General features: G+C 68.0%; 103 protein-coding genes and 1 tRNA gene. 54 read left to right on the forward strand and 50 right to left on the reverse strand.

Annotated features, from left to right (window positions below):
• The first annotated feature begins 335 nt into the window (after positions 1-335).
• The 3 genes from kdgD to ACI2KI_RS13560 all read left to right on the forward strand — a co-directional run bounded on the left by kdgD (position 336) and on the right by ACI2KI_RS13560 (position 3829).
• The gene (kdgD, locus tag ACI2KI_RS13550) at positions 336-1280 is read left to right on the forward strand and encodes a 5-dehydro-4-deoxyglucarate dehydratase (RefSeq protein WP_404620879.1); all 945 of its coding nucleotides are present in this window, start codon (positions 336-338) and stop codon (positions 1278-1280) included.
• A 61-nt stretch (positions 1281-1341) separates the two neighbouring features.
• Complete coding sequence (locus tag ACI2KI_RS13555; RefSeq protein WP_313102999.1) at positions 1342-2241, forward strand: LysR substrate-binding domain-containing protein; 900 nt, start codon at positions 1342-1344, stop codon at positions 2239-2241.
• A 10-nt stretch (positions 2242-2251) separates the two neighbouring features.
• Entirely contained in the window at positions 2252-3829 is a 1578-nt protein-coding gene (locus tag ACI2KI_RS13560; protein ID WP_404620881.1) for a carboxylesterase/lipase family protein, read from the forward strand.
• Here the strand turns inward: ACI2KI_RS13560 and ACI2KI_RS13565 are convergent.
• Genes ACI2KI_RS13565 through ACI2KI_RS13575 form a run of 3 tightly spaced genes read right to left on the reverse strand, consistent with a single transcriptional unit; the run spans position 3826 to position 8212 of the window.
• Positions 3826-5022, reverse strand: coding sequence for an SGNH/GDSL hydrolase family protein (locus tag ACI2KI_RS13565; protein ID WP_404620883.1), 1197 nt, complete (start codon positions 5020-5022; stop codon positions 3826-3828). The genes ACI2KI_RS13560 and ACI2KI_RS13565 overlap by 4 nt on opposite strands.
• On the reverse strand, positions 5010-6857 hold the full coding sequence (locus ACI2KI_RS13570; RefSeq protein ID WP_404620885.1) for a hypothetical protein: 1848 nt from the start codon (positions 6855-6857) through the stop codon (positions 5010-5012). Before ACI2KI_RS13570 ends, ACI2KI_RS13565 begins: the two co-directional genes overlap by 13 nt.
• On the reverse strand, positions 6857-8212 hold the full coding sequence (locus tag ACI2KI_RS13575; RefSeq protein WP_404620887.1) for an MFS transporter: 1356 nt from the start codon (positions 8210-8212) through the stop codon (positions 6857-6859). The genes ACI2KI_RS13570 and ACI2KI_RS13575 overlap by 1 nt, the downstream gene beginning before the upstream one ends.
• A 346-nt stretch (positions 8213-8558) precedes the next feature.
• Here ACI2KI_RS13575 and ACI2KI_RS13580 point away from each other — a divergent pair, with 346 nt between their 5' ends.
• The 3 genes from ACI2KI_RS13580 (at position 8559) to ACI2KI_RS13590 (ending at position 13068) form a co-directional block, all read left to right on the forward strand.
• Positions 8559-11351 (forward strand): TonB-dependent receptor, encoded by a 2793-nt coding sequence (locus ACI2KI_RS13580; RefSeq protein WP_404620889.1) that lies wholly within the window; start codon positions 8559-8561, stop codon positions 11349-11351.
• 176 nt (positions 11352-11527) lie between these two features.
• Complete coding sequence (locus ACI2KI_RS13585) at positions 11528-11881, forward strand: hypothetical protein (RefSeq protein WP_404620891.1); 354 nt, start codon at positions 11528-11530, stop codon at positions 11879-11881.
• A 32-nt stretch (positions 11882-11913) separates the two neighbouring features.
• A complete protein-coding gene (locus ACI2KI_RS13590) occupies positions 11914-13068 on the forward strand; it encodes a GNAT family N-acetyltransferase (RefSeq protein ID WP_404620893.1) in 1155 nt (384 codons plus the stop codon).
• Positions 13069-13086: 18 nt separating this feature from the next.
• On the opposite strand, the gene ACI2KI_RS13595 is transcribed toward ACI2KI_RS13590, so the two are convergent.
• The 5 genes from ACI2KI_RS13595 to ACI2KI_RS13615 all read right to left on the reverse strand — a co-directional run bounded on the left by ACI2KI_RS13595 (position 13087) and on the right by ACI2KI_RS13615 (position 18817).
• On the reverse strand, positions 13087-14679 hold the full coding sequence (locus ACI2KI_RS13595) for a hypothetical protein (protein ID WP_404620895.1): 1593 nt from the start codon (positions 14677-14679) through the stop codon (positions 13087-13089).
• Between the two features lie 69 nt (positions 14680-14748).
• Positions 14749-15972 carry a dicarboxylate/amino acid:cation symporter gene (locus ACI2KI_RS13600; protein ID WP_404620897.1) on the reverse strand — a complete coding sequence of 408 codons (1224 nt, stop codon included), beginning with the start codon at positions 15970-15972 and terminating at the stop codon, positions 14749-14751.
• Positions 15973-16074: 102 nt separating this feature from the next.
• A complete protein-coding gene (locus tag ACI2KI_RS13605; RefSeq protein ID WP_404620899.1) occupies positions 16075-17004 on the reverse strand; it encodes a DUF6999 family protein in 930 nt (309 codons plus the stop codon).
• Positions 17001-17741: an iron-containing redox enzyme family protein gene (locus ACI2KI_RS13610; protein WP_404620901.1), complete on the reverse strand. Its 741-nt coding sequence runs from the start codon at positions 17739-17741 to the stop codon at positions 17001-17003. The genes ACI2KI_RS13605 and ACI2KI_RS13610 overlap by 4 nt, the downstream gene beginning before the upstream one ends.
• Entirely contained in the window at positions 17681-18817 is a 1137-nt protein-coding gene (locus tag ACI2KI_RS13615) for a beta-ketoacyl-ACP synthase III (RefSeq protein ID WP_404620903.1), read from the reverse strand. The genes ACI2KI_RS13610 and ACI2KI_RS13615 overlap by 61 nt, the downstream gene beginning before the upstream one ends.
• A gap of 90 nt (positions 18818-18907) precedes the next feature.
• Between ACI2KI_RS13615 and uvrB the strand changes: the two genes are divergently transcribed.
• From uvrB to ACI2KI_RS13635, 4 genes are all read left to right on the forward strand, one after another.
• Positions 18908-21268, forward strand: a complete 2361-nt coding sequence (gene uvrB, locus ACI2KI_RS13620) for an excinuclease ABC subunit UvrB (protein WP_404620905.1) — start codon at positions 18908-18910, stop codon at positions 21266-21268.
• 643 nt (positions 21269-21911) lie between these two features.
• Positions 21912-22847, forward strand: a complete 936-nt coding sequence (locus tag ACI2KI_RS13625; RefSeq protein WP_404620907.1) for a hypothetical protein — start codon at positions 21912-21914, stop codon at positions 22845-22847.
• A gap of 690 nt (positions 22848-23537) precedes the next feature.
• On the forward strand, positions 23538-23747 hold the full coding sequence (locus tag ACI2KI_RS13630) for a hypothetical protein (protein WP_404620909.1): 210 nt from the start codon (positions 23538-23540) through the stop codon (positions 23745-23747).
• 97 nt (positions 23748-23844) lie between these two features.
• Positions 23845-24174 (forward strand): hypothetical protein, encoded by a 330-nt coding sequence (locus ACI2KI_RS13635; RefSeq protein WP_292083693.1) that lies wholly within the window; start codon positions 23845-23847, stop codon positions 24172-24174.
• Positions 24175-24374: 200 nt separating this feature from the next.
• Here the strand turns inward: ACI2KI_RS13635 and ACI2KI_RS13640 are convergent, their stop codons facing one another.
• The 8 genes from ACI2KI_RS13640 to ACI2KI_RS13675 form a co-directional block, all read right to left on the reverse strand.
• Positions 24375-24662, reverse strand: a complete 288-nt coding sequence (locus ACI2KI_RS13640; protein WP_404620911.1) for a GNAT family N-acetyltransferase — start codon at positions 24660-24662, stop codon at positions 24375-24377.
• A gap of 16 nt (positions 24663-24678) precedes the next feature.
• The gene (locus ACI2KI_RS13645) at positions 24679-25053 is read right to left on the reverse strand and encodes a hypothetical protein (RefSeq protein WP_313105910.1); all 375 of its coding nucleotides are present in this window, start codon (positions 25051-25053) and stop codon (positions 24679-24681) included.
• Positions 25054-25062: 9 nt separating this feature from the next.
• On the reverse strand, positions 25063-25443 hold the full coding sequence (locus ACI2KI_RS13650) for a serine/threonine protein kinase (RefSeq protein WP_404620914.1): 381 nt from the start codon (positions 25441-25443) through the stop codon (positions 25063-25065).
• 58 nt (positions 25444-25501) lie between these two features.
• A complete protein-coding gene (folB, locus tag ACI2KI_RS13655; protein WP_404620916.1) occupies positions 25502-25891 on the reverse strand; it encodes a dihydroneopterin aldolase in 390 nt (129 codons plus the stop codon).
• The gene (locus tag ACI2KI_RS13660) at positions 25888-26424 is read right to left on the reverse strand and encodes a 6-pyruvoyl trahydropterin synthase family protein (protein ID WP_404620918.1); all 537 of its coding nucleotides are present in this window, start codon (positions 26422-26424) and stop codon (positions 25888-25890) included. Before ACI2KI_RS13660 ends, folB begins: the two co-directional genes overlap by 4 nt.
• Before the next feature lie 106 nt (positions 26425-26530).
• On the reverse strand, positions 26531-27310 hold the full coding sequence (locus tag ACI2KI_RS13665; RefSeq protein ID WP_404620920.1) for an SDR family oxidoreductase: 780 nt from the start codon (positions 27308-27310) through the stop codon (positions 26531-26533).
• Positions 27311-27712, reverse strand: coding sequence for a dihydroneopterin aldolase (locus ACI2KI_RS13670; RefSeq protein WP_404620922.1), 402 nt, complete (start codon positions 27710-27712; stop codon positions 27311-27313).
• 135 nt (positions 27713-27847) lie between these two features.
• On the reverse strand, positions 27848-28135 hold the full coding sequence (locus ACI2KI_RS13675; protein WP_404620924.1) for a hypothetical protein: 288 nt from the start codon (positions 28133-28135) through the stop codon (positions 27848-27850).
• A gap of 68 nt (positions 28136-28203) precedes the next feature.
• Between ACI2KI_RS13675 and ACI2KI_RS13680 the strand changes: the two genes are divergently transcribed.
• The 5 genes from ACI2KI_RS13680 to pgsA all read left to right on the forward strand — a co-directional run bounded on the left by ACI2KI_RS13680 (position 28204) and on the right by pgsA (position 32414).
• Positions 28204-28677: an NUDIX domain-containing protein gene (locus ACI2KI_RS13680; protein WP_404620926.1), complete on the forward strand. Its 474-nt coding sequence runs from the start codon at positions 28204-28206 to the stop codon at positions 28675-28677.
• A 9-nt stretch (positions 28678-28686) separates the two neighbouring features.
• Positions 28687-29133 carry a DMT family transporter gene (locus ACI2KI_RS13685; RefSeq protein ID WP_404620928.1) on the forward strand — a complete coding sequence of 149 codons (447 nt, stop codon included), beginning with the start codon at positions 28687-28689 and terminating at the stop codon, positions 29131-29133.
• A gap of 16 nt (positions 29134-29149) precedes the next feature.
• Positions 29150-31039 (forward strand): excinuclease ABC subunit UvrC, encoded by a 1890-nt coding sequence (gene uvrC / locus ACI2KI_RS13690; protein ID WP_404620930.1) that lies wholly within the window; start codon positions 29150-29152, stop codon positions 31037-31039.
• Between the two features lie 44 nt (positions 31040-31083).
• Positions 31084-31698, forward strand: coding sequence for a carbonic anhydrase (locus tag ACI2KI_RS13695; RefSeq protein WP_404620932.1), 615 nt, complete (start codon positions 31084-31086; stop codon positions 31696-31698).
• An 83-nt stretch (positions 31699-31781) separates the two neighbouring features.
• A complete protein-coding gene (gene pgsA / locus ACI2KI_RS13700; protein ID WP_404620934.1) occupies positions 31782-32414 on the forward strand; it encodes a CDP-diacylglycerol--glycerol-3-phosphate 3-phosphatidyltransferase in 633 nt (210 codons plus the stop codon).
• Between the two features lie 179 nt (positions 32415-32593).
• Here the strand turns inward: pgsA and ACI2KI_RS13705 are convergent, their stop codons facing one another.
• The 3 genes from ACI2KI_RS13705 to ACI2KI_RS13715 form a co-directional block, all read right to left on the reverse strand.
• Positions 32594-33094, reverse strand: a complete 501-nt coding sequence (locus ACI2KI_RS13705; protein ID WP_404620936.1) for a GNAT family N-acetyltransferase — start codon at positions 33092-33094, stop codon at positions 32594-32596.
• A gap of 41 nt (positions 33095-33135) precedes the next feature.
• The gene (locus ACI2KI_RS13710; protein ID WP_404620938.1) at positions 33136-35232 is read right to left on the reverse strand and encodes a S46 family peptidase; all 2097 of its coding nucleotides are present in this window, start codon (positions 35230-35232) and stop codon (positions 33136-33138) included.
• 302 nt (positions 35233-35534) lie between these two features.
• Entirely contained in the window at positions 35535-37628 is a 2094-nt protein-coding gene (locus ACI2KI_RS13715; RefSeq protein WP_404620940.1) for a S46 family peptidase, read from the reverse strand.
• 193 nt (positions 37629-37821) lie between these two features.
• On the opposite strand from ACI2KI_RS13715, the gene ACI2KI_RS13720 reads away from it, so the two are divergent.
• From ACI2KI_RS13720 to ACI2KI_RS13730, 3 genes are read left to right on the forward strand one after another with little or no spacing between them, the layout of a single operon-like run.
• Positions 37822-38994, forward strand: a complete 1173-nt coding sequence (locus tag ACI2KI_RS13720) for an ABC transporter permease (RefSeq protein WP_404620942.1) — start codon at positions 37822-37824, stop codon at positions 38992-38994.
• Positions 38991-39746 (forward strand): ABC transporter ATP-binding protein, encoded by a 756-nt coding sequence (locus ACI2KI_RS13725; protein WP_404620944.1) that lies wholly within the window; start codon positions 38991-38993, stop codon positions 39744-39746. Before ACI2KI_RS13720 ends, ACI2KI_RS13725 begins: the two co-directional genes overlap by 4 nt.
• 24 nt (positions 39747-39770) lie before the next feature.
• A complete protein-coding gene (locus tag ACI2KI_RS13730; protein WP_292083716.1) occupies positions 39771-40787 on the forward strand; it encodes an HlyD family secretion protein in 1017 nt (338 codons plus the stop codon).
• 57 nt (positions 40788-40844) lie between these two features.
• On the opposite strand, the gene ACI2KI_RS13735 is transcribed toward ACI2KI_RS13730, so the two are convergent.
• Both ACI2KI_RS13735 and ACI2KI_RS13740 read right to left on the reverse strand, forming a co-directional pair.
• Positions 40845-41642, reverse strand: a complete 798-nt coding sequence (locus ACI2KI_RS13735; RefSeq protein ID WP_404620946.1) for a crotonase/enoyl-CoA hydratase family protein — start codon at positions 41640-41642, stop codon at positions 40845-40847.
• A 119-nt stretch (positions 41643-41761) separates the two neighbouring features.
• Complete coding sequence (locus ACI2KI_RS13740) at positions 41762-41920, reverse strand: hypothetical protein (protein WP_292083720.1); 159 nt, start codon at positions 41918-41920, stop codon at positions 41762-41764.
• Positions 41921-42086: 166 nt separating this feature from the next.
• Between ACI2KI_RS13740 and ACI2KI_RS13745 the strand changes: the two genes are divergently transcribed.
• Positions 42087-42314: a DUF1289 domain-containing protein gene (locus ACI2KI_RS13745; RefSeq protein ID WP_404620948.1), complete on the forward strand. Its 228-nt coding sequence runs from the start codon at positions 42087-42089 to the stop codon at positions 42312-42314.
• Positions 42315-42389: 75 nt separating this feature from the next.
• The gene (locus tag ACI2KI_RS13750; protein WP_404620950.1) at positions 42390-42872 is read left to right on the forward strand and encodes a TIGR02281 family clan AA aspartic protease; all 483 of its coding nucleotides are present in this window, start codon (positions 42390-42392) and stop codon (positions 42870-42872) included.
• A gap of 3 nt (positions 42873-42875) precedes the next feature.
• Here ACI2KI_RS13750 and ACI2KI_RS13755 read toward each other — a convergent pair whose 3' ends face one another.
• Entirely contained in the window at positions 42876-43715 is an 840-nt protein-coding gene (locus tag ACI2KI_RS13755; RefSeq protein WP_404620952.1) for an LD-carboxypeptidase, read from the reverse strand.
• Positions 43716-43795: 80 nt separating this feature from the next.
• Between ACI2KI_RS13755 and murC the strand changes: the two genes are divergently transcribed.
• From murC to ACI2KI_RS13795, 8 genes are all read left to right on the forward strand, one after another.
• Positions 43796-45184, forward strand: a complete 1389-nt coding sequence (murC, locus tag ACI2KI_RS13760) for a UDP-N-acetylmuramate--L-alanine ligase (protein ID WP_404620954.1) — start codon at positions 43796-43798, stop codon at positions 45182-45184.
• A 117-nt stretch (positions 45185-45301) separates the two neighbouring features.
• Positions 45302-46903 carry an ATP-binding protein gene (locus ACI2KI_RS13765; RefSeq protein ID WP_404620956.1) on the forward strand — a complete coding sequence of 534 codons (1602 nt, stop codon included), beginning with the start codon at positions 45302-45304 and terminating at the stop codon, positions 46901-46903.
• Positions 46904-46944: 41 nt separating this feature from the next.
• A complete protein-coding gene (locus ACI2KI_RS13770; RefSeq protein ID WP_404620958.1) occupies positions 46945-48975 on the forward strand; it encodes a TonB-dependent receptor in 2031 nt (676 codons plus the stop codon).
• Positions 48976-49052: 77 nt separating this feature from the next.
• Positions 49053-49718 (forward strand): PepSY-associated TM helix domain-containing protein, encoded by a 666-nt coding sequence (locus ACI2KI_RS13775; protein ID WP_404620960.1) that lies wholly within the window; start codon positions 49053-49055, stop codon positions 49716-49718.
• A 13-nt stretch (positions 49719-49731) separates the two neighbouring features.
• Positions 49732-50244 (forward strand): DUF2271 domain-containing protein, encoded by a 513-nt coding sequence (locus tag ACI2KI_RS13780; protein ID WP_313472438.1) that lies wholly within the window; start codon positions 49732-49734, stop codon positions 50242-50244.
• 11 nt (positions 50245-50255) lie between these two features.
• Positions 50256-51050 (forward strand): DUF4198 domain-containing protein, encoded by a 795-nt coding sequence (locus ACI2KI_RS13785; RefSeq protein ID WP_404620962.1) that lies wholly within the window; start codon positions 50256-50258, stop codon positions 51048-51050.
• Entirely contained in the window at positions 51020-52126 is a 1107-nt protein-coding gene (locus tag ACI2KI_RS13790; protein ID WP_404620964.1) for an FAD:protein FMN transferase, read from the forward strand. Before ACI2KI_RS13785 ends, ACI2KI_RS13790 begins: the two co-directional genes overlap by 31 nt.
• Before the next feature lie 2 nt (positions 52127-52128).
• Positions 52129-53502 (forward strand): sulfite reductase subunit alpha, encoded by a 1374-nt coding sequence (locus ACI2KI_RS13795; protein WP_404620966.1) that lies wholly within the window; start codon positions 52129-52131, stop codon positions 53500-53502.
• Between the two features lie 166 nt (positions 53503-53668).
• Here ACI2KI_RS13795 and ACI2KI_RS13800 read toward each other — a convergent pair whose 3' ends face one another.
• From ACI2KI_RS13800 to ACI2KI_RS13810, 3 genes are all read right to left on the reverse strand, one after another.
• Positions 53669-54346, reverse strand: a complete 678-nt coding sequence (locus ACI2KI_RS13800; RefSeq protein ID WP_404620968.1) for a Fe2+-dependent dioxygenase — start codon at positions 54344-54346, stop codon at positions 53669-53671.
• An 82-nt stretch (positions 54347-54428) separates the two neighbouring features.
• A complete protein-coding gene (locus ACI2KI_RS13805; protein WP_404620970.1) occupies positions 54429-56705 on the reverse strand; it encodes a TonB-dependent receptor in 2277 nt (758 codons plus the stop codon).
• Positions 56706-56835: 130 nt separating this feature from the next.
• Entirely contained in the window at positions 56836-58047 is a 1212-nt protein-coding gene (locus ACI2KI_RS13810; RefSeq protein ID WP_404620972.1) for an NAD(P)/FAD-dependent oxidoreductase, read from the reverse strand.
• Positions 58048-58140: 93 nt separating this feature from the next.
• Between ACI2KI_RS13810 and ACI2KI_RS13815 the strand changes: the two genes are divergently transcribed.
• The 13 genes from ACI2KI_RS13815 to ACI2KI_RS13875 all read left to right on the forward strand — a co-directional run bounded on the left by ACI2KI_RS13815 (position 58141) and on the right by ACI2KI_RS13875 (position 70408).
• Positions 58141-58437, forward strand: a complete 297-nt coding sequence (locus ACI2KI_RS13815; RefSeq protein WP_404620974.1) for a YerC/YecD family TrpR-related protein — start codon at positions 58141-58143, stop codon at positions 58435-58437.
• A gap of 9 nt (positions 58438-58446) precedes the next feature.
• On the forward strand, positions 58447-59328 hold the full coding sequence (gene hisG, locus ACI2KI_RS13820; protein WP_404620976.1) for an ATP phosphoribosyltransferase: 882 nt from the start codon (positions 58447-58449) through the stop codon (positions 59326-59328).
• Positions 59328-60635: a histidinol dehydrogenase gene (hisD, locus tag ACI2KI_RS13825; protein ID WP_404620978.1), complete on the forward strand. Its 1308-nt coding sequence runs from the start codon at positions 59328-59330 to the stop codon at positions 60633-60635. The genes hisG and hisD overlap by 1 nt, the downstream gene beginning before the upstream one ends.
• Positions 60632-62065, forward strand: coding sequence for an imidazoleglycerol-phosphate dehydratase HisB (gene hisB, locus ACI2KI_RS13830; protein ID WP_404620980.1), 1434 nt, complete (start codon positions 60632-60634; stop codon positions 62063-62065). Before hisD ends, hisB begins: the two co-directional genes overlap by 4 nt.
• A complete protein-coding gene (hisH, locus tag ACI2KI_RS13835) occupies positions 62062-62661 on the forward strand; it encodes an imidazole glycerol phosphate synthase subunit HisH (protein ID WP_404620982.1) in 600 nt (199 codons plus the stop codon). Before hisB ends, hisH begins: the two co-directional genes overlap by 4 nt.
• Entirely contained in the window at positions 62658-63416 is a 759-nt protein-coding gene (hisA, locus tag ACI2KI_RS13840; RefSeq protein ID WP_404620984.1) for a 1-(5-phosphoribosyl)-5-[(5-phosphoribosylamino)methylideneamino]imidazole-4-carboxamide isomerase, read from the forward strand. The genes hisH and hisA overlap by 4 nt, the downstream gene beginning before the upstream one ends.
• Positions 63406-64173 carry an imidazole glycerol phosphate synthase subunit HisF gene (hisF, locus tag ACI2KI_RS13845; protein WP_404620986.1) on the forward strand — a complete coding sequence of 256 codons (768 nt, stop codon included), beginning with the start codon at positions 63406-63408 and terminating at the stop codon, positions 64171-64173. The genes hisA and hisF overlap by 11 nt, the downstream gene beginning before the upstream one ends.
• Positions 64174-64321: 148 nt before the next feature.
• Positions 64322-64963: a bifunctional phosphoribosyl-AMP cyclohydrolase/phosphoribosyl-ATP diphosphatase HisIE gene (hisIE, locus tag ACI2KI_RS13850; protein WP_404620988.1), complete on the forward strand. Its 642-nt coding sequence runs from the start codon at positions 64322-64324 to the stop codon at positions 64961-64963.
• Between the two features lie 47 nt (positions 64964-65010).
• A complete protein-coding gene (gene zwf / locus ACI2KI_RS13855; protein ID WP_404620990.1) occupies positions 65011-66471 on the forward strand; it encodes a glucose-6-phosphate dehydrogenase in 1461 nt (486 codons plus the stop codon).
• The gene (gene pgl / locus ACI2KI_RS13860; protein WP_404620992.1) at positions 66464-67177 is read left to right on the forward strand and encodes a 6-phosphogluconolactonase; all 714 of its coding nucleotides are present in this window, start codon (positions 66464-66466) and stop codon (positions 67175-67177) included. Before zwf ends, pgl begins: the two co-directional genes overlap by 8 nt.
• Positions 67177-69066, forward strand: coding sequence for a phosphogluconate dehydratase (gene edd / locus ACI2KI_RS13865; protein ID WP_404620994.1), 1890 nt, complete (start codon positions 67177-67179; stop codon positions 69064-69066). Before pgl ends, edd begins: the two co-directional genes overlap by 1 nt.
• Before the next feature lie 30 nt (positions 69067-69096).
• Entirely contained in the window at positions 69097-70065 is a 969-nt protein-coding gene (gene glk, locus ACI2KI_RS13870) for a glucokinase (protein WP_404620996.1), read from the forward strand.
• Positions 70066-70138: 73 nt separating this feature from the next.
• Entirely contained in the window at positions 70139-70408 is a 270-nt protein-coding gene (locus tag ACI2KI_RS13875; protein ID WP_404620998.1) for a hypothetical protein, read from the forward strand.
• A gap of 76 nt (positions 70409-70484) precedes the next feature.
• Here ACI2KI_RS13875 and ACI2KI_RS13880 read toward each other — a convergent pair whose 3' ends face one another.
• The 5 genes from ACI2KI_RS13880 to ACI2KI_RS13900 form a co-directional block, all read right to left on the reverse strand.
• Entirely contained in the window at positions 70485-70871 is a 387-nt protein-coding gene (locus ACI2KI_RS13880) for a hypothetical protein (RefSeq protein WP_404621000.1), read from the reverse strand.
• Entirely contained in the window at positions 70868-72163 is a 1296-nt protein-coding gene (gene hmgA, locus ACI2KI_RS13885) for a homogentisate 1,2-dioxygenase (RefSeq protein WP_404621002.1), read from the reverse strand. The genes ACI2KI_RS13880 and hmgA overlap by 4 nt, the downstream gene beginning before the upstream one ends.
• Before the next feature lie 76 nt (positions 72164-72239).
• Positions 72240-72662, reverse strand: coding sequence for an endonuclease domain-containing protein (locus ACI2KI_RS13890; protein ID WP_404621004.1), 423 nt, complete (start codon positions 72660-72662; stop codon positions 72240-72242).
• A 74-nt stretch (positions 72663-72736) separates the two neighbouring features.
• Positions 72737-73855, reverse strand: a complete 1119-nt coding sequence (locus tag ACI2KI_RS13895) for an acyl-CoA dehydrogenase family protein (RefSeq protein WP_404621006.1) — start codon at positions 73853-73855, stop codon at positions 72737-72739.
• A gap of 4 nt (positions 73856-73859) precedes the next feature.
• On the reverse strand, positions 73860-75044 hold the full coding sequence (locus ACI2KI_RS13900; protein WP_404621008.1) for an acyl-CoA dehydrogenase family protein: 1185 nt from the start codon (positions 75042-75044) through the stop codon (positions 73860-73862).
• A 130-nt stretch (positions 75045-75174) separates the two neighbouring features.
• Here ACI2KI_RS13900 and ACI2KI_RS13905 point away from each other — a divergent pair, with 130 nt between their 5' ends.
• Positions 75175-75699 (forward strand): GNAT family acetyltransferase, encoded by a 525-nt coding sequence (locus tag ACI2KI_RS13905; protein WP_404621010.1) that lies wholly within the window; start codon positions 75175-75177, stop codon positions 75697-75699.
• Here the strand turns inward: ACI2KI_RS13905 and ACI2KI_RS13910 are convergent.
• Together ACI2KI_RS13910 and ACI2KI_RS13915 are read right to left on the reverse strand one after the other, a co-directional pair.
• On the reverse strand, positions 75683-76612 hold the full coding sequence (locus ACI2KI_RS13910) for a 2-hydroxyacid dehydrogenase (RefSeq protein WP_404621012.1): 930 nt from the start codon (positions 76610-76612) through the stop codon (positions 75683-75685). The two genes, ACI2KI_RS13905 and ACI2KI_RS13910, sit on opposite strands and share 17 nt — an antisense overlap.
• Complete coding sequence (locus ACI2KI_RS13915; protein WP_040347054.1) at positions 76609-76866, reverse strand: Lrp/AsnC ligand binding domain-containing protein; 258 nt, start codon at positions 76864-76866, stop codon at positions 76609-76611. The genes ACI2KI_RS13910 and ACI2KI_RS13915 overlap by 4 nt, the downstream gene beginning before the upstream one ends.
• A gap of 48 nt (positions 76867-76914) precedes the next feature.
• Between ACI2KI_RS13915 and ACI2KI_RS13920 the strand changes: the two genes are divergently transcribed.
• The gene (locus tag ACI2KI_RS13920; RefSeq protein WP_404621014.1) at positions 76915-77745 is read left to right on the forward strand and encodes an alpha/beta hydrolase; all 831 of its coding nucleotides are present in this window, start codon (positions 76915-76917) and stop codon (positions 77743-77745) included.
• Between the two features lie 90 nt (positions 77746-77835).
• A complete protein-coding gene (locus ACI2KI_RS13925) occupies positions 77836-78507 on the forward strand; it encodes a bifunctional 4-hydroxy-2-oxoglutarate aldolase/2-dehydro-3-deoxy-phosphogluconate aldolase (protein ID WP_404621016.1) in 672 nt (223 codons plus the stop codon).
• Between the two features lie 261 nt (positions 78508-78768).
• Here ACI2KI_RS13925 and ppa read toward each other — a convergent pair whose 3' ends face one another.
• Positions 78769-79326, reverse strand: coding sequence for an inorganic diphosphatase (ppa, locus tag ACI2KI_RS13930; RefSeq protein WP_292083760.1), 558 nt, complete (start codon positions 79324-79326; stop codon positions 78769-78771).
• A 137-nt stretch (positions 79327-79463) separates the two neighbouring features.
• On the opposite strand from ppa, the gene ACI2KI_RS13935 reads away from it, so the two are divergent.
• A complete protein-coding gene (locus tag ACI2KI_RS13935) occupies positions 79464-80150 on the forward strand; it encodes a DUF599 domain-containing protein (protein WP_404621018.1) in 687 nt (228 codons plus the stop codon).
• Positions 80151-80402: 252 nt separating this feature from the next.
• Here ACI2KI_RS13935 and ACI2KI_RS13940 read toward each other — a convergent pair whose 3' ends face one another.
• Positions 80403-81242 carry an N-formylglutamate amidohydrolase gene (locus ACI2KI_RS13940; RefSeq protein ID WP_404621020.1) on the reverse strand — a complete coding sequence of 280 codons (840 nt, stop codon included), beginning with the start codon at positions 81240-81242 and terminating at the stop codon, positions 80403-80405.
• A gap of 129 nt (positions 81243-81371) precedes the next feature.
• On the opposite strand from ACI2KI_RS13940, the gene cpdR reads away from it, so the two are divergent.
• Both cpdR and ACI2KI_RS13950 read left to right on the forward strand, forming a co-directional pair.
• Complete coding sequence (cpdR, locus tag ACI2KI_RS13945) at positions 81372-81728, forward strand: cell cycle two-component system response regulator CpdR (protein ID WP_292083763.1); 357 nt, start codon at positions 81372-81374, stop codon at positions 81726-81728.
• A gap of 114 nt (positions 81729-81842) precedes the next feature.
• Positions 81843-81917 (forward strand) — tRNA-Val (locus tag ACI2KI_RS13950).
• 199 nt (positions 81918-82116) lie between these two features.
• On the opposite strand, the gene ACI2KI_RS13955 is transcribed toward ACI2KI_RS13950, so the two are convergent.
• Complete coding sequence (locus ACI2KI_RS13955; protein WP_404621022.1) at positions 82117-85758, reverse strand: hypothetical protein; 3642 nt, start codon at positions 85756-85758, stop codon at positions 82117-82119.
• Complete coding sequence (locus ACI2KI_RS13960; protein ID WP_404621024.1) at positions 85755-94208, reverse strand: SdrD B-like domain-containing protein; 8454 nt, start codon at positions 94206-94208, stop codon at positions 85755-85757. The genes ACI2KI_RS13955 and ACI2KI_RS13960 overlap by 4 nt, the downstream gene beginning before the upstream one ends.
• A gap of 621 nt (positions 94209-94829) precedes the next feature.
• Here ACI2KI_RS13960 and ACI2KI_RS13965 point away from each other — a divergent pair.
• Positions 94830-95138: a YdeI/OmpD-associated family protein gene (locus tag ACI2KI_RS13965; protein ID WP_404621026.1), complete on the forward strand. Its 309-nt coding sequence runs from the start codon at positions 94830-94832 to the stop codon at positions 95136-95138.
• On the opposite strand, the gene gloB is transcribed toward ACI2KI_RS13965, so the two are convergent.
• Positions 95135-95863, reverse strand: a complete 729-nt coding sequence (gloB, locus tag ACI2KI_RS13970) for a hydroxyacylglutathione hydrolase (protein ID WP_404621028.1) — start codon at positions 95861-95863, stop codon at positions 95135-95137. The genes ACI2KI_RS13965 and gloB overlap by 4 nt on opposite strands.
• A 132-nt stretch (positions 95864-95995) precedes the next feature.
• Here gloB and ACI2KI_RS13975 point away from each other — a divergent pair, with 132 nt between their 5' ends.
• The 5 genes from ACI2KI_RS13975 to ACI2KI_RS13995 all read left to right on the forward strand — a co-directional run bounded on the left by ACI2KI_RS13975 (position 95996) and on the right by ACI2KI_RS13995 (position 100624).
• Positions 95996-96766 (forward strand): class I SAM-dependent methyltransferase, encoded by a 771-nt coding sequence (locus ACI2KI_RS13975; RefSeq protein ID WP_404621030.1) that lies wholly within the window; start codon positions 95996-95998, stop codon positions 96764-96766.
• A gap of 9 nt (positions 96767-96775) precedes the next feature.
• Positions 96776-97273: a histidine phosphatase family protein gene (locus ACI2KI_RS13980; RefSeq protein ID WP_292083767.1), complete on the forward strand. Its 498-nt coding sequence runs from the start codon at positions 96776-96778 to the stop codon at positions 97271-97273.
• A complete protein-coding gene (locus ACI2KI_RS13985; protein ID WP_404621033.1) occupies positions 97270-97626 on the forward strand; it encodes a DUF952 domain-containing protein in 357 nt (118 codons plus the stop codon). Before ACI2KI_RS13980 ends, ACI2KI_RS13985 begins: the two co-directional genes overlap by 4 nt.
• Complete coding sequence (locus ACI2KI_RS13990; RefSeq protein WP_404621035.1) at positions 97623-98660, forward strand: quinone-dependent dihydroorotate dehydrogenase; 1038 nt, start codon at positions 97623-97625, stop codon at positions 98658-98660. Before ACI2KI_RS13985 ends, ACI2KI_RS13990 begins: the two co-directional genes overlap by 4 nt.
• 65 nt (positions 98661-98725) lie before the next feature.
• On the forward strand, positions 98726-100624 hold the full coding sequence (locus tag ACI2KI_RS13995) for an ATP-binding protein (protein WP_404621037.1): 1899 nt from the start codon (positions 98726-98728) through the stop codon (positions 100622-100624).
• On the opposite strand, the gene ACI2KI_RS14000 is transcribed toward ACI2KI_RS13995, so the two are convergent.
• Both ACI2KI_RS14000 and ACI2KI_RS14005 read right to left on the reverse strand, forming a co-directional pair.
• Positions 100525-101031: a very short patch repair endonuclease gene (locus ACI2KI_RS14000; RefSeq protein WP_404621039.1), complete on the reverse strand. Its 507-nt coding sequence runs from the start codon at positions 101029-101031 to the stop codon at positions 100525-100527. The genes ACI2KI_RS13995 and ACI2KI_RS14000 overlap by 100 nt on opposite strands.
• A 23-nt stretch (positions 101032-101054) precedes the next feature.
• On the reverse strand, positions 101055-101543 hold the full coding sequence (locus ACI2KI_RS14005; protein ID WP_404621041.1) for a peroxiredoxin: 489 nt from the start codon (positions 101541-101543) through the stop codon (positions 101055-101057).
• Positions 101544-101681: 138 nt separating this feature from the next.
• Here ACI2KI_RS14005 and ACI2KI_RS14010 point away from each other — a divergent pair, with 138 nt between their 5' ends.
• Positions 101682-102251, forward strand: a complete 570-nt coding sequence (locus ACI2KI_RS14010; protein ID WP_404621043.1) for a YqgE/AlgH family protein — start codon at positions 101682-101684, stop codon at positions 102249-102251.
• Positions 102252-102266: 15 nt separating this feature from the next.
• Here ACI2KI_RS14010 and ACI2KI_RS14015 read toward each other — a convergent pair whose 3' ends face one another.
• The 11 genes from ACI2KI_RS14015 to coxB form a co-directional block, all read right to left on the reverse strand.
• Positions 102267-103934: a putative bifunctional diguanylate cyclase/phosphodiesterase gene (locus ACI2KI_RS14015; protein WP_404621045.1), complete on the reverse strand. Its 1668-nt coding sequence runs from the start codon at positions 103932-103934 to the stop codon at positions 102267-102269.
• On the reverse strand, positions 103931-104554 hold the full coding sequence (locus ACI2KI_RS14020) for a GNAT family N-acetyltransferase (RefSeq protein ID WP_292083776.1): 624 nt from the start codon (positions 104552-104554) through the stop codon (positions 103931-103933). The genes ACI2KI_RS14015 and ACI2KI_RS14020 overlap by 4 nt, the downstream gene beginning before the upstream one ends.
• Before the next feature lie 42 nt (positions 104555-104596).
• Positions 104597-105811: a M16 family metallopeptidase gene (locus ACI2KI_RS14025; RefSeq protein ID WP_404621047.1), complete on the reverse strand. Its 1215-nt coding sequence runs from the start codon at positions 105809-105811 to the stop codon at positions 104597-104599.
• 50 nt (positions 105812-105861) lie between these two features.
• Positions 105862-106584 carry an SURF1 family protein gene (locus tag ACI2KI_RS14030; protein ID WP_404621049.1) on the reverse strand — a complete coding sequence of 241 codons (723 nt, stop codon included), beginning with the start codon at positions 106582-106584 and terminating at the stop codon, positions 105862-105864.
• Positions 106581-106928, reverse strand: a complete 348-nt coding sequence (locus ACI2KI_RS14035; protein ID WP_404621051.1) for a DUF983 domain-containing protein — start codon at positions 106926-106928, stop codon at positions 106581-106583. Before ACI2KI_RS14035 ends, ACI2KI_RS14030 begins: the two co-directional genes overlap by 4 nt.
• A 59-nt stretch (positions 106929-106987) precedes the next feature.
• A complete protein-coding gene (locus ACI2KI_RS14040; RefSeq protein WP_404621053.1) occupies positions 106988-107866 on the reverse strand; it encodes a cytochrome c oxidase subunit 3 in 879 nt (292 codons plus the stop codon).
• Between the two features lie 55 nt (positions 107867-107921).
• The gene (locus ACI2KI_RS14045) at positions 107922-108488 is read right to left on the reverse strand and encodes a cytochrome c oxidase assembly protein (protein WP_404621055.1); all 567 of its coding nucleotides are present in this window, start codon (positions 108486-108488) and stop codon (positions 107922-107924) included.
• Complete coding sequence (locus ACI2KI_RS14050; RefSeq protein WP_404621057.1) at positions 108485-108739, reverse strand: hypothetical protein; 255 nt, start codon at positions 108737-108739, stop codon at positions 108485-108487. Before ACI2KI_RS14050 ends, ACI2KI_RS14045 begins: the two co-directional genes overlap by 4 nt.
• A gap of 4 nt (positions 108740-108743) precedes the next feature.
• Entirely contained in the window at positions 108744-109721 is a 978-nt protein-coding gene (locus ACI2KI_RS14055) for a heme o synthase (RefSeq protein WP_404621059.1), read from the reverse strand.
• Between the two features lie 64 nt (positions 109722-109785).
• Positions 109786-111438 carry a cytochrome c oxidase subunit I gene (gene ctaD / locus ACI2KI_RS14060; protein WP_312065812.1) on the reverse strand — a complete coding sequence of 551 codons (1653 nt, stop codon included), beginning with the start codon at positions 111436-111438 and terminating at the stop codon, positions 109786-109788.
• A gap of 23 nt (positions 111439-111461) precedes the next feature.
• On the reverse strand, positions 111462-112430 hold the full coding sequence (coxB, locus tag ACI2KI_RS14065) for a cytochrome c oxidase subunit II (protein ID WP_404621060.1): 969 nt from the start codon (positions 112428-112430) through the stop codon (positions 111462-111464).
• Positions 112431-112453 lie beyond the last annotated feature (23 nt).

A 112453-nucleotide genomic window follows, 5' to 3' on the forward strand; every position in this document is an offset into this window, starting at 1 on the left:
GGACGGGTTCAGGCTCTCGCCCGACAGATCCCCGCCCACCTTCTCGCCGCCGATCCAGTGCGAAAGCTCAAGCGTGTCCGTCATGGGAAAGTCCTCTGGCCTGGTCTTGGAACGCTAGTGTCTAGCGATGCGGCCGCTGAATGCGAACCCTCAAGAGGGCATGGATCAAGAGCGTTTGCGCATCGATTCGGTCCGGCGAGATCAAGCCAAATCCGGCATCGGTCGATAGCTCCTTTGGCTTAGACCGGCATGATTGGTCTCGATACGGTCCTGCTCAGACGCGAAATTGCAGAGCGCCGTTGGGGCCGCTCGTCCGCGAGAAGACAGGGAATTCCATGTCCAGAATGACCCCGGCGGAGATGGCCGCCACGATCGGCGGCGGCCTGCTCTCCTTCCCGGTGACCCATTTCGACGCCCAGGGGCAGTTTGTCGAAGCCGCCTACCGCGAGCACTGCGACTGGATGCTTCAGAATGACCTCGCGGGTCTCTTCGCCGCGGGCGGGACGGGTGAATTCTTCTCGCTGAAGCCGGATGAGGTTGAAGCCGTCGTCAAGGCTGCGGTCGCCGAAACCCGGGGCCGGACGCCGGTCGTCGCCGGCGCCGGTCATGGGACCGCCGCCGCCGTCGCCATGGCCCAGTCGGCCGAGGCCGCCGGCGCCGACGGCGTGTTGCTGCTGCCGCCCTATCTGATGTTCCCGGGGCAGGAAGGCCTGGCCGCCCACGTCGAGGCGGTCTGCAAGGCGACCAAGCTGGGCGTCATCGTCTACAACCGCGACAACGCCATCCTGAACGCCGATACGCTTGAGAAGCTGTGCGAGCGCAATCCGAACCTGGTCGGTTTCAAGGACGGCGTCGGCGACATCGAACTGATGATGCAGGTCTATGCCCGGATGGGCGATCGTCTGACCTATATCGGCGGTCTGCCGACGGCCGAGACCTTTGCTCCGGCCTATCTGGAGATGGGCGTGACGACCTATTCGTCGGCCATCTTCAACTTCGTGCCGGACTTCGCGCTGAACTTCTACAAGGCGGTGCGCGCGCGCGATCACGAGACCATCATGGCGGGCCTGCGCGACTTCGTGCTGCCCTACATCGCCCTGCGCAACAAGGGCAAGGGCTACGCCGTGTCGATCGTCAAGGCGGGCATGACGGCCATCGGCCGCACCGCCGGTCCGGTGCGCACGCCGCTGGTCGACCTCAAGGACAGTGAATTCGCCGAGCTTCAGGCCCTGATCGCGCGTGTCCAGCCTGCCGCTGCAAAGCGGGCGGCGAACGGCTAGGCCATGACCTGTTCCCATCGGATCGAAGCGCCTAGGCTGACCGATCCGATGGAGGGCGGACATGTTTGAACTGAGCCAATTGCGCTGCTTCGTGGCTGTGGCCGAGGAGCTTCACTTCGGTCGCGCGGCCACGCGCCTCAACATGACCCAGCCGCCGTTGAGCCGGCAGGTGCAACTGCTGGAACGCATTCTCGGCGTGGTCTTGCTGGACCGCACCAGCCGGTCTGTCCGGCTGACGCCCGCCGGCCGCGCCTTTCTGATCGAGGCGCGGCGCATCCTGCGGCTGGCCGAGTCCGCGTCCCTGGCGACGCGGCGGATCGCCAGCGGCGAGGCGGGCCGGGTGGCCATCGGTTTCACCGCTGCCTCCGGCTACAGCTTCCTGCCCAAACTGGTCGAACTGGCGCGCGAACGCCTGCCCAGCGTCGATCTGGCGCTGCGGGAAATGGTGACGGGCGAGCAGATCGAGGCCTTGCTGACCGGGCGCATCGACCTGGGTCTGATCCGTCCGCCCCTGAACCGGCCGGAGTTCGACAAGCTGCGGGTCATGACCGAGCCCCTGGTGGCGGCTTTGCCGTCCGGCGACCCTCGGCTCGACAAGGCCGTGGTGTCGTTAGGTGATTTCGACGCCCTGCCGATGATCATGTATGCGCCCGAGGGCGCCGGCTATTTCCACGGCATGCTCAGCGGCCTGTTCGATGCGGCCGGGGTTTCGCCGCAGCAGGTCCAGCACATGAGCCAGATCCACTCGATCCTGGCGTTGGTGCACGCGCGCATCGGCGCGGCCATCGTCCCGGAGGCGGCGATGCGCCTGCATTTCGACGGGGTCGAATTCCGTCCGCTGGACATCTCTCCGGCGCGCCCGGTCGAACTGTTCGTGGCCTGGCGGCGCGACAACGACAATCCCAGTCTGAAGCCTCTGCTTGATCTGTTCAGAGCCCAGGTCGAGGACGAAACGCCATGAGAGAGGCCGCATGACCCTGGACCCGAGCCGTCGCACCTTTTGCACCATGGGCGCTGGCCTGGCCCTTTCCGCCATGGCCGGCGGCGGGGTCCACGCCGAAGCGGCGAGCCCGGTGGCCGACACCCGCCATGGCCGGGTGCGCGGCTATGTCGATCGGGACATCAAGGTCTTCAAGGGCGTGCGCTACGGCGCCGACACCAGCAACCGTCGCTTTCGACCGGCGGAGAAGCCTGCGGCGTGGCGAGGCGTGGCCGACGCCACGGCCTATGGCCATGCTTCGCCGCAGAAGACCAATGAGCCGGACCAGAGCGAAGACTGCCTGTTCCTGAATGTCTGGACACCGGCGCTGGCCGACGGCGGGGCCCGGCCGGTCATGGTCTATGTTCACGGCGGGGCGCACGCCAACGGTTCGGGCTCCAGCCCCCTGTATGACGGCGCAGCCCTGTGCCGACGCGGCAACGTGGTGGTGGTGACGCTTAATCACCGGCTGAACGTCTTTGGCTACAGCGGTCTGGGACAGCTGCTGGGCGGTGAGTTCGCGGCCTCGGGCAGCGTCGGCAATCTGGATCTGATCCTGGCGCTGGAATGGGTCAGGGACAACATCGCCGGCTTTGGCGGTGATCCCGCGAACGTCATGGTCTTCGGTCAGTCAGGCGGCGGAGCCAAGCTGGTGACCCTGATGGCCATGCCGCGCGCGGCAGGCCTCTATCACCGCGTCATCACCATGAGCGGCCAGCACGTCACCGCCATGGAGCCGCAGCACGCGGAACTGCGGATGCGGCGTTTCCTCGATCATCTGGGGCTGACGGCGGATCGCGCGGCGGAGCTGACGACCCTGCCGGCCGGACGTCTGGTCGAGGCGCTTCAGATGGCGGACCCCCTGGAGAAGGGCGGGATCTACTTCCACTCGGTGATGGATCACCATAGCTTGCCGAGACACCCGTTCGTGCCCGATGCGCCGCGCGAGAGCGGCCACATCCCCATGATCATCGGCAATACCCACGATGAATTCGGCGGCGGGGCGGCGGGAGGCCCCGGGGCGCCGGAAATCACCTGGGACAACATCGCGCCGCGCCTCGCGCCAGAGTTCGTGCTGGACCTCAATGCCCAGTACGTCGTCGACTGGTACCGCGCCCGTTTCCCGCAGATGACGCCCCGGGAGGTGTTCGTCGCCGCCGCGACGTGCGGCCGTTCCCGCCCCGGACACCTGATCCAGGCGGAGGAACGCGCCAAACTGAACGGTCCGACCTGGATGTATCAGCTGGACTTCGCCTCTCCTGTCGAGCCATGGCGCGGCGCCTATCATGGCTTCGACATCGGCCTGGCGTTCGACAACTGCGACAAGACCGAAGCCAAGGCGGGGGCCGGGCCGGATGCGAAGCGGGCGGCCGAGGCCATGAGCGAAACCTTCATCGCCTTCGCCCGGACCGGGGATCCCAACAACGCCGCCATCCCGCTCTGGGAGCGCTACACCCTGCCGGAACGGGCGACGATGATCTTCGATGTGAACAGCCGCGCCGAGAACGACCCGCGCGCCGACGAGCGCCGCCTGTTCCAGACCGCGCCCTTCCTCAAGCAGGGCACCTAGTCGCAGGCGTCCAGCGGAATGGCCTCGGCCATGGCCTGGTAGCCGGCGTCCGACGGGTGCAGCCAGTCGCCGCTGTGGAAGGCCGCTTGCAGGCGAGAAGGCGCGACGGGATCGCGAAGCGCGGCGTCGAAGTCGACCACGCCATCGGCTTCGGTCTGGGCGCGCAGCCAGGCGTTGACGGCCTGCCGCACCGCCTCGCCTTCCGGCGTGAAATAGTTGGCGCCTTCGAACGGCGGCACCGTCGCCAGCACGGCCTTGAGCCCCGCCGCATGGGCGCGGCGGATGACCTGACGATAGCCGGCGATCAGATCCGCGGCGCTTACCGCCTGATGGGCGTACTGGGGCCGCGAAGGGCGGCCGATGTCGTTGACGCCTTCCAGCAGGATCAGGCAGCGCGCGCCCGCAGGGACCAGGGCGTCGGCGTCCAGACGCTCCAGACCCGACGGACCCGAGCCCTGATGCAGCAGGCGGTTTCCGCCGATGCCGGCGTTGATGACCGCCCACGGACGACTGGCTTCCACCAGACGCGCGGCCAGCCGTTCAGGCCAGCCGCCGGGGCCGTCCGGCAAGGCGCCGGTGCCCTCGGTGATCGAATCGCCAAAGGCCACGATGACGCCGGGCGGCGCGGCGCTTTCCACCTCGATCCCGGCCAGCAAGACGCCGAGACGCATGGGCGCGCTCTCGACGCCGTCCGCGCTCCGCATTGTCTGGCGCCAGCGATGGGTGGGAAGGCGGGTGGCATGAGGCAGGGCGATGCTGACCTTCACCTCATCCAGAGCCGCGACCGGCAGATCGACCGGATCCGACACCAGCGGCGCGCCGGCCGGCATGATTGATGAACGCTCGCCGTTGAAACGCACCTCGCGCGTCATGCCCCCGAGGTGAACGGTCACCGCGTCCAGGGTGATCGGCTCGGCGCCATAGGCGTTCGACAGTCGCAAGCGGAGGCGCTTGCCCGACGCCGTCACCGTCACGACATGGCTCAGGGTCACGCCTTCGACGACGTTTGGCCCCAGCGGACCGCGCACGTCCCGGGGGTTGGGCGCTGACGCCGGCCCTGCCGGTCCCGCCGCGGACGATGGCGCAAAGGCGTAGGCGGCCACCCAACGTTCCTGTGCGGCGACGGCCGGGCCGGCCGCCATTAGCGACAGGCCCAGCGCGCCGGCGAGCGCGCGTCGCCCTAGCGTCGCCAAGGGAACTTCAGGGTGGGCGCATTGACGTATCGGTCCATGGTCAGGACCAGCCGCGCGCCCGCGCCCGGCGCCAGGGTCAGGCTGAAGTCGGCGGCGTTCACCGCCCGGCGGCTTTCGCCGATCTGGACGTCGCGGATGCGATGCTCGCCATAGCCGCCGCCCTGGATGATGACGGTGCGGGCCTGCGTCTGGCTGAGATTGATCAGGGTGACGCCGGTTTCGGTCGCCGTCATCCGGTCGATCAGGGCGGCGGTGTCCGGCGGCAGACCCGCGCGGCGGGCGTCGGCGTCGAAGTAGCGCAGCCGGGCGAACAGGGGCGATCCGCCCGCATTGGCGCTGCTCGGCGCCCACGAGGGCCGGGCGATGTGCAGGGCGCCCATGGTCTGATGCATCAGGGCGGTGACGCTGCACGGATTGACGTCCAGCACCCCGTCGGCCAGCCGCGTGTCCGGCGTGGTCGTATCCTCGCGCTGAGCCCTGGCGCGTTCGGCCACCTTGCCCAAGTCGGCGCGCAGGGCAGTCTCGACCCAGTCGGGATTACGGCCTTCCAGATAGGCGACCCAGGGATGGTCGGGCGCCCGGCGGCGGTCGCTCTCCTTCATCGACAGCCACCAGATGTCGAGCGAATTGTTCAGATGCAGACCGTCGCGCCAGCCATACCAGCCGTCGTCGCCGTACATGGTCGGCGTCTGCACCTTGCTGTCGACGGTGCGTTTCTGGGCGTTGATGCGGTCAGCCTGGGCGCGCCAGGTCTGCAGATACTTGTCGTCGCCGGTCAGCAGATAGGCGTTGAAGAAGCCCATGGCCGTGCGCGGCACGCGGTTGCGGTCCTCACGCTTGCCAGTGACCGGGTTCACCGGGCTGAAGCCCCAGCCGTAGGCCCCGCCCCACCACTTGCCGTCGGCCGCCGATCCGATCACCCCGTCCAGCCCGACGTTGGACGGCAGGATGTCGTCGTTCGCCTTGGCCCGCTCGGCCCAGGCGTCGATATAGCCCAGCAGCCAGTCACGATACTTCGGCTCCTGTTCCAGCATGAAGGCGTTCAGGGCCAGGGTGGTCGAGAACATGTTCAGCGGGTGGTCGCCGACGACGTCGGTGTATTCCTCGTAGTGCTGAAGCGTCTGTTCGTAGGTCTCTTCGCCGTGCTCCATGAAGAAGTGCGTCGGATCGAAGGGATCGCCGGCCCAGTCCAGAGCCGTCGCCTTGCGCAGCATCGGACCCTTGGAGCCGTTCATCAGACTACGGATGATCCGGTGCTGCGGGTCATAGTTCGGCGCGGTCGGGTCCTCGCCCTTGTAGAGGCCGGCGAAGCGGCGGGCGCGATCGCGGAAGCGGGGATTGTCAGGATCCGACAGGCCCTGGACGTTGAACAGCGTCATCTCTTCGGCGTGATGCTGCCAGTCCAGCTGGACGTTGAACTCCTTGAAGAACATGCCGTCGCGGGCGATTTCGACCTCGGTGGTCCTGGCCTCGGTGAACTGGCGCAGGTGGCCTTCCCAGGCCTGGGTGTACATGGCCTTGATGCGGTCGGGGGCGCCGATGGCGTGCAGCAGGGGCCAGCCGTTGACGTTCTCGATGGCGTCGTCGGGGCCGTCATTGGCGCCCCAGCGCTCGAAGCAGAGGAAGTAGCCGCGCTCGTCGAAATAGCGGGCGTAGAAGGCCTCGCACGCCTCGGTGTTGGCCCGGATCAGCTCGCGTTGCAGCAGGGCCCAGGTCGGCGCGGGCATGGGAGCGACGACCTGGATCGGGGCGGCGTGGGCGGCGTCGGGCTTGAACGCGGTTCCAAGGGCGACCAGGGAGGCGCCGCCGAGGATCTGCCTGCGATCCAGCCGCATCAGGCCTTGGCCTCGGTCGAGTTCAGGGTCAGGCGCTCGATCTTGCCGGTGATCAGGAAGTAGGCGGCGATGACCAGAAGGCAGTGGACGCCGACGAACCACAGAGCCCCGTCGAACGAGCCTGTCGCCGCCACGATGTAGCCGATGACGATGGGGGTCACGATGCCGGCCGAGTTGCCGAAGGTGTTGAAGATGCCGCCGGTCACGCCGACGAACTCACGCGGCGAGGTGTCGGACACCACGGCCCAGCCCAGGGAGGCGATCCCCTTGCCGAAGAAGGCCACGGCCATGACGACCACGATCAAGGCCGAGTTGTCGATATAGGCGCACGCGATGATCAGGGCCGACAGCAGCATGCCGATCAGCAGCGGCGTCTTGCGGGCGATGGTCAGCGAACCGGTCTTCTTCAGCAGGGCGTCCGAGATGATCCCGCCCAGAACGCCGCCGACGAAGCCGCACAGGGCCGGGGCGGCCGCGGCGAAGCCGGCCTCGAGAATGTTCAGGCCGCGCTCCTTGACCAGATAGATCGGGAACCAGGTCACGAAGAAGTAGGTCAGGACATTGATGCCGTACTGGCCGATGAAGACGCCCATCAGCATGCGGCTGCCCAGCACCTGTTTGACGTTGGCCCATGTGAAGGCGGCCGACTTCGACACGGTGCGATCTTCCATGCGGGTCAGGCCGCCGCCGGCTTCGATGTAGTCCAGTTCCGCCTTGTTGACGCCGGGGTGATCGACCGGGCTGCGCACCATCTTCCAGAAGACGAAGGCGGCGATCAGGCCCAGGCCGCCCATGACGAAGAAGACCGAGTGCCAGTCGAAGGTGTGCACCAGCCAGCCCATGAAGGGGGCGAAGACGACCAGCGAAAAGTACTGCGCCGAGTTGAAAATGGCCGAGGCCGTGCCGCGCTCGGAGCCCGGGAACCAGGCGGCGACCAGCCGTGCATTGCCGGGGAAGGAGGGGCTTTCGGCCAGACCCACCATGAAGCGCATGGCGAACAGGCCGGCGAAGATCGCGCCGCCCGTCAGGAAGCCCGAAAAGCCCTGGACCAGGGTGAAGAAGGACCAGGCGGCGATAGCGATGGTGTAGATCAGCTTGGTGCCGAAACGGTCCAGCAGGGCGCCGCCCGGGATCTGTCCGATCACATAGGCCCAGGCGAAGGCCGACATGATGTAGCCCATCTGGATGGGGTTGAGCCCCAGGTCCCTGGACGCCGCGTCGCCTGCGATCGAGAAGGTCGCACGGTCGGCGTAGTTGATCGTGGTCAGCAGAAAGATCAGCAACAGGATGCCGTATCGCATACGCGTGCGGCGCTGGGTCGCAGGGGCGGCGGACGCAATTGTCCCGTCGATCATCTGTGCGTTTCCTCGATCTGCGAGACCAGACCGGGGACGCCGATCGCCGCTGGCCGTCTCTCCCTTGCAGCGCCTCTTCGGGCGCCTTTGGAATGACGATAATCAGGAAGTTCGGCGATCGTCTAAGCTAAAATCCTTATCGATCGATCCAGAAATGGCATCAGTGGGAAACCGGTATCAGTTCATATCCTGCATTGGTTCATGCCTTCTTCGGATTGGCGTGCATCGATCCGGTGAACCTATCGTCATTCTGCGAGATCGGGCGACCGGCAGCGACGCGGGTTCGCAGGATCTCGCGGCCCATAGAGAGACCGGCGAAACGTCGGCGATAGGGAGGGAAGAGACGATGCGTTCCAGGCATGGATTCCAATTTGCGTTGAAAGCCGGGGCGTCGGCTCTGGCGGTGATGGCGGCCAGCGTCGCCAGCGGCGCCTACGCCCAGTCCGCGGAGACGCAGGACGAACCGGCGACCCAGGTGGACGAAATCGTCGTCACCGGGTTCCGCGCCAGCCTTCAGGGCGCGATCAACGCCAAGCGCCGCGAGAGCGGCGTGGTCGACGTCATCAAGGCCGAGGACATCGCCGACTTCCCTGATCTGAACCTGGCGGAATCGCTGCAGCGCGTGCCGGGCGTCACCATCAGCCGCGCCAACGGCGAGGGCCGCCAGATTTCGGTGCGCGGCCTGGGTTCGGAATACACCCGCGTCCGGGTCAACGGCATGGAGGCGATCGCCACCACGGGCGGCACGGTCAACTCGGGCGGCACCAACCGTTCGCGCGGCTTCGACTTCAACATGTTCGCGTCCGAGCTGTTCAACAGCCTGACGGTGCGCAAGTCGGCCTCGGCGGACGTCGAGGAAGGCTCGCTGGGCGCCACCGTCGACCTGCAGACCGCCCGCCCGTTCGACTATCGCGAGCCGACGGTCGTGATGGGTGTCCAGGCCAGCTACAACGACCTGGCGCGGGACGTGAAGCCGCGCTTCACCCTGCTGGCCTCGAACACCTGGATGGACGGCAAGTTCGGCGCCCTGTTCTCGGCGGCCTATGAAGAGCGTCACATCCTCGAGGAAGGCGCCAACATCACGCGCTGGACCTTCGGCGGGGCGAACGGCGGCTTCAATCCCTCATCGACGCTGAACGGCTATACGATCGGGCAGATCAACAACACCAATACGTCCACGGCGCTCTACCACCCGCGGATTCCCTCCTACGTCCAGTATGATCACAACACCGAACGCCTGGGCCTGACCGGTTCGCTTCAGTTCAAGCCTGACGATCAGACGACGCTGACGCTGGACGTTCTCTACTCCGACGTGAAGAGCACGCGAGACGAAGCCCAGCTCCAGGCCATCGGTTTCAGCCGTGGAGGAACGGGCAAGCCGCAGACCGTAATCCGCTCCGGCACCGTCGACGGGCGCAACATCGTTCAGGGCGTGTTCGACGCCGTGGACGTGCGTTCCCAGTCAGCCCATGACGAGCTGGAAACCCAGTTCCAGCAATACACCTTCACCGCGACGCGTAATTGGACAGACCGTTTCCGCTCCGGCTTCATCGGCGGCTATTCGCGTTCGGAATTCACCAACCCCGTGTCGACAATCGTCACCTTCGACCGGGCGAACACCAACGGCTTTTCCTACGACTTCACGTCGCGGATGCCCAAGTTCGACTTTGGCTTCGATCTGACCAACCCGGCCAACTGGTCGATGATCAATGGCACCTCCGAAGTCCGTATTCGTCCGAGCGCGGTGACCAACACCTTCACGACCGCCAAGGCCTACGGCGAGTTCGACGCCAACGAGAACATCACCCTGAAGGGAGGAATCGACTTCCGCCGCTTCCATTTCGACTCCGAGGGCCTCTATCGGACGTCTGAAACCGTCGTGCAGACCTTGACGCCCCAGCAACTGGCCGACGTGTCGAGGGTCTTTTCGGGCTTTGGTCGTAATCTCGGCCTGCCCTCGGGGGCTCCGACCAGCTGGCTTGCGCCGGATCTCAACAAGTTCATCGCGACATACGACATCTACTCGGGCAACGGCATCTACGCCCTGACCGGTCTGAACAACTCTTCGGCGCGTGGACAGTACATCACCGTCGATGAGAAGGATCTGGGCGCCTACCTGCAGGCCGACTTCCATTTCGACGCGTTTGGCCTGAATTGGCGCGGCGACCTCGGCGCCCGTTACGTCCTGACCGAGCAGTATTCGGACGGCTATGCGGCCGTGGGTTCGACCATCCAGCTGGTTCGCGCCCGTCGCGACTACGACATGCTCCTGCCGTCAGCGAACCTCGCGGTCGACCTGACGGACACGGTGGTGGCGCGCATCTCGGCCGCCCAGACCATCGCCCGGCCTTCAATCAGCGTGCTGACGCCCGGCGGCGACGTCGGCATCCAGGGCGCCAACCGCAGCTTCTCGTCGGGAAATCCCAATATTGATCCGACCAAGTCCGACAATCTGGACCTGTCGCTCGAATGGTACCCCGACGCCGACAGCCTGTTCGCCGTTGGCCTGTTCTACAAGAAGATCAACTCGTTCGTGCAAAACCTGAGGCAGGACATTCCGTTCAATCAGCTTGGTCTGCCCAACTCGCTGCTTGACGGCACCTCGGCCCTGCCGACCGATCTCTTCGCTGTGAGCCAGCCGGTCAACTCGCCGGGCGGGGAGTTGAAGGGCTTCGAGATCAATGTCCAGAAACGTCTGAGCTTCCTGCCCGGCTGGATGGAGAACTTCGGCGTTCAGGCCAACTACACCTTCGTCGATTCCGAGATCGAGTACCTGACCTCGACGACGCCGGGCGCTCCCACCATCACCCAGACGCTGACGGGTCTGTCCAAGAACGCCTGGAACGCCACCCTCTACTACGAGACCGACAAGTTCAGCATTCGCGGCTCCGTAGCTTATCGCGACGGCTATCTGACGGCGGTTCCGGGCAATGACGGCAACAGCGTCCATGGCACCAACGAGACCATGAACTTCGACATGCAGGCCTCTTACAACATAAGCGACAAGCTGAAGGTCAGCATCGAAGGCATCAACCTGACGGACGAGTTCAACGACCAGTACGTTGACGCCAGCAATCGTCTGAACGTCTACAGCCACACCGGCCGTCAGTTCTTCGTGGGGCTTCGCTACACCTTCTGAGCAGGCTCCTCTCCTGGCCTGCGCTTGGCGCCGTCCCTCGACGAGGGGCGGCGCTCTTTTATTAGGAAACCGGCATTGCATCGCTTCACCGCCGCCCCTCACCGGTCCTGACAGATCTGGAACCAAATCGATCAAGGCCCCGTTTGTCGCACGGCTGAGGTGTGAGGGGTTGCACGATGCACGTTGACGTCATCGAGGGTTTCGACGCGCTCAAGGGCGTGCGCGGCGACTGGGAGGCGGTCTATGCGGCAGACCCCGAAGTGAGCCTGTTCATGTCATGGCGCTGGATGGCCGACTGGCTGGCCGCCCGCCCGACGGTCTGGCTGGTGCTCGCGGCCAAGGAGTCGCCGACGGACGACCGCTATGTCGCCTTCCTGCCGCTACGGATGCGGGTTCATTTCGACAAGGAGCGGGGCTTCGTCAACGAGCCGCCGGCGGCGGCTATGCCGACTACGCGGGCCTGCTGGCCCGGCCCGACGTCGAGGCGGCGGCGATTTCAGCCTTCACCGACCATCTGCGCAAGAAGCTGAACTGGGCCAAATTGACGCTGGAGAACCTGCGGATGTCCGAACGCCGGCGCCGGCTCTTCCTCTCGGCCTTCGACGAGCGCCGCTTCGTCCACAAGGACATCGACTATGTCGACAAGGTCGCCGGGACCGACCACAGCATCTGCCCCTCGATCGCCCTGCCCTCGGACTGGGACGCCTATCTGGAAACCCTCAGCGCCAACAACCGGCAGAAGATCAGGCGCTGGCTGCGCAAGGTCGAGGCGTCCGAGGACTACGAGATCACCCTGTCGGACAGTGAAACCTACGCCCGCGACATCGACATGCTGATGGGCCTGTGGAAGAGCAAATGGGGCCGCCGCAAGGGCGCCCGCACAGACGACCTCGTCCGCTGCAACCGCGCCATGCTGACCCGCGCCGCCCGCAACGGAACCCTGTTCCTGCCGGTCTTCCGGCACGCCGGACGGCCGGTGGCCGCACTGGCCATCCTGGTCGACCCGGTCAAGAAGGCCATGCTGTTCGTCATCACCGGCCGGGACGAGAGCTACGACGAGGCGCCCGCCGGCTATCTGCTGCACGCCTTCAGCATTCGCCACGCCATAGCCCAGGGCCTGGCCACCTATGACTTCCTGCGCGGCGACGAGCCGTACAAATACCTGTTCGCGCCGGGGGATGACCGGTTGCGCGCTTGTTCTGTGGCGACCCGCAGCGGGGAAAACCTCGGCGGAGCGCTGGACCCCCGATGCCTGGAGCGCATGCGCGACATGGCGCTCAACCTCGAGAAGAAGAGCGAGATCGCCGCCGCGGAACGTGCCTATCGGCAGATCCTGACCATGCGCCCCGACGACGCCCTGACGCTCTATCGCCTCGGACGCCTGCTGGCGGCGCGGGCCGAACACGCCGAGGCCGCGCGTCTGCTTGCCCGCTCGACGGCGATCGACCCCGGCGGCGACAACGCCTGGCTGAAGCTGGCGCACTCGCTCCACGCCCTCGGCGACGACGCCGCCGCGCTCGCCGCCTGCCGCCAGGTCGTTCGCCTGAAACCGACGAACGAAGAGGCCAAGCGCCTCATCGTGCATCTGGCCCTCGCGGGTCGAAGGGGGCCGGCCGTGGTGTTCGGCGCCGAAGACAGCCCGGCTCCAACCTGGAACCAACTCAGCGCGGCGGCATGGCGCCTCCCCCGCCCCGCCGTCGCCCTGGCCCGCCCCTAGGCCCCCGTTCCGCTCGCGTCACGTCGCTCGCGTCGCCAGCGGCGGCGCGGCCGTGACGGCCTGGACCTGCGGCGCGGTCAGCGGGGTTCTGCAAGCCGCCTCGATCACCCTGCCCTCCTGCGTCTTGTAGCGTACCGGCTGCGACACCGCGCAGCGCGCCTGAACGGCGCGGAACATGGCCTCGCCCTCGACCATGGGATCGACCTCCTCGATCGCCGCAATCTTGGGGTCTCCCGACAGGACGCCGCATCGGTCCTCGGTCGCCAGTTGCAGTCCGTCCATGTTCTCGTAGAAGCCCATGTCGCCGTTGCAATGCTGACCCGCCACATGGTGCAGGGCGGCGCGGCGATAGTCCCGTGCGTCCGGCTGGTTCGCCAGGGTCACCCCCAATGCCGCCAGCCGCGCATCGACGCCCGCCCAACGCGCGGCGCCCGGCCCCTCCACCAGGATCGCCACCGCGCTGTCCGGCCCCAGCAGGGCGCGGAAATCGGCCACGCCGTAGCCCTCGCCGCCCCGCCCGGCGTCCAGCATGGCCTGCCACAGATCGAAGACGTCGCGTGCGCCGCCCGAAGCCTGACGCGTCTCCAGATCGGCCAACCACTGCACGACCACGCCGCAGTCGTAGATGGCCGGCCCCTGACGCAGTCGCGCCGGATCGTAGTCATCGTCGTTCAGCATGTCCCGGCACGCCCTGAGTCGTTTGGTCAAAGCGCCGCGGGCCTGCTCCTCGTTGACCACCCCGGTCGAGACGGCGGCGACCAAGGCGCCGTATTCGGCCATGCCCTCATGCAGCCAGGGGGCGGCTTCACCGTCCTTCATCTTCATGCCGTTGCCGTTCCACAGGTGCAGGCTCTCGTGCCAGACAAAGGTGCCCAGCGGCACCGCCACGTCCGGCGGCGGCGAGGCCCACATATCGCCGTGGAAACGCAGCGAGATGACGCCCGTGTCCGTCACGTCCCCGCGAAAGCCGGTCGGCCCCGGACTGTCGGTCGAGATGATCAGCGTCGGCTCGGTCGGCAGCACATGGCCCAGCCGCGCGCCGTAGAATTTCTGCGCGGCGAAGAAGCCGTCGCGCAACAGGACCGTCAGGGCCGGCGGAGCAGAGGGGCTGGTCACCACCGCCGCGCCCTCACGACGCATCACGGCCTCCTGTGGCCCCAGATAGACATAGCCCTTGACCGCCCCGGCGGTCGGCACGGCGGCCTCGCCCGCGACGGGCCGCGCCGTCAGCTCGGCGTTCATGCCCTGCAGTTCCAGGCCGGGACCATAGAGAACGTGCCCCGCCCCCGCCTGCGACAGGCCCATGTAGATGCGGTTGACCTCGGCGGCGTCGGGGGCGATGCGGATCTCGAAACGGTCGAACGGCGCCTCGCCCTCGACCCCGCCGTCCTTCAGCCTCAGGCCTGGCGTCGTCACCGTCCATAGATCGCGGATGACGCTAGTTGTAAGGAAGGCGACCCGTGTGGTCGGTTCGGCCAGCCGCCAGGTCACGACCACCCCGCCCGGCGCGGTGCGCGCCTCGATGGTCGCCGCCTGCTCGGCAAGCACCGGCGCCGCCGCGCCGCACGCCATCGCCAGGGCGGCGAACGCGCCCGCCAGTCTCTTGCTCATGACGCCTTCCCTCCATCGCCCCGAAAGAAGGAAGCTTGGCCTTAACGGCGAAGCTTGGTCAACCGCCGGTCAGTCGGCGTCCGCGACTTCGCCGCCCTGCACCATCCGCGTCACGGCCATGTCGGCGGTGACATTGCCCAGGGTGCGGAAGATGTCGGGGATGACCTCGACCGCCAGCAGCAGGGGCAGCATCTCCAGCGGCACGCCCATGGCGATGCAGATGGGGGCGATGGAGGCGAAGAAGCTGGCCTGGCCCGGCAGGCCCACGGTGCCGATCGAGATCAGCACGGCCGTCAGCATGGCGGCGAACAGCTGGCCCGCCGAGGGCTCGATGCCGAACAGGTGGGCGCAATAGATGGCCACGCCCAGGTTGGCGACCGGGCTGGTGATGCGGAAGACCGCCACCGCCAGAGGCAGGACCAGGCCCGCCGTGGCCCGCCTGACCCCCAGCATGTCCACCGACCGCTCGACCATGACCGGCAGACTGGCCAGGGACGACTGGGTCGAGAAGGCCACCACCTGGGCCGGCGCCGCCGCCCGGGCGAACCGCCCCAGGCTGACCCGGCCGAAGATCACCGCCAGCGGATAGAAGATCAGGCCGATGCCGATGCAGGCGATGGAGATCAGGGCCACATAGTGCAGCAGAACGCCCGCCGCGCTGGCTCCCGCCATCAGCCCCACCCCGATCGACAGGGCGAAGACGCCCAGGGGCGCCGCCAGCAGCACCCAGCGGACGATGGTGATCATGGTCTCGCCCACCGCCTCGAAGAAGGTGATCAGCGGCAGGCGCAGCCTCTCGGGCAGGCCCGAGGCCGCAAAGCCGAAGAAGACGGCGAAGACCACCATGCCCAGGATGGCGTCCTCGGCCGCCGCGCGGATCGGGTTGGCCGGGGCGATGGTCTTCAGGAACTCGCTGAAGGGCGCGCCGGCGCTCAGGCCTTCCGCGCCCTCGGGCTTGATGGCCAGCAACAGGCGCGCGCCCTCGGGGTCGATGGGCCAAAGGGCGTGCAGGCCATAGGCCGCGCCCACGGCGTAAATCGTGGCGAAGACGATCAGCCCGCCGAACCAGGCCACCGCCCGCATCGCCAGCCGCCCGGTCCGCGCCGCGTCCGCGATGGAGGCGATGCCGGTCACCAGCAGACTGAAGACCAGGGGGATGATCGTCATCCTCAGCGCATTGAGCCACAGCTGGCCCAGGGCCTGGATGAAGTCCGCCGTGGCGTGGCCGCCCGGCAGGCCCCACTTCTGCGCCGCCGCCCCGGCGACAAGGCCCAGCACGAGCGACAGCAGCACCAGAGTGCTGAGAGAGGTCAGAAAGGAACGCGCCGTTTTCATAACGGCGACGCTATCAGCGCCGGTGAAACACGCCAGAGGAAATCGGCGTCGCCGCGCCCCCTAATGCGGCGTGCCCGAATTGGCCGGGTCCAGCGGCAGGCCCGCCGCCTGACGCGCCTTCATCACCCGCAGCCAGCCGTGCATGGCCTCTGAATCCAGCCCGTGCATCATCAGCCGATAACCCGCCTGCAGCGTCGACAGCGCCACCAGCGGATGACCGTTCTTGACGAAGGCCATGTGGTAGCTCGTGCCCAGGATGCGGGCGATATAGATGGCCATCACCTCGTCCAGCTGCAGCGAGCTGGAGGCCCGCACGAAGTCGTCGCGCGGCAGCATCAAGGCGTAGATGGGGGTGTAGAACTCCACCGCCGTCTGCACGTCGACGAAGTTATGCCACTTGCGCGGAAACTCTTCGAACGGCGGGAATTCGTCCGAGATCATGGAGAAGTCGATGCGTTCCGGCGGCGTCAGCTCGCGCCCCTCGGCCCGCAGCACCGTGTTCAGCTCGATGACGAAATTGAAGATGTTCAGGTCGTGCTGAAGGAAGAGATCCGGCTCGATGTCCTTCAGCCGCGTCGGCGTCAGAGGCCACTTGGTCACCTTGTCGCCCACGCCCGCATTCTCGCGCACGAAGGCGGTCAGTTCGGACCCCACGTGGAAGTGGCGCAGGATCACCCGGTTGGCCTCGGGCGTGGCGAAGGTGCGCAGCCCCCAGTGGATGGTCTTGTGCAGCAGGCCGTTCAGGTTCGGATGCTTGGGCGAAATGACCCGCAGCACCTTCACCAGGCAGAAGAAGACGAAGACCAGCGGCCGCGCCACCGGGAAGAACCAGCGCCGCGACCGCGACCGAGCCCCCAGCAGCAGATCACGCTTGGCCCCGTCGTCGATCGGCAGGCTGTGATCGAGATACAGCGCCATCCATGGATCGGGATCCTTGGGATCGAACCGCGCGGGATCGAACGGATCCTCGCCCGGCTTGAAATATCTCACGCCGCGATCTCCTCGATCTGCAGGGCGTAGAGGCGGGCCGTCACCTTGGCCGTCGTGACGATGCGTTCAGCGATGAAGGGATCGGGCAGGACCATGCCCAGCATCTCCTCGAACTCCTTCATGTGCTCGGCGTCGTTGTCGCCGTGATACAGCAGGAAGCGCACCGCCTCGTCGGGCAGGGCCAGGCGCTCCTGCACCTTCAGGCCCCAGGGCCGCGCCTTGATCGAGCCCAGCCCCTCGATGATGAACATGGCGCCCAGCAGGCCAAACGGGTCAGGCTTCGACGCCTCATGGAACATCCAGGCCGACAGGGCCTCGGACCCCACGTTCTTCGGCGCCGACTGGATGTCTTCCAGCGCCCCGCCCGAGGCTGTGAAGTCGGCCTCCAGCAGGCGGAAGTCGCGGTGCTCGGTTACCGCATGGCGCATCAGGGTCGAGCGCAGCTCCAGATGTTCCTCGCCGATATTGGACGCCGCCCGGCTCATCCACAGGGCTCCGTCCTTCACCTGCTGGCGCAGGTTGATCAGGAAGGCGTGGTAGTCGGCGACCTCGAACCGCCCGCGGGTCAGCTTGCGGATCAGCGGCGTCGCCTCCAGCCGCTGCTCGAAGTCAGCGAACACGACCGCCAGCTTGCGCAGAGTGTCGGCGACCGCCGCCTCGGCCTGTTGCTCCGCCATCACACAATCTCCAGCATCATGAAGCCGATCATCGCCCGCCCGCTCTCGGGCACGATGCACAGCACCCTGTCTCCGCGCTTTCCGCGTCCCGACGCCATGAAGGCGTCCAGCATGACCCAGATCGAGGCCGAGCCAACATTGCCGCTGTCGGCCAACGTCGTGAACCACTTCTCTTCCGGGATCATCGCCGCCGTGCTTTCCAGCAGGCCGACGATCTCCTGACGCAGCGACCGCGCCGAGTAATGGCACAACAGGTGGTCGACCTGATCCGGGACGATCCTTCCGGCGTCCACCTTCTCCAGCCAGACCCCGATCCAGGCGCGAATGACGATCTTCAACAGGTCGAAGTCCTGCAACAGGGCCACCGCCCCCGCCGCATGGGCCGCCGCCGGCCCGGCGTGGCTCCAGGCGCTGGTCATGTCGGCGCGCGCTTCGGGCGTCGATCCGGCCCACATGCAGGGATCGAAGCGCCCGGCCAGCGAGGTCATGTCGATCCATTCGACCTTCAGGCTCAGCCCCCCGGGCTTCGGCCTCGGCTCCAGCACCACGGCCCCCGCTCCGTCCGACAGGGTGAAGCGCAGAAAGTCCGCCTCGATCCGCGCCCGCCCCTTCTCGTCCACCAGGGCCGTGCCCTCATAGAAGGCGGGCCGGAACCAACGCGACGAGAACTCGCCCGCACAGGCGGCGGCCACGTCCGCCTCGCCCGCCCGCACGCTCAGCCAGGCTCCCTTGGCCGCCATCAGGGCGCTGGCGCAGACCGACTGATAGCTGAAGGCCTCCAGCGGCCCCGCCCCCAGTTCGGCCTGAACCGCGCTGGCGTGGCCGGGCACCAGATAGTCGCCCTGCGTCGCCGCCGCGCCCAGATGATGCAGATCGCCCAGACCGAGGCCCGCCGCGTCCAGGGCCGCCCGCACGGCGTCCGCGCACATCGAGGCGTTGGAGTGCAGCGGCTCGCCGTCGGCATTCAGGGCGTAGTGCCGCCCCTCGATCCCGTTCCAGCGCAGGGCGCGGCGCCCGACGGCGGACGCCCGCCCGCCGATGCGGCCGATGAAGTCCTCCATCCGGTCGTTGCCGATCCGCTCGCCGGGCAGGACGGCGCCGGTCCCGGTGATGAAGACGTCGCGAAGCATACTCATGGCGCGGACCTTGGCCGCAGGCCCCGACCCGCACAAGCGGCAAACGGTCGCCTATGGCGTCATCGGCCCGCGCGCACTACCTTGACGTTCATGGCTCGTTCTCCTTCGACACCGCCCACCAAGCCCGTCCATGTGCCCGGCCAAAGCGCCGCCCAGAGCGCGGGGATGCAGGAGATGGCCGCGCCCTTCGCACAGGACGCCCCGCGCGGCCGCGGCGGCAAGGCCATGCCCATGTTCGCCCCCGTCGCCGGCCCGCGCCTGACGCCGGAAATACCGCCCGCCGCCCCGGCCGACTGGGTGCCGCACCGCCCCTCGCGCGAAGGCGCGAAGAAGGGCGGCCGCTTCCGGCTGGAGACGAAATACACCCCCGCCGGGGACCAGCCCGCCGCCATCGCCGAACTGTCCGCCATGGCCGAGGCCGGCGAACGCGATCAGGTCCTGCTGGGCGTCACCGGCTCGGGCAAGACCTTCACCATGGCCAAGGTCATCGAACAGACCCAGCGTCCGGCCCTGATCCTGGCCCACAACAAGACGCTGGCGGCCCAGCTCTATTCCGAGTTCAAGGCCTTCTTCCCCGACAACGCGGTCGAGTATTTCGTCAGCTACTACGACTACTACCAGCCCGAAGCCTACGTCCCGCGCACCGACACCTACATCGAGAAGGACAGCTCGATTAACGAGCAGATCGACCGGATGCGCCACGCGGCCACCCGCGCGATCCTGGAGCGCGACGACGTCATCGTGGTCGCCTCGGTCAGCTGCATCTACGGCATCGGCTCGGTCGAGACCTATACCGCCATGACCTTCACCCTGAAGGTCGGCGACGTCATCGACGAGGCCAAGCTGCGCGCCGACCTCATCGCCCTGCAGTACAAGCGCAACGACCTCAACTTCGAGCGCGGCATGTTCCGCAAGCGCGGCGACGTGCTGGAGATCTTCCCCGTCCACATGGAAGACCGCGCCTGGCGCATCCAGCTGTTCGGCGACGAGCTGGAGTCGATCCAGGAGTTCGACCCCCTGACCGGCAAGAAGACCGCCGAGCTGGAAGAAGTCACCGTCTACGCCGCCAGCCACTACGTCACCCCGCGCCCGTCGCTGAACCAGGCCATCACCGGCATCAAGGAGGAGCTGAAGGAGACGCTCGCCTGGATGAACGAGAACGGCAAGCTGCTGGAGGCCCAGCGGCTGGAACAGCGCGTCCGCTTCGACTTGGAGATGATGGAGGCCACCGGCTCCTGCGCCGGCATCGAGAACTACAGCCGCTGGCTGACCGGCCGCGCGCCGGGCGAGCCGCCGCCCACCTTCTTCGAATACATCCCCGACAACGCCCTGCTCTTCGTCGATGAGAGCCACGTCACCGTGGGCCAGATCGGCGCCATGTTCAAAGGCGACTACAGCCGCAAATCCACCCTGGCCGAGTACGGCTTCCGCCTGCCCTCCGCCATCGACAACCGCCCGCTCAAGTTCGACGAATGGGACGCCATGCGGCCCCAGACGGTCCACGTCTCGGCCACCCCTGGGCCCTGGGAGATGGAGCGCACCGGCGGCGTCTTCGTGGAGCAGGTCATCCGCCCCACCGGCCTGATCGACCCCCCGGTCGAGATCCGCCCCGTCTCCGGCGCCACCCGCAACCAGGTCGACGACGTCATCGACGAGGTGAAGGCGACCGCCCGCGCCGGCTACCGCTCCCTGGTCACCACCCTGACCAAGAAGATGGCCGAGGACCTGACCGAATACATGCATGAGCAGGGCGTGAAGGTCCGCTACATGCACTCCGACGTCGACACCCTGGAGCGCATCGAGATCCTGCGCGATCTGCGCCTCGGTTCATTCGACGTCCTGATCGGCATCAACCTGCTGCGCGAGGGCCTCGACATTCCCGAGTGCGGCCTGGTCGCCATCCTCGACGCCGACAAGGAGGGCTTCCTGCGCTCGGAAACCTCCCTGATCCAGACCATCGGCCGCGCCGCGCGCAACGTCGACGGCCGCGTCATCCTCTACGCCGACAAGATGACCGGCTCGATGGAGCGCGCCATCGCCGAGACCAACCGCCGCCGCGAGAAGCAGCAGGCCTACAACCTCGAACACGGCATCACGCCCGAGAGCGTCAAACGCGACATCAAGGACATCCTCGACAGCCCCTACGAGTCGCGCGACCTCGACCAGTTGACCCGCCCCGGCGTCGCCGAAGCGGCCAAGCCCTTCCTCGGCTCCAACTTCCAGGCCGCCCTCAAGGACCTCGAAGGCAGGATGCGCGAGGCCGCCGCCAACCTCGAGTTCGAGGAAGCCGCCCGCCTGCGCGACGAGATCAAGCGCATGAAGCTCCTCGACCTCGAATTCGCCAACGAAGCCCTCACCGGCGCCGGCGAAGAGGTCGACAAGTCAGCCCCGAAGCGCTGGCGCAAGGAAGCCGCGGCCGAGAAGGCGGAGGCGTTCAGGAAGGGGCGGTAGAGAGAGGTTTGCCTACGACATGCGCAGAGTGCGTAGCCCCCGCTACAGCGCAGCGCCAACGTAAATATAGAGATCAGCGCTTCAATCTGATGTTTCGCTCAACACCCAAGAGCGTAGAGACACGATATCTGGATCAATAAGAGCGCAATCTTTAGTCTCAGCAACTAGGCTAAGAACCCACCCAGCATTCACATTTCTATGCTGGTGAGCGGACACTGTTTTATAAAATTTCGCCGCGCGGGGCTGATCAACCAGCATCTCACACTGACGTTCCGCCCATAAAGATACGGCTGCTCGCACGTTGCGTGCGTGCTCGATTCTTCGCGCAGCTAGCAACTCGTCAGAACCAAGAATCTCAATTTGATGCTGTGAAACATGGACCTCACTCCCGTCGCTTAACGTAAGCGCCTTGTTTCGCATCACATTTCCCCCTCATGTACGAGGACGCATCCCAACCATATGCGCATTCGCAGCGTCAAAAACATAACACCATTCTCCATTGTATCAACAGACGCAGACGCGATGGAGTTCCTCGAGCCCCCTCTGGCTGGAAAAGAACACCAGCTAGAAAGGGGCAAAGAACTGTGAACAACGCCGTTCAAAGAGCTATGTAACCCGCCACAATTGGGTTCCACTACTGCCGATGGCTGATTCGGCGCACCCCATACACCTCAACCCTGCCAACGAACAAGTTTCGGCGGAAGCGGTGGAAATTGCTCTGGCCGAAATCGTTCAGAACGCCCGATATGCTCTAGCGTGGTTCGAAGAAAACGACCTGGACCATTTAGCTCGCCCCTTACAGAGGGCACTGGCACAAACGATCGGATACTCCATCAAGCTATCCGATAGTATCGGAGAAGCTGGGTTCGATCTGGACGAATCAAATCGCACTATTTTTCTTAGCTCACAGGCGATTAATGCAGTCATAGCATCAAGCAGTGCTATCGGCGGCACCAAGCGCGAAAGCCCTCTAGAAATACCTCTCGTATCCGCTGCCATCGCTATCTACCTATTCCACGAGCTCACCCACATCGCTCAAAAATTCGTCCGCCACGATCAAGCCGGAGAAATAAAGGGGGCTTTTGGTAACGACATATTCGCGATGATTGATTGCATCACGGATATCAAAGCCGCCCACTGTGCCACAATTTCAGCAATTGCTTTTGATGGAAAATTCTCAAAAGCAGAATATGTATCAATATTTGGCAACAACGTAGCGTTGGCACACCACATACTTGTTGATGCCTTTTCTATAAAGAACTCGCCACACAAGAAAAAACGCGCGTTAGGATTACTTTCTACCAGTGCGATATGCGACGTCGCATTAAGATGCCAAGACAGCAAGAAAAACGCACTAATGGCTCTCGCCATGACGCCAGTTTACTCGTCGATTATTCCAGATAAACAGAAAATACTGTGCATATGCCCTGAAAGCGGCGACATAATATTCGTATCTGATGAAACCAACAATGGATTAAGCGCCACTGAGTTGTGGGAATCTTTAGAAAACATACCCATGGGCGACGCTATCGCTTTTCTCAGACTCGCCTTCACAAGTTCATTCTATTCGAGTCTTTGATAGGCCTAGCCAAAACATCCACGATGTAATGGCTAGCTTCAAAAACTCCAATAATTTCAACTCACCTCTCCCTGCTGGCCCCTTTCGGCTCGCCCCGGTTCGCCCCCATGCCACCCTGCGCTCGTTCCGTCGCATGGAGGGCTCGTGAGGCCTGCGACCTTGCGGGCGGCGGGAGCGGATGGAGCGGGGTCCTTGTCGGGCCGCGCGGCGTCCGTCGCGGTCTCCGGTCAAGGGCGATGGCCCAGCGGACAGGTCGCGGCGGGCTTCGGCGCGCGACCTACAGATGCAACGGACGGAGCAAGGGCGAACGCCTGAACCTTCGTCTCGTGGTCTCAAGCAGCCCGTAAGGGCGATAGACCACACGTCAGGACAATGAGCCGACGGGACCTAGAGACGGGGCGTTCGACCCGTCCGCCAGAGAGGTTCCGGTCAGGGTCGCGGGGGTTACGCGGACCGTTCCAGGAGGCCTGTCGCAAGCAGGCCCCTGCCCGCCGCGGGCGCCGGGGGTAGCCGATAAGACCGGCGCCTGCCCCGAGCTCGTGGAAGCCCGTCCGCGCGGAGCGTCAGTCGTCGTCGAAACGGTAATACACATCACACTCCGGGCGTCGGCCCGGCGCTCCGCCCAGCCCTCCACCGCCCGCCGTCCGGCGCGGCGGCGAAACCCGTTGGCCTCACCGTAGAAAGAACCTCATGGCCCGCCCCCGACCGCCTCGCGTCACGCCCGTCGCCGAACCCGACGACGACGTCAACATGCACCCCGCAGAGTTGAGACGGCTGCAAAAGGAGTTCTTTTCGCGTGTCGATCATCTGGTCGCCGACTTCCAGCGCAAGGACGAGCAGGCGGCGACGCGCGGCAAGGCCCTGCCGCCGGATGAACCGCCCTGGCCGCCGGAGGCCTGAGGCTTGGGCGCCACAGGGACGCAAAACCCGGCGTCCCCTTCACATGAATAAGGGAACGGCTCGGAAATTGCGGCATTGTCGTGTCGAAGGGTGCATCATGTCGAAATCGAACAGTCCAGAATCCGACGACCGTCCCAACCTGCGGGTGGTCACCTCCCCCGAGGCCGAGGTCTATGACCTGATGCGCGCGCCAGAAACCACCGCCGAACGGGTCAAACGCCTGCAGGCCGAGGCGCGCGCCCTGGCGCTCGAACAGGTCGAGGCGCTGGAAGAGGTGCTGCTGAAGGCCGCCGACATGGCCAAGGAGATCGCCGAGGGCGGCGACGCCTACCCCGTCGGCGCCCGCGAACTGGCCCAACGCCTGGGCCAGGACCTGCCGGTCAAGGCCGAGACCATGAAGGCCATCATCGCCAAGAGCCATCCTTGACGCTTGAAGGGCGCTAACGCTCGGCTCGCGGAGCCTCACTGCTTTAGCGCGCCGCCGCTTTCTTCTCTGTCATTCCGGGCGGCTATCAAGCCGATCCGGGACCCAGACGCCGGCTCTCCAACCGCCTTCGCCCCCGATAATCTCCGCCGCCTGGGTCCCGGATAGCGGCTGCGCCGCTTCCGGGATGACGGCCTAAAACGTCAGCCGACGATGTCCGAAAACTCAGGGTGGCGCTTGAGCCACGCCGCCGCATAGCTGCAATGCGGGATCAGGGTCAGCTTCTCAGCCTGGGCGTGTTCGGCCAGGGCCTGCATGAACTTCCCCGCCGCCCCTGCGCCGCGCAGGGCCGGGTGGGCCTCGACGTGCAGGATGACGCGGGCATGGCCGCGAATGGCGTACTCGGCCCAGACGGGATGCTCGTTCCCCTCAGCGTCGGCGAATTCCTGCTGGAAGCGGCGGTCGGCGGGCTGGTCGCGAAAGGCGGTCACGGAGGGGCTCCTCAGATCAGGCCGGCCGATCGTTCAGCAGGGCCAGCAGACCCAGAACGCTTTTGACCGTGAACCAGATCGTCACCAGCAGCAAAAGAAGTCCGAACAGGATCAGGAAGGGAATGCCGATCAGGAAGATGGAGGCCACGGCGCTGACCGCGATCAGGCCCCACAGCCCGATGGTGATCCAGAAGACCGACCAGAACAGGCTGATCTGGGCCTCGATGTGCTGGGCCGCCAGCCCCGTAGCCGAGCCCCGGCAGGCGTAGGCCACCACCAGCCCGACCAGAACCAGAAGGTTCGCGCTGGGGATCGACAGGATATAGAGGATCCAGGCCAGAACAGCCCCGTCGCGACCATTGCCGCGCGCTTCGGAAATCTGATCCGTCATGACAGGTCCTCAGTAGAACAGGCGCAGCGGGTGACGGATCGGACGGCCTTCCAGCAGGTCCTTCAGACCCAGGGCGCCGCGCACGATGGTCCACACCGCCATGACAAACAGGACGAAGACCCCGACGTTGATCAGGATCAGCACCACTCCGCCGATGATGGCGGCCACGGCGGCCAAGAGGGTCCGCTGCTGGAAGATGAAGTGGCTGCGCGCCAGCGGATCAGACGGCGGGGCCTTGCGCCACATCCGCAGAAGGCCGATCGCCGCCGCCACGCCGAAGGTCGGCACGGCGAACAGGATCAGGGCATAACCGACATAGAGGCTGGTCAGGTCGCCGGCCTGGTCGGGCGAGGCCGCGCTCTTGCTGCTGTAATCGCCGGACTGGACCATCGGAACCTCTTGAACGAGGCGGGACAATGGCGGGACGAACGGCCCCGCGCAACCGGCCTCAGCGCGAATAGGCGACTTCGCAGCCCGCCGCCGCCGCGCCGGGAATGGCGCCGGGCTTTTCCACACGGACCTTGACCGCCAGCACACGGGGATCGTTCAGGCAGGCCAGGGCGATGCGTTCGGCGAAGGTCTCGACCAGGGCGATGTGTTCGCCCCCCGCCAGTTCGCGGGCGATCCGGGCCACGCCCTCATAGTCCAGGGTGTCGGACAGGGTGCGGATCGGGCCGGCGCCGAGGTCCAGCTCGACGTCCACGAACAGGGGCTGCAGCCGGCCATGCTCATGGGCGTGGACGCCGATGGCGGCCTGAACCTCCAGACCCCGCACCAGCACGGTCAGGCCCAGACGGCGCGGCTCGGAGGCCGTGAAAGGCGTGACGACGGCGCTCACGACCAGGTCTCCGGCGGCAGAAGGTCATTGATGCTGAAATCGGCCCGGTCGCACCAGTCGCCCAGCTTCCAGGTCCGCTCAGCCTCGGTCAGGCCGCGCGTCAGCACGGTGTTTGTCGGCGTCTCCTCGATGGCCAGTTCGGCCAGTCGGAAGGGCAGGCCCTCGGCGGCGAGGATGGCTTCCAATTTCCGCCAGAGCGCGATGACCAGGGCCTCGGTCGTCGGATCACCGTCGATGGTCAGGACTTGGTTCAGCCGCTGCGGCTCCTGCGTCTGGAACCAGTCCAGCAGGGGGTCGGCGCGGTTCAGCTGGAAGGCATGGTCCAGGCTACGGTCGACAAAGCCGTGCCAGCGCCGTTTCAGGTTCTCGAACGAGGCGGCGTGGTTGGACTGGCCGAAGGCGATCTCGGCGGTCGGCTCCAGCGTCACCTTGACAAACTCGTTGTGCCCGTGCGGCACGGCGCACTTGGACCCCGCATCGGCGATCAGCCGGTGCGCCATCGAGAAGCGGCGGGTGAACTGGACGGCAGGCATCAGGGGCAAGGGTTCCGAAAACGCAGTCGCCCCATATAGGCGCCGCGAAGGGTTCGCGCATCAACACCCTGACGACGGCGAAGTAAAGGCGGGTCCGAGAACAGCGTCAGGGAAGCGGGATCCCGTCAAAGGCCACGTCGCGGCCTCGCCCGATCAGGCTCTCGCCCCCGTCGATGGTCAGGTTCTGGCCCGTCAGGCTGGGGGTCTCGAGCACGAAACGCACCGTGCGGGCCACGTCCTCCAGCGAAGCGCCGCGCCCCAGCGGCGTATCGCGCCACGCCGCCTCGTACTCGGCCTCGGTCTGGTCGCCGCTGCGCAGGATCAGGCCGGGCGAGACGCCGCACAGCCGGATGCGGGGCGCCAGCCCCATGGCCAGGGTCCGCGTCAACCCCGCCAGCCCGACCTTGCCGGCCGTATAGGCGAAGAAGTCGGGGTTCGGACTATCGACCTTGTGATCCAGAATATTGACCACCACCCCCTGCCCGTCCGCCGCCTCGACCGCCCGGGCGAAGTCGCGGATCAGGAAGACCGGCGCGGTCAGGTTCGACGCCAGATGCTCGCCCCACGACGCCTCGGTCAGGGTTTGCAAGGTATCGTAGCGAAACAGGGAGGCGTTGTTGATCAAGGCGTCGATGCGCCCGAAATGCGCAACCACCCGGTCAATCAGGCCGTCGCGCTCGCCCGCTTCGTTCAGGTCAGCCGCAAAGGCCGCAGCCCGCACGCCCAGGCCGGTCAGTTCGGCGACCAGAGCCGCCGCCTCATCCGCCCCGCCGCGATGATGCACGGCCACGTCCCAACCCGCCTCGGCCAGGGCCCGCGCGATCCCGGCGCCGACGCGCCGCGCGGCCCCAGTGATCAGCGCCGTCTTGTTCGGAAGGTCGCCCATTCAGCCCGGCCTGCGGCGGAAGATTTCCACGCCCGCGCCGGCGGCCTCAGGGAAGATGTGCGGTTTGGTGATCCGCACCCGGCAGGCCTCGACCGGCGGCAGGGCGAAGCAGACACCGATCAGTTCCTCGACCAGGGTTTCCAGCAGCTCGACATGTTCACGCCCGCGCCAGCTGGAAATATGATCGCGCACCCGGTCGTAATCGATGAAGCCGCCTTCCCGCAGAGGCCAGGCGGCGAACATCTCGACATTGACGATCAGCCGCGTGGGGCGCTCGGGGTGCCGCTCCCACGGGTGCAGGCCGATGCGCACATCGACCGCCACATCCGACAACAGGACGCGGACATGGTCCCCGGCGTTACGCCAGTCGAACCCGCCCGCGCCGGCGGCCGATTCAGTCAACCCGGCCGAACTCGTAGAAGTTAACGGCAGCGATGACGGCGATGAAAGCGAAGATGATGGCGATGGCCAGCATGGGAAGGCTCCTGTTCAAAGCTTCGCATAGAGCGCCGCGACGCTTGGTTCAAGCCGGAGCCTTTAGCCTCGCTTATCCATCCACTTCCAGACCCGGGCGAACAGTTCAACGATCAGGAAAAATCCCGCCATGATGACGAGCATGCCAGGCGCCTGACCGATAAGCGCCCAGCGGAAACCAGCATCCAGAATCTCGACGCCGGTCATCCAAACCAAAGACAGCGCCATGAAGCCGAGCATGACGCGAGCGAGGTTGATGACAAATCGACCATAGGCAGAAACGAACCGAGGAGGCCGGGTCAACCTCAGCCTCAGCTTGCTTTCAGGATCGGAGAAGTCGGGCGGCGACATGACCGGAACCTCTCATCAACGCCGCCGTCCGGCTAGGGTTGAAAAGCGAACCATGACATCGTCGCCCCATGACCACCTGGCGCACTCGAATCGAGCCCTTCACCCGGCCGCTCTTCTTCGCCGTCTCGCGGATGAGCCGGGGCATGACGCTGGGCGTGCGCGGGGTGGCGACGGACGCCCAAGGCCGGGTGCTGCTGGTCAAGCACACCTATCTGCACGGCTGGTGGCTGCCCGGCGGGGGCGTGGACCGGGGCGAGACGACCCAGGCCGCCGTGGTCCGCGAACTGCGCGAGGAGGCGGGGCTGATCGCCACAACCGAGCCGCGCCTGATCTCGGTCCATTCCAACGAGCGCTTCTTTCCCGGCGATCACGTTCTGGTCTTCGCCATCGACGCCTTCGACATGACCGGGCGAAGCAGCCACGGAGAGATCGCCGAGATCGGCTGGTTCGCCCCCGACGCCTTGCCTGAGGATACGACCCGCGCCACCCGCGACCGGCTGGCCGAGATCTTCGGCGGCGCGCCCGTCGATCCGAACTGGTAGAGACGGCCCATGCAGGTTCCCATCCTCGTTTTTCTGACCCTGCTGATGGCGGGCGCCGCCACGGCCTTGCAGGGGCCGACCAACGCCCGGCTGATGACGGCGGTCGGGTCGCCGCTGAACGCCGCCTTCATCTCCTTTGCGGTCGGCACGGTGGCGCTGGGCTGTCTGGCTCTGGCCCTGCAGACCCGGCCTGATGTAGCCGCGATGAAGGCCCTGCCCTGGTGGGCGTGGATGGGCGGCTTCTACGGCTGCGCCTTCGTCATTTCCGCCGCCTGGGGCGTGCCGCGTCTCGGGGTGGCGACCACCATCACCGTCATGATCGCCGGCCAGCTTCTGCTCAGTCTCGCCCTCGACCACTTCGGCGCCCTCGGCGTGGAGAAGCAGCCACTGAGCCTGGGCCGCATCGCCGGCGTCGCCCTGGTGATCGGCGGCGTGGTTCTGGTTCGCCGCTCCTGAGCCTATATCCGCCCCGATGACCGACGAGACGATCGACACCGCCGCGACCGAGCCCCTGCCGCTTCAGGCCACGGCCCTGATCGCCGACGAGGCGCGCCGCGCCCCCGACAAGCCCGGCGTCTATCGCATGTACGGCGAGGACGGCGACTGCCTCTATGTCGGCAAGGCCAAGTCGCTGAAGAAGCGCATCGTCCAGTACGCGCAAGGGCGTTTCCATACCCAGCGCATCGGCCTGATGGTGTCGCTGACCCGCTCGATGGAGTTGGTGGTCACCACCACCGAGACCGAGGCCCTGATCCTCGAAGCGGGCTACATCAAGCGACTGAAGCCGCGCTTCAACGTCCTTTTGAAGGACGACAAGTCCTTCGCCGAAATCATGATCCGGCGCGACCACCGCGCGCCCCAGGTGCGCAAGCATCGCGGTGCCCACACGACGCCCGGCGCCTATTTCGGCCCCTTCGCCTCGACCTGGGCGGTGAACCGGACGCTGAACACCCTGCAGAAGGCCTTTCTGCTGCGCACCTGTTCCGACAGCGTCTATGAGACCCGCACCCGGCCCTGCATGCTGCATCAGATCAAGCGCTGCTCGGCCCCCTGCACCGGCCTGATCTCGCTGGAGGACTACGGCGATCTGGTGAAGGAGGCCGAGGCCTTCCTGCGCGGCAAGTCGCGCGCCGTCATCGCCCGCCTGTCGGAGGAAATGCAGACGGCGTCGGACGAGATGGAGTTCGAACACGCCGCCCGGGTGCGCGACCGCATCCGCGCCCTGTCGGCCATCGCCATGGAATCGGGCCTCAACGCCGAAGGGACCGGCGACGCCGAGGCCGACGTCTTCGCCCTGCATTCCGAGGGCGGCCAGGCCTGCGTCCAGGTCTTCTTCTATCGCGCGGGCCAGAACTGGGGCGGCCGCGCCTACTTCCCGCGCATCGACGAGTCGGACTCCGATCCCGAAATCCTCGGCGCCTTCCTGGCCCAGTTCTACGAGGACAAGCCGATCCCGCGTCAGATCCTGTCCAACGTGCGCCCGCACGAGCTGGAGCTGCTGCAAGAGGCCTTCACCCTGAAGTCGGGCCGCAAGGTCGAGATCGCCCGCCCCCGGCGCGGCGAGAAGCTGGCCGTCGTCGACTACGCCCTGACCAACGCCCGCGAGGCCCTGGGTCGCAAGATGGCCGAGAATTCCGCCACATCGAAAATCCTCGACGAGGTCTGCGAGGCCTTCGGCCTAGACGCCCGGCCCGAGCGGATCGAGGTCTATGACAACGCCCACATCCAGGGGACCAATGCGGTCGGCGGGATGATCGTCGCGGGGCCCGAGGGCTTCCGCAAGAACCAGTACCGCAAGTTCAACATCCGCGGCGACGACCTGACCCCCGGCGACGACTACGGCATGATGCGCGAGGTCATGCGTCGCCGCTTCGGCAAGATGGTCAAGGACGAGGAGGCCGGCGAGGTCGTCGAGCGCCCCGACCTGCTGCTGATCGACGGCGGCGCGGGGCAACTGGCCGAGGTGCTGGCGGTGCTGGCCGACCTGGGCGTCGACGACATCACCGCCGTCGGCGTGGCCAAGGGGCCGGACCGGGACGCGGGCAAGGAGCATTTCTTCATGCCCGGCAAGCCGCCCTTCATGCTGCCGATGAAGAGCCCGGCCCTCTATTACATCCAGCGCCTGCGCGACGAGGCCCACCGCTTCGCCAACGGCGCCCACGCCAAGCGCCGCTCGATGGACATCAGCAAGAACCCGCTGGACGAGATCGAGGGCGTCGGCCCCTCGCGCAAGAAGGCCCTGCTGCACGCCTTCGGCTCGGCCAAGGGGGTGTCGCGCGCCTCGGTCGCCGACCTGGTCAAGGTTCCCGGCGTCAATCAGGCCCTGGCCGAGCGCATCCACAGCTTCTTCCATAAGTCCTGATCAGGACTTGAGCCGGAAACCACTGCGGGTCTAGGAAGACGCTCATGACCAATGAACTGATCAAGGGCTATCACCGCTTCCGCCAGAACCGGTGGCCGTCCGAACGCGCCGAGTACGAGGCCCTGGCCGCGAACGGACAGAAGCCGCACACCCTGGTCGTGGCCTGTTCCGACAGCCGCGCCGACCCGGCCCTGATCTTCGACACCGCCCCGGGCGAACTGTTCGTCGTGCGCAACGTCGCCAATCTGGTCCCGCCGTATGAGCCGGACGGCAAGCTGCACGGCGTCTCGGCGGCGCTGGAGTTCGGCGTCAACGTGCTGAAGGTCCAGCACGTGGTGGTCATGGGCCACGCCTCGTGCGGCGGGGTCAACGCCATGCGCAACGGCGCCCCGTCCAACTGCCAGGACTTCGTCGCCCCCTGGGTCGCCCAGGGCGTGCCCGCCGTCAGCGCCGCCCTCGAAGGCGTATCCGCCGACGAGCAGGAAACCGTGGCCGAGGAGGCCGTGGTCCGCCTGTCGCTGGACAACCTGCGCACCTTCCCCTGGATCGCCGAGAAGGAAGCCGCGGGCGAACTGCGCCTCAGCGGCCTGCACTTCGGCATCGCCGCCGGCCTCCTGACCAAGCTGACGGGCGCCAAGCGGTTCGAGCGCCTGGACTGAGCCTCGGCCGAGGGCGACAGGTCGTCGCCCTCGCATCGCGCCGCGAACCATGCCACACCGCAGGCGTTGCAATGGACGTGATGATGACCTCTGCCCACAAAGCCAACCCGATCCCGAACATCCTGACCGGCATTCGTCTGGCGGCGGGCGTGGTCATGTTCCTGCTGCTGGCCGGCGCCACCAGCGGCTTCCCCTTCGTCTCGGCCATGCTGAGCCCCGACGACCAGTTCGCCATGTACCGGACGGGCTTCTGGATCTTCGTCATCGCCGCCTCGACGGACTGGATCGACGGCTATCTGGCGCGCCGCTGGAAGGCCGAAACGCGCTGGGGCGCCATCCTGGACCCCATCGCCGACAAGATTCTGGTCACGGGCGCCATCCTGGGCGTGCTGACCTCGGGTTCGGTGCAGCAGATCATCATTCCCTGCGGCCTGATCCTGTTCCGCGAGTTCGCCGTCTCGGCCCTGCGCGAGACCATGGCCGGGCGCATCAACCTGCCCGTCACCCTGGCCGCCAAGTGGAAGACCACCCTGCAGATGGTGGCCCTGGGCTGCCAGCTGTTCGCCCGCAACTGGGACGGCTGGGGCCTGCCCTTCGACTACCTGCCCCATTTCCAGCTGTTCTCGGACACCCTGATCTGGCTGGCCGCCCTGATCACCCTTTGGACCGGCTGGCAGTATTTCAACGCCGCCCAGAAGCAGATGCGGGATCTGTAAGATTCTCCTTCTCCCCTTGAGGGAGAAGGTGGCAGGCGGAGCCTGACGGATGAGGGGTGTCGGCGGCGTGGGTTGATGTTCAGCCCCGTCGCCGGCGCCCCTTTTTCGTAACCGCGGCGCTCACACCCCTCATCCGAGCGCCTGCGGCGCCCACCTTCTCCCTCAAGGGGAGAAGGGAGTCAGAGCGCCTTTTCCATGACCACGAACTCCAGCTCCCGCGTCTGCGGCAGGCCGAAGCGTTCGTCGTCCAGCGGGAAGGGCCGGGTTTCGCCGGTCAGGACGTAGCCCCGGCGTTCGTACCAGGCGATCAGCTCGGCGCGCTGGCGGATGACGGTCATCTCCATGCGGGTCGCGCCGAAGCGGCTGCGGGCCTCGCCCTCGGCAGCGTTGATCAGGCGGCGGCCCAGACCGCCGGCCTGACGGGTCGGGTCGACGGTCAGCAGGCCGAGATAGGCCAGCCCATCCCCCTGATCCGCCACCTGGACGCAGCCGGTCAGGACGCCGTCCACCTCGGCCAGCAGGATGACCCGGCGGGCGTCGGCGAGAATGTCGAGAAGCTCGGCCTCATCGGTTCGCTGGCCGCCCAGCAGGTCGGCTTCGTGGGTCCAGCCCGCCTTGGCGCTGTCGCCGCGATAGGCGCTTTCCACCAGGCGGTGCAGCGCCGCCACGTCCGAAGACATAGCGGCTCTGAAGATCGGGGCGGGCCGGAAGGTCGGGGCGATCAACGGGGCGTCCGACGCGGCGCGGCTTTCGGGGCCACGCCCAATTCCTGGATCAGGTGATCCATGCCGTAGACGTCGCGCAGGGCCGTGGTCACGGCCTGGGTGGTGACGATGACGCTGCGGTTGACGTTGCGGTCATAGCCGTAGGCGTTGCGCTGGGTCAGGACGGTGGAGTCGAAGTTGGCGCCGATGATCTCGCCCTTGGCGTTGACGGCGGGCGAACCCGACGAGCCGCCGATGGTGTCCGAAGACACGGCCATGTTCATCACCGCATTGGGGTCGATACGGTCCCTGGCGGCCAAGAGTTTGGGCGCGACGTTGAAGGGCTCGGCGCCCGTCGCACGATCCCACAGGCCGGCGAAGGTGGTGAAGGCGGCAATACGTTGGCCCGGAACGTCCGTGCCCTCGACCCGGCCATAGGTCAGACGGAGCGTGCCGGTGGCGTCGGGATAGACGGCGTCGCCATAGGCGGCGAAGCGGGCGGCGGCCAGCTGTTCCGAGGCGCGGTCGGTCGGGGCCTTGACCTTGTCATCCCATTCCTTGCGCACGGCGCGGGCGTCGGCGTCGATGGCCAGGACGTATTGGATCAGCGGGTCGGTCGAGGCCTGAACGGCGGGCAGGCCGCCTTCCCACAGGGCGCGACGCACGGCCGGGTCAGCCAGCTTGGTGCCTTCGATCAGACGCGCCGACAAGGCTTCGGGGCTTTCCTTGCCCAGCAGGGTGCGGACATAGGGGCTGTCGACCGTCAGCCATTCACGGGTCTTGGACAGCCACCACTCCAGACGGATCTGCTCCAGCGCCGGATAGGTCGGGCGCTCGGCGAACAGAGCCGACTGGACGCCCGGCAGGCGGCTGTCGGCGAACTCGCCCAGACGCTGATCGGACGGCTTGGCGCGTTCCTGGGCGCCGCGCACGATAGCCCGCGCCCACTGGAACAGGGGCGAGCCGCCCGCCACCGAGGTGGTGCCCATGCCGGTGCCGCCTTCCAGCAGGGCCGTGGGGGCGTAGAGCTCGCGCGCCAAAGGCTGCACGCTGTCCAGCGTCGCCCACGGATCGGTGGCGCCGCCGGCGGCGCGGGCGCGGAAGTCAGCCTCGGCCTCGGCCTTGGCGGCCATGAAGGCCGGGTCGATCAAGGCGGCCATGCGGCCGCGACCGCGCTTGTAGGTGTTCTCGACGCCGACAATGGGGTCCATGGCGATGAAGGCCTGTTCCTCGCCTTCCTCGGAATAGCGGATCAGACGGCCGCGCAACTCGGAGGCGATCAGTTGGTCCATCGGCAGGACCACGTCGCGGATCGTCATCAGTTGGGCCTGGGTCAGCAGGCGCTGGGTCGAGCCGGGGTTGCCGGTGATGAAGACGGGCTCGCCCTCGGTCGGCTTGTTCGGGTTCCAGGTGAAGTGGGTCGGGGTCGCGGCGGGCTTGCCGTCTTCATAGAGGCGGATGAAGGCGGCATCGATGGCGAAGCGCGGGAAGGAGAAGTTGTCCAGATCGCCGCCGAAGGTCGCGGCGCGGTCTTCCGGCGCCCAGGCCAGACGCACGTCGGAGTATTTGCGGAACTTGTAGAGCTTGAACTGGCCACCGCGATACAGGCTGACGACCTGGCAGCGGATCTTGGGATCGGAGCCGCAGGCTTCGGTTTCGATACGGCCGGCCTCGGCTTCACGCGCCTGGGTGAAGGCCTGTCCGTCCAGACCCTCGCCGGCCTTGTGAATGCGCGCGGTGACATCGGAGATGTCCGTCAGGATTTCAGCCGAGCCGCCGGGGCATTTCAGCTCCTCCTCGCGGCTCTTCGGCGTGAAGCCGGTCTCGGCGTATTGCAGCTGCGGCGTGGACAGGTTGGCGACGCAGGTGGCGACGCAGTGGTTGTTGGTCATCACCAGGCCCTCGCCCGAGATGACGCCCGCCGAGCAGCCGCCGAACTTGACCGAGGACAGGCGCACCTTGTCGAGCCAGCCCTGATCGATCGAGGTGCCCAGGGTCTGGTTGGCGCGGGCGATGGGGAAGTTGTCGTAGGTCCACATGCCCTCCTCGGCCTTGGCCGAAGAAGCAGCGGCGAAGGCCAGGACGGCGGCCGAGGCGAAGAACATGTGACGCATGGAGAACTCCTGGTTCGGACCCCGGCGAGGAAAAACAGAGTCCAATTCGTCTGAATAGTCTGAAATGCGCACGCCGTTCACAAGAAGCTAGCAGTGCGCTGCGTCAGACCGGGGCGTAGTTCCTTCTCCCCTTGTCGGAGAAGGTGGGCGCCGGAGGCGCTCGGATGAGGGGTGTCGGCGCGACGTTATGAAAAAGGGGAGCCGGCGGCGAGCCTGAAAAACAGACCGCGCCGTCGACACCCCTCATCCGTCATGCTGCGCATGACACCTTCTCCCGCAGGGGGAGAAGGGTCCTTGTAGTTTTAGCGACGCACGCCCAGTTCGCGCAGCAGGCGCGGCTGGTTGTAGACGTTGCGCAGGGCCTCGGTGACGGCGGCGGTCGAGACCGTCACCGTGCGGTTCAGTTCGCCGTCGTAGCCGAACGAGCCGCCCAGCGAGTGGATGTTGCCGTCGAAGGCGGCGCCGATCACTTCACCCTTGGCGTTGATCACCGGCGAGCCGGAGTTGCCGCCGATGATGTCGTTGGTCGAGACGAAGTCATAGACGACGTTCTTGTTGATGCGGCTCTCGGCGTCGACGAAGCGGGCGGCCGCGTTGAACGGCTCGGCGCCGGTGGCGCGCTCGTACAGACCGCCCATGAAGGTGAAGGACGGCACGGTCACGCCGCGATAGGTCCAGCCCTTCACCTGACCATAGGACAGGCGCAGGCTGAAGGTCGCGTCGGGGTAGAGGTTGTCGCCATAGACGGCGAAGCGGGCCTGGGCGACCTTTTCGGCGGCGCGGGCGGTCGGGCCGTTGACCCCGGCGTCCCACTGGGTGCGGACGGCCTGGGCGGCGTCGTCATTGGCCAGGACGAAGGCGATCATCGGGTCGCCCGAGGCGGCCAGTTGCTCCGGCGTCATCGCAAGCGCTTGAGCGCGGAAGGCCGGATCGATCAACTTGGTCTCGACCAGCTTGGCGGCGATGCCCTCGGGATTTTCGCGGCCCAGAATCGACTTCACATTGGCGTTGTCGACGGTCAGGTATTCGCGGGTCTTGGACAGCCAGAAGGACAGCTGGATTTCCTCGACGCCCTTGGCGATCGGCGCTTCCGAGGCCAGACGACGGCCCAGGGCGGCGATGTCGCTGTCGGCGTAGCCGGCGCGACGCTCGGCGACCGGCTTGGCGCGTTCCTTGGAGGCGCGGACGATGGCGCGGGCGTAGGAGTAGAGGGTCGAACCGCCGCCGGCGTTACCTTCCAGCTGACGGTAGGGCAGGTAGAGGTCGCGGGCCGTCGTCTGGACCTTTTCCAGATCCGCCCAGGGATCGCCGATGCGCTCGGCCAGGGCCGGATCGGCGGCGACGCGTTGACGCAGCTCGGTCTCCTCGGCGCGCTTCTTGCCCATGAAGGCCGGGTCGGTCAGGGCGCCCTGCTGGCCGTAATAGACCTTGAAGCTGTTCTCGAGACCGAAGATCGGGTCCAGGGCGACGCGCTTCTCTTCATCGCCCTGGGTCGAGTACTCGACCAGACGGCCGCGCAGTTCCGAACCCTGGATCAGGGTGACCGGGATCTGCTGGTCGCGCAGACGCTCCAGCTGGCTGATGGTCAGCAGGCGCTGGGTGGTGCCAGGGTTGCCGGCGACGAAGGTGACTTCACCCTCGGCCGGAGCCTCAGGGTTCCACTTCAGATGGTTCGGGGTCGAGACGGGCTTGCCATCTTCATAGGCGCGCAGGAAGGCCGCATCGAGGGCGTAGCGCGGGAAGTTGAAATTGTCCGGGTCGCCGCCGAAGAAGGCCGCCTGGAACTCCGGCGCGAAGGCCAGACGCACGTCCTCGTACTTGCGGAACTTGTACAGGGCGTACTTGCCGCCGCGGTAGAAGCTGATGACCTGGCAGGTCAGCTTACGGTCGTCGCCGCAGGCTTCCTTCTGGATCTTGTCGATCTCGGCCGAGCGGGCGGCGACGAAGGCCGCGCCTTCCAGGCCGGCGCCGGCGCCGAGGACGCGCTCGGTGACGTCGGTGATGTCGGTCAGGACCTCGGCGGTCTGGCCGGGGCACTTCTTCTCTTCTTCACGCGTGGCCGGCATCCAGCCGTTCTTGACGTAGTCGTTCTGGGCCGTGGACAGGTCCTGGACGCAGGAGATGACGCAGTGGTGGTTGGTCAGGATCAGGCCTTCGCCCGAGACGAAGGAGGCCGAGCAACCCTGCAGGCGCACGGCGGCGTTGCGCACGCGGTCCAGCCAGGCCTGGTCGATGCGGGTGCCGTACTTGTCGTTGACCGTCTGGATCGGGAAGTTGTCGAAGGTCCACATGCCCTCGTCGGCGCGGGCCGGGGTGGCGGTCGCGCCGGTGACGGCGGCGGCTACGCCCAGGGCCGCCAGCGAGGCGGTGAAGGAAAAGGTGCGACGAAGCGACATTCAGGCTCTCCCGAGCGCAAGGCCCGGCGCCTCGCGTCTGTTATTGTGTAACTAGCGCCGTACGTGGACGGGCCTCAAGCCCCCATAGTCCCGCCGCGCGTCGGGGGGAAGCCGAAGCCTTACCCCGATTTAACTTGGCCCCGGCCCGGCGCCCCGTCAGATAACACTGCAAGTCAGGGGTTTGAGACGCGTCATGTCACTCGCGCTATCCACGCTGCTCTTTGAGTGGCGACGTTATATGGCCGCCGTCATGGCGCTGGCCCTTTCGGGTCTGCTCGTGCTGGCCATGACCGGTGTCTTCATCGGCATCGGCAAGGGCTTCACCGCCCAGATCGAGCGCTCGAGCGCCGACATCATGATCCTGCAGCCCGGGGCGAAGAGCCTGATCAACGGGCCGTCCGGCGTGCCGCGCCGCTTCATCCCGCTGGCCTACAACCACCCGGCCGTGGTCGAGGTGCAGCCCCTGGACGGCGCCGGCGGCAGCTTCCAGTCGGTCAAGAACGTCGACCCGACCATGTCCCAGGCCGACCGCGCCAAGCAGGGCGCGCCGCGTCAGAAATTCGTCCAGTCCAGCATCATCGACACGACGCCGGGCTCGGTCACCATTCCGACCGACTATTCCCAGGAACTGGTCGACGCCCTGCGTCAGCCCTACACCGTGGCCATCGACGAGACGGCCATGACGACTCTCGGCGTCAAGCTGGGCGACAAGGCCCTGTACAATGGTCAGACCGTCACCGTCGTCGGCGTGACGCGCGGCTATCCCAACATGATGCAGCCCGGCGTGGTCATGTCGCGCGACACCCTGCGGATGCTGGGTCAGGCCGACACCGGCCCGCGCGTCGGCCCGCTGATGATCAAGATCAAGGACCCCGCCCAGGCCCCGGCCGTCGTCGCCGAGCTGAACAAGATGGGCAACGGCCAGTGGAAGGCCTGGACCCGTCAGGAACTGGCCGACGCCAACGCCGGCGCCATGTTCGAGGAAGGCATCCTGGTCATCATCATCGGCGGTTGCGTGGTGCTGGGCATCATCATCGGCGTGGCCATCACCTGGCAGACCCTGCGCGGGGCCATCATGGCCAACATCAAGGAGTTCGCCTCGCTGCGCGCCCTGGGCGTCGGCATGGGAAGCCTGCGCCGCATCGTCATGGAGCTGAGCTTCTGGGTCGGCTGCGTCGGCGTCGCCGCCGCCATCGGCCTGACCTGGCTGCTGTCGCTGTTCGCCATGTCCAAGGCGGTCATCATCGCCCTGCCCCTGCCGCTGCTGATCGTGGTGGGCGGCGGTCTGATCGCCATCTCCATGCTCTCGGGCTTCCTCTCGATGGGCATCCTGAAGAAGAGCCAACCTGCGGACCTGCTGCGATGAACATGCATACGAAAGTTCACGGCAAGCATGGCGAGTTCGCCATCGAGGCCAAGGGTCTGATCAAGCGCTTCAAGTCCGGCAAGAACTATGTCGAGGTCTTGAAGGGCGTGAATTTCGACGCCCGCCACGGCGACCTGACCATGGTCATGGGGCCCTCCGGCTCGGGCAAGTCGACCCTGATCGCCGCCCTGTCCGGCCTGCTGCGTCCCGAAGAAGGCCGGGTGGACGCCCTCGACGTGGACGACATGTGGAAGCTGTCGTCGGGCCGACTGGACAAGTTCCGCCTGGATCACTGCGGCTTCATCTTCCAGGGCTTCAACCTGTTCCCGTCGCTCAGCGCCCTGCAACAGGTGACGACGGTGCTGAAGTTCCAGGGGCTGACCCCGGACCAGGCCCGCAAGCGCGCCACGCTCGCCCTGGAAGAAGTCGGTCTGGGCCATCGCCTGCATCAACGCCCGGCGGCCCTGTCCGGCGGCGAGAAGCAACGCGTCGCCATCGCCCGCGCCCTGGCCAAGGACCCGCAGATCCTGTTCGCGGACGAACCGACCTCGGCCCTGGACGGCGAGAACGGTCAGATCGTCATTAAACTTCTGCGCCGGGCCGCCACCGAACACGGCGCGGCGGTCATCTGCGTGACCCACGACCCGCGCCTGGAAGCCTGGGCCGACCGGGTCATCCACATCGAAGACGGCGTGATCATCGACGACCAGCGCCGCATCCCCAATCCCGACGCCGTTCTGGCCTCGCACTAGACACCGATCCTCAAGGACACCTCCATGCCCGCTTTCCTGAAAAACAAATGGCTCTGGATCGGCCTCGTCGCCCTGATCGTGCTGATCATCGGCTTCGGCATGTTCCAGAAGGCCCAGGCCGCCAAGAAGGCCGAAGCCGCGGCGGCCGCCGAGAAGAAGGTCGAGAGCCCCTATGCGGCCATCGCCAACGGCAAGGTCGACATCGAAGGCGGCATCATCCAGATCGCGGCCCGTCGTGGCGGCGTGGTGCGTGAAGTCCTGGTCCAGGAAGGCGACCGCGTCACCGCCGGTCAGATCCTGGCGCGTCAGGAAGACGACGAACCGCGCCTGGCCCTGCAAACCGCCGCCGCCAACCTGTCGGAGGCCGAAAGCCAGTTGCGTCTGATCAACGTCGACATCGCCACCGCCCAGCGCGAATACGACCGCCTGGCGCGGCTGAAGGACAGCAACTTCGTCGCCGCCCAGAAGCTGGATCAGGCCCGCGACGCCATCGCCCAGGCCCAGGCCCGTCTCGGCTCGGCCCAGTCGGCGGTCCAGACCGCCCGCGCCCGCCGCGACCAGGCCGCCTATGACGTCGAGCTGACCGTCATCCGCTCGCCCGCCGAGGGCCGCATCGTGCGCCGTTACGCCAACCCCGGCGCCGGCGCCTCGACCCTGAACGTGTCGAACATGTTCGACCTGGAACCCGACGCCCCGCGCATCGCCCGCGCCGAAATCGTCGAGGCCGACATTCCGAACATCACCGCCGATCAGGCTGTCGAGATCACCCCGGAAGGCGACCCCTCGAAGGTCTATGTCGGCAAGGTCCTGCGCCGCGCCGCCGTCTTCGGCGCCCGCAAGCTGGCCTCAGACGATCCCTCGCAGCGTTCGGACGAGCGCGTCGTCGAAGTGGTCGTGGCCGTCAACGACGCCCCCCTGCTGATCGGCCAGCGCGTCCTGGTCAAGTTCATGAAGCCGGGTGAAACCGCGGGGGCCAAACGCGACACCAGCGTCGCCGGCGTCCCCGCCAACCGCTCGATGCAGACGCCCGCCCGCCGCTGAGGCTGACGGCTAGAAACGGAAAGGGGCCTCGCGAGGGGCCCCTTTTTTGTTGTCCGGTCAGTTCCCGGTGAAGTCGCCGGATCGCTTCTCCAGCACCGCCGTCACGCCTTCAATGTGATCCTCGGTCAGATGGGCCAGGGCCTGCATGGCGGCGGACAGCTCCAGCATCTGATCGAAATTCATGTCGCGCCCCTGACGCAGGAGACTCTTGGCCATGCGCAGAGCCTGAGGCGGCTGGGCGGCGATCTGGTTCGCCGTGGTCATGGCCTCATCCATCAGGGTCTCGTGCGGGACCACGCGGTTGACCAGACCCCATTCAGCCGCCGTCTCGGCGTCGATAGCGCGGGCGGTGAACAGCATCTCGGCGGCGCGGACATAGCCGATGTTGCGCGGCAGCAGCCAGGACCCACCGTCGCCCGGAATGATGCCCAGTTTCATGAAGGGCACGCCGAAGCTGGCGCGGTCCGAAGCGATGCGGATGTCGCCCAGGCCGGCGATGTCGCAGCCCAGACCCATGGCGGGGCCGTTGACGGCGGCGATCAGCGGAACCTCCAGGCCGTAGAGCGAGCGGACGATGCGGTGGACGACGCGGCGATAGCGCTCGCGGATGGCGGCGCCCGAACCCTCGAACAGGTCGCGGCGGTCCTTCATGGCCTTGAGATCGCCGCCTGCCGAGAAGGCGCGGCCGGCCCCGGTCATGACCACGCAGCGGATCGACGGGTCGGCGTTGACCGCCTCACAGGCGGCGGCGAAGGCCTCGCCGTCCTCCAGGTCCGGCAGGGCGTTCAACCGGTCAGGCCGGGTCAGGGTCCAGACCATGACTGCGCCGTGGCGCTCTTCGACGATCAGACCCATGGCGATGCTCCTGTTGTGGTCGGAGCCGGTTTCATCGGGGCGGCGGACGAAGGCAAGCGGAATTGAAAAACCCCGGTCGTTCTGACCGGGGTTGCGGGTTGGATCAAATACCCTCGCGACTACGCGCGCGGCCGTTTGATCGTTATGGGCACGAAGTTGGAAGGATGACTGACCACGCGGTTGTTCGCGTTGTTCATCTGCTTCGTGTTGACCAGCATCCCGCCCCAGAGGGCGAAGGACATCATGGCGTGCTGGAGGTTGCGCTCCTTGTCGTTCATTTTTGGCGTCTCCTTTCGCTGAACGATGAAAGAAGACGCGTCGTGCTTTTCGGGAATCTCACCGTCATAGTCGTTTCGCGTCAGCAGCCTAGATAGCTCCGCTTGGTTAAAAAGTCAAGATTTTGGTCCGAAGTCGGACTTATTGTAGTTTGAACGTCACAAAATCATGAGCCAGCATGCCGCCCCCTCTCCTGCCCGGCCGCCGCGTGCGATCGCTACGCCCTGCGTCATGGTCTGCACCGTGGACGGGGCGTCGGGCCTGTGCCTGGGCTGCTTTCGCACCCTGCCCGAAATCGCGACCTGGAGCCGGATGAGCGATCAGGAACGAGCGAAGATCATGGGCGAACTGGACGGGCGGCGGGGCCTGATCGATCCGGCGCTGCTCGGCGGCTAACGCGGTTCGCCCGTCAACCTTTCGTTCGCCGTATCGCTTCACCGCCTGCCAAGACCCTTGCGGCACATTAGGGTCATGATCCGCATCGACCCGCGCTCTGCCGTCGTCTTCGCCGCCGCCCTGGCCACCTCCCTGGCCTGCGCGGGCGCCCTGCGCTGGATGGACGGCGCGGGCGAGGCCCAGGCGGCGATTGCAGCGCCCTCGGTGGTGCGTTCCGCCGACGGCCACTACTGGGCCGAGGCCAAGGTCGACGGCCGCCCCATGCGGATGCTGGTCGACACCGGCGCCAGCGTCGTGACCCTGAGCCGCGCCGACGCGGAAAAGGCGGGCGTCAGCGTCGTCGCCGGGGACTTCACCCGCACCCTGAACACCGCATCCGGTCCCGTGAAGGCCGCGCCAGTCGTCCTGCCCTCGCTGGCGGTGGCGGGGGTGCGTCTGACCGCGGTCGAGGCCCTGGTGGTCGATGGCGACATGCCCGCGTCCCTGCTGGGCATGAGCTATCTGGGCCGACTGTCCGGCTTCGAGGCCCGGCCCGAAGGCCTGACCTTCAAGAGCTAGTCCTCAGCGGCTCGCCCCGAAGGGGACCACCTTGTTGTCCGGGTCGTGGCCGATGTCGGCGGTTCCCAGGTAGGGGATGCCCGAACGCTCGCACCAGTAGCGGACGATCTCTTCCGCCGTCAGGCCGAAGTCCGGATCATTGGGCGTGACGTCGGAGACCCGGCCCAGGCGGATGCCCGCGGCACGACGGATCGAGGCCTGGCCCGTCAGGTGAAACATCATCCGGTCGACGCGGTAGAGGGCCTCGGACACCTCTTCCAGCATGATGACATGGCCGGTCAGGTCCGGCTCCAGCGCCGTGCCGACCAGTTCGTTGAGAATGGTCAGATTGAAGGCGACGGCCGGGCGTGGATCGTCCAGCAGGGACGGCTCCAACGAAGCGCGGTCGCCGCTGACCAGCCAGTCCACCGCCCCGCGCCCCGTCGCGTCATGCCGCGCCCCGTCCGAGGCCATCGGCCCATGGGCCACATGAGGAAAGCCCGCCTTGTAGAGCAGGGCCAGCAGGCTGCCCGCGTCGGAATAGCCGAGGTAGCGTTTCTTGCGCGCCACCTCCGTCAACTGCGGCAGGACCGCCTCGGCGATGCGACACGAACCATAGCCGCCACGCGCGAACCAGACGGCGCCGAGACGCGGATCATTGGCGAACTCGACGAAGGCGGCGGCGCGGACGGCGTCGTCGCCGCCGAAGTGACCGTGCGTCTCGAACGCCATAGGATGGAAGACCAGCTGCACCTCGCCGCCCGGATAGGCCTGATCCATCCAGGCCTGGATCGCCTCCCCGCGGGCGGGATCCAGACGCGAGCTGGCGTTCACAACCCCGATCTTGAACGGTTCAGGCTTCATGGATGGGGCTGGCCTCCGGCGTCGCCCGTGCTAGTCAGGCCGCCGGACATTCCCCGGTTTCGCGCGTCAAAATCAAGCCGATGAACAAAGACTATTTCTTCTGCGGCGTCGGCGGGTCCGGCATGCTGCCCCTGGCCATGATCGTTCAGGCGCAAGGGAACCGTATAGCCGGCTCGGACCGGGCCCTGGATCAGGGCCGCACGCCGGACAAGTTCGACTGGCTGCGCGCTCATGGCGTCGCCCTGCACCCGCAGGACGGCTCGGGCGTGGTCAGTGCTGACCAGATCGTCGTCGCCACCGGCGCGGTGGAGGAAACGGTGCCGGACATCGGCGCGGCCAAACGCGTCGGCGCGACCATCAAGACCCGGCCCCAGCTGCTGAGCGAACTGTTCAACGCGGCCCCGACCTCGATCGGCGTGGCGGGCACCAGCGGCAAGTCGACCATCACCGGCATGATCGCCTGGATCCTGGATCAGGCGGGCCGCAAGCCGACCGTGGTCAACGGCGCGGTGATGAAGAACTTCGCCGACGCCGACCATCCCTTCGCCAGCGCCCTGGTCGGCGGTCCCGACCTGTTCGTGGCCGAGGTGGACGAGAGCGACGGCTCCATCGCCCGCTACAATCCGACGGTGGCGGTCGTCTCCAACATCTCGCTGGACCACAAGTCGATGGAGGAGTTGCGCGACCTGTTCGGCGGCTTCGTCGGCCGGGCGACGACGGCGGTGCTGAACCTCGACAACCCTGAGACGGCGGCGCTGGCGCAGGCTCTGCCTGCGGGCAAGGCCGTCACCTTCGCCCTCGGCGAGGAAGAGGCGGACCTGTCGGCGCATGATCTCAAGCCCCTTCCGACCGGCATGAGCTTCGAGCTACGGGTGCGCGGCGAGGCTTCGCGCGCGGTCGTGCTGAACGTCCCCGGCGCGCACAATGTCGCCAACGCTTTGGCGGCTCTGGGCGCGGTCAAGGCCCTGGGCGTGTCGGTCGAGGATGCGGTCACGGCGCTGGAGACCTTCGCCGGCATTCGGCGACGGCTGGAGGTGGTGGGGACGCGCAACGGCGTCACCGTCATCGACGACTTCGCCCACAACCCCGACAAGATCGCCGCCACCCTGAAGACCCTGCACGCCTTTGACGGGCGGCTGCTGATCCTGTTCCAGCCGCACGGCTTCGGCCCGCTGAAGCTGATGCGGCAAGAGTTCATCGAGGGCTTCGCCGGCTTGATGCGCGAGCACGACGTCCTGCTGATGCCCGAGCCGGTCTATTACGGCGGCACCACCGACCGCAGCGTGGGGTCCGAGGACATCGCCGCAGGCGTGCGCGCCGAGGGGCGTCGGGCCGAGGCCCTGGCGACGCGCGCCGACTGCGGCGACCGCATCGTCGAAATCGCCCAGCCCGGCGACCGGGTGGTGGTCATGGGGGCGCGTGACGACAGCCTGTCCAGCTTTGCGGCGGAACTGCTGGCCCGACTTTAAACTCCGCGCTCGGAGCAATCGTCAAATTGCTCTTGTAAAACATTCACTTTCGGCAAATCGGCTGTTAAGCGCCGCCCGCCTAACTGCGCTCTCGCAAAACGCGGAAGGGGCGTCAGGATGGCCAGGATCGGAGACTTCGTCGAGACGGCGCCGCCCATGGCGCCCGACGCGCCCGGCGCCGAGGCCTTCGACCGGTTTCAGGCCGAGCCGGACACCCTGGTCATCGCCGTGGTGGACGCCGATGGTCGACCCGTCGGCCTGATCGAGCGCAACGCCTTCACCCTGAAGATGGCCGCCGAGTTCGGCCGCGCCCTCTACGCCCGTCGGCCGGTCTCGGCCCTGATGGAGCCCGATCCGCTGATGGTCGAGGCCGACGCCTCGGCGGACGTGCTGTTCCAGTCGATGGACGCGGCGGGCTTGGGCGCCCTGCTGAAGGGCTTCATCGTCGTCTCGCGCGGGCGCTACGTCGGGGTCGGCGCCGGGCTGCACGTGCTGCAGGCGGGCGTGGCCATCCACAAGCGCCGCGCCGAGGCCATGAGCGAACTGGCCCAGAACCTGGCCCGCGCCGAGGCTGAGGCCCGCGCCTCCAGCCGGGCCAAGTCCGAGTTCCTGGCGGTCATGAGCCACGAGATCCGCACGCCGTTGAACGGGGTGCTGGGGGTAGCCGCCCTGATGGAGCGCGAACTGACTCAAGACGCCCTGCGCCCCTATGTCCGCACCATTCTGGATTCGGGAAACAGCCTGCTGCGGCTGCTGACCGACGCCCTGGACATGTCGCGCGCCGAGGCGGGCGTCCTGACGCTGGAGCCCGCGCCGCTGGATCTCAACGCGGTGGCCGCCGACCTGTCGGCCCTGTGGCGACCGCGCGCGGAGGAGAAGAACCTGCGCCTGACGGTGACGACGGACACGGCCGCCGCGCGCTGGGTCGTCGGCGACGAGATGCGGCTGAAGCAGTTGCTCAACAACCTGATCGGCAATGCGCTGAAGTTCACCACCCGGGGCGCGGTCGAGGTCAGCCTCGGCACGCGACTGGACGACGGCCGGGTGCGGCTGGACGCCGTGGTCGACGACAGCGGGCCGGGGATCAGCGACGAGGCGGCGACCGCCATCTTCGAGCCGTTCAACACCGGCGAGGCGGGCCGACAGGGCGCCGGCGCGGGGTTGGGCCTGGCCATCTGCCGCCAGATCGTCGAGCGGATGGAGGGGACGCTGGCGCTGGAGCGTTCGCCCGCCGGCGGGGCGCGTTTCCGCTTTGACCTGCACCTGCCGCTGGCCGAGGCTGATGCGCGCAGCCTTGAGGACCGGACCGCCGCCCCGACCGCGCACGAAACCCTGCACGTCCTGGTGGTCGACGACAACGCCGCCAACCGCTTCGTCGCGGGCAAGGTGCTGGAGTTGTTCGGCTGCACCCATGAGACCGCCGAGGACGGGCGCCAGGCGGTGGAGCGGGCGATGATCGCCCCGTTCGACCTGATCCTGATGGACGTGAAGATGCCGGTGATGGACGGTGTGACGGCGACGCGGGCCATCCGCGCCCTGCCCGGAGCGGCCTCCGTCGTGCCCATCCTGGCCCTGACCGCCAACGCCGATCCGCGCGACGAGGCCGAGTATCTGGCGGCGGGCATGGACGGGGTGGCGCAAAAGCCGATCCAGCCCGACGCCCTGCTGAACGCGATCCGACTGGCCCTGTCGCGTCATGCAGTGGCCGAAGCGGCCTAAGGGCGCGCCAGCGTCGCGGGCCTGGGCTATGGTCCCGCCTGATGCTTCAGGACACGCCCCCCGCCGCCCCGACCACCACCCTCGACGAGGTGATCGTCACCGCCGCGCGCCTGCCCCCGGCGGCGAGCGAGGCGGCCTTTTCGGTGATCCGACTGGGCGAGGAGACGCTGTCGAGCGCGACGCGGCTGGACGAGGCCCTGGCGACGATTCCCGCCGTCTCCCTGTTCCGGCGCACCTCCAGTCTGGCCGCCAATCCGACGACCCAGGGCATCAGCCTGAGGGCCATCGCCCCGTCAGGGGCGGGACGGACGCTGGTGACTCTGGACGGGGCGCCGCTGAATGATCCCTTCGGCGGCTGGGTGATCTGGTCGCAGGTTCCAACCGAGAGCGTCGAGAGCCTCGACATCGTGCGCGGCGCCGGGGCCGGTCCCTATGGCGCGGGGGCGCTGACGGGCGTCATCCAGTTGAGGGAGCGCGAGCGCGGCGGGGTGCTGGACACCTCGCTCGCCGAGCGCGGCGGGGCGCGGCTGGCGGGGTCGGGCGGGGTGGATGCGGGGCCGGCGCGGCTGACGGGGTCGGTCCTTTATGAGACCAGCGACGGCTATGTCCCCGTGCGCGGGCCGACGGCCGGGGCGGCGGACGCGCGGCTGGATCTGGAGGCGAAGGGCGCGGCGCTGCGGGCCGATGTGCCAATCGGCGAGGCCGCCCTGTCGCTACGGGCGGCGGCCTATGAGGAGGATCGCGGTTCGGGTCTGGCGGGGGCGCGGGCCACGGCCAGCGGCCATGTGCTGTCGGCCACCGCTGCCAAACGTCCGACCGAGGGCGACTACGGCTGGCGGCTGCAGGCCTGGCGGCGCGAGAGCGATCTGGCCAACACCTCGGTGGCCGTGGCGGCGGATCGGGCGACGACCACGCCCGCCAATGACCAGTATGAGACGCCCGCGACCGGCTGGGGCCTGAACGCCGCCCTGCGCCGGGCCGAGCGGTCGGTTCGCGGCGGAAGACTGGAGTGGGAGGTGGGCGCCGACGCTCGCTTCAACGCAGGCGAGACGCACGAGCGCTTCCGCTACATGGCCGGGGCCTTCACCCGCGACCGCGTCGCCGGGGGCGAGACGTCGGTGGCGGGGATCTACGGCGAGGGCTCGTGGCAGAGCGGGCCGTGGCTTCTGGCGGGCGGGTTGCGGCTGGACAGCTGGAAAAACCAGAACGGCCGGCGGCTGGAGCGGGACCTGGCTACCGGTGCGCCGACGCTGGACGAGACTGACCCCGAACGCTCGGGCGAGGTGATCAGCGCCCGTCTGGCGGCGCGGCGCATGATCGGCGGCGGCTGGGCGGCGCGGGCGGCGGCCTATTCCGGCTTCCGGCCCGCCACGCTGAACGAACTACACCGGCCCTTCCGCGTCGGCAACGACCTGACCGAGGCCAATGCGGCGCTGGTCCCTGAAACCCTGCAAGGCGTCGAGGCCGGACTGGCCTTCGAGGGACCGATCTCGGCGCTGAGCGCGACCCTGTTCTGGAACCGGATCGAGGACGCCATCGTCAACGTCACCCTCGGCGAAGGCCCAGGGACCTTCCCCCGCGCGGGCTTCATCCCGGCGGGCGGCGTGCTGCGCCAACGCCGGAACGCCGGAACCATCGAAGCGACGGGCGTCGAGATCACCGCCCGTCAGACCCTGCGCGGCGGTCTGGACCTGAGCGCCGCCCTGTCCGTCACCGACGCCCGCGTGGACGGCGGGTCGGCCGCGCCGCAACTGACCGGCCTGCGTCCCGCCCAGGCCCCGATCTGGAGCGCCACGGCGGGGGTCGACTGGCGCGCCGGCGACCGCCTGAGCCTGAGCGCGCGCGCCCGCTATGAGAGCAAGCGCTTCGAGGACGACCTGAACAGCCGGGTGCTGGGCGCAGCCGTAACGGCGGACCTGCGGGCCGACTGGCGGATGAATGAGACGACCTCGCTGTGGCTGGCCACCGACAATCTGTTCAACGCCGAGGTCGAGGTCTCGGAAACGGGAACCGGCGTCGAAGGCTTCGGCCCGCCGCGCTCGCTCAGCGCCGGAGTGCGGCTGACTTACTGAACGACGATCCGCCCCGCGACATTCCGACGCCTAAACGGTATTGCAAATCGTTCGCAGAATATGGCAAAGCCCTGTCTGTGAGTGAAGCCGCTGCAAATCCCGCCAAGATCGCCGCCAAACCGAAGGCGGCGCTGAACGCCAAGCGGTCGTTCTGGCTGAAGCAATTGCACAGCTGGCACTGGATCTCGGCGGCGGTCAGCCTGGTCGGCATGATCCTGTTCGCGGCGACCGGCATCACCCTGAACCACGCCGCCCAGATTCCCGCCGAGCCGGTGACGAAGGAGGCGACGGCGACCCTGCCCGCGCCCCTGCTGGCGCGTCTGGCCGACTTCCCGGAAGACACCACCGATCCGGTCCCCGCCCCCGTCGCGCGCTGGGCCGCCGAGGCCTTCAAGGTGCAGGTGGACGGCAAGCCGACCGAGACCACGGCGGATGAAATCTATGTCGCCCTGGCCACGCCCGGCGGCGACGGATGGCTGACCATCGACCGTTCAACCGGCGAGGCCGTGCACGAGAAGACCACGCGCGGCGCGATCGCCTACCTCAATGACCTGCACAAGGGTCGGAACGCCGGAAAGGTCTGGTACTGGTTCATCGACGTCTTCGCCGTGGCCTGCGTGATCTTTTCCGTCACCGGTCTGGCCCTGCTGTGGCTGCACGCCCGCGGCCGTCCCTCGACCTGGCCCATCGTGGCCCTGGGTCTGCTCATTCCCGTCGTTATCGCCCTCCTCTTCATCCACTGACGAGTTCCTCCCCATGCGCAAGCTCCCTCTCGTCCTGACCGCCGCCGGCCTCGCCGCCGCGCCCGCCGTCGCCAGCGCCGCCGACCTGAGCGTCAGCGTCGAACTGCCCCGCATCGCCAGCGCCTCCTATCACCGCCCCTATGTGGCCGTGTGGATCGAGAAGCCGGATCAGACGACGGCCCAGACCCTGGCCGTCTGGTACCAGCAGACCCGCAACAACGAGGGCGACGGCAAGGACTGGCTGAAGGACCTGCGCACCTGGTGGCGCAAGGGCGGCCGCGCCATGGCCATGCCCGCCGACGGCGTGTCCGGCCCGACCAAGGCCCCCGGCCGTCACGCCGTGACCGTGCCCGCCGCCCGCCTGCGCAACCTGCCCGCCGGGCAGTACAACATCGTCGTCGAGGCGGCCCGCGAACTGGGCGGCCGCGAGGTCGTCCGCGTGCCCTTCCGCTGGGGCGCCGCCAACACCGCCGCCGGAACCGGCTCCACCGAACTGGGCGCCGTCCGCGTCGCCGTGACCCGCTAAGGACCCTGACCATGAAGAAGACATTCGCCTTCCTGACCTTGGCCGCCGTTCTGGCCGCGCCGCTCTCGGCTCAGGCGCACCGCGCCTGGCTGGCCCCGACCTCGACCGTCCTGTCAGGCAATGACGCCTGGGTCGGTTTCGACGCCGGCATGTCGAACGGGGTCTTCATCCCCGACCACGCCGCCATGCGTCTGGCCGGCCTGACCATCACCGCGCCGGACGGTTCGACCGCCCAGGCCGAGAACGTCCATCAGGCCAAGTATCGCTCCAGCTTCGACCTGCACCTGTCGAAGCCCGGCACCTATCGCGTCGCCAATGTCGGCTCGGGCTTCATGGCCAGCTACAAGCAGGGCGGCGAGCAGAAGCGCTGGCGCGGGACGGAAGCCGAGTTCCCCGGCGCCCTGCCCGCAGACGCCACCGACGTCGAGGCCGTCCGCACCGACAGCCGCACCGAAACCTTCGTGACGCTCGGTGAGCCCACGGATCTGGCCGTGGTCGGCAAGGGTCTGGAACTGGCCGCTGTCACCCATCCGAACGACCTGGCCGCCGGTGAAGCCGCCACCTTCAAGCTGCTGAAGGACGGCCAGCCCGCCGCCAATGTCGAGGTGACCATCGCGCGCGGAGGCACCCGCTACCGCAACAACCCCGAGGAAATCACGGTCAAGACGGGCGCGGACGGCGCCTTCAGCGTGACCTGGCCGGAAGCCGGCCTCTACTGGCTGGGCGCCTCGGTGCGCACGGCGGGCGTGAACGGCCAGCCCGGCTCCAACGCCTCGTGGAACGGCGCGCTGGAAGTCCTGCCCTGACCTCGAAACGCTCCAGTTCGGCGCCGCCGCCGCTCCAGCTCGGAGCGGCGGTTGACGGCCGTCAGGACACGCGCGTCCTGATCCCGCCGAGCGCCCGCGCGCCGGAGCGGCCGCCCAGCGACCTGATCTGGTCGCTGTCGGGGGAAAGCATGGGCACCACCTGGTCGGTGCGTCTGGTTCCCCCGATGGGCGTGGCGCAGGGCGCGTTTCAGGCGGCGGTCGAGGAAGAGCTGGCGCGCATCATCGCCCTGTTCAGCCCGTGGACGCCGGACAGCGAGATCAGCCGCTTCAACAACGCCCCCGCCGGGACGTGGCAGTTGTCGGACGACTTCTGGAGCCTGCTGAACGCCTCTCTGGATCTGGCCGACGACGTCAACGGCGCGGTCGATCCAACCCTCGGGGCGCTGGTCGATCTGTGGGGCTTCGGTCCGCCGGGGCCGCGCGATCCGCTCCACCCCTTGCCGTCCGCCGAAGAGATCGAGGCGGCGCTGGCCGTGTCCGGCTGGCAGAAGCTGCGGCTGAACCGCGAGGCGCAGGCGGCGGTGCAGGTGGGCGGCATGAAGCTGGACTTCTCGGGCATCGCCAAGGGTCACGCCGTGGACCGGGTGTCCGCCCGCCTGGCCGCGATGGGCGCGACCTCGCATCTGGTCGAGATCGGCGGCGAACTTCTGGGGCGCGGCGTCAAGCCGGACGCCCAGCCCTGGTGGGTCGAGATCGAGGCCGTGCCGGGATCGCCCACGCCGCACACGGTGGCCGCCCTGTTCGACGTGGCGGTAGCCACATCGGGCGACTGGCGCCGCGCCTTCGTGCATGACGAGCGCCTCTATCCCCACACCATCGACGGCTCGACCGGACGGCCGGTAGACAATGGACTGGCCCAGGTGACGGTGTTCGACGCCTCGGCCATGCGCGCCGACGCCTTGGCCACGGCCCTGACCGTGCTGGGTCCCTATGACGGGCCGGAGTTCGCCGAGGCCATGCAGATCGCGGCGCACTTCGTCGAACGCACGCCGCGCGGCCTGGTCGAGCGGATGACGCCCGCCTTCGCCGCCATGATGGACGAAGAAGAAGCCTGACCGTGACCGCCGACCTGACCCGCTGGCTGTGGGCCGGCGTCGCTCTGATCCTGTGGCTGGGCCTGATCGGCCTGACCGTCTGGCGCGTGCGCGCCGCCGCCAGAAAGGCCGCCGAACAGGCGCGCGCCCTGGCCGAGGCGGCTGGCGAAGACGCCCTGCTGATCGCCTTCGCCAGCCAGACCGGCTTCGGCGAGGAACTGGCCTGGATGACGGCGCGGGCGCTGGGCGACGGCGGCGTGGGGGCGCGTCCCCTGTCGTTCGCCGATCTGGATCTGGAGACGCTGAGGGGTGCGCGGCGCCTGCTGGTGATCGCCTCGACCACCGGCGAGGGCGACGCCCCCGACAGCGCGGCCCGCTTCGTGCGGCAGGTGATGGCGGCGGATGTGGACCTGTCGCACCTCTCCTATGGCCTACTGGCGCTGGGCGATCGCGCCTATGACGCCTATTGCAGCTTCGGCCACGCGGTCGGCGACTGGCTGGACGGCTGCGGCGCCCAGACCCTGTTCGACCGGGTCGAGGTCGACAATGGCGATGCCGGCGCCATCCGCCACTGGCAGCATCAGTTGAACCAGATCACGGGCTCGACCGCCGCCCCCGACTGGACCCCGCCCGCCTATGACCGCTGGCGTCTGGTGGAACGGACCCTGTTGAACGCGGGCAGCCCCGGCGGCGAGGCCTGGCATCTGGCCTTCGAGCCGATCGACCACACGCCCGACTGGACGGCGGGCGACATCGCCGAGGTCGGCCTGCCCGTCCGCGACGGCGAACAGCCGGCCAGCCGCGAATATTCGGTCGCTTCCCTGCCCTCGGACGGACGGGTCGAGTTCTGCATCCGCCTGATGACGCGCCCGGACGGGACGCCGGGTCTGGCCTCGGGCTGGCTGACGCAGGACGCGCAGATCGGCGACGAGGCAGCCATGCGGGTCCGCGCCAACCGCGGCTTCCACGCCCCGCCGCCGGAGGCCCCCATCATCCTGATCGGCAACGGCACCGGCATCGCCGGTCTGCGCGGGCATCTGAAGGCGCGGGCGCAGCACGAGGCGACCGGCGGGGCCTGGCTGCTGTTCGGCGAGCGGACACGGGCCCACGACGCGCTTTATGACGCCGACCTGCAGGCCTGGCTGGCGTCGGGGGTTCTGACCCGTCTGGACCGGGCCTTTTCGCGCGACGGCGGCGAGAACCGCTACGTCCAGTCGCTGGTTGCCGAGCACGCGCGGCCCATGGCCGACTGGGTTGATCGCGGGGCCTATGTCTATGTCTGCGGCAGTCTGGAAGGCATGTCCAAGGGCGTTCACGCGGCGCTGGAGGTGGCGCTGGGCGAGGAGCGACTGACGCGGCTGACGGACGCCGGGCGGTATCGGCGCGACGTTTACTGAATAGAGCGCAACGGCTCTCCCTCCCCGTTCGGGGAGGGTGGTCGCGCAGCGACCGGGTGGGGAGGGCGTGGCGATATCGGCGCGGCGCCTGAATAGCCTTGCCGCCCCCACCCGTCTGACGCTTCGCGCCAGCCACCCTCCCCCAAGTGGGAGGGAGAATCCTGCCTCAGACCTCCGACCAGCGTCGCAGCAGGTTGTGATAGAGGCCGGTCAGTTCGATGACGGCCTGATCCTTCGGCCCCTTCTCCAGGTTCACCCGCTGGGTCGCCACGTCGAGGCGGAACAGGCTTTCGCGGTCGGCGTCGTCGCGGACCAGGCTTTGCAGCCACATGAAGCTGGACACGCGGTCGCCGCGCGTGACGGGCGTGACCCGGTGCAGGCTCTTGGACGGATAGAGGACCAGGTCGCCGGCCGGCAGCTTGACCGACTGGGCGCCATACAGCTCCTCGATGATCAGTTCGCCGCCGTCATAGTCCTCGGGCTCGGACAGGAAGAGGGTGGCCGAGAGGTCGCTGCGGATACGCACATCCCCGCGCTGCCGGATGGCGTTGTCGACGTGGACGCCGAACTCGCCGCCGCCCTCGTAGCGGTTGAACAGGGGCGGAAAGATCGTGTGCGGCAGGGCGGCCGAGACGAACATGGGGTTGGCGTTCAGGGCCTGGACGATCAGGGCCGAGACTTCGCGCGCCGCCGCGCTGTCCTCGGGCAACTGAAGGTTCTTCTTGGCGGTGGCCGACTGGTGGCCCGAGGTCATGTTGCCGTCGGCCCAGGGGCCGGCGTCCAGGGTCCGGCGCAGGGCGGCGACCTCGGCCTTGGTGAAGACGTCGGGGATATGCAGCAGCATGGTTCTCTCACCGGGAAAAACGCATCGGCCCCGCCGCTCGGATGAACGACGGGGCCGACATGATGGCGCGAAACGCCGTCTCTTAGTAGCGGACGTTCAACGTCAGGATGGCCGAACGGGCCGGCGCCACGTCGGCGTGGTGAACGCCGTTGGTGCGGATGATGTATTCCTCATCGCCCGCGTTCTGGACGTTCAATTGCAGCGAGGCGCGGTCGGTGACGTCGTAGGAGGCGAAGAGGTCCACGCGGGTGTAGGCCGGGGCGTAGATGCGGTTCGCGCCGCCGCCGGCGCCGCCCTGATTGCCGCCGAACGACTTGCCGACATAGTAGACGCCGCCGCCCAGGCTCAGCTTGGGCATGAGGCGATAGGTGGTGAACAGGCTGGCGGTATGCTCCGGCGTATTGGCCAGGGAGTCGCCGACGTTGACGTTGTTGTAGGCGCCCTCGGTCAGCTCGGAATCCATCCAGGTGTAGCCGCCGAAGACCTGCCACTTGTCGGTGACATTGCCCGAGACGCCGAGTTCCAGCCCCTGAACTTCGGCTTCGCCAGCCTGCTCATAGACGCCCGGCTCGACCTGGATCTGGGCATTCTTGCGCACGGTCTTGAACAGGGCGCCGCTGAGCGCCAGGCGGTCGCCGAACAGGTTGGCCTTGGCGCCGATCTCGAAGCTGTCGGTCTCTTCCGGATCCAGCAGGGTCGTGGCCAGGTTGCCCGTGCCCGTGCCCGTGCCGCCGTTCTGATCGCCGGCCGAAATGGTCGGCGGCGTCGAGGAGGTGGCGTAGGAGGCGTAGATGCTGGTGTTGGCGGTCGGCTTGTAGACCGCGCCGATCTGATAGTTGACGAAGTCCCAGTCCGAGCGGACCGAGGTATAGACGGGCGCCGTCACCGTGCCCGAGGCGTTGGTGGCGTCGACCGAGTAGTCGTCCCAGCGCAGGCCCAGATTGACGATGAACTTCTCGCCGAAGCTGATCGAGTCAAAGGCGTAGATTCCGGTCGACTGGGTATCGGTCGAGCTGACCAGACCGCGCGTTTTCGTGCCCGTCCAAGGGTCGCTGGGGTTTGGATTATAGACCTGGGTGCAGTCCAGACCGGTCAGGGGCGCCGGGCAGGCCGTGCCGGTAAGCGTCGTGACGGTGTAGGAGGCGTTGTCGTTCTTCTCGGACGACAGCTCGAGGCCCAGGTTGAAGCTGTGCTTCAGACCGCCCGTCTGGAACGTGCCCGTCAGGTCCGTGACGTTGGCCAAGGTGTCGGCGGGGTTCCAGCGCGACTTCAGACCACGCTTCATCCACCAGACGCCGTTGACCTGCTGCGCCGTACCGCCGTCGCCCGGGTTGGTGACGACATAGTCGTTCAGCGTCTCGGCGTAGCGGGTGACGTTGCGGATTTTCAGGTTCTCGGTCAGCTGGCGCTCCAGGGTGACCGTGACCGAGTCGACCGTATTGGTCAGATAGTCGCGCGCCTTCAGGCCGTAGAAGCTGTCATAGGGGACATCCAGAACGCCCGAAGCGTCCGGACGCGGGCCCGTGGCGCCCGCCAGCTTGGTGTAGAGCGGGATGCCGTAGTCAGGCATCTGATCGCTGTCGAGGTGGTAGTAGCTGGCCGTCAGGGTCGTGTCCGTGCCGAGACCGACGGCGAACGAGGCGCCGACGCCCCACTTGTCGAAGTCGACCGAGTCGCGACCGGCGATGTCGCCCTGACCGACCATCAGGTTCAGTCGCAGGGCCGCCGTTTGCGAAAGCTGGCGGTTGAAGTCCACCGTACCGCGCACATAGGAATCCGTGCCGGCGCCGATCGAGGCGTTGGTGAAGTCGCTGAGACGCGGGGTCTTGGAGCCCAGGTTGATGCTGCCGCCACCCGAGCCGCGGCCCGAATAGACCGAGTCCGGGCCCTTGATGACTTCGACCTGCTCCAGGTTGAAGACCTCGCGCTGCTGGCCGCCGGTGTCGCGGATGCCGTCAACGAAGATGTTGTTGCCCGAGGCCTGGCCGCGGATGAAGGGACGGTCGGCCAGGGGCTGGCCGCCCTCGCCCGCGCCGAAGGTGATGCCCGGCGAGGTGCGCAGGATGTCCTGCAGCGAGGTGGCGGCGGTCTGTTCGATGATCTGTTGCGGGATCACCGTGACCGAGCGCGGCGTGTCGACCAGGGGTGCGACGAACTGCGGGTCCTTGGGCTCGCGCTTGATGCGCTGGCCGTGCACGTCGACGGCGCTCAGGGTGGTGGCGTCTTGCGTGATGTCCGCCGCTTCATTCGGGGCGGCGATCGGAGCTTTGTCGTTCGCCAGAACCGGCGAGGCGCACAGCATGCCGGCGGCGCTGGAAGCGAACAGAAGCGCCTTGAGGGCGGTGGAGCGATCGGACATGGGGGAGCAGCCAGTCAGTTAAGATTGAGACCGGCTCGCAATATCATCTTTTCAGGGTGCGACAATCTGACTCCTGCGACTAAATCGCAATTGCGGCAGGGATGTCACACCATCGTCATCGGATGGCCCCCTAGGCCGATTTGGCCACCGCCTTGATCGAGATGGAGGGGTCGGCCAGCAGGGCCGCATCCACAGGCGTCGCCTTGCCGATCAGCAGGCGCCCGCCCATGAATTCGGCGGGGGCGTTGACCGCCTCGACGCAGACGATGCGGTCGCCGTTCAGGTGGAAGACGGCGAAGCTGCCCGACGCCGGGTCGCCGCGCACCACCTGCCGGTCGGCGTCGAAGGGCAGACCGGCGATCTGAAGTTTCACATCGTATTGGTCGGACCAGAACCACGGCACCTCGGGCGCCGGGGCGGCGCGGCCGACGATGGCGGCGGCGGCCTGCTTGGCCTGCTCAAGCGCGTTGGGCACGCTCTCCAGACGGTGCATCCGGCCGCCGTGGACCGGGATGGGGCGGTGGGTGACGTCGCCGATAGCGTAGATGGCGGGGTCGCTGGTGCGGGCGTTCTCGTCCACCACCACGCCGTTCTCGCAGGCCAGACCGGCGGTGCGCGCCAAAGCCTCGCGCGCCAGGGCGCCGACGCCGACGAGGATGGCGTCGGCGGCGATCAGGCCGCCGTCCACGAGACGCACGCCGCCGTCCTCGAAGCCCGCAACCTCGGCGCCGGTCAGGATCTCGACGCCGTGGCGGCGGTGCAGGTCGGTGAAGAAGGTCGACAGGGTTTCCGACGCCACCCGGGCCAGCACCCGGTCCATGCGCTCGATCACCACCGCCTCGGCGCCGAGGGCGCGAGCCGAGGCCGCCGCCTCAAGGCCCACATAGCCGCCGCCGACCACGGCCAGCCGCTTGCCGGGAGCCAGCACGGATTTCAGCCGCTCGGCGTCCTCCAGGGTGCGCAGTTCCAGCAGCTCGGGGCGGTCAGCGCCGGGGATGGCCAGCTTGCGCGCCATCGAGCCGGTGGCCAGGATCAGCACGTCGTAGGCTTCGACCGTTCCGTCAGCGAAGGTGACAGACTTGGCGTCCGCGTCGATGGCGGTCGCGGTGACGCCGGTGCGCAGGTCGATCTTCTGTTCGGCGTAGAAGCTCTCGGGGCGCAGCAGCAGGTCCTCCAGACCCGCCTCCCCCTTCGGCCAGGCCTTGGACAGAGGCGGCCGCTGATAGGGCGCCGCCGCCTCCTCGCCCGCCAGGACGATCTCGCCGTCGAAGCCATATTGTCTCAGCAGCGCCGCCGCCGAGCCCCCCGCGTGTCCCGCGCCGATAATCAGAACCTTGGTCATGGGAGCGGAGATAGGACGGATCGAACGTAGCGGCTACTCCCGCCACTCGCAGAAGCAGCAGAAGCGGGTTGACCGTTCCATTGTTACAGCATAATGGAACGCGCCATGAGCACCGACGCCGCCAAGACCGCCCTGCTGGACGCCCTGCTTTCGCTGCAGACGCGGGCGGAGGCCGACGCCTTCCTGTCCGACCTCTGCACCCCCGCCGAGCTGCGCGCCTTTGGCGAGCGGTGGCAGGTGGCGCGGCTGCTGGACGGCGGGGACAAGACCTATCGCGAGATCGCGGTGGCGGCCTCGGCCAGCCCGACCACCGTGGTGCGCGTCGCGCGCTCCCTGAAGGACATGCCGCACCAGGGCTATCGCCTGGTGCTGGACAGACTGAAAGCCTGAGTTGAGATCATGAGCACCGTGCAGGGGCGGCTACGCATCGCCGTCCAGAAATCCGGCCGCCTGGCCGAACGCAGCCTCGACCTGGTCCGCGACGCGGGTCTGCGCGTCGTCAAGGGCAACAACGAGCTGCTGTACCGGATTGAAAACTACCCGATCGATCTGCTGCGGGTGCGCGACGACGACATCCCGACCTTCGTGGCGGACGGGGTCTGCGACCTCGGCATCGTCGGCGAGAACGTGCTGGAGGAGGTCAGGAACGGCGGGCCGAACGCCGAGGTGGTCATGCCCCTGGGCTTTGGCCGCTGCACGCTGAAGATCGCCGTGCCGCCGGGCCTGACCTACGCCGGGCCGGCGTCGCTGGAGGGGCTGCGCATCGCCACCTCCTATCCCAGGATCCTGCGTCGTTTTCTGGATGAGAACGGCGTCGGCGCCGACATCGTCACCATGCGCGGCGCGGTCGAGGTGGCCCCACGGCTGAAGCTGGCCTCGGCCATCTGTGATCTGGTCTCGACCGGGGCCACGCTGGAGGCCAACGGCCTGATGGCCAAGGAGACCGTGCTGGACAGCCAGGCGGTGCTGATCAAGGCGCCGACCGCGCCCGAGGCGGGCTTGCAGCACCTGCTGGACAGCATCATCGAGCGGATGGCGGGCGTGGTGTCTTCGCAAGGCGCCAAGTACGTCATGCTGAACGCGCCGCGCTCGGCCCTGGCGGAGATCACCGCCATCCTGCCCGGCGCCGGCTCGCCGACCGTCATGCCCCTGTCGGGCCGCGACGACGCCGTGGCCGTCCACGCCGTCTGTCAGGAGGCCGTCTTCTGGGAGACGCTGGAGAAGCTCAAGGCGGCGGGGGCCTCGGCCATCCTGGTCCTGCCGATCGAGAAGATGATGTGATGAAGCGTATCGACTGGAACAAGCTGGACGCCGCCGAGCGCCAGGCCGCCCTGGCGCGTCCGCAGCAACGCACCGAGGGCTTCGTCACCAGTGTGGTGCGCGAGATCTTTGACGACGTGCAGGCGCGCGGCGGTCAGGCCGTAACCGACTGGGCGATCAAACTGGACGGCGCCGCGCCCCGCCGTGTGGCCATCACCGAGAAGGCCGCCGCCGAGGCCCGCGCCGACCTGCCGCCCGCCGCCGCGCGGGCCCTGCGCGTCGCCGCCGACAATGTGCGCGTCTTCCACGCCGCGACCCGGCCCGAGGACACCGCCTTCATAGAGACCACGCCGGGCGTGAAGTCGAAGCTGGTCTGGCGCCCCATCGGCTCGGCGGGTCTCTATGTGCCCGGCGGCACGGCGCCGCTGTTTTCCTCCCTGCTGATGCTGGCCATCCCGGCGGGCGTGGCCGGGGTCGGGCGGCGCGTCGCCGTGACGCCGCCGTCGAAGGACGGCTCGGTCCACCCGGCCATGATCGTCGCCGCCGCCGAGGCCGGTCTGGATGAACTGTGGCTGTTGGGCGGGGCGCAGGCGATTGCGGCGCTGACCTTCGGCGCGGAACTGGACGAGGGCGTGATCGAACCCGTCGACAAGCTGTTCGGCCCCGGCAACGCCTATGTGGCCGAGGCCAAGCGTTATGCGTCATCGCTGCCGGGCGGTCCGGCCCAGGACATGCCGGCGGGGCCGTCGGAACTGCTGGTCATCGCCGACCGCGACGCCGATTTCGAGATCGTCGCCGCCGACCTGCTGAGCCAGGCCGAGCACGACGCCGACGCGCAAGTGATCCTGGTGTCCGACAGCGGCACGGCCCTGAGCGAGATCGTCGCCGAGGTCGAGCGTCAGGTGGAGACCCTGCCCCGCGCCGCCGTGGCCCGCGCCTCGCTGGAGCAGGCCCGCGCCATCCGCGTGGCCGACATGGCCGAGGCCTGTGCGGTCGCCAACCTCTATGGCCCCGAGCACCTGTCGATTCAGGCCGAGGACGCCGAGCGTCTGGTGGATCGGATCACCGCCGCCGGGGCCGTCTTTGTGGGGCAATGGGCGGCGGAGACGCTCGGCGACTACGCCGCCGGACCCAGTCATGTCCTGCCGACCGACGGCGGCGCGCGGACGCTCGGCGGCATCACCACCGCCAGCTTCATGACCACCATGTCGGTGCAGACAGTGACGCAGATGGGCGCCGCCGCCCTGGCCCCTGTCGCCGCGCGTCTGGCGCGGATGGAGGGGCTGGAGGCCCACGCTCGCGCCGCCGACCTGAGGACCGAAGCGTGACCCTGCCCGCCCCCTATACGCCGCTGGTGTCCGGCGGCGAGGGTCTGGACCGCTATCCGGCCGACCCGACCGCGCTCAGCGCCCGATTGGCCGATCTCTACGGCGTCGCCGCCGATCAGGTGCTGCCGGTGCGCGGCCTGACGCACGGGCTGGAGCTCGTCTGGCGACTGGCCGCCCGCGACGGCCTGAAGGTGCAGGCGCCCGAGGCCGAGCCCTATCTGGGACTGGCGAAGCTCTACGCTCGCCCGACGAAGGACGCCGAGACCGCCGCCGTCGTCATCCGCGCCCTCGGTTCGCCCGAGGCGGTGGCCGAGATGGCCGAGCGGGTCGCCCCCGCCCTGCTGGTGGTGGACGAGGGGCTTGTGGAGTTCGCCGAGACGCCATCCGCCGCGACGGTCGTAACGGACCACGCCAACCTGATCGTGCTGCGCAGCCTGTCGCTGGCCTATGGCCTGGCCGGGGCGCGGGTCGGGGCGGCCGCAGCGCAGGCGTCAACGCTGGCCCGGCTGGCGAGCGTGCTGGAGCCCTACGCCCTGCCCGAGGTCTCGGTGCGGCTGGCGCTTCAGGCCCTGGACCCGTCGCGGATGATCGAGACCGCCGAGCGCATCGACGGCGTTCGCCGCGAGCGCGCCCGCGTCGTTGAGGCCCTGTCGCGGCTGATGCCGCTGGAGGGCGGCGTCGGGCCGGTGATCATCGCCCGTCCCTCTGATCCGGCGGCCATCATCGCCGACCTGCGCCGCTTCGGCCTGAGCGCTGATGAAGCCGGCGACCGGGTGAGGCTGCCCGTCTCGCTGAAGCCCGAGGTCAACGACCGGCTGCTGGTCGCCCTGGGCGCCGCCGACGCCAAGGTGCGCCGCACCCGCGTCGGCCAGGCCGTGCGGGACACCAAGGAGACGCGCATCGTCTGCGCCGTCGATCTGGACAGCGCCGGGCCGGTGAAGATCGAAACGGGCGTCGGCTTCTTCGACCACATGATCGAACAGGTGGCCGCGCACGGCGGGTTCTCCATCCGCCTGTCTTGCGAGGGCGACCTGCACACCGATCCCCACCACACCATCGAGGACAGCGCCATCGCCCTGGGTCAGGCGCTGAAGCAGGCGCTGGGCGAGAGGAAGGGCATCCAGCGCTACGGCTTCGTCCTGCCGATGGACGAGGCCAATGCGGCGGTCTCCATCGACCTATCGGGCCGGCCCTATCCGGTGTTCGAGGGGTCCTTCGCCACCCCCTTCATCGGCGACTACCGCACCGACATGACGGCCCACGTGGTGCGCTCGCTGGCCGAGAATCTGGGCGCGGCCATCCACGTCACGGTCACCGGCGACGACGACCACCACAAGACCGAGGCCGTGTTCAAGGCCCTGGGCCGGGCGCTGCGTCAGGCCATCCGCGTCGAGGGCGATGTCGTGCCGAGCACCAAGGGGGTGCTGTGAACGTCACCCTGATCGGTTACGGCTCGGGCAATGTCGCCTCGGTGCGGTTCGCGCTGGAGCGGCTGGGCGCGCGGGTGCGGATCACCGCCGACCCCGCCGACCTGGACGAGGCGGAGCGGGTCATCCTGCCCGGCGTCGGGGCGGCGGGCTATGCGATGCAGCGGCTCAATGCGCTCGGTCTGGTGGAGCCGCTGCGGCGGTTCAAGCGTCCTCTGCTGGGTGTCTGCCTGGGTCAGCAACTGCTGTTCGAGACCAGCGCCGAGGATGGGGGCGCTGACCTGCTGGGCCTGATCCCCGGCCGGGTCGAGGCCATCGCCCCCGCCCCGTCGCGACCCTCGCCGCACATGGGCTGGAGCCGGCTGAACATCCGTCGCCCCGATCCGCTGCTGGAGGGAGTCTACGACGGCGACTGGGCCTATTTCGTCCACGGCTTCGTCTGCCCCGACGGCCCGGCGACCATCGCCGCCGCCGACTATGGTCTGGCTGTGCCCGCCGTGGTCAACATGGGCAACCGCTGGGGCTGTCAGTTCCACCCGGAACGGTCGGCCAAGGCCGGAGCGCGTATCTTGAAGAACTTCCTGGAGCTGCCCGCGTGATCATCTATCCCGCCATTGACCTGATCGACGGCCATGCGGTTCGCCTGTTGCACGGCGATTTCAATCACGTGACCCGCTACGATGCCCATCCCGCCAACCGGATGGCGGCCTTTACCGCCGAAGGCGCCGAGTGGATCCACGTCATCGATCTGGACGGGGCCAAGGCGGGCGAAGCGCGCCAGTATGCGCTGATCGGCGACATGGCGCGGGCCGTGGACATCAAGGTCCAGTCCGGCGGCGGCGTGCGCTCGGAGAAGGACATCGAGCACCTGCTGGGGGCCGGGATCAGCCGTGTCGTCATCGGGTCGCTGGCCGTCACCGACACGGATCAGGTGCTGAAATGGCTGGAGCAGTTCGGCCCCGAGGCCATCGCCCTGGCCCTGGACGTCAGAAACGAGAACGGCCTGCCCGTGCCCGCGCTGAAGGGCTGGACCCAGTCGTCGGGCGTTGATCTGTGGAGCGTGCTGGATCGCTATCCCGTCGGAATGCTGCGCCATATCCTGATCACGGACGTCGAGCGCGACGGCGCCCTGACCGGCCTGAACCGGGAGTTGCTGTCCGAGGCCATCGCACGTCGCCCCGAGCTGGAGATCCAGGCCTCGGGCGGGATCGCCAGCCTGGACGACCTGATCACCGCCAAGGCCATCGGCTGCGCCGGGGCCATTACCGGCCGCGCGATCTATGCCGGTCGCTTCACCGTGGCCGAGGCCATCCAGGCCGCGAACATGGCCCCCGTGTCGGCCAATGACCGCTAGGCGCATCATCCCCTGCCTCGACGTCAAGGACGGGCGGGTGGTCAAGGGCGTGCGCTTCGAGGGCCACGTCGACATGGGCGACGCCGCCGAACTGGCCGCGCGCTATCGCGACGCGGGCGCCGACGAGCTGGTCTTCTACGACATCACCGCCAGCCCGCAGGGGCGGACCCTGGACTATGGCTGGGTGCAGGACATCGCCCGGCTGCTGGACATCCCCTTCTGCGTCGCCGGCGGCATCCGCACGGTGGAGCAGGCGGCGCGCTGTCTGGATCATGGCGCCGACAAGGTCTCGATCAACTCCCCCGCCCTGGAACGGCCTGAGCTGATCGGCGAGATGGCGCAGCGGCTGGGCCGGCAATGCGTCGTCGTCGGCGTCGACAGCGCCTTTCAGGACGGCGAATGGCGGGTGCACAAATACACCGGCGATCCGAACGCCCGACGCGGCGCCGGCAAGCTGACCATGGACTGGATCGTCGAGGCGCAAGGTCTCGGCGCCGGCGAGATCGTGCTGAACTGCATCGATCAGGACGGGGTGCGGCGCGGCTATGACATCGCCCAACTCACCGAGGCGCGGCGGCGGCTGAGCATTCCGCTGGTGGCCTCGGGCGGGGCCGGGGCGGTCGAGCATTTCCGCGACGTGTTTCTGGAGGCGGACGTGTCGGGGGCGCTGGCCGCCAGCGTCTTCCACTCGGGCGCGATCGCGATTCCCGATCTCAAGCATTACCTGGACACGCAAGGCGTGGAGGTGAGGATATGACCTGCCTCCTTCCGCTCATTCCCGCGGAGGCGGGGACCCAGTGCTTTGGCGACGATCGCCACGCCTTGGGTTTCGCAAACAAGGCCGCCGTCCGTCAGATGGCTCAAACCTGGGTCCCCGCCTCCGCGGGGATGAGCGGATCAAACGCATGACCCTCGACCTTTCCAAGATCGACTTCGCCCAACTGGACTTCAAAAAAGGCGATGGCCTGATCCCCGCCGTGGTGCAGGACGCCGACACCCTGCAGGTGCTGACCCTGGCCTATATGGACGAGGCGGCGCTGCGCGAGACGCTGGACAGCGGACAGGCCACCTTCTTTTCGCGCTCGCGCGGCGGGCGGTGGAGGAAGGGCGAGACCTCGGGCGACTTCCTCAATGTGGTGTCGGTGACGCCCGACTGCGACGGCGACGCCGTGGTGGTGAAGGTCCGCCCGGTGGGCAACGCCTGCCACCTGAACCGGATCAGCTGCTTCGGCGACGAGGACGCGCCGGGGCTGGGCCGCATCGCGCGGCTGGAGCGCACCATTCATGTCCGCGCTCAGGCCGACCCGAACGACAGCTGGACCGCCCGCCTGATCGCCCAGGGTCCCAAACGCGCCGCGCAGAAGGTCGGCGAAGAGGGCGTGGAGACGGCCCTGGCGGGCGCGGCGGGCGACGAGGCGGAACTCGCCAGCGAGTCGGCGGATTTGATCTATCACCTACTGGTCCTGCTCCATGCGCGTAACATGGTGTTTCAGGACGTCCTCGACGTCTTGGCGCGCCGCGCGCAACCGGCCAAGGACGATAGCTAGACCTTAGGACAAGCCCCGCAGGCCGGGGCCACGGAGGAAAAGCGCGCATGGCGGCTCTCATTCTGTTCGGCGGAGGCGGCGACCTCGCCATGCGGATGCTGTTGCCTTCGCTCTATTTCCTCGACCACGACGGCCTGCTGCCCGAGGGGCTGAAGATCATCGGTGCGGCCCGTTCGGCCGAAAGCGCCGAGGCCTATGTGGCCAAGGTCCATGAGGCGGTGAAGGCCAAGGCCGAGGCCGACGACGCCTGGGACGAAGCCAGCTGGGCGCGGATGAAGGCGCGCCTCGACTATCTGGCCGTGGACGCCACCGACCCCGAGAGCCTGAAGGGGCTGAAGACCAAGGCGGGCGACGGCGAGACGACCTCCTTCCTGGCGGTGTCGCCGTCCCTGTATGGCCGCATCGTCACGGCGATGAAGGCGGCGGGTCTGGCCGAGAAGAACTGCCGTATCGTGCTGGAAAAGCCGGTCGGGCGCGATCTGGAAAGCTTCCTCGAAATCGACGACGCCGTGGCCCACGCCTTTGACGAGCGGCAGGTTTTCCGCATCGACCACTATCTGGGCAAGGAGACGGTGCAGAACCTGATCGCCCTGCGCTTCGGCAACACCATCTTCGAGCCTCTGTGGAACAATCTGACGGTCGACCACGTCCAGATCACGGTGGGCGAAACGGTCGGGGTCGGCGACCGCTGGCCGTACTACGACGAGTACGGCGCCCTGCGGGACATGCTGCAGAACCACATGCTGCAGCTGCTGTGCCTGGTGGCGATGGAGCCGCCCAGCGACCTAGACCCGGACTCGGTGCGCAATGAGAAGGTCAAGGTGCTGCGCAGCCTTCGCCCCATCACGCCGGAAGAAGCCGAGCGCGTCACCGTGCGCGGCCAGTATGTGGCCGGGACCAGCGAGGGTCAGCCGGCCCAGGCCTATCAGGAGGAACGCGGCCAGGCGTCGGACACCGAGACCTTCGTCGCCATCCGCGCCGACATCGACAACTGGCGCTGGGCGGGCGTGCCCTTCTTCATGCGCACCGGCAAGCGCCTGCCCGAGAAGCGCACCGAGATCGTCATCCAGTTCAAGCCGGTGCCCCACTCCATCTTCGGCCACGGCGAGCGCGGCGACATCTATGACAACCGCCTGGTCATCGAACTGCAGCCCGAGGAAGACATCTCGCTGTCGGTGATGAACAAGAAGCCGGGGCTGGATCAGCGGATGCAGCTGCAGCCGATCAAGATGAGCCTGTCCTGGGGCGTGGACGGCAAGTGCGCCGCGCCGCCGCGTCGCCGCATCGCCTATGAGCGCCTGCTGCTGGACGCCATGCACGGCGACAGCACCCTGTTCGTGCGCCGCGACGAGGCCGAGCAGGCGTGGAAGTGGGTGGACGAGGTGTCCGAGGCCTGGGAAGGCGCGGGCTTCAAGCCGCGGGCCTATGAGGCCGGAACCTGGGGCCCGGAGGCGGCCGACCTGCTGCTGTCGCGGACCGGGCGCAAGTGGAACACGCGCGATGAATAGCCCCGTCATCGAAGCCTTCCCCGACGCCGCCGCCTGGGCCGAGGCCGCCGCCGCGCGGCTGGGCGAAACCCTGGCCAAGGGGGTCACCGCCGAGGGTCGTGCGGTCTTCGCGGGCGCGGGCGGGTCGACCCCTTCGCCCATCTACGCCCGATTGGCCGAAGCCGATCTGGACTGGTCGAAGGTCACGGCGACGCTGGTGGACGAGCGCTATGTGCCCGAGACCTCTCCAGACTCGAACGCCGCCCTGATGAGGCGGACCCTGTTGTCCGGCCCTGCCTCGGCCGCGCGTTTCCTGCCGCTCTACGCCCCCTCGGTGACAGTGGATCGCGCCGCCGCCGAGGCGTCGAAGGCGCTGGCGGCTGAGGGTGGTCGTCTGGACGCCGTCCTGCTGGGCATGGGCGAGGACGGGCACATCTGTTCCATGTTCCCCGAAAGCCCGACGCTGAAGACCCTGCTGACGCCGGACCTGAAACCCGCCGTCTATGGCGTGCCGCCGGGCCGTGACGGCATGGCGCCGCCGCAGGAACGCCTGTCGATCAACCTGCCCTATCTGGCCGAGGCCGGACGGGTGGTGCTGGCCCTGACCGGTGCGAAGAAGCGCGCCGTGTTCGAGCGCGAGGCGGCGGGCGATCCGCGCATCCATCCCATCGCCGCCCTGATCGCGGCGAAGGTTCCTCTTGAAGTGCTTTGGACGGAGGCCGTCTGATGGCTCTCAACCCTGTCGTCGCGGACGTCACCGCCCGCATCGTGGAGCGCAGCAAGGCGACCCGCGCCGACTATCTGCGTCGCATGGACGCCGCTCGCGACAGCGGCGCCGGGCGCGCCAAGCTGTCCTGCGCCAACTGGGCCCATGCGTTTGCCGGCCAGACCATCGCCGACAAGCTGACGGCCATGGACGGATCGAAGCCCAATGTCGGGGTGGTCACCGCTTACAACGACATGCTGTCGGCCCATCAGCCGTTCGAGCGCTTCCCCGAGGTGATCCGCAAGGCGGTGCGCGAGGTGGGCGCCACGGCGCAAGTGGCGGGCGGGACCCCGGCCATGTGCGACGGCGTCACCCAGGGCCGCCCCGGCATGGAGCTGTCGCTGTTCAGCCGCGACGCCATCGCCATGGCGACGGGCGTGGCCCTGACCCACGACGCGTTCGACGCCGCCATGATGCTGGGCGTCTGCGACAAGATCGTGCCGGGCCTCTTCATGGGGGCGCTGGCCTTCGGCCATCTGCCGGTCGTGTTCGCGCCTGCGGGGCCCATGCCGTCGGGCATTCCCAACGCCGAAAAGGCCCGCGTCCGGGCCGAATACGCCCAAGGCCTGGTGGACCGCACCACCCTGCTGCAAAGCGAGATCGGCAGCTACCACTCGCCCGGCACCTGCACCTTCTACGGCACGGCCAACTCCAACCAGATGATGATGGAGATCGCGGGCCTGCACATGCCCTCGACCGCCTTCGTCCACCCCGACACCGGCCTGCGCGACGCCCTGACGGCGGCGGCGGCGAAGCGCGCGGTCGAGCTGGCCCGCTCGGGCCAGGGCCGCATGGCCGACGTCATCAGCGAGAAGTCGATCGTCAACATGATCGTGGCCCTGCTGGCCACCGGCGGCTCGACCAACCACGCCATCCATCTGGTCGCCATGGCGCGCGCCGCCGGGGTGCTGATCGACTGGACCGACATGGACCAGCTGTCCTCGGTGACGCCGCTGCTGGCGCGGGTCTATCCCAACGGCTCGGCCGACGTGAACGCCTTCCAGGCGGCGGGCGGCGTGGCCTTCGTCACGCGCGAACTGGCCAAGGCGGGCAACATCCACAGCGATGTCGTGACCATCATGGGTCAGGGGATCGAAGCCTATTTCCAGGAGCCGTCGCTGGTGGACGGCGAACTGGTCTGGCGCGACGGGGTCGCCGAAAGCCTCGACCGCGACATCCTGCGCCCGGCCTCCGACCCCTTCGACCGCGAGGGCGGCCTGAGGCTGGTGCAGGGTGACCTCGGCCGGGCGGTGATCAAGATCTCGGCGGTCAAGCCCGAGAACCGCATCGTCGAGGCCCCCGCCGCCGTGTTCGAGACCCAGGAAGACGCCCTGCAGGCCTTCAAGGACGGCAAGCTGAACCGCGACGTGGTGGTGGTGCTGCGCTTCCAGGGGCCAAAGGCCAACGGCATGCCGGAGCTGCACTCCCTGTCGCCGGCCCTCGGCGTGCTGCAGGACAAGGGCTTCAAGGTCGCCTTCGTCACCGACGGCCGCATGTCGGGCGCCAGCGGCAAGACCCCGGCCGCCATCCACGTCTCGCCCGAGGCCCTGGCGGGCGGTCCTCTGGCCCATGTGCAGGACGGCGACATCATCCGTCTGGACCCCGAAGCCGGGATGCTGACAACCGTCGGCGGGATCGATCTGAAGGCGCGTCCGGCGGCGCGGCGATCGCAGGCCCACGCCGAGGGCGCTTCCTGGGGTTATGGCCGCGAACTGTTCGGCGCCTTCCGCCAGGTCGTGACCACGGCGGAACAGGGAGCGACGGTCTGCTTTACTGTTCCCATAGGCGCCGACGGCCACACCGACACGCCGCCCAATCCCAATATCGTGGACCGGACGGTGGACGCCTGATCCGCATCATTGCTCACCAGGAGACCGCCCATGAACGACAAGATTCTTCTCGTCGGAGACGTCGGCGGCACCAACGCCCGCTTCGCCCTGGCCCGCATGATCGACGGCCGCCCGGAGCTGGAGCATCATGAGAGCTTCCCGGCCTCTGAGCATCCGACCTTCCTCGGCGGGGTGAAGGCCTTTCTCGACGGTTGCGACGTCAAGCCGTCGGGCGGGGTCATCGCCGTGGCCGGACCGGTGACCGACGGGGCCATCGACCTGACCAATTCGCCGTGGCGGGTGTCGGAGGGCGAGCTTGAGACCCTGAGCCTGAACCCGGTCAGGCTGATCAACGACTTCGAGGCCTTGGCCTGGGGCGCCCCTGTCGTGCCGGAAGACCAGTTGGCGGCGCTGGGCGGTCCGACGGAAGGCCAGCATGACGCCGCCATCGCCGTGCTCGGCCCCGGCACCGGCTTCGGCGTCTCGGCCCTGGCGCGCGACAGCCACGGCCGCGAGATCGCCCTGCCCAGCGAGGGCGGCCACGCCTGTTTCGCGCCCGGCGACGCGGTCGAGGACGAGATCCTGCGCATCCTGCGCCGACGCTACGACCGGGTGTCGATCGAGCGCCTGATCTGCGGACCGGGCCTGCTGAACATGCATCGCGCCCTCGCCGAGATCGACGGGCGCGAAACCCACGTGGACGACCCGGCCGAGATCACCCAGGCCGCGCTGGAGGACATGAACAGCCCCTGCGGCGCCACCCTGGCGCGGTTCTGCGCCATCCTCGGGGCCGTGGCCGGAGACGTGGCCCTGACCATGGGCGCGCGCGGCGGCATCTACATCGCCGGAGGCATCGCGCCGCGCATCCTGCCCTTCCTCAAGGCCAGCCCCTTCCGCGAACGGTTCGAGCGCAAGGGCCGGTTCCAGCCCTATATGCAGGCCATCCCGACCAAGGTGATCCTGCACAAGCAGGCGGCGCTTCTGGGCGCGGCGCGGGTGGCCTTCAAGGAGGCGGGTTGAAAAATGATCACGGCGGCGTGAACCGATAGTGAGGCCGAGGCGTTGGTCCGGTTCAATCACTTGGAGGAACACCATGCGTAAACTCGTTCTCGCCGCCGCTTCCATCGTCGCCGTCGCCGGTCTGGCCGCCTGCGGTGAAAGCGCCGCCGACAAGGCCGCCGAGCAAAAGGCTGACGCCCTGGAAGCCCAGGCCGCCGCGACCCCGAACGAAGCCCAGGAACAGGCCCTGAACGCCGAAGCCGACCGCATCGAGCAGCAGGCCGGCAACGCCGACGGCGGCATGACGACCCAGAACACGCCGAACACCTCGCCGAGCACCACCCCGCCGGCGCCGGCCCACTAAGCCGACCGCAACGACAAAGCCCCCGCCGCGATCGCGACGGGGGCTTTTTCATGCACCGTGTTTGTCTTCGCCGACATCAGTCGATGCAGAGCGTCGCCTCGGCCTTGCCGTCCTTGACGGTGGTGCGGCAGCCGAAGCGGTTGCTGTCGACCTGACATTGACCGACCGCGCGAGCGCCGGGGACAAGGCCGCTGTTGCCTGCGATCTCGCACTGACCCTCGCACTGCGAGGCGTCGGTGCAGCGCTTGCCGGCGTCGGCGTATTTGACCACGCACTGCCAGGTCTGGGCTCGACCGACCTGCCGCATCTCGCCGCCACGCGACGAGCAGGACGAAGTGCTGATGCTCATGGTCGGCGGCGGCTCCGGCGCCTCGGCGGTCGGCACGACCGGCTGCGGCGCAGGGGTCGGCGTACAGGCGGCCAGAGCCAAACCGGCGGCGAAGAGAAGGCCTGTCAGCTTCATGCGATCTGTCCTTTTTCAAACCCGGTCCAGCAGTCGTCGTAGTCGAGCTGCATCAGGGGCGTCTGTTCCGCCCAGGCCGTGGTGCGGATCGGCATCCGCGTCTCGAACATGAAGGCCAGGGTGTTCTCGATCTTCATCGGCTTGAGCTCGGCCTTCGTCGCGCCGTTCCAGCTGGCCTGATCCGGTCCGTGGCCGCTCATCCGGTTGTGCAGGGACGCGCCGCCGGGGGCGAAGCCGCCCGCCTTGGCGTCGTACTCGCCGAAGATCAGCCCCATGAACTCGCTCATGACGTTGCGGTGGAACCACGGCGGACGGAAGGTGTCCTCGGCCACCATCCAGCGCGGCGGGAAGATGACGAAGTCGCAGTTGGCCGTGCCGGGCGTGTCCGAGGGACTCGTCAGGACGGTGAAGATCGACGGATCCGGGTGGTCGAAGCTGACCGTGCCGATGGTGTTGAACCGCGCCGTGTCATAGCGATAGGGGGCGTAGTTGCCGTGCCAGCCGACCACGTCCAGCGGGCTGTGATCGAAGGTCACAGCCCACAGAAGCCCGCCGTATTTCTGGACGCACTGGGTCGGACGGTCGACGTCCTCGAACCAGGCGACGGGGGTCTCGAAGTCGCGCGGATTGGCCAGGCCGTTGGAGCCGATGGGGCCGAGATCCGGCAGGCGGAAGGGGCTGCCGTAGTTCTCGCAGACGTAGCCTCGGACCTCACCGTCCACCTCGACGCGGAAACGGACGCCGCGCGGGATGACGACGACATGGCCGGGCTGAGCCTCGATCACGCCCATTTCGGTGATGAAGCGGTGGCTCCCCTGCTGCGGCACGATCAGCAGCTCGCCGTCGGCGGAATAGAAGACGCGATCGACCATCGAGCGGTTGGCGACATAGAGGTGAATACCCACGCCCGCGCCGGAATCGGCGTCGCCGTTGCCGCCATAGGTGGTCAGGCCCTCGACCCAGTCGGTCGGCTGATCCGGCATGGTCAGGGGGTCCCAGCGCATCCGGTTGGGATTGGGCGGGGTCTCGGTGAAGGGACCCGAGCGCACGCGGCCCTGCTCGAACGGCTGATAAGGCCCATGTTGCGCCGAGGGCCGCAGACGGTAGAGCCAGCTGCGCAGATTATGGTCGCGCGGCGCGGTGAAGGCCGCCCCCGACAACTGCTCGGCATAGAGGCCCAGGGCCGGGCGCTGGGGCGAATTCCTGCCGACCGGCAGGGCGCCCTCAACGGCCTCGGTGGCGAAGTGGTTGGCGAAGCCGGTCTGATAGGCGGGCGCGTTGGATCGCGTCATGTGGTTTCTCCCTTGCGGGAGGTTTAGCCGGGCCAAGCCGATGCGTCACCCCGGCCCGGCTCAGCCTTGTCCTGGATCAAACGAACCTTCGCCCTTCTCCCCTTGAGGGAGAAGGTGGCTCGCGCAGCGAGACGGATGAGGGGTGTCGGCGGCGCTCTTCGACGTGTCGGCGCACCGCCTCACACACGAGGTTCGGATTGCGCAGGATCATGGTGTTATCGAAACGCAGCACAGTATAGCCCGCTTCCGCCAGCCAGGCGTCCCGGTTCGCGTCCGCCTCCTCACGAAGACGATGGACGCCGCCGTCAGCCTCGATAACCAGCTTCAGCGCATGACAGGCGAAGTCGGCGACGTAGGGGCCGATAGGAACCTGTCGTCGAAACTTGACGCCATGAAGTCGCCGGTCACGCAGCAAGGTCCAGAGCGCGGATTCGGTCGTGGTCAGCGTCCCGCGTGATCGGCGGGCGAAGGCGCGGTTGCGGTCGGACGGCTTTTCCATGGCGAGCCTCGGCGCTGACACCCCTCATCCGACCTGCTCCGCAGGCCACCTTCTCCCTCAAGGGGAGAAGGGATTTAGAAGCCCTGCGCCCGCGCCAGACGTTCGGCGTGGAAGCCCGCGTCGCCCAGCAGTTCGTTGAGGACGCGGACGCGCTTCATGAACAGGCCGACGTCGAACTCGTCGGTCATGCCGACGCCGCCGTGCATCTGGACCGCCTCCTGCACCGCCAGTTCGGCGACGCGACCGGCCTTGGCCTTGGCGATGCTGGCGGCCAGTTCGGCGTCGGGACGGCCGGCGTCGATGGCTTGCAGGGCGGCCAGCGTCGCGGCCTTCGCCAGTTCCAGCTCGGTGAAGAGGTGGGCGGCGCGGTGTTGCAGGGCCTGAAACTCGCCGATCAGCTTGCCGAACTGTTTGCGGGTGCGCAGGTAGTCCAGCGTCACCTTGAAGGCCTGATCGCCGGCCCCGACCAGGGAGGCGGCGGCGCAGGCCCGGCCCAGGATCAAGGCGGTGTCCAGCGGCCCCTGCCCCTCGCCTACGGCGCCGATCACGGCGTCGGCGTCCACCATCACATCGGTCAGGGTGACGCGCGCGGCGTTGTGGGCGTCGACCATGATGGTGCGCTCCACCGCGACGCCCGCCGTTTTGGGGTCGATCAGAAAGAGGGTCAGGCCTTCATCCGTTTGCGCGGCGACGATGAGGGCGTCGGCGACGTGGCCGTCGATCACGAAGCCCTTGGCGCCGTTCAGCCTGAAGCCGTTGCCGGCGCGTTCGGCGCGCGTCGTGATCTTCGCAGGCGCGTGCTTGGGGCCTTCGTCGACGGCGAGGCTGAGGATGGCCTCGCCCGCCGCGATCTTGCCCAACCATTCTTTCTGCGCCTCCGAACCCGCCGCCTTCAGCACGCTTGCGGCCAGCACCGAGGAGCCCATGAAGGGCGAAGGCGTCAGGGTGCGGCCCAGGCTTTCGGCGATCACGCCCGCCTCGACGGCGCCGAGGCCGGAGCCGCCGTCCGCTTCATCAATGACGACGCCCGCGAAACCCATCTCGCCGAAGGCCCGCCACAGGTCGCGCGAGACGCCATCAGGGTCGCGGCTGTCGCGCAACTGGCGCAGATGGGCGATGGGCGCGTTCTCGTTCAGGAAGCCGTCGGCGGCGTCCTGAAGCATCGTCTGCTCTTCGGTCAGGATCAGGGGCATGGGCTCAGGCTCCCGGCAGTTGCAGCAGGTGTTTGGCGATGATGTTCAGCTGGATTTCGCTGGTGCCGCCTTCGATGGAGTTGGCCTTGGTGCGCAGCCAGTCGCGGGCGACGGCGCCGTCCCTGGACCGTTCGCCCTCCCATTCCAGCGCGTCCGCGCCGCCCGCCGCCATGGCCAGTTCGTGGCGGCGCTTGTTCAGTTCGGAGCCATAGTATTTGAGAACCGAAGCGACAGCCGGGTGGGCCAGTCTGGCCTTCACCTGATCCCCCACCCGCTCCATCGCCAGACGGAAGGCGGCGGCGTCGATGTCGTAGTCGGCGATGCGGGCGCGAAGCAGGGGCTCGTCCAGCCGCCCGGCCTCGTCCACGCCCAGAGCATCCACCGCGACCTGGCTGAGCGGTCGGCCAACGCCGACATCGCCCATGGCGCCGATCATGGTCCGCTCATGCGCCAGAAGCGCCTTGGCCACGTCCCAGCCGCGGTTCAGCGTGCCGACCAGGTTCTCCTTCTCGACGCGCACGTCGTCGAAGAAGGTCTCGCAGAAGGGCGACTTGCCCGAGATCAGGGTTATGGGACGGGTGCTGACGCCCGGCGTCGCCATGTCGAACAGGACGAAGCTGATGCCCAGATGCTTGGGCGCCTCGGGGTCGGTGCGGACCAGACAGAAGATCCAGTCGGCCTTGTCGGCGTAGGAGGTCCAGACCTTCTGGCCGTTGACGATCCAGTGGTCGCCGCGATCCTCCGCCCGCGTCTGGATCGAGGCGAGGTCGGAGCCGGAGCCGGGTTCGGAATAACCCTGACACCAGCGGATCTCGCCGCGCACGATGGGGGGCAGGAAGCGTTGCTTCTGTTCTTCCGTGCCGAAGGCCAGAAGCGCCGGGCCCAGCATCCAGATGCCGAAGCTGGCCAGGGGCATCTGCGCCTTGATGCGGCGCATCTCGGAGGCCAGCACCTTGGCCTCCTCGCGGTTCAGCCCGCCGCCGCCGTATGCGCTGGGCCATTCCGGGGCGGTCCAGCCGCGCGCGGCCATGCGGTCCATCCAGAGCTTGTGGGCCGGCGTCTTGAACACGGCGTTGCGGCCGCCCCAGACATAGTCCTCGTCGCCGTCGCGCGGCCCGCGCACCTCCGGCGGACAGTTGGCTTCCAGCCAGGCGCGCGTCTCGGCGCGGAACGTCTCCAGATCGGCCATCTAGCGTGCCCTTGCTGCGTTTCCCTGAAGCCACGCTAACAGCAATCCGTTGCGATTGGCTACGGTCTCTTGGATGGGGAAACACCTTGGCCGTTCGAGCGTTGGCCCAGGACATGAAAGAGGCCCGTCCATGATCCTATTGACCCGCGTCGTCTTTGGCGGCGCCAGTCTGTTGCTGCTGCTTCTGGCGCTCGGCCTGGTGTTTCTGGGGGTCGGCGAGGCTCTGCGCGGCGTGGTCAGTCCGGACCATTCGGGGGTGGACGCCCTGCTGGACGTGCTGGGCTATGTCATCGTCGCCATCGCCGTCTTCGACGTGGCCAAGTACCTGTTCGAGGAAGAGGTCCAGCGCGACAAGGAAAAGCGCAGCGCCGCCGAGGCCCGCCGCAGCCTGACCAAGTTCCTGTCCACCATCGTCATCGCCGTCTTCCTCGAGGCCCTGGTGGTGGTGTTCAAGACGGCGCGCGAGGACGTGGCCCTGCTGATCTATCCTACCGCCCTGCTGGTGGCGGCGGTGATCGTGCTGGTGGGCCTGGGCGCCTTTCAGCGCTTCTCGGCCGCGGTGGAAGAAAAGGTCGGGGTGGAGGACGAGGCGGCGGATCGGGCCGACGCCGCCAAGGCCGCCCGGCGCAGGACCGCCGTCAAACCACCGGCGTGATCGCAGGCTGGCCCGACAGGACGGCCAGCAGGTTCTCGACCACCAGCCCGGCCATGGCGGCGCGGGTCTCCACCGTTGCCGAGCCGACATGGGGCGTCAGGACGCAGCGCGGATGATCCAGAAGGGCCAGGGGCACGGTGGGCTCATGCGCGAAAACATCGAGGCCGGCGGCGAACAGACGATCCTCGGTCAGGGCGACGATCAGGGCCTCTTCGTCCACCACCCCGCCGCGCGCGATATTGATCAGGACGCCGTCGGGACCGAGGGCGGCCAGAACCTCGGCGTCGACCAGTTTGTCGGTCGCGGCGCCGCCGGGCGTGGCGATGATCAGGACGTCCACGGCCTCGGCCAGGGCGCGGGCGCTGTCGTGATAGGCGTAGGCCACGTCCGCGACCGGGCGGCGGCTATGGTAGGCGATGGTCCCGCCCAGGGGCTCCAGCCGTCGTGCGATGGCGGCGCCGATGCGGCCGAGGCCGAGGACGCCGTAGCGCCGGGCGCTGGCCCGGCGGGTCAGGGGCGCACGCTCGCCGGCCGCCCAGCGGCCGCTGCGCAGGTGATGCTCGACCGTCGGCAGGGCGCGCAGGGTGTTCAGCGTCAGGGCCAGGGCCAGATCGGCCACGTCTTCGGTCAGAACGTCGGGGGTGTTGCTCACGACCACGTCGCGCGACCGCGCGTGCTCGACGTCCACCCCGTCATAGCCGACGCCGTGGACGGCGATGATCTTCAGGTTCGGCAGGGAATCGATCAGGTCGGCGGAGGCCGGACTGCCGCCGAAGACCACATAGGCGGTCGCCGCCTCGGCCTGTTCCGGGGTGGGAGCGCCGTCCAGAGTCTGAAGCGTCAAGCCGGAGGCGCGCAGCGGCGTCAGCAGGCTGTCGGGCAGGCCCGGCGCCAGAAGGACCAGGCCGGTCATTTCTTCGAAGGCAGGAAGGGCGAGAAGGTGATGACGGTGAAGGTGTCGCGGATGTGCGGGCGCGTCTGCACCTGCTTGGTCACGAAGGTGCCGATGTCGGCGTCTTTCGGCAGCTGAAACTTGGCCAGCAGGTCGTGCTGACCCGAGGTCGAGTAAACTTCCGACACGTTTTCAACGTTGTCGACCAGATCGGCGGCGACGTCGTTGGCGTAGCCCAACTCGCATTTGATGAAGACGAAAATGGCGGTCATCATGGTCGGAACCTCCCGTTCAAGCGGAGGTGCATAGCGGATGGAAACGGCATGGGTAAGGCTCCGGCGACAGTGACGGCCCCTCCAGTCGATTACGAGGCGGCCTACAACAATCGGGAACGGGTGCCGGGACACCCGGCGATCCTGAAACGATGGCGAGAAGATTCGGCCCGCGTCATCGACGCCCTGAGGCCGGAAACCGTCGAATACGGTCCCAGCGAGCGGCAAAGGATGGAATGGTTCGACGCCGGTGCGGGTGCGCCGACCGCCGTCTTCATCCACGGCGGCTACTGGCAGGCGCTGGACCGGGCCTGGTTCGCCTGGGTCGCCCCCGCCCTGCTGGATCACGGGATCAGCGTGGTGATTCCTGGCTATGACCTGGCCCCGACGGTCAGGGTCGGCGCCATCATCAGTCAGATGCGACGGGCGACGGAGCTGGTGCGCGACCGCACCGGCAAGCGGCCCCTGGTCTTCGGCCATTCGGTCGGCGGACACATGGCGGCCTGCATGTTGTCCGAGGGACGGGCGCGGGCGGCGATGGCGATTTCCGGCGTGTTCGACATCGAACCGTTGATCCACACCTCGCTGAACGAGGCCCTGGGGTTGGACGCCATGACGGCGCGGGCCCTGTCGCCGATCCACTGGCCCGCGCCGAACGGCGGAGCGCCGGGCGGGCGGACGCTGGACTGCTGGGTCGGCGGGGCCGAGAGCAATGAGTTCATCCGCCAGAGCCGGCACATGGCCGCCGAGTGGGGCGGCAAGGGCGCCGACACCCATGTCGAGGTGCTGGACGGGCTGGACCACTTCACCATGCTGGACCCTTTGGCCGACAAGGACAGCAGCATGGTCAAACGGCTGGCGACCCTGGCCACGGCGGAATAAGGCGGCGCTTACGAGTGTTGATCCCGGTGTCACTTGACGGGGGCGCCGGGAACCGCCGATCTGCGGGCCTCAAGGCCTGAAGGAGACCCCATGCGACACGACCGCCTCAGCGTGCTGACCGCCCTCGAAAACCAGGGCGTCGTCCCGGTCTTCTATCACGCCGACCCGGAGGTCTGCGCCGAGGTGATCCGCGCCTGCGCCCGCGGCGGGGCGAAGGCCGTCGAGTTCACCAACCGCGGCGACTTCGCCTGGGAGACCTTCACCGCCCTGTCCAAGCAGTTCGCCCAGACTGATCCCGACATCATCATGGGCGTCGGCTCGATCCTGGATGCGCCGACGGCGGCTCTCTATCTGGCGTCGGGCGCGCGCTTCGTCATCAGCCCCTGTCTGGTTCCCGAGGTGGCCCAGGTCTGCAACCGCCGCCAGGTCGCCTATTCGCCGGGCTGCGGCTCTGTGCGCGACATCTCGGAGGCGCAGGCTCTGGGCTGTGAGATCGTCAAGCTCTTCCCCGGCGCCTCGGTCGGCGGCCCGGACTTCGTCAAGGCGGTGCTGGGCCCCATGCCCTGGACCAAGATCATGCCGACCGGCGGGGTCGATCCCGACGAGGTCTCCATCGCCAAGTGGTTCGGCTCGGGCATCGTGGCGGCCGGCATGGGGTCGAAGCTGATCACCGACGCGGCCATCCAGGCCAGGGACTGGGCCGGCATCGAGGCCAAGGTGCGCCAGACCGTCGAGGCCATCGCGGCGTTCCGGGCGAAGTAACGCCGCGTCTCTCCCTCCCCGTTCGGGGAGGGTGGTCGCGAAGCGACCGGGTGGGGAGGGCGCGGCGATATGGGCACAGGGCTTGATTTGCCGCAGCGCCCCCACCCGTCTGACGCTTCGCGTCAGCCACCCTCCCCCAAGTGGGAGGGAGAATCGGCGCTCAAGCAGCGAGACGGCGCGCGGCGAGCGATAGCGCCCTAAAGAAAAAAGGCCCCGCCGGTTGATCCAGCGGGGCCTCTTCTATTCAAACGCTGCGTCGCCTCAGGCGGCTTCGGCGGCGGCCTTGGCCAGCTTGTCCTGGTGAGCCTTCATGCCGATGGCGATCAGCTCGGCGGCCTCGCCGGCGTCGCCCCAACCCTTGACCGTGACCGACTTGCCCTTCTCCAGATCCTTGTAACGGGTGAAGAAGTGCTCGATCTGCTCGATCAGGATGGCGGGCAGCTGACGGTAGCTGGAAACCTCGGTGTAGTAGGGGTTCAGCTTGTCGACCGGCACGGCCAGGATCTTTTCGTCGCCGCCGGCTTCATCGACCATCTTCAGCACGCCGATGGGGCGTGAGCGGATGACGCAGCCCGGCACCACCGGGGTCGGGTTCAGCACGATGACGTCGCAGGGGTCGCCGTCGTCGGACAGGGTGTGCGGCACGAAGCCGTAGTTGCCCGGATAGTACATGGCGGTGTGCAGGAAGCGGTCGACGAACAGGGCGCCCGATTCCTTGTCCATCTCGTACTTCACCGGCAGGCCGCCTTGCGGGATCTCGATGATGACGTTGATGTCCCACGGCGCATTCGGGCCGACCGGAATGGCTTCGATGTTCATGTTACGCTCTTGTTGCAGGTGCGAACGGGGAGATTGGGGCGCGTGATAAGCTCTGCATCGCCGAACAGCAAGCTTCAGGGGCCGTTTGCGGGCGATCACCCTTGCTCCATGGGCCGAACTGAAGGCATCAACAGGACATGACCCCGTTCGACTGGATCGCGCTGTTCCTCTTCTTCGTCGCCTGGCTCGGCTATGGTCCGATCCTGGGGCTGATCGCACGGCGCAGCGGGTCGCTGAACGACGACATGCTGATCGTCCGCGACAGCTGGATGACGGCCATGACCCATCGCGAGATTCGGCTGATCGATAGCCAGCTGATGGGCCATTCGATCAACTCGGCCTCCTTCTTCGCCTCGACCAACCTGCTGCTGATCGCAGCGGTGGCCGGCATCCTGTTCGGCGGCGAGAACGCGCTGAAGGGCTTCGCCGCCGTCGGCGCCGAGGCGGTGCCGGTGAAGATCCTGGAGGCCAAGCTGGCCCTGGTCCTGATCTGCCTGGCGCGCGGCTTCCTCGACTTCATCTGGTCGCTGCGCCAGATGAACTACGCCCTGGCCCTGATCGGCGCCGCGCCCGAGATCCATTCCGAGACCGACAAGGTCGCCTATGGCCATGCGGTGGCGCGGGTGCTGAACCCGGCGCTGGGCGGCTTCAGCCAAGGGGTGCGCGGCTACTACTTCGCCCTGGCGGCGGCGGCCTGGCTGTTCGGCCCGCTTTGGCTGGCTCTGGGCGTGATCTCGGCCTTCGGCCTGCTGGTCTGGCGCCAGGCCGGGTCGCCGGCGGCGCGCGCCGTGCGAACGGCCAGACGGCTGCTGGAACGCAGCTAGGCCCGACTTTGGTCTTATTGCAGCCGCGAACGATTCGTGTCGTCGCCCGACCTTCCGTCGCGTAACGACGAAAGGGATTTTCGTAACAGCCTGTGATCGCACAAGGATAATCGGACCTTGAAATTTTGTGCGCTGCAACCTAACTTGGCTTTCGACGCCTCCGGGCGTCATGCCCTTCCTGGGCGTTTCCTCCCTATAGACTTTTCATGCCGCGCCCCCGGGCGCGGCTTTTTTTTTGGTCTGGAGACGGGCTCAGGCGGCAAAGTCTTGGCCCAGGGTCGCGACCACCCGGTTCAGGCCCGACCGGCACCGGCCCCAGCCGACCGACGGCGCGCCCGCCGCCTCGTCCCAGTAAAGCCGCCGGTTCAATTCGATCTGGATCGCCTCGAAACCCTCGTCCGGCCGCCCCCAGATCTGGGTCGCATAACCGCCCGCATAGGGCCGGTTCAGGGCCACGCGCCAGCCCATGGCCTCGAACAGGACCCGCAACCGCCGCGTCAGCCCCGCCGCGCAGCTGGTCCCGTGGCGGTCGCCCAGCACCACGTCCGGTCCGTTCGGCCCCGTGGCCCGCGCCGGCATGGAATGCCAGTCGACCAGAACGGCCCGACCATGACGCACGCGCGCGTTCTGCATCAGCTCGCCCAGGGCGGCGTGATAGGGGGCGTGGACCCGCGCGATGCGCGCCCTCGCCTCCTCGAGCGTCAGGCGACGGTCGTAGAGCGGCGTCCCGTCGCCCGCCAGACGCGGCACGACGCCGTAACCGGCCAGGGTCTTCAGCCCTGGCGGCGCCCCCTCGGGACAATCGAGGATCAGGGCCGGATCGAGGTCGTCGGGCGCCCGGTTCAGATCGACATAGGCCCGGCCGATTCGTCCCGCGATCAGGACCGCCCCCGTCGCCGCGCTCGCGTCCAGCAGCCGATCCACCGCCGCGTCTTCGGCGCTGCGCAGCGAAACCTCGGACAGGCCCTCGGCCGCCCCCATGTCATCGGGATAGACCGCGCCCGAATGGGGCGAGGCGAACACCAGAGGCGTCGCCCGCCCGGTCAGGGCAGGCCTCAGGCCGAAGGTCGCGTCGGTCGGTGCGGGGCGCATGGCTTGGCCATAGACTGTTTTATCCCCGACCGCGCCCCTCTACGCGCTCGCCCCATGCGGGATTTTCACTGCGAGTTTACAGATCGGCGCCTAGGTTCCGCGTTGATATTCCAAGGACTAGATCACCCCATGGCGCGTATTCTGCTGGCCGAAGACGACGGCTCGCTTCGAGGCTTCCTGACCCGCGCGCTGGAACGCGCCGGTCACGCCGTGGTGGATTGCGAAAACGGCGACGACGCCATCGACGCCCTGGACCAGGGTCCCTACGACCTGCTGCTGACCGACATCGTCATGCCGGGCGCCGACGGCATCGAGGTCGCCCGCGTCGCCGCCGCGCGCCAGCCGGGCATCCGCATCATGTTCATCACCGGCTTCGCCGCCGTCGCCCTGTCGGCCGCCCAGGCTACGCCCCAGGCCAAGGTCCTGTCCAAACCCGTCCACCTGCGCGACCTGGTGAACGAGGTCGAACGCATGATCGCCGCCTAACGAAAAAATACGAAAAAAGAAGACACAAGCCTCTTGCGGCCCCCGCGAACTGCGGGTTATAGACGCCGCCTTCCCGCCCACCGACACACCAGTCGGACGGGCCGCAGAAAAGGCGGACGCGTAGCTCAGCGGGAGAGCACTACGTTGACATCGTAGGGGTCACAGGTTCAATCCCTGTCGCGTCCACCATTCTTTTCAAGCAGTTACGGCCGACCGGACGTCTCCGACGCCGAAGGTCTGCGCTTTTCCTATCCGATGCTCGATGGCGCCCTGCGTGCGCAGGGGACGCCGCCCTGACTGGCCGTCAGGTCGCGCGGGCGCGACGCTGTCGGCCTGCTGACAGGCTCATGCCCGGCGCGGTTCAAGAGCCGCGCCGGGGTTGGCAGGATCAGAACTTGCCGATCAGGTTCACGAACCAGCCGCGCTCGTCGTAGCTGAGGTCGCCCAGGTCGTCCGAGAAGTCGGTGAAGTTGTAGCCGACACCCAGCTTCACATGGTCGCCGAAGTGTCGATAGACGCCGACCAGAGCGCCGAGACGGCTGTCGTGGGTCTCCTTGATCGACAGCTCGCGCACCTCGACCAGGACGTCCCAGCGGCGGACGATCTGATAGTCGGCGCGCACGGCCCAGAAGACCGCCTCGCTGTCGAACCAGGGCGCGCTCTCGTCGCGAGAGGCGCGCAGTTCACCCAGACGCCAGGCCACCTTGGCCCCCACCGCCAGACGCGGGGTGACCTGATAGGTCCCGTCGATCGCGGCGATGTGGCTGCGCTGGGCGTAGTCCAGCGACTGGCCCAGGGCGTCCACCTGAGCCGGCGACGGCAGGTCGGCCAGATAGGTGTACTTGGTCAGCAGGTTGAGCCGGTCATTGTCGACCGGGCGATAGGCCCCGGCCAGCGCTAGCTCATAGTAGTCGGCGTTCATGGCCATCGCCTGATCCGAGTTGGACAGGGAGATGTTGGCCTTGGCGAACAGGCGCAGCGACGGGCTGGCCTTGTAGGTGACCTGATTGCGGGTGGCGACCGTGGTGCGTTCGCCGACCGTGTCGCCCTCGTCCTTGCGATACTCCAGCGCCGAGGCCCAGCGCAGGCGGTCGCTGCCATAGTCGGCGGTGGCGCCGATGGCCATGCGGTCGATCTCCTGGCCCAGGGCGTCGGCCAGAGAGCCGGTCTCGTAACGCGCCCCGAAGGTCCAGGCCTCGATGGGGCTGAAGTCGACGCCATAGGCCTGGGTCCAGCCGGTGGGGCCGTCGCCGTGGTCATAGCGTTGCTCGGCGAAGACGCTGGTCTTCTCGCCCATCTGCTGACGCGCGCCGCCGGTCAGGCGTCCCAGTCGACCACCGGTCATGGCGTCGGGGTTCTCGCCGGCCAGGGCGTAGCCCAGATAGAGGCTGCCGCGATCCGTCATGGCGAAGTCGGCGCGCACGTCTGCGCCGAATTCCATGTCGCCGTCCGAGACCTCGCCCTTGAACTTGAGCCGGTCGTGGACCTGATACTCGCCGCCGAGGCCGAAGCGGTCGTTGGATTCCCGGCCGCCGTCGTGGTCCAGCGTGGCCTGGGCGAAGGTCCAGACGGCCCAGGGCGCGTCACGCTGCTCGACGTTGGGCGTCTCGGGATCGGGCGTGTGGCGATAGCCGAGCGAGACAGCCGCGTCGGTGCGCGTGCCCTCGCTGGGCGGCGGCGTATAGAGCGGGCTGTAGGGCGTGCGCTGGCCCTGCTGCTTGTCCGACCGAACGCCGACCGAGCCGAACCAGCCCGCCGCCGTCTCGCGACGCAGACCGACCTCGACCGCATGGCGCTCGGTCAGGCGGCCGTCGGTGACGTCGCCCTTGGCCTGCAGGCGAACCGTGTCGCTGAGGGCCATGTCGAAGACGCCGCCGTACTGATCCAGGGTCTCGCCAAAGGTCAGCTCGCCGGGGGCCGAGAAGCCCGCCTCGCGCGTCTTCCAGTAGCCGCCAAAGCGACCGTCGCGCTCCAGACCCAGTTCGTCCAGTTGACCGGCGAAGGTCAGGCTGACGGCCTTGGCCTGATCGGCCTCGGTCTGAACCTTGGTGAAGTCATAGCCGCCGGTGGACGACAGATAGGAACCGTCACCGGGGCCGTCGGCCTGAGCGAACTCCAGCTTCACGAAGCTGTTGGGCGCGTGCTGATAGAGGACATCGGCGCCGAACAGATCCTGCGACGCCTGATCCTCGCCCTGGTGATAGGCGCTGCCCCCGACGCGCAGACGGTCGGTCAGCCAGTGCTGCGCCCGCCCGCCCGTGGTGAAGGCCTCGGGCCGCGTCAGGCCCGGCGAATACTCATAAGTGGCCACGACCCAGACCGGGTTCCCGGCCAGCGACGACTGGGACACGAAGCTGTTGGCGTCCGCCGTCATCGGCGGCGGGTTGCGCATGACGACCCGGCCCTGAAGGTAGTTCACCTCGTAGTCGCGGGCGACGATCAGTTCCTGACGTTCCAGCACCAGGCCGGAATCCTTGTCGCGGACTTCCAGGAAGACCCGCTCCGAACCCGGCGCGACATCGCGGTTGCGGAAGAAGTAGACGGAGCCCCCGGTCGAGGCGAAGTCCTCGCGGCTGGCGATGGTGCCGGGGTCGGCGGCGAAGCCGGTGATCTCGGTGCGGCGTTCGCCGCTCGCGGTCACGGCGTCGCTGCGCCAGTCCAGATTGGCGCCATAGAGGGTCCGCTGGTGGCGGATCAGCTCATTGCCGCCCAGACGGCTCTGGAACACGCCCCACATGGCGTCGGTGTTTTCGTTCTCGGCCCGCAGGTAGAAGCGGCCATAGGTCGGGGCGTCCTCGACCGTGACCGAGTCGTCGCCATAGACCGGATAGTGCATTTCCGGGTCGATGCGGCGCAGCAGCGAGCGCGGGTCCTTTTCCAGGAAGCCGTCGAACAGGCTCTTGAGCGGCTGCTCGCCGGTGTCGGCAGAGGCCGTCAGACGCCAGTCGTTCTTCACCACGCCCTTGAAGTAGAAGGCCAGACGACCGTCGGCGAAGTCGTCGCGGTGATCGCCTGTGTCGCCCAGCAGTTCACGCTTGGCGGCGTCGAAGCTGCGGCTGCCCGCCGTGATGTCGGCGATGCCGACGAAGAAGCGGTCGGTGCGTGGCAGGACGATCTCGCGCACCAGATCAACCGGGGCCTGACCGGGACGCGCCACCTGAACGGCGACGGCGGCGGTGTCGGCGGGGACGATCTGCTGGACCATGAAGCGGCCCGTGCGGTCGACCGGCACCACGGTCCCGAAGGCGGTCACGCGCGTGGCGGGGTCCTCGACCTCGCCGCTGATGGTGACGGCGGCGCCCTTGACCGAGATGGCGTCGATGACGCGCATGTTCTCGAACGACGGCCCGGCCAGGATGTCCGGCTTGGTGACATTGACCGCATGGGTCACGGCCAGCATCGTCGCCGAGGTCTGGTCGTAGCGGCCCTCGGCGTCATAGACGCGCAGGACATAGCGATAGCGATGCTCGCCCGGCGCGCCGCGGTCGGTCGTCCACAGCACGGGTTGGCCCAAGCGCGCAGGAATGATGGTCAGGGGCGCTTCCTCGATGCTCTGATCATCGCGGAAGATGCGGACCTCGGCGCGCGCGACATAGGCGGCATAATTGCTGAGGGTGAAGAAGCGCACGCTGTCGCCCGCCCGGATCACCGGCTGCTCAGCCACGATGCTGAGCACCGGACGCACGTCAAAGGCCGTGGCCTGAACCCGCACGTCAGCGCCGGCCAGGGCCAGGTCCTGACGGCGCTGGCGGTCGGCGCCCAGATCATCGCCGTCCTCCCCTGCTCCGTCCACGCTGACGCGGAACGGACGCGCCGCCCCGCGATCAGCGGCTTCCAGGTTGTTCCCGACGCCACGGCGTTCGACCGCCGCATCGTCCGCCACCGGGCCGCAGGGGCGGTCCGTGTCGCGGCCGCAATAGACCGAACGGTCGTCAGCGGCGGCGTCCTGGGCCTGAACCCCGGTGGCGAGGGCGATGGCTGACCCGCCCATCAGCAGGGCGGTCAGCAGCTTGTTCGACGCGCGGATCATTGCACGCCTCCCTCATGAGGGGTGGACAGGACGACGGTCTCCTCTTCGACGACCAGTCGGTAGCGGCCGCGCTCGTCGTTCCAGCGGTCCTGGAGGCGACGACGGACCTGGGCGACGCGGTCCCTGATCAGGTCCGCGCTTTCACCTTGGGCGGCATAGGCCAGACGCAGGACCGAGGGACGCTCGGCCAGGGTCGCGATCAGGCCCTCGAACTGCTGTTCGAACTCCTCACGCAGAGCCTCGCCGTCGAAGGCCTCGCCGTTGAGGTCCAGACGGACCACGCGGTGCAGGCTCGCGCCGAAGTTCAGGCGGGCGAACTTGCCGCGCGTCAGGCGCACCGTTTCCGGGTTGCCCGAGGTGACGCGGTAGCCCGTCGGCAGGGTCCGGTCGTCCAGCTTCACGATGAAGTTGGAGCCGCGGTCCTCGTTCGGGATCATCGGGCAGGTGATGTGATACCGGCCCTCGGCGTCCGTGGTGATCAGCAGACCGCGCGCGGTCGCCAGACGCACCCCCGGCAGACCGGGCTCGCCGTCGTCCTGAACGCCATTGCCGTTCCGGTCGTCGAACACCTTGCCCAGGATGTCGGTGCAGTCGAAGTCCGGGTCGGGAATCATCCGCACCGTGGCCTCGGCCAGGTTGGAGATGACCTGATCGACGATCGGGTTCACCGCAAAGGCGACGTTGGTGTGCTCGCCTTCGACCACGCCCGCACCGACCACCAGGATCAGTTCCAAACGCTTGGTCTCGCCCGCCGCGAAGGACAGGTCGTTCCAGGTCAGCAGACGACCGTTCTGGACCGGCTCGACCGCCTCGCCGTCGATGCGGGCGCTGCCCTCACGATAGCGGAAGCCGGCGGGCACGCGGTCCGTCAGGGTCAGGCCCGTCACCGGGCCGGCCAGCGTGTTGCGGGCCGTGATGACATAGGGGACCAGACCGCCGCGCACGACATTGACCATCGGGGTCGTCTTGGTGACCTCGATCGCGCCCTCGAGGATCGGATCCAGGGGGATGTTGTTGTTGACGACGTTGGCCGAGACCCCCGGCGTCAGGTTGAGGTTCAGCACATAGCCGGTCGTCATCACGCCGGTCAGGCAGCCGTCAGCCGTGCCCAGCGGCGGCGGGCCGTTGCTGGTCGAGACCAGCATGGGGTCCGGCGTCGCATTGACCGTCAGCGGTCCCGCGCAGGGCGGAATGATCGTCGACGGCTGGTTCGGGTTGTAGCTCCCGTTCGGCGGCGTCACCGACAGGCTGTAGGCGCCGGCCGGAGCCGAATCCGTCAGCTGGAACTGATACAGGCCCTGGGCGTCGGTGATCTGACGCAGGTTGCCGGCTCCGCCCAGCAGATGCAGGGCGGGATCGAAGCCGGCCGGCCCGGTGATCTGGACCGTCGCGCCCGGAACAGGCGTGCGGCGGACCGCATCATAGACCACGCCCCACGGATCCAGCGGCAGGGACTGCTGCGGCACCGTCGCGCCGGGCTGCAGGCTGATGCCCGTCAGCTCGCGGTTCTTCAGCGTAGCGCCGCCCGCGTTCGACGCCGAAACGACGCCGTCGACGAAGGCTACGCCGGTCTCGTTCGGACGCGCGCCGCCATAGACCGCATTGTTCTGCGGATGACGGAAGCGGACCGCATAGCCCGAGCCGGGGGCCACGCCGGTGAAGGCGTAGCCGCCGTCGGCGCCGGTCCGGACGGTGTCCATCAGGACGTCGTTCAGGAACAGTTCGACCGTCCAGTCAGCCTGCGGGGTCTCGCCCGCGCCGCGTGCACGGTCATGGTCCGCATCCATCCACACCGAGCCCGAGATGCCGGCCTCGGCCCCGCGCTCGCCGAACAGGTAGCCCGTCGCCTCGGCCGCCGGGGCCAAAACGATGCCGGAGATGACGTCGCCGCCGTCCGACAGACCGCCGGACGTGCCGGGGGTGTCGAGACCGTCGTTGTAGCCGTCCGGCTGGGTTTCCGTGACCGTATAGGTCCCGCCCGGCAGGTCGGTGAAACGATAGGTCCCGTCCGGTCCCGACACGACCGTGCGGGTGACGGTTTCGCCGCGCGCGTCCGTGCCCGTCAGCGTCAGGGTGACGCCGCCGATGACCGGTTCGTTCGCGTCATGGACGCCGTTGTTGTTGGTGTCGTTGTAGGTCAGGCCCGCCAACGAACCGGTCCGCTCGCCGAAGTTGACGGTCGGAGGCGTCTGGTCGGGACGGATCGTCACCGGCACGCGATTGGTCGGGTTTTCCGACGCCTCGCCGTAGCCTTCCGGCTGGATCTCCACCACGACGTAATCGCCGCCGCGGATGTCGCCGAAGCTGTACGACCCGTCCGGCCCGGTCCTGGTCGTGGCCACCAGCTCGCCCGAGGGCGTGCGCAGTTCGACCACGACGTCGGCCAGGGGACGATCTTCCGGACCGTTCACGCCGTCCAGGTTCACGTCCACATAGACCTTGCCCGTCAGGCCCTGACCGCGCTCGCCGAAGGCGTAGTCGGTCGCGTCCACGTCCGTCGGCAGGACGATGCCGTGGATGCGATCGCCGTTCGCCTCGACCGTGCCGCCGGCCGAGCCGGCGCTGTCCAGACCGTCGACGTAGTCTGCCGGCTGGGTTTCGACCAGTTGATAGGTTCCGGCCAGCAGGTCGTCGATGAACCACGTGCCCGCCGCGTCGGTTGTCGCCGTGCGCGTGACCGTGCGCCCGGCCGCGTCCGTCCCCGTCAGGGTGACGACGACGCCGGCGATCGGGGCCTCGCCCGGTTGACGCACGCCGTCGTTGTTGGCGTCCAGGAAGACGTGGCCCGCGATGCTGCTGACCGTCTCGCCGAAGTCCACGACCTGGGCCGCGCCCGGCGTCAGGTTCACCGTCACCTCATTGGGCGTCGAGGAGCCATAGCCGTCCGGCTGGATTTCGCGGATCGTATAGTCGCCGGCCGGCAGGTCGACGAAGCTGTAGGTTCCGTCGGGGCCCGTCGTCGTCGTCGCAACGACCACGCCGTCCTTGACCAGTTCGATCGTCACGCCGGGGATCGGCGGCTCGCCGCCGCCGTTCACGCCGTCGCGTTGCGGGTCCTTGTAGACCATGCCGGTGATGATGACCGCCCGCTCGCCGAAGACGTAGTCCACGCCCGCCTGACCGGCGTTCAGGTTGATCCCGGTGATGGCGTTGGCCGCCGCAGAGGCGTCGAAGACCGTGTTGGGCGCCATGCCGCCGGCGCTGCCCACGCCCTCGCGGCCGTCGGCGTACTGGCTCGGCTGGCTTTCCGTCAGGGCATAGGTTCCCTTGGGCAGGTCGCCGAACTGATAGGCGCCGGCCGCGTCGGTGGTGACGACGCAGGTCTGGGCCGGATCGAGAGCGGCGCGCCAGGCGCAGATGTCCTGGCCGTCCGCCGTCACGCCCGACAGGGTGACGGTCACGCCCGCCACGCCGGTCTCGCCCGGCTGACGCACGCCGTCGTCATTGGCGTCGATGAAGACGCTGCCGCCCAGCGAACCAGACAGCTCGCCGAAGGCGTAGTTGGCGCCCAGGGCCCCGGTCGGCAGGACGATGCCGCTGATGACGTCGTTGCCGACCACGCCGCCGACGCTGCCGGCGGCCTCGCGACCGTCGGAGAAGTTCGACAGCGGCGCCGTGTTCTGCGCCTGCTGGGTGATGCTGTAGCCCGTCGGGCTCGCGCCCGGCACGCCCATGAAGATGAAGCCGCCCGTCGCATCGGTCACGGCGGTGCAGCTGATCAGGGTGCAGACGTCCTGGCCGTTCGCGGTCGAGCCCGACAGGGTCATGGTCACGCCGGGAATGCCCATCTCGCCCGGATCGCGGCCGCCGCTGTCGTTACGGTCGACATAGACATAGCCGCTGAGGCCCTGACCCGTGCCGCCGAAGTCATAGTTGGACGCCGTCGAGCCTGCCGCGACGATGATGTCGCTGATGCTCAGGGCAGTCGGGCCGGCCGACGCGGCGTTCGGACCCGTCACGCCGTTCGACGTCCCGCCGAGCGCGCCGACATAGGCGCCCGTATGGGTCATGCCCGGCGCCGGCGTGATCGCCAGCTGATAGTCGCCGGGGCGCAGCACCTGACAGACGGGCGAGGCATCGGCCGCGTTCGGGAAGCTGTAGAGGCCCGAGGCCGTGGTGGTGACGGCGCAATCCACCGCCTGGCCGAGGTCGTTGGTTCCGGTCAGGCGAATGATCGCCCCCGTCAAACCCGTCGTTTCCGTCGGCGCGCGCGTCGCATCGGCGTTCGGGTCCAGGAAGACCATCCCGCCCAGCGTCGAGGTCGGCAGTTCGCCGAAGTTGCGCTCGGTCAGATCGGCGCTGGGCGCCACGAGACCGATGCCGAAGCCTTCCGGCGCCGGACGACCGCGCGAACCGGCGACGACCGCGCCCGCGCCATTGGCGTCCAGACCGTCAGCGGCCCCGTTCGGCTGAACCAGCTGGGTGACCGTGTACTCCGTCGCGCCCGAAGGCGGGACCGAGTTGAAGGCGTAGCGGCCGTTGGCGTCGACCGAGGCCGTCAGGTTCAGCGCGCCGCCGGCATAGTCCGTGCCCGTCAGGCGGACGTGCGGCGTCGAGGCGAAGTCGGCGGGCGCAAAGCCCGTCTCGCCCGCTTCGCGCGCGCCGTTATTGTTCAGGTCGCGATAGATGTAACCCGACACGCGCGCCGCCCCGACTTCCTGGAACAGGTAGCCGGTCGCCGCCGTCACAGCCGGCAGGTTGATGTTCGAGATGGTGTTGGTCGCGGCCGCGCTGCCATAGGCGGCGTTGTCCACGTCGCCGCCGGCCGTGCCTGCGGTTTCATTGCGGTCGAACGCGCCGGCGGGCTGGGTCTCGACGATCTGATAGACCCCGGCGGGCAGGCGGTCGAAGACAAAGGCGCCGCCCGCGACCGTATCCGTCGTTCGGGCCGTGATCGCGTTTCCGAACGCATCCGTTCCGGTCAGGGTCAGACGAACCCCGACCATGCCTTCGCCGCTGTCGATCACATCGTTCAGATTGTCGTCGCGATAGACCGTGCCGGCGATCGACGACTGGGCGACGCGGGTCGTCTCGGTCTTCGAGTTGTTGGCCGGGTTCGTGTCGCGGCTGATCTCGACGCCGTCGCCGTCACGTCCGGGCGCGATGCTGGCCGTATTGGTCAGGTTCGTGTTCAGCGGGCCGGCGTAGGGATGAGCCGCCCTGGCGAACAGGGTCAGGGTCACCGCATCGCCATTGCCGGGGAAGACGCCGTCCAGCACGCACAGGATGGCGCCGGTTCCCGAACAGTTCATCGCGGAGACGGACGCGCCGCCGCTCACGGTGAAGGTCTCGCCCCCCACGCGGGTCCAGCCGGTCGGCAGTTGGTCGGTGACACGCACCTGGGTCGTCGGCGAGACGCCGTTGTTGCGCACCACGACCCGATATTCGACGGGCTGGTTGATCTGCACGGGCGAAGGCGTGACGCGGGTCTTGCTGACCACCTCCAGATCCGTGGCCGGCAGGACGGTGGTCGTCTGGACTGCCGTATTGTTGGCCAGTTGGCTGTCAGCCTGGCTGACCGTGGTGTTGTCCTGTTCCAGCGACACGATCTCGGCGCCGTTGGAGAAGGTCATGGGGCCGGTCGGGGCCGCGCCCGTCACCGCCATATGCAGGCGGAAGATAACCTGGCGACGGTCGTCCAGATAGTTGAGGGCGGGGTCGCTGCCGTGCAGGCGGCATTCGATGTTGGCGCCGACCGTCACGCAGTCTGGAGCCGGCGGCGTGTAAAGGGTCAGGCCGCTGTTGGCGCCCACAGGGTTCACCTCGAACCGCGACAGGCTCATCGTGTAGCCGGCGGGCGGAGCGGGAATATCCGTGATGACGATGTTGCCCGCGCGCGACGGACCGAAGTTGGAGGCGCGCAGGTCATAGACCAGCTCCGAACCGAAGGGCATCGGGTCAAAGGCGGCGCTGGGCTCCTGCTTGGTGATCGCCAGATCCATGACGGGCGCCGACACGTCGTGCGTCAGGACCACGCTGTTGTTGCCGGTGTTCGACTCGGTCGTGGTCGTCGTCACCGAGGCCGTGTTGACGTGGCTGATCGGGAAGCCCGACGTGGCCCCGCCGAACGGGAAGCGCGCCCTCACTTGCTGGCTGATCTGATAGGTCTGGCCGCGATTGATCGTGCCCATGGTGCAGACGATCTCGCCGGTCGCGTCCGTCTTGACGCACGACGCGCCGCTCTTGGTCGTCGTCGGCGCGCCGACCAGTTGGAAGCGGGTCGGGTCGATGACGTCCGTCACCACTACGCCTGCGGCCGGGTTCGGTCCCAGACCACGCACGCTGATCGTATAGGTCGAGATGACCCCGACCTGCGCCGGATCCGGCGCGATGGACTTGGCGTTCAGGGTAATGTCGGTGATCGGCGCGATGTCATAGCTGGCCGTCGACTGGTTGTTGGCCAGATTGATCTCGGTCGTGTCAGGCGATGTGACACGGGCGATGTTGTTGAACAGGCCGCTTTCGACCGGTCGGCTGATGCGAACCACGGCGGTTTCGCTGTCGCCCGCGGCGAGGTCGGTCACCGTCCAGCTGATGCGGCCATTCGACGCCGTATAGGCCGGCGCGCCCTGGCTGGCGCTCTCCACGCCGAAGCCGGTGACGAAACCGCCGCCGTTGATGAAGTTGGGCAGGTTGTCAGTGACGACCACCGTACGCGCCGGATCTCCGCCCAGGTTGCGCACCGTAAAGCGGATGTAGAAGGCGTCGTCGCCGACAGCGACCGGCAGCGCCGGCGTCTGGGTCCACGGACCGGCGACGTTGAGGCTGACTTCCTTGACGATTTCCAGATCAGCGGCGTTCGGCGTCGAGCGCGATCCGGCCGTGGCGCAGTCGTTGGCCGCATTGATGTCGGCAGGCGTCGCGGCGGAACCGCCGGTCACGCCCGTGCAGGCCCGATTGGACAGGTCCAGATCAATGCCCGTTCCGGCCAGAGTCTTCAGCGACAGCACGGCATTGGCGCCGACCGCCAGGGTTCCGGGGCCCGACAGCTCGCAGGTGATCTCCAGCCCCGTCTGCGAACAGCTCCAGGGCGCGTCGGCCGAGACAAAGGTCTCATCCGCCGTCACCGTGTCCACGACCCGCAGCGGATTGGCCGAGCTGTAGTCCAGGACGGACGGCCCGTTGTTCCGAACCGTGATGGTGCTGGTCATGATCTCGCCGGCGGCCACCGGGTTCGGCGCCTTGGTCTTGCCGATGCTCAGGTCCGAGCTCGGCTCGGCGATGCGATAGCTGGCGCTGGCCGTGTCATTGCCCGGCGTGGGGTCGGTGACGCCGGCCGGCGGCGTGACCCTGGCTGTATTGAGAACCGTCCCGCTGGTCGCGGCGACAGCCGTTACGGGAATGACGAAGACCTGGCTCTGGCCGACGGACAGGCTGCCGGCGCTGCAGGTGACCGTCTGGCCCACGGCCGAACAACCGGCCGGCAGGGCGCCGATCGTGAATACGGAAGCAATCTCGTCAACGATGCGCGCACCGGACACGGTCAAGGGTCCGGTGTTGAGAATGGTCAGGGTGATGTCGACGCTGTCGCCCTGGATGATGGTCGCGGGCATGGTCTTCTGCGCCGCCAGATCCGCACCCGGCTCGATCGTCGTCACCACGGGCGCAGCAGTGTTATTGTCCGGATCGGGATCCAGAACAGTCGGGCTGGTCAGCCCGACGAAGGCGTTGTTGGTGATCGTCCCGCCGCTGGCGAGAACACGCCCGGTCACTGTGACGGGCGGCAAGGCCCCGACCACCGCCTGCCCGTTGTAACTACAGACCACGGTCCCGGCTGAATGGGCGCAGGTCCATTGGCTGCCGCTGGCGGAGGCGAACTGGAAATCGCTCGCCGCCGGCAGGTTGTCCGTCAGGCGAATGGCGCTGGTCGCGTCGGGACCGGCGTTCGAAGCATTCAGCGTATAGGTCAGGACCCCGCCGCCGGGGATGGAGTTGTCCGGCTCCCCGTCGTCCTTGGTCACAAACAGGTCAGCGCCGGCCTGAACGGCCGGGGAGACCAGCAGGGCGTTGTTCGCCGGATTGCTGTCGACATTGGTCGGGCTGGAAATCGTCACCGTGGTATTGCGCGATCCCGTCGCCACGGCGTCCGCCGTGTAGCCGAAGGTGAAGTCCCCGGCCGCCAGAGCCGGCAGGGCGCACGTCAGCGTCTGGCCGCCCGTCGCGCCCGACAGCGCGCAATAGGAAGGGAAGGCGCCGGCCTGAACAGAGAAGTGAGAGGGGACCGCGACAGTCACCACGACGTCATTGACCGAACCCGGACCGTTATTGGTCACGCGGATGCTGAAGCTGGTCTGGGCCCCGTTCGCCACGGGGTCGGGCGACCAGGTGTAGTCCGAGACCTGCAGGTCCGCGGCCGCCGCGGCGCCCGCAGCGCCGACGATCGCCAGGGGCGCCATCATACGGACAGCACGCAGCGCCATGCGCTTGAATGAGTTCAGCAGTTTCAACACGTCTCGAGCCTCCCGTTCGACGAAGGATCGGGAGCGCTCAAGGACGTCATGCAGATCTAGGCCAGGATCCCAGGAATCCGGCTTCCGGGCAGGCCTTTTGCCTCCCGCGTTCTTGCTGACGCACATCGCCCCCGACGGGTCGAATGAAGGCGTCCACTAGCGCCGCGAGGACGTTACAGCCACGCCTGAAATGCAACTAAGTGTATGATTTTACGTGTTTTTACATTTGAATCGGCATTTCGAATTTTGCATGCCCTTTGTCGTTGGCCGACATGACATGAGCTTGCAGGTCGGCTGTCCCGACACAGCTAGCCTCTTCCCGCCATGAACGTTTGAGCTTCTCGAACCTCCGCTGACCGAGCTTGGCCGTGACATGGTGGGGGTCAGAGGTTCAATCCCTGTCGCGTCCACCATTCTCTTTCCCATGGCAGCAATCCGCCCCGAGCGCTCGCCGGCGCCCGCTCCTTGCCGAGATCATCGCGCGATCCAGGGCGTGGCATCGCCAGCCGCCTCTGCGCCTGCATCATCAGTGAGCGGAAATTCGCGCAAAGACCGGCAGTAGACATTGCATCGCCCGGCGAACAAGCTCCGACCGCGGACCGGTCCGCGGCGGAGATTTCGATGAGTGATTTTCCTCAGGGCGTCGTCCACGAAGCCGGAGAAGACCTGCAGGCGGCCTTGCGGGCCGATCCCGAGGTCTTGGCGCTTTGGGCGGGCCTGACCCCGCTGGGCCGCAACGAGTTCATCTGTTGGGTCGAGGACGCCAAGCAGCCGAAGACACGCCAGCGCCGCATCGAACGCACGGTCGAAGAGTTGCAGGAGGGCAAGAAGCGGCCTTGCTGCTGGGTCGGCTGCATCCACCGCACCGACAAGGCGCCCAGCCCCTGGCAACAGGCCGTGCTGATCGACGGAAAGGCGAAGGGCGGCTAACCCCTAAACCCGTCCTTGGCCGCGCGGCGGGCGGCGAAGTCGGCGGCGTCGGCGGCGCGCAGGAAGGGGTTGAAGCGACGCTCCGTCCCAACCTTGGTCGGCACGGTTGGCTGCCCCCGCTCGCGGGCGGCGAAGATCGCCTCAGCATGGGCCTGCATCTCGGGCCGGTCGTCCAGGCTGAGGGCGAAGCGGGCGTTGGACGCCGTATATTCGTGGGCGCAGTAGAGGGTGGTGCTCGCCGGCCATGCGGCGATGCGGCTGAGGCTGTCCCACATCTGCTCGGCCGTGCCCTCGAACAGACGACCGCAGCCCAGGGCGAAGATGACGTCGCCGACGAAGGCCAGATCGTCTTCCACCGACCGATAGACCAGATGGCCCAGGGTATGACCGGGCGACAGCACCGCCTCGAACGCCGTCTCGCCCAGACGCACCAGGTCGCCGTCGACCACCACGCGGTCCAGAGGCGCGGCGCGGCGGACTTCTTCGGGACCGACAATCTCGCAGCCCGTCTCGGCCTTCAGCCGTTCGTTGCCGCCGGTGTGGTCGGGGTGCCAGTGGGTGTTGAGGATCAGGTCCAGCTGTCCCCAGCCCGACGCCTCGATCTCGGCCAGGATCGCCTCGGCGTCCGGCGTGTCGACGGTGGCGACCATCCCCGTGGCCTCGTCGCGGATCAGGAAACCGTAGTTGTCGGACAGGCAGGGGAACTGGCGCACGGTCAGGGTCATGGGCGGTCTCCGATCAGAAAGCCCTCTCGACAGGGCGGCTGAAGCTCTCGCTGGAGCCCGACCTTCGCCGGGCTGAGCGGATATAGGGCGGCGATGGCCGACATTCATCGCGATTTCAGCCATAATGCATCCATGCGGCGCAGCATCGACGATCTTCGCACCTTCTACGGCGAGCCGACCGGGGCGCTGGTGCGGCGCGTGCTGGCGCGAAGGCTGGAGGACGCCTGGGGCGAGGCTGAGGGCTGCGACGTTCTGGGCCTGGGCTACGCCACGCCCTGGCTGGACGGCTTCGTCGGAGCGCGGCGGGTCATCGCCGCCATGCCGGGCGGACAGGGCGCCGAGCTGTGGACGACGGGCGGGCGCAACCGCACCGTGCTGATCGACGACAAACGCCTGCCCTTCGCCGCTGGAACCTTCGACCGCATCCTGCTGGTCCATGCGCTGGAGGAAGCCGACGATCCCCGCGCCCTGCTGAGCGAGGCGGTGCGCGCCCTGGCCCCCGCAGGACGGATCATCCTGGCCACGGCGGCGCGCGGCGGGATGTGGGCGCGGGCCGAGACCACCCCCTTCGGCCACGGCCGCCCCTTCACGCGCGGCCAGTTGGAGCGGCTGGTGCGCGAGGTGGGGCTGGAGCCAGCCGCCTGGTCCCAGGCCCTGTATGTTCCGCCGTGGCGGCCCCTGCTGCCGATGGCCGAAGGCGTAGAGCAGATCGGCCGCTGGATGCTGCCGGGCATGGCCGGGCTGATCATGCTGGAGGCCACACGTCAGTCCTACGCCCGCATCCGGCCGCAAGGTCTGGCCCAGGCGGTTCTGGCGCCGCGCCCCGCCCTGACCCCCTCGCCCGCCTCGCGCGACCATGGGCCGCCCGCCCACGCTCTGGTCGGCGAAGGAAAACGGCCTTAAGGCGAGCCCATGCAGCGACTGATCATCATGCGTCACGCCCAGGCCGAGAAAAGCGCCCCCGGCGGCGACGTCGACCGCCCCCTGTCCAAGCACGGCCGCCACGACGCCCGCGCCATGGGGCGAGCCCTGGCCGAGCGCGGCCTGCGCCCCGACATGGCCCTGGTGTCCAGCGCCCGGCGCACCCACCAGACCTGGGACGAGGTCAGCGAGGCGATGGGCGACGTCGAGGTGCATCTTTCGCCCGCCCTCTACAACGCCTCCTCCGACGTGCTGCGCCGCGCGGTCGAGGCGGCCGAGGACACGGCCGGATGCCTGCTGCTGGTGGCCCATAATCCGGGCGTGCATCAGCTGGCGGTCGAGTATCTGATCGAGAGCGCGGCATCGCCGAGCGTGCTGGACAAGATGAGCGGCGGCTTCCCCACCGGCGCGGCGGCCGTCTTCAGCGTCGATGTCGCCGGACGCCCCACCTACGAAGGCTGGCTGACGCCGAACGATCTGGAAAAATGACCGACGCCCTGCCGACCACCGCCTTTAAAATCCTGAGCCGCGCCGACTGGCGCGCGACCCTGGCCGAGGGCGCCTATGACGGCTCGCCGGTCGACCACGCCGACGGCTACATCCACCTGTCCGCCGCCGACCAGTTGGCCGGGACCGCCGCCAAGCACTATGCGGGCCAGAACGATCTGATCCTGGTCGAGGTCGACCTCGACGCCCTCGGCGAGACCCTGGTCTGGGAGCCGTCGCGCGGCGGCGCCCTGTTCCCCCATATCTACGGCCCCCTGCCGGTGACGGCGACGCGGGGCGCGCGCGCCCTGTCGGTCAGCGCCGACGGCGACATGATCCTGAGCGAAAATCCATGAGCCTGACCGACCTCGGCGCCATTCTCCTGCGCCAGATGGACCCCGAGACGGCGCACCGTCTGGCCATCCGCGCCCTCCAGGTCACGCCCCTGCCCGCCCCCGGCGCCGACGATCCCATCCTGAAGACCCGCATCGCCGGGCTGGAGATGTCCAACCCGGTCGGTCTGGCCGCAGGTCTGGACAAGAACGGCGAGGCGCTGGAGGGCCTGTCGCGCCTCGGCTTCGGGGCGGTGGAATGCGGCTCGGTCACGCCGCGCGCCCAGCCCGGCAACCCCAGGCCGCGCCTGTTCCGCCTGTCGGAAGACCGGGCCATCATCAACCGCATGGGCTTCAACAACGAGGGGCTGGAGCCCTTCGCGGCAAGGCTGGCCAGCCGTCCCAAGCGCACGCCCATCGGCGCCAATCTGGGGGCCAACAAGGACACCGAGGACAAGGCGGCGGACTATGTGGCGGGTCTGAAGCGCCTGGCGGGCCTGGCCGACTATTTCACCATCAACATCTCCTCGCCCAATACGCCGGGCCTGCGCGCCCTGCAGGGCCGCGAGGCGCTGGACGACCTGCTGGGCCGGATCAACGAGGCCCGTCCCGCCGACGGCGCCCCGGTCTTTCTGAAGATCGCGCCGGACCTGATCGGCGAAGAGATCGGCATGATCGTCGAGGCCTCCCTGGCCCATCATATCGACGCCCTGATCGTGTCCAACACCACGCTGGAGCGCCCCGCGTCGCTGAAGTCCGGCTTTGCAGGCGAGGCCGGGGGCCTGTCGGGCGCGCCGCTGAAGCCCTTCGCCCAGAAGGCGCTGGAAGCCGCCGCCGAGGCGTCCGCCGGGCGGCTGCCGCTGATCGCGGTCGGCGGCATAGAGAGCGGCGCCGACGCCTGGGCCCGCATTCGCGCCGGCGCCTCGGCGGTCCAGGTCTATTCGGCCCTGATCTACGAAGGGCCGGGTCTGGTCGGCGTCATCAAGCGCGATCTGGCCGCCCGCCTTCGCGCCGAAGGCTTCGCCGACCTTTCCGAAGCCGTCGGCGCCGGCCGTTGACGGAGCATTAGGGCAAGCGCGGCATCATCGCTCCGATAGGCGAATTCGCCTGCTCGGAAAGTCGCATGACGCAAACCGCCGCCGACGCCTCGACCATCTGGGCGCCCGCAATCCGCCAGCGCCGCAAGGCGATGCTGCAACGCATCGTCATGGGAGCCGCGACCGCCCTGGTGTTCAGTCCCATGCTGGGCTGGCGCTTCAGCGCGACATGGCTGGTCGTCTACACCCTGATTCAGTTTCTGGAGGCCGAGGTCTTCGCACCCGTGACGACCGGCAAGGTCGTTGAGCCCAGCGGATGGCGCGGCGTGTACGGCGACCTGATCCTCATCCTCAACGCCGGCTTCTTCGGCGTCATGGCGGTGCCGCTATGGATCGTCGGCGGCGCCATGGGCGGGGTCGCGGCCTCGGTCCTGCTGTCGGCGGGCATGATCAACTCGGTGATCATGTCGGCGGGCTCGATGCGGATATTCGCCTGCACGGTCCTGCCCCAGTTGGCGATCTTCGCTCTGACGCCCCTGTTCATGTCCCGCATGGGCGCCGCGCCGCACATCGTGACCGCGGTGTCGGTGGCCATTCTGTCCTACACCGTCTTCTGCATGAACACGCGGCGGCACCTGTTCCGCGCCAATCGCGCCGAAACCCTGGCCAGGATCGAGACCGACCGCAAACGGGTGGAAGTAGAGGCCGCCATGGCCAGCCGCGGCGCCTTCCTGGCCGCCGTGGCCCACGACCTGCGCACCCCGATCAGCGCCATCCTGACCGGCGCCGAGGAACTGGAACGCGGCGGCGGCTCGGCGCGCCAACAGGTGGCTCTGATCACCGACGCGGGCCTGATGATGAAAGAGCTGCTGGACGACCTGCTCGACCACGCCCGCCTCGACGCTGGACGGATGAGCGTCGATGTTCGCGACTTCGACCTGCGGCTGCTGCTGTCCCAGACGGCGCGGCTGTGGGCCGGGCCGGCGCGCGCCAAGGGCCTGCGCCTGCGGATGGAGGGGGCTCGCCTCCTGCCCCGGATGGTGCGCGGCGACGCCATGCGCCTACGCCAGGTGCTGAACAACCTGATCTCGAACGCCATGAAGTTCACCGACGCCGGGTCCATCACCCTGCGCCTGCAATCCTGGCCCGACGAGCACGACGCCCATGTTCTGCTGATCGACGTCGAGGACACAGGTCCTGGCATGACGCCCGCGCAACTGCGACGCCTCTTTACGCCCTTCGACCAGACCGCGGACGGCGTGGCCGCGCGCTTCGGCGGATCCGGTCTGGGCCTGAGCATCAGCCGCGATCTGATCGAACTGATGGGCGGTCGGCTGACGGTGCGCAGCACGCCGGGTCAGGGCTCGATCTTCACCCTGTCACTGGTCATGCCGCGCGGGGCGGCCGTTGACGCGCCGCTCGCCACCCTGGTTCCCGAGGCTCGCGCCACGGTGACGCGCGCCTTGAGCCGCCCTGCCGCCGCCCCGGCATCGCCCGCCCGGCCTGCGCCGGAGCCGGAACCTGAAACCGCAACCGAAACCGCACAATCAACGACCTCGGCGCCCGAAGACAGCCACGCGGAGGCTCCGCTGCGCGTCCTGGTCGTCGACGACCACGCCATCAATCGCCGCGCCATCCAGTTGATCCTGCAATCGCTCGATTGCGAGATCACCATGGCCGAGGACGGTCTCGCCGCGCTTCAGGCCTGCGAGGGCGCGCCGTTCGACGTCATCTTCATGGACGTGCGGATGCCCGAGCTCGATGGACGCGAGACCACGCGCCGCCTGCGCGCGGCAGGCGGGATCAACGCCGCAACGCCCGTCATCGCCGTCACCGCCGATACCGCGCCCGAGGATATCGCCGCCTGCACCGCCGCCGGGATGAACTATTTCGTCTCCAAGCCGCTGACGCCCGGCTCCCTGCTGGGGGCCCTGTCCCAGGTGCTGAACGAGGGCTCCGAAACCGCCGAGATCGCGGCGGCCTGATCGTCCCTTACGGCGGCGATCAGCGCCTCGGCGAAGCCCGGCTCGCGCAAGGCGCACTCCCACACGGTCAGCACGCGCCAACCCGCGGCAGACAGCTCTGCCGCGACGCGGGCGTCGCGAGCGCGGTTCCTGTCGATCTTGTTGCGCCAGTAGTCGGCGTTGGCCTGGGGCTTTCGCGCGCCGCGCGGGCAGTCGTGGCCGTGCCAGAAACAGCCGTGGACGAAGACGGCGAGCCTGCGCCCCTTCATCACCACATCGGGCCGTCCGGGCAGGCCGCAGCCGCCCAGACGGTAGCCGATCCCGGCGGCGCGCAGCATCCGCCGGACCTTGAGCTCGGGAGCCGTGTCGCGCCCCTTCACCCGGCGCATGACCGCGCTGCGTTTTTCCGGGGTGAAGACGTCCGTCATGGATCAGCCCATGACGGTCAGCATCAGAGCTGGGCCAGAAGGTGCTCGGCCGAGGAGACCTTGAACTCGCCGCCCTGCTCGATGTTCAGCTGATCGACGACGCCGTCCTTGACCAGCATCGAATAGCGCTGCGAGCGCTCGCCCATGCCGAAGCCCTTGGCGTCCAGCGTCAGGCCGACCTGGCGGGTGAAGTCGCCGTTGCCGTCGGCCAACATGATGATGTCGTCCGTGCCGTTCAGGTCGTTGGCCTGGGCCCAGGCGCCCATGACGAAGGCGTCGTTGACCGACAGGCAGGCGACCGTGTCGACGCCCTTGGCGGCCAGGTCGGCGCGATTGTCGACATAGCCCGGCAGGTGGCGCGCCGAGCAGGTCGGGGTGAAAGCGCCGGGGACGGCGAACAGGGCGACCGTCTTGCCGCCGAACAGTTCAGCCGTGGTGACCGGCTTGGGGCCGTCGGCGGTCATGGTGGTCAGGGTCGCGTCGGGGATGCGGTCGCCGATCTGGATGGTCATGCAAGGTCTCCGGGGCTGAAAGGCCCGGGGAATCCGGGCGGCGTTCAATTGTCAGATAGAGACGGGAAGAAGGATCGCCAAGCGCCCTTCGTTCCCTCGCGCCTTGCGTCGTGACGCTGGCCGCCCGATGATGGGGGAATGACCGCCTCCTCCTCCCTGACCGGGCGTCTTCTGGTCGCCATGCCGGGCATAGACGACGACCGTTTCCGCCACGCCGTCATCCTGATCTGCGCCCACGACGACGAGCACGCCATGGGCTTGCGCCTGGACCAGCCGGCGCCGGGCGTCACCCTGTCCGAGGTGCTGAAGAAGCTGGACACCCCCGTCTCTGACGCCATGGCGGACCAAGCCGTTTTGATCGGCGGGCCGGTCGAGCGCGAACGCGGCTTTGTCCTGCACACCGACGACTGGAGCAATGAGGACATCACCCTGACGTTCGGCGACGGCCTGGCCGTGACCGGCACCCGCGACGCCCTGGCCGCCATGAGCGACGCCGACGAGGGACCGCGTCGCTCGGTGCTGCTGCTGGGCTACGCCGGCTGGGGCGAGGGACAGCTGGAGGAAGAACTCAGCGAGAACGTCTGGCTGACCGCCGACGCCGATTCCGACCTGATCTTCGACGGTGACTATGCGACCAAGTGGAGCCGCGCCCTGGCCGGCCTGGGCGTCGACGCCGCCCGTCTGTCGGCCCAGAGCGGGCGGGCCTGAGAGGCGGCCTGACCTCTAGGCCGAGCGCGCCTTGATCGGGGCCGAGCCGTCGGCCAGCGACTCGTTCAGATAGACCTCGGCTTCCTGGGCGGGCAACGCCGGGGCGTAGCCGAAGCCCTGGCCGTAGTGGCAGCTGGCGTCCAGCAGCAGACCGGCCAGTTCGGCGTTCTCGACCCCCTCCGCCACGACTTCCAGCGACAGGTCGCGGCCCAGGTTGACGACCGATTTGACGATCTTGGCCGAGCCCTCGTCCTTGTTCATCGTCAGAACGAAGTAGCGGTCGATCTTCAGCGTGTCGAAAGGCAGACGCGCCAGGTAGGACAGGGACGAGAAGCCGGTGCCGAAGTCGTCCAGCGCCAGGCTGGCCCCCGCCTCGCGCAGCTTCGTCAGCACCTCGGCGGCGTGCGCGGTGTCGCGCATGATGTCGCCCTCGGTGACTTCCAGCTTCAGCGCGCCGCGCGGCAGGCCGGTCTCCTGAATGATCCGGGCCACGTCCTCGACCAGATGGTCGCGCTCGATCTCGCCGACCGACAGGTTGACGCTGCAGAACAGCTTGCCCGCGCTGGGGTGGCGATGCAGCCACTCGGCCAGCTGGCGCGCCGCCTGGGTCATCATCAGCAGACCCAGCTCGTTCATCAGGCCCATTTCGTCGGCCAGGGTCAGGAACTCGTCCGGCGGCACCAGGCCGCGCTGCGGATGGCGCCAGCGCACCAGGGCTTCGAACCCGGCGACGGCGCCGGTCTTCAGATTGACGATGGGCTGGTAGAAGGGCTCGATCTCGCCGCGCACGAAGGCGTTGCGCAGGTCGGATTCCAGCGCCAGCCGCGACAGGCTGTCGCTTTCCAGCGCCCGGCCATAGGCGGCGGCCCCGCCGCGCCCGGCCGTCTTGGCCTGCTCCACCGCCAGTTCAACCCGGCGCAGCAGCTCGGCGGGGTCCGGCGCGTCCGGCCCGCCCTCGGCGGCCACGGCGCCGATGGAGACGGTCGGGTAGATGTCGAAGCCGGCGACTCGCAGGGGCTGTTCCAAGGCCTCGCGCATCCGCTCGCTGGCGCTGGTGGCGCTGCGCGGGGCCAGGACCGCGAACTCGTCCTCGCCGATGCGGGCGGGCGAGCAGTCCTGGGCGAAGGCCCCGGCCAGCCGCGAGCCCAGGGCCGACAGCACCAGATCGGCGCGCTCGTGGCCCAAAGCCTCGTTCAGGCGGCGCAGGCGGTCCACGTCGGCCACCACCAGTTCATAGTCGCCCGGCTGGGCCAGGGTCTCGGCCACCCGGACCAGGAAGGTGCGGCGGTCCAGGAGGCCGGTCAGCGCGTCCCGGTCAGCGCCCGCGAACTTGGTCTCCAGCGCCACGACGCCCGCCGCGCGCAGGCCGTCCTCCAGCCAGACGCCGCGCCACAGGCAGGTCTCGCAACCGCGCATGCGCAGACGCACGGCGATCTCGGTGCCCTCGGCCTGCGGCTTGAGCAGGCGATCGGCCAGGGCGCGGTCCTGGGGCATGGCGAGGGCGGCGAAGGCGGCGCCGGAACACTCAGGCGCCAGCGGGCCGAGGCCCAGCGACCGGGTCGCCCCGGTGAAGCGAATCTGGTCGTCGGCGGGCGTCCAGATCCACAGGGCGGCGTCGGCGGCGGCCAGCGCCTCGATCGCCGTCGTCGGGTCCCAGGCCAGGGCTCTGGATCGTGTATTCAAAGCGAATCCCGGGTGTAGGAACTGGACACGGCCGGGTCAGGGACGAACTCGTCCTCGATGACGCCGAACAGCAGATGATCTGCCCATACGCCGTTAATTTTCAAATAAGCCTTGGCCAGTCCTTCGTGCCTGAAGCCCGCCTTTTCCAGAACCCGGCGCGAGGCGTGGTTGGTCGGGACGCAGGCCGCCTCGACGCGGTGCAGCTTCAAGGCGCCGAAGGCGAAGCCCAGCATGGCCTTGGCCGCCGCCGTGCCCGTCCCCTGCCCCGCATAGGGCTGGCCGATCCAGTAGCCCAGGGTGCCGGTCTCGGCGACGCCCCGCCGGATGTTGGACAGGGTGATAGCCCCCATCAGCCGCTCTTCATCAGGGTCGAAGACGAACAGGGGCCAGGCCGTGCCCAGCTCCATCTCGCGGGCATAGACGCCGAGGCGCCGACGAAAGGCCGCCTTGGTCAGGTCGTCTTCGGCCCAGGCCGGCTCCCACGGTTGAAGATAGTCGCGCGAGCCGCCGCGCAGCTCGGCCCACTCGGCATAGTCGGAAGGGCGCGGTGGACGCAGCAAGACCCCCTGTCCGTGCAGGACCGGTCCGGTCGCCTCGGCCATCCAGTCGAACAGGGCCATGACGGCAGATTAGCGAGAAGCGCCGCCGACGCCAGCCACGACTTAGCGGGCCGCGAGGCGAGCGGTGAAAGCGCCGCCCGCCGGCCCAGCCGCCTTCGGCCCCAACACGGCCGTGGCCGAGCGACCGGCCTCGATCATGGTGCGGCCGACGGCGCGCAAATCGTCGCTGGTCTGGGCCAGGATGCGGGCGGCGCTGTCTTCCGACGAGACCGGCGCGCCGAAGATCAGGGTCTGGGCGGCGTTGCGGCCCGCGCGGCTGGCGGGGCTTTCGTCGGCCATCCACAGGGTGGCGTTCAGCACGGCCTTGGCGCGCGACAGCTCGGCCTCGGTCGGGCCCTTCTCGGCCAGGTCCAGCAGTTCGGCGGCGCTGACCTCGGCCAGTTCGACCGCGCGTTCGGCGGCGGCGCCGGCGTAGATGCCCAGGAGCCCGGCGTCCTCGTAGGCTTCCTGATAGGCGTCGATGGCGTAGGCCAGGCCCCGGTCCTCGCGCGCGCTCTGGAACAGGCGCGAGGCCATGCCGCCGCCGAGGATCTCGGTGAACAGACGCAGGGCCGGCAAGCGCGGGTCCAGCGCCCCCATGGTCGGCAACTGGAAGACCAGATTGGCCTGCTCAATCTTGCGGGTCAGTCTGGCCTCGCCGCCGACGAAGGCGGCGGGCGCCAACGGATCCAGCGGTGTCGCCGCCTCCTGGCCGAACCAGCGCTCGGCCAGGGCCAGCAGTTCGTTCTCGTCCACCGCGCCCGAGACGGCGACGACCATGCGGTCGGGCGAATAGAGCCGGGCGCGCCAGTCGGCCACGGCGGCGCGATCGGCGGCCTTGAGGCTGTCGACCGTGCCGAGGATGGGGCGGCCCAGGGCCTGGCCGGCATAGGCCCGTGTCTGGGCCATTTCGAAGACGTGGTCGTCGGGGGTGTCGAAGGCCTCGGCGATCTCCTGGGCCACGACGTCCTTCTCGCGGACGATCTCGGCGGGGTCGAGCGTGGGGCGGAAGACCAGGTCCGAGACGATCTGCATGGCCAGGGGCAGGGAGCCGTGCAGGGCGCGGATCTCGAAGCTGGTGCGCTCATAGCCCGTGGCGGCGTTGATCGAGCCGCCCTCGGCCTCGATGCGCTCGACGATATCGCGGGCGCCCATGTCGCCAGCGCCCTTGAACACCAGATGTTCCAGCAGGTGCGACCAGCCGGAGCGGGCCTCGTCCTCCATCCGCGCCCCGCCGCGCACGGCGACGGTCAGGGCGAAGGTCCGCAGACCGGGCATGGGGTCGCAGACGACGCGGACGCCGTTGGACAGGGTGTGAAGGCGAGCGGTCAGGATGCGGTGTCCTTACGGGTCATGCGGCGGCGCAGCAGCACCACATAGAAGGCGATCAGGGCGGCGGCGAGACCGAACCAGGTCAGGGCGTAGCCGAGGTGATTGTTGGTGAAGGCGGCGGGCGGCGCCGAAGGCTTCAGCGCGGCCCAGTCGGGATTGGTCGAGGTGGTCGCGAAGACCGTGAAGGGCGAGATCGGCCCCTCGACCTTCAGGGCGCGCGCCATGGCCTCGGCGTCGCGACCATAGAAGCGGCCCTCGGCGGGCGGCGGGGTCAGGGCGCTGGGGGCCGGGGCGCGGCGCAGGACGCCGGTGATGACCACAGGCATGGTGTCGTCGGCCATGACCGACGGACGGGCCGAGATGTCGGCGGAGACGAAACCGCGATCGACCAGCAGGGTCGGGCCGCCCTCGACCGCGCAGGCCGAGACCAGACGCACGCCCGCGTCGCTGTTCTCGATGGACTGCAGCTCGACATAGGGCGCCGCCGCCAGCCCGCGGCAGGTCAGGAGGACGCGACGGAACTCGGGGTTCTCAAGCTTCAGGGCCTCTTCCAGCGGCAGGGGCGGCTGGCCGGCGGCGGCCTCGGCCCCCGCGATCAGGCCCTCCTTCCACTGCATCCGCTGCACCTGCCAGACGCCGAGCGCCAGCAGGACGCCCAGCAGCAGGATGGCGAGGATCGTCAGGATGATGGGGAAACGGGGACGGGCGGCGGACGTCATTTCGGATCTCGGGTTCTCAGCATCTGGAGGGCGGTCATCAGCCCCTTGCCGGGTCGCATAAGGCCCAGGGCCAAGGCGGCGACCAGCGGCAGCCAGACGATCAGATGCAGCCATATGGGGGGATGCCAGGCGATCTCGACCGCCAAAGCCGAAAACCCGACCAGGAAGCCGGCGATCTGCATGATGAAGGTCGCCGCGCCGTCGCCGGTCTCGACCGAGGCCAGGTCATAGCCACAGACGGCGCAGGTCGGGCGGACCTTCAGGAAGCCCTGAAACAGCGGCCCCCGCCCGCAGTTGGGACAGAGGCCCTGGAGCCCGGCGCGGATCGCCTGGGCCCCAAGCAAATCGGCGCGGGACTGTTCATCCCGCGCCGCTTGAAGTGCAGAGGCTGGTTCGCCGGTCTTCACCCGAAGGTGACGTAGACGAAGGCGAACAGGAAGAGCCAGACCACGTCCACGAAGTGCCAGTACCAGGCGGCGGCCTCGAAGCCGAAGTGCTTCTGCGGCGTCATCTGACCGGCTTGCAGACGCAGCAGGCAGACCGCCAGGAAGATGGTGCCGACCAGGACGTGGAAGCCGTGGAAGCCGGTCGTCATGAAGAAGATCGAGCCGTACAGCTTCGAGTTGGCGGCGGCTTCGTTGAAGAAGTAACCCTCGTGCAGGATGTGTTGATATTCATAGGCCTGAACGCCGGTGAACAGCACGCCCAGCAGGACGGTGATCAGCAGACCCAGCTTGGCGGCCTTGCGGTCGCCGACCTGCAGGGCGTGGTGCGCCCAGGTGACGGTCGTGCCCGACAGCAGCAGGATGACCGTGTTCAGCAGCGGCAGGCCCCAGGGGTCCAGCAGCTCGACGCCCTTGGGCGGCCAGGTCTTCCAGGCGGCGGCGGTGTCCATCCAGTTGCCGACTTCCGGGGTCAGAGCGCGCGACTCGGTGAAGAGCGCCATGTCGAAGAACATCCAGAAGAAGGCGACGAAGAACATCACTTCCGAGGCGATGAACAGGATCATGCCGTAACGCAGGCCGATCGAGACGACCGGGGTGTGGTCGCCCTTCCTGGATTCCTTGATGACGTCCGCCCACCAGCCGTACATGGCGAACAGGACGCCCGCCAGACCGACGAAGAACAGCCACTTGGTGCCTTCCGGCTGGCCGAACAGGCCCTTCATCCACATGACCGCGCCGACGAACATGACCACGGTGGCCAGGGACGAGATCAGCGGCCAGGGGCTCGGGTCCACCAGGTGGTAATCGTGTTGCGGTTTCGCGTGCGCGTCGGCCATTCCAGGGTCTCTGAATTAAGGCGAGAGATCGTTCTTACAGGGGCTATAGCGTCCGCTACCCGGCTTTGCCAGTAGCAGATTGACCGGATGCGGCCTGCTGGAAGCCCTTGGTGGGGAAGAAGGTGTAGCTGAGCGTGATTTCGCGAACCCCCTTGGACTCGGCGTCCGTGGCGATCTCGGGCGCCACAAAGTACTGGACCGGGAACTCCTTCGTTTCGCCGGGACCGATTTCCTGGCCCTCGAAGCAGAAGCACTGCAGCTTCTGGAAGTAGGGTCCGGCGCGTTCGGGCACGACGTTGTAGGCCGCCGTCGCGTGGATCGGCTGGTCCGAGGTGTTGGTCACCTTGAAATAGGCCATGCCCGTCTCGCCGATTCGCACCCGCTGGCTGATCTGTTCGGCCTTGAAGTCCATCGGCAGGTTGCGGACGTTGGTGTCGAAGCGGATCAGGACGCTCTGATCCAGAATCTGCGTCGGCGCGGACTCGGCCTTCTTCACCGTGCCATCGAAGCCTGTGACCTGACAGAAGAGGCGATACAGCGGCACCGCGGCGAAGGCCGCGCCCGTCATGCCCATGACCACGGCGGCGCAGATGAAGGCGACGAGGTTCTTGCGGTCCTTCACTGCGTCGGCCCCGAGACCGGCGCCCCCTCAACCGTGACCGGCGCGGGCAGAGCGGGGTCGGCCCGTTCCAGCGTCGCCGCAGCCGCCGCCTCGGCCGCCTTGCGAGCCTCGGTGTTGCGCTGAAGATTCGTCACGGTGACGATGAAGACCAGGACGATGAAGCCGACCAGGCCCAGGGCGATGGCGACGTTGCGACGCTTGCGCGCCTGCACTTGGTCGTCGGTCAGTTTGATGAAGTTCGGACGGGTCACGCGGTCAGGCTCCCAGGCCCGGCAGCTGCTCGACCAGCAAGGCCGAGAACAGCGCCATCAGATACAGGATGGAGAAGGCGAACAGGTTACGGGCCGGTTTGGCCTCGGCCCGGACGTCGTACAATGCGGCCTCTCGCCCCACCGCCTCGACCTTGTCCGGCTGGTCGCCGGCGCGCGAGCGCCACAGGCGGATCGCCAGGGCCAGGAAGAAGAGGCCGCCGGCCACCGAGACCGCCAGATAGACGACTCCGCCCAGCCCCAGGAAGGCCGGGGCGATGGCCACCGGCACAAAGATCAGGGTGTAGATCAGGATCTGCAGACGGGTCGACCTGGCGCCGCGCGCCACCGGCATCATCGGAATGCCCGCCTTGGCGTAGTCGCCGGCCGAATAGAGGGCCAGGGCCCAGGAATGCGGCGGGGTCCACAGGAAGATGATGGCGAACAGCAGCCACGCCTGCCACGGCGCGTCGCCGGTGACCGCCGCCCAGCCGATCACCGGCGGGAAGGCGCCCGCGGCGCCGCCGATGACAATGTTCTGGGGCGTCCGGCGCTTTAACAGCAGGGTGTAGAAACCGGCGTAATAGACGATGGTCAGGGCCAGCAGACCGCCGGCCAGCCAGTTGGTCGTCATGCCCAGCAGCATGACCGCGAAGATCGACAGAACGACGCCGAAGGCCATGGCGTCGTTTTTGCGGACGCGGCCCGCCGCGACCGGGCGGCCGCGCGTGCGGCGCATCAGGGCGTCGGTCTCGCCCTCCAGCGCCATGTTCAGGGCGCCGGCGGCCCCGGCCCCCACGGCGATGCACAGCACGGCGATGGCGGCCAACAGGAAGTTGGGATGCCCCGGCGCGACCACCAGGCCCGTCACGGCGGTGAAGACCACCAGCGACATGACGCGCGGCTTCAGCAGTTGGAAGAAGTCTTCCGGCTGAGCGGTGGTGACGAGGGGGGTCTCGCGAGTGGGGCGGTCGGTCATGGTCATAAAAAGCCGAAGGCCGGCCTTCCGGTTGCGAAAGGGCGGCCTCTCCAGGGTTATCCGGATCGGATCAGTGGTTGTCCGCCTTGACCACCGGCAGTTCGTTGAACTGGTGGTGCGGCGGGGGCGACGACAGGGTCCACTCCAGGGTGGTGGCGCCTTCGCCCCACGGATTGGCCTCGCCCTTGCGGCGACGGATCGCGGCTTCAGCCAGCATGACCAGGAAGACGGCGACGCCGACGATGGTGATCAGATAGCCGACCGACGAGATGTGGTTCCAGTAGGTGAAGGCTTCCGGGTAGTCGATGTAACGACGCGGCATGCCCTGCAGACCCAGGAAGTGCTGCGGGAAGAAGACCAGGTTCACGCCGACGAACATGATCCAGAAGTGGGTCGCGCCGAGGAACTCGTTGTACTTCACACCGAACATCTTCTCGAACCAGTAGTAGAAGCCGGCGAAGATCGAGAAGACGGCGCCCAGCGACAGCACGTAGTGGAAGTGCGCCACGACGTAGTAGGTGTCGTGCAGGCTGTAGTCGATGCCGGCGTTCGACAGGACCACGCCGGTCACGCCGCCGAGGGTGAACAGGAAGATGAAGCCCATCGCCCACAGCATGGGCGTCTTGAAGGTGATGGAGCCGCCCCACATGGTGGCGATCCAGCTGAAGATCTTCACGCCCGTCGGCACGGCGATGATCATCGTCGCGGCCACGAAGTAGGCGCGCAGGTTGATGCTCATGCCCACGGTGTACATGTGGTGCGCCCACACGATGAAGCCGATGAAGCCGATGGCGACCATGGCGTAGGCCATAGCGAGGTAGCCGAAGATGGGCTTCTTCGAGAAGGTCGAGACGATGTGCGAGATGATGCCGAAGCCCGGCAGGATCATGATGTAGACTTCGGGGTGGCCGAAGAACCAGAACAGGTGCTGGTACATCACCGGGTCGCCGCCGCCGGCCGGATCGAAGAAGCTGGTGCCGAAGTTGCGGTCCGTCAGCAGCATGGTGATGGCGCCCGCCAGAACCGGCAGCGACAGCAGCAGCAGGAAGGCCGTGATCAGCACGCCCCAGGCGAACAGCGGCATACGGTGCAGGGTCATGCCCGGCGCGCGCATGTTGAAGATGGTGGTGATGAAGTTGATCGCGCCGAGGATCGACGAGGCGCCGGCGACGTGCAGCGAGAAGATCGCCAGGTCGAACGACGGCCCCGTGTGGCCCATGGTGGAGAGCGGCGGATAGGCCGTCCAGCCGCCGCCGAAGCCCTTGCCCGGGCCGCCGTCGACAAACATCGAGATGACCAGCAGGACGAAGGCGGCGAACAGCAGCCAGAACGAGATGTTGTTCAGGCGCGGGAAGGCCATGTCCGGCGCGCCGATCATGATCGGCGTGAAGTAGTTGGCGAAGCCGCCCATGGTCGCCGGCATGACGACGAAGAAGACCATGATCAGGGCGTGAGCCGTGACCGTGACGTTGTAGCCGTGCTTGGAGGCCTCAACGATCCCCAGCTGCTGGATGATCGTGCCTTCCTTGAACAGCTGGATGCCCGGCTCGGCCAGTTCCCAGCGGATCAGACCCGAGAGGGCGCCGCCCACCAGACCGGTGAAGATGGCGAACATCAGGTACAGCATCCCGATGTCTTTGTGGTTCGTCGACAGGAACCAGCGGGTGAAGAAACCCGGCTTGTGATCGTGATGATCGTCGTGTGTTGCGGCAGCGGTGGCCATGATCGTTGGGCTCTCGCGTCTTGTTACTGGGCGGCCGGCGCGACGGGCGCGGCAGCGGCTGCGGGGGCCGCGGGAGCGGCGGCGGTCGGGGCGACGGCGGCGTCAGCAGCCGGAGCGGCGACGACAGCGGCGGCGGGAGCAGCAGCAGCGGCCGCCGCGGCGGCTTCGTCAGCCTTCTTCGTCATGGAACCGCCCTTGGAGGCGACCCAGGCGGCGAACTCGGCCTCGGTGACGACGTTGATCTGGATCGGCATGAAGGCGTGGTCGACGCCGCACAGCTCCGAGCACTGACCATAGTAGACGCCGGTCTTCTCGGCCTTGAACCAGGTGTGGTTGATACGGCCGGGAACAGCATCGACCTTCAGGCCAAAGGCCGGCAGGGCGACGGCGTGGATCACGTCGGAGGCCGTGATCAGCAGTTCGACGGTCTTGCCGACCGGAACGACCATCGGCTCATCGGCGGCCAGACGGTAGAGGTGGGCCGGAGCCTTGTCCTCGGGCGTCATGTTCGAAATGTACTCGGCCACGCCCTGATCAGGATATTCATAGGCCCAGTTCCACTGGTTGCCGGTGACCTTGACCGTCAGATCGACTTCCGGCGTGTCGTGATAGGCGAACAGCAGGCGGAACGAGAAGAGCGAGATACCGACCAGGATCAGCACCGGCACCACGGTCCAGATGACCTCGATGACCGTGTTGTGGCTCCACTTGGCCGGAACCGGATTGGCGCGCTTGTTGTAGCGGACGGCGATCCAGATCAGCAGGCCCAGCACCAGCAGGGTGATGATCGTGATGACGGGCATCAGCACCCAGTCATGGAAGAAGATCGCCTCGTGCTTCAGCGGCGCGGCGGCGGGTTGCAGGCCGATACCGCCCGGGGTCGGTTGACCCAGCAGATCCTGCGCCCAAGCCGGCGCAGCGACGAAGGCGGCAAGAGCGGTCGCGGCGACGCCGCCTCCGATCCGCGCCATGGCTCGCGTGCCCATCCCCATTCGATTCCTCATAAACCGTTTCG

It is taken from the genome of Brevundimonas sp. NPDC046655, from assembly GCF_044901625.1.
GTDB lineage: Bacteria > Pseudomonadota > Alphaproteobacteria > Caulobacterales > Caulobacteraceae > Brevundimonas.

Bases quoted from the DNA above. Each gene is read 5' to 3' on its own strand.
- ACI2KI_RS13720 (WP_404620942.1), top strand. From the start codon at position 37,822: ATGTCACTCGCGCTATCCACGCTGCTCTTTGAGTGGCGACGTTATATG.
- ACI2KI_RS13575 (WP_404620887.1), bottom strand. From the start codon at position 8,212: ATGATCGACGGGACAATTGCGTCCGCCGCCCCTGCGACCCAGCGCCGC.
- murC (WP_404620954.1), top strand. From the start codon at position 43,796: ATGAACAAAGACTATTTCTTCTGCGGCGTCGGCGGGTCCGGCATGCTG.
- ACI2KI_RS14030 (WP_404621049.1), bottom strand. From the start codon at position 106,584: ATGACGTCCGCCGCCCGTCCCCGTTTCCCCATCATCCTGACGATCCTC.
- ACI2KI_RS13940 (WP_404621020.1), bottom strand. From the start codon at position 81,242: ATGCGCCCCGCACCGACCGACGCGACCTTCGGCCTGAGGCCTGCCCTG.
- ACI2KI_RS13875 (WP_404620998.1), top strand. From the start codon at position 70,139: ATGCGTAAACTCGTTCTCGCCGCCGCTTCCATCGTCGCCGTCGCCGGT.
- pgl (WP_404620992.1), top strand. From the start codon at position 66,464: ATGAATAGCCCCGTCATCGAAGCCTTCCCCGACGCCGCCGCCTGGGCC.
- ACI2KI_RS13660 (WP_404620918.1), bottom strand. From the start codon at position 26,424: ATGCCTGCCGTCCAGTTCACCCGCCGCTTCTCGATGGCGCACCGGCTG.
- ACI2KI_RS13815 (WP_404620974.1), top strand. From the start codon at position 58,141: ATGGAACGCGCCATGAGCACCGACGCCGCCAAGACCGCCCTGCTGGAC.
- ACI2KI_RS14055 (WP_404621059.1), bottom strand. From the start codon at position 109,721: ATGACCATGACCGACCGCCCCACTCGCGAGACCCCCCTCGTCACCACC.
- ACI2KI_RS13665 (WP_404620920.1), bottom strand. From the start codon at position 27,310: ATGGGCGACCTTCCGAACAAGACGGCGCTGATCACTGGGGCCGCGCGG.
- ACI2KI_RS13735 (WP_404620946.1), bottom strand. From the start codon at position 41,642: ATGGGTCTGATCGTCGAAGAGCGCCACGGCGCAGTCATGGTCTGGACC.
- ACI2KI_RS13740 (WP_292083720.1), bottom strand. From the start codon at position 41,920: ATGAACGACAAGGAGCGCAACCTCCAGCACGCCATGATGTCCTTCGCC.
- ACI2KI_RS13580 (WP_404620889.1), top strand. From the start codon at position 8,559: ATGCGTTCCAGGCATGGATTCCAATTTGCGTTGAAAGCCGGGGCGTCG.
- ACI2KI_RS13880 (WP_404621000.1), bottom strand. From the start codon at position 70,871: ATGAAGCTGACAGGCCTTCTCTTCGCCGCCGGTTTGGCTCTGGCCGCC.
- ACI2KI_RS13920 (WP_404621014.1), top strand. From the start codon at position 76,915: ATGGGTAAGGCTCCGGCGACAGTGACGGCCCCTCCAGTCGATTACGAG.
- cpdR (WP_292083763.1), top strand. From the start codon at position 81,372: ATGGCGCGTATTCTGCTGGCCGAAGACGACGGCTCGCTTCGAGGCTTC.
- glk (WP_404620996.1), top strand. From the start codon at position 69,097: ATGAACGACAAGATTCTTCTCGTCGGAGACGTCGGCGGCACCAACGCC.
- ACI2KI_RS13965 (WP_404621026.1), top strand. From the start codon at position 94,830: ATGAGTGATTTTCCTCAGGGCGTCGTCCACGAAGCCGGAGAAGACCTG.
- ctaD (WP_312065812.1), bottom strand. From the start codon at position 111,438: ATGGCCACCGCTGCCGCAACACACGACGATCATCACGATCACAAGCCG.
- ACI2KI_RS13590 (WP_404620893.1), top strand. From the start codon at position 11,914: ATGTCCGAACGCCGGCGCCGGCTCTTCCTCTCGGCCTTCGACGAGCGC.
- hmgA (WP_404621002.1), bottom strand. From the start codon at position 72,163: ATGACGCGATCCAACGCGCCCGCCTATCAGACCGGCTTCGCCAACCAC.
- ACI2KI_RS13915 (WP_040347054.1), bottom strand. From the start codon at position 76,866: ATGATGACCGCCATTTTCGTCTTCATCAAATGCGAGTTGGGCTACGCC.
- ACI2KI_RS13745 (WP_404620948.1), top strand. From the start codon at position 42,087: ATGAGCCAGCATGCCGCCCCCTCTCCTGCCCGGCCGCCGCGTGCGATC.
- ACI2KI_RS13890 (WP_404621004.1), bottom strand. From the start codon at position 72,662: ATGGAAAAGCCGTCCGACCGCAACCGCGCCTTCGCCCGCCGATCACGC.
- ACI2KI_RS13910 (WP_404621012.1), bottom strand. From the start codon at position 76,612: ATGACCGGCCTGGTCCTTCTGGCGCCGGGCCTGCCCGACAGCCTGCTG.
- coxB (WP_404621060.1), bottom strand. From the start codon at position 112,430: ATGGGGATGGGCACGCGAGCCATGGCGCGGATCGGAGGCGGCGTCGCC.
- ACI2KI_RS13770 (WP_404620958.1), top strand. From the start codon at position 46,945: ATGCTTCAGGACACGCCCCCCGCCGCCCCGACCACCACCCTCGACGAG.
- ACI2KI_RS13750 (WP_404620950.1), top strand. From the start codon at position 42,390: ATGATCCGCATCGACCCGCGCTCTGCCGTCGTCTTCGCCGCCGCCCTG.
- ACI2KI_RS13780 (WP_313472438.1), top strand. From the start codon at position 49,732: ATGCGCAAGCTCCCTCTCGTCCTGACCGCCGCCGGCCTCGCCGCCGCG.
- ACI2KI_RS13765 (WP_404620956.1), top strand. From the start codon at position 45,302: ATGGCCAGGATCGGAGACTTCGTCGAGACGGCGCCGCCCATGGCGCCC.
- ACI2KI_RS13925 (WP_404621016.1), top strand. From the start codon at position 77,836: ATGCGACACGACCGCCTCAGCGTGCTGACCGCCCTCGAAAACCAGGGC.
- ACI2KI_RS13810 (WP_404620972.1), bottom strand. From the start codon at position 58,047: ATGACCAAGGTTCTGATTATCGGCGCGGGACACGCGGGGGGCTCGGCG.
- uvrC (WP_404620930.1), top strand. From the start codon at position 29,150: ATGACCGACGAGACGATCGACACCGCCGCGACCGAGCCCCTGCCGCTT.
- ACI2KI_RS13560 (WP_404620881.1), top strand. From the start codon at position 2,252: ATGACCCTGGACCCGAGCCGTCGCACCTTTTGCACCATGGGCGCTGGC.
- ACI2KI_RS14010 (WP_404621043.1), top strand. From the start codon at position 101,682: ATGACCGCCTCCTCCTCCCTGACCGGGCGTCTTCTGGTCGCCATGCCG.
- ACI2KI_RS13570 (WP_404620885.1), bottom strand. From the start codon at position 6,857: ATGCGGCTGGATCGCAGGCAGATCCTCGGCGGCGCCTCCCTGGTCGCC.
- ACI2KI_RS13675 (WP_404620924.1), bottom strand. From the start codon at position 28,135: ATGTCGCCGCCCGACTTCTCCGATCCTGAAAGCAAGCTGAGGCTGAGG.
- pgsA (WP_404620934.1), top strand. From the start codon at position 31,782: ATGACCTCTGCCCACAAAGCCAACCCGATCCCGAACATCCTGACCGGC.
- ACI2KI_RS13645 (WP_313105910.1), bottom strand. From the start codon at position 25,053: ATGACGGATCAGATTTCCGAAGCGCGCGGCAATGGTCGCGACGGGGCT.
- ACI2KI_RS13625 (WP_404620907.1), top strand. From the start codon at position 21,912: ATGGCTGATTCGGCGCACCCCATACACCTCAACCCTGCCAACGAACAA.
- ACI2KI_RS13730 (WP_292083716.1), top strand. From the start codon at position 39,771: ATGCCCGCTTTCCTGAAAAACAAATGGCTCTGGATCGGCCTCGTCGCC.
- hisIE (WP_404620988.1), top strand. From the start codon at position 64,322: ATGACCCTCGACCTTTCCAAGATCGACTTCGCCCAACTGGACTTCAAA.
- ACI2KI_RS14005 (WP_404621041.1), bottom strand. From the start codon at position 101,543: ATGACCATCCAGATCGGCGACCGCATCCCCGACGCGACCCTGACCACC.
- ACI2KI_RS14020 (WP_292083776.1), bottom strand. From the start codon at position 104,554: ATGGCCCTGTTCGACTGGATGGCCGAGGCGACCGGACCGGTCCTGCAC.
- hisF (WP_404620986.1), top strand. From the start codon at position 63,406: ATGACCGCTAGGCGCATCATCCCCTGCCTCGACGTCAAGGACGGGCGG.
- gloB (WP_404621028.1), bottom strand. From the start codon at position 95,863: ATGACCCTGACCGTGCGCCAGTTCCCCTGCCTGTCCGACAACTACGGT.
- kdgD (WP_404620879.1), top strand. From the start codon at position 336: ATGTCCAGAATGACCCCGGCGGAGATGGCCGCCACGATCGGCGGCGGC.
- ACI2KI_RS13635 (WP_292083693.1), top strand. From the start codon at position 23,845: ATGTCGAAATCGAACAGTCCAGAATCCGACGACCGTCCCAACCTGCGG.
- ACI2KI_RS13805 (WP_404620970.1), bottom strand. From the start codon at position 56,705: ATGTCCGATCGCTCCACCGCCCTCAAGGCGCTTCTGTTCGCTTCCAGC.
- ACI2KI_RS13895 (WP_404621006.1), bottom strand. From the start codon at position 73,855: ATGCCCCTGATCCTGACCGAAGAGCAGACGATGCTTCAGGACGCCGCC.
- ACI2KI_RS13555 (WP_313102999.1), top strand. From the start codon at position 1,342: ATGTTTGAACTGAGCCAATTGCGCTGCTTCGTGGCTGTGGCCGAGGAG.
- ACI2KI_RS13725 (WP_404620944.1), top strand. From the start codon at position 38,991: ATGAACATGCATACGAAAGTTCACGGCAAGCATGGCGAGTTCGCCATC.
- ACI2KI_RS13710 (WP_404620938.1), bottom strand. From the start codon at position 35,232: ATGCGTCACATGTTCTTCGCCTCGGCCGCCGTCCTGGCCTTCGCCGCT.
- ACI2KI_RS14000 (WP_404621039.1), bottom strand. From the start codon at position 101,031: ATGACGGACGTCTTCACCCCGGAAAAACGCAGCGCGGTCATGCGCCGG.
- ACI2KI_RS13705 (WP_404620936.1), bottom strand. From the start codon at position 33,094: ATGTCTTCGGACGTGGCGGCGCTGCACCGCCTGGTGGAAAGCGCCTAT.
- ACI2KI_RS13985 (WP_404621033.1), top strand. From the start codon at position 97,270: ATGACCGACGCCCTGCCGACCACCGCCTTTAAAATCCTGAGCCGCGCC.
- ACI2KI_RS13680 (WP_404620926.1), top strand. From the start codon at position 28,204: ATGACCACCTGGCGCACTCGAATCGAGCCCTTCACCCGGCCGCTCTTC.
- ppa (WP_292083760.1), bottom strand. From the start codon at position 79,326: ATGAACATCGAAGCCATTCCGGTCGGCCCGAATGCGCCGTGGGACATC.
- ACI2KI_RS13990 (WP_404621035.1), top strand. From the start codon at position 97,623: ATGAGCCTGACCGACCTCGGCGCCATTCTCCTGCGCCAGATGGACCCC.
- edd (WP_404620994.1), top strand. From the start codon at position 67,177: ATGGCTCTCAACCCTGTCGTCGCGGACGTCACCGCCCGCATCGTGGAG.
- ACI2KI_RS13995 (WP_404621037.1), top strand. From the start codon at position 98,726: ATGACGCAAACCGCCGCCGACGCCTCGACCATCTGGGCGCCCGCAATC.
- ACI2KI_RS13755 (WP_404620952.1), bottom strand. From the start codon at position 43,715: ATGAAGCCTGAACCGTTCAAGATCGGGGTTGTGAACGCCAGCTCGCGT.
- ACI2KI_RS13785 (WP_404620962.1), top strand. From the start codon at position 50,256: ATGAAGAAGACATTCGCCTTCCTGACCTTGGCCGCCGTTCTGGCCGCG.
- ACI2KI_RS13955 (WP_404621022.1), bottom strand. From the start codon at position 85,758: ATGATCCGCGCGTCGAACAAGCTGCTGACCGCCCTGCTGATGGGCGGG.
- ACI2KI_RS14040 (WP_404621053.1), bottom strand. From the start codon at position 107,866: ATGGCCGACGCGCACGCGAAACCGCAACACGATTACCACCTGGTGGAC.
- ACI2KI_RS13615 (WP_404620903.1), bottom strand. From the start codon at position 18,817: ATGAGTATGCTTCGCGACGTCTTCATCACCGGGACCGGCGCCGTCCTG.
- ACI2KI_RS13980 (WP_292083767.1), top strand. From the start codon at position 96,776: ATGCAGCGACTGATCATCATGCGTCACGCCCAGGCCGAGAAAAGCGCC.
- ACI2KI_RS13900 (WP_404621008.1), bottom strand. From the start codon at position 75,044: ATGGCCGATCTGGAGACGTTCCGCGCCGAGACGCGCGCCTGGCTGGAA.
- hisG (WP_404620976.1), top strand. From the start codon at position 58,447: ATGAGCACCGTGCAGGGGCGGCTACGCATCGCCGTCCAGAAATCCGGC.
- ACI2KI_RS14025 (WP_404621047.1), bottom strand. From the start codon at position 105,811: ATGCCCGGTCTGCGGACCTTCGCCCTGACCGTCGCCGTGCGCGGCGGG.
- uvrB (WP_404620905.1), top strand. From the start codon at position 18,908: ATGGCTCGTTCTCCTTCGACACCGCCCACCAAGCCCGTCCATGTGCCC.
- ACI2KI_RS13715 (WP_404620940.1), bottom strand. From the start codon at position 37,628: ATGTCGCTTCGTCGCACCTTTTCCTTCACCGCCTCGCTGGCGGCCCTG.
- ACI2KI_RS13905 (WP_404621010.1), top strand. From the start codon at position 75,175: ATGATCCTATTGACCCGCGTCGTCTTTGGCGGCGCCAGTCTGTTGCTG.
- ACI2KI_RS13695 (WP_404620932.1), top strand. From the start codon at position 31,084: ATGACCAATGAACTGATCAAGGGCTATCACCGCTTCCGCCAGAACCGG.
- ACI2KI_RS13935 (WP_404621018.1), top strand. From the start codon at position 79,464: ATGACCCCGTTCGACTGGATCGCGCTGTTCCTCTTCTTCGTCGCCTGG.
- ACI2KI_RS13650 (WP_404620914.1), bottom strand. From the start codon at position 25,443: ATGGTCCAGTCCGGCGATTACAGCAGCAAGAGCGCGGCCTCGCCCGAC.
- ACI2KI_RS13685 (WP_404620928.1), top strand. From the start codon at position 28,687: ATGCAGGTTCCCATCCTCGTTTTTCTGACCCTGCTGATGGCGGGCGCC.
- ACI2KI_RS13800 (WP_404620968.1), bottom strand. From the start codon at position 54,346: ATGCTGCTGCATATCCCCGACGTCTTCACCAAGGCCGAGGTCGCCGCC.
- zwf (WP_404620990.1), top strand. From the start codon at position 65,011: ATGGCGGCTCTCATTCTGTTCGGCGGAGGCGGCGACCTCGCCATGCGG.
- ACI2KI_RS13975 (WP_404621030.1), top strand. From the start codon at position 95,996: ATGCGGCGCAGCATCGACGATCTTCGCACCTTCTACGGCGAGCCGACC.
- ACI2KI_RS13585 (WP_404620891.1), top strand. From the start codon at position 11,528: ATGCACGTTGACGTCATCGAGGGTTTCGACGCGCTCAAGGGCGTGCGC.
- ACI2KI_RS13595 (WP_404620895.1), bottom strand. From the start codon at position 14,679: ATGAGCAAGAGACTGGCGGGCGCGTTCGCCGCCCTGGCGATGGCGTGC.
- ACI2KI_RS13630 (WP_404620909.1), top strand. From the start codon at position 23,538: ATGGCCCGCCCCCGACCGCCTCGCGTCACGCCCGTCGCCGAACCCGAC.
- hisD (WP_404620978.1), top strand. From the start codon at position 59,328: ATGAAGCGTATCGACTGGAACAAGCTGGACGCCGCCGAGCGCCAGGCC.